The organism is Streptomyces sp. NPDC002309 (genome assembly GCF_053593375.1).
The window spans coordinates 123,432-236,118 of the sequence record NZ_JBSFCI010000002.1 but is presented as its reverse complement, the minus strand read 5'-3'; the positions used below and the strand labels follow the sequence as shown (position 1 = coordinate 236,118).

The following is a 112,687-nucleotide window of genomic DNA, read 5'->3' as shown; positions in this document are numbered from 1 at the left end:
GGTGCCGTCGGCCGGAGCGGGCGAGCGCCGCACCGAGTAGGTCTCGGTGTCCTTCTCCGCGGGCTCGCTCCAGCTGATCACCGCGCCGTACGAAGGGGTGGTGGCGGTGACGTTCCGCGGCGGGGTGATCGTCGGGACGCCGCTGACCACGGCGGAATAGGTCTGGTTCCAGGCCGCGTCGTAGGCGAGGACCTTGTAGTCGTACGACACGCGGTACAGCGCCGAGGTGTCCGACCAACTCGCCTCGGTGGTCTCGGGGTGCTCGGTCCAGGTCGTCTCCGAGCTCTTCTTGCTGAAGACCGAGAAGGCGACGACGTCCGCGGGGGCCGACCAGGACAGGTTGTTGGCGTTCGCGGTGCTCGTCACCGTCAGCACCGGCGCGGCGGGCGGTGTCTTGTCGAGGGTGGTGACGGACCGTTCGGCGCTGCCGCCCGACTTGTTGCCGGCCTTGTCGTGGGCGCGTACCTGGTAGGAGAAGGTCTGTCCGGTGGCGGGCGGGGCGTCGGTGTACGAGGTGGCCGCGGTCGTGGTCAGTCTCGTCCAGGTGTCGCTGCCCTTGAGGCGGCGGTAGACCTGGTAACCGGCGAGGTCCATCTCCTTGTTCTTCGCCCAGGTGACCTTGGCCTTGCCGGTGGCGGTGTCGTACGAGACGGCCGCGCCGGTCGGCGCGAGCGGTGCGACCTTGTCGATGCTCGGCGAAGTCCGGGGCGTGTAGGCGAACCTCACGTTCGCGGCGCCCGTCCAGTTGACGTAGTCGACGCGCAGGCTGTGCGGGCCCTTGGAGAGGGTGAGGTCGACCGTCTTCGTCGTGGTCGTCGACACGTTCTTCCACAGGTCGACCTTGAGCTTGCCGTCGACGTACACCCGTATCCCGTCCTGCGCGGACGCCGTCAGGGTGAACGGGCCGCCGGAGCCGAAGTCCCGGGTCACCGACCAGCGGACGCCGAACTTGTCCCTCGGCAGGCCCGAAGCGGGGGCCCCGGTGCCCCAGTTCTCGCTGACCGCGCTGTCGCAGTCGGTCCTCTTCGGGGTGCCCGAGAAATTGGTGTTCGCGAAGAACTGCCGTTTGAAGACGGGCGAGGTGCAGGAGACCGCCGCGGAGGCGGGAGCGGCGGCGGTGGTGAGCAGGCCGCCCGCGGTGGCGAACACGACGGCCGTGGCGGCTGCCGTCGTCGTGCGTCTGGCTGGGTTCATTCGGTCCTCTGTCGGGAGCGGGACAGCGCGGGGAGCGCTCGTGATCACGACTTGCGGAGAAGAGGATTGGTTGTACGGTTCCGCTTCTGTGCCTCAACTCCCTGTCCATGGAGGGGTCGTAAAGGGTCTCGGGAGGAGGTTTCGCGGCGTGTTCACGAGCTAAGCGGAACGTGATGTTGCCATCTCGTTAAGTGATTTCCCTTGACGCTGAGGGGCGCCGACGCGTTGGCTTTTCAGTCATCCGGGCCGCAGTGTCGCGGCCACCTCCGGAAGCAGCAGAAGTGGGCTCATCCATGCGTCGTCGTATCGCCATATCCGTGGTCACCTCGTCGTTGACCCTGTCGCTGGCAGGCTGTGGCGTACTGGGGGCGACGGGCGACGCCAGCGACGCGAGCCCGACCAAGGGCAACGACATCACCGTCGGCCTGCTGCTGCCGGAGACGGCCAACACCCGTTACGACAAGTTCGATTACCCGATCATCAGGGAGCGGGTCGCCGAGCTCACCAAGAACCAGGGCGAGGTCCGGTACGCGAACGCCGACGCGGACGCCAACAAGCAGGCGAGCCAGATGCAGCAGATGATCGACGAGCAGGTCGACGTCATCCTGCTGGACGCCGTGGACTCGCACGCGATCGCGAGCGGCGTGGAGAAGGCCAAGGAGGCGGGTATCCCGGTCATCGCCTACGACCGGCTCGCCGAGGGTCCCATCGACGCGTACATCTCCTTCGACAACGAACTCGTCGGCGAGGTCCAGGGCCGGTCCCTGATCGACGCGCTGGGCAGCGGCATGGACAGCTCCGACAAGATCGTCATGATGAACGGCTCGCCCACCGACCCGAACGCCAAGCAGTTCAAGCAGGGCGCGCTGTCCGAGCTGACCGGCAAGTTGACGATCGCCCAGACCTTCGACACCAAGGACTGGAAGCCGGAGAACGCCGAGGCCAACATGGCCGAGGCGATCGGGAAGATCGGCAAGGACAACATCGCCGCCGTGTACGCCGCCAACGACGGCATGGCCGGCGGCGTCATCAAGGCCCTGGAGGCGGCCGGCCTGACCAAGATGCCGCCGATCACCGGGCAGGACGCGGAACTCGCGGGTGTGCAGCGGATCGTCTCCGGTGAGCAGTACATGAGCGTCTACAAGTCCTACCCGCAGGAGGCCGAGGCCGCCGCGGAGATGGCCGTGGCCAAGGTGCAGAGCCGGGACATCCAGTTCGACGCCCTGGCCCGCGACCGGGTCGACAGCCCCACCCACAAGGGCATCCCGGCGCAGCTGGTGTCGGTGGTGGCGCTGACGCGGGAGAACATCAAGGAAACGGTCGTCGCGGACGGCATCCACAAGATCGAGGAGATCTGCGCGGCGGAGTACAAGGACGCGTGCGCGGAGCTTCAACTCACGTAGTGGGGCCGGGCACACGGGTGGGTGAAGGGGTGGTTCGCGCTGAGAGCGCGCCGCCCCTTCGGTCATTCTTCCGGTCAATTTTCCGGGTGCGGTCCGGGTCGCGCGGCCGGGCGTCCCGGGCCTCGGCGGAGCCTGAACACGCCACCTTCGGCCTGTCGCGAGGTGAGGGACCGGGGTAGGGGGAATTCCGGCCATAGCGGCGGTTTCCCGTAGTCGCCCCGCAGGGAGCCGTGTTGCGGAGCAGGTCCGGTCCGCGCATAGTTGCGCTGCGGAAGAGGCGGAACCGGGGGTGGAATGGGCCATGGCCGGGCACGGGACGGACGAGCATCCGCATGGTGCTGACCGACTGTGCGAGGCCGGGGATCGTGTGTATTCCCGGGCCGTACGGCGGGGCCGTGTGCCGCGTCGCGACGCGGAGCCGGTGCCCTGTCTGCTGGAACTCGCGCTGCTGCACCCCGACCCCGACGACATGGACTGGCTGGTCCCGACCTCCCCGCAGGAGGTCATGACCCGGCTGCTGCGCGGGGTGTACGACGAGATCAGCGTCAGCCAGCGACGGGTGGGCTCGGCGGTCGCGGCCTTCGAGTGGTACGCCGGTCTGGGCGGCCAGGTGTCCTCCTCCGAGGGCATGGCCCTGCGGGTCCTGGACGGACCCTCACGCATCCAGGCGGCGCTGGACGAGGCCACGGCGGCCTGCACGACCGAGGTGCTCACCGTGCAGCCCGGGGGCATCCGGCGCGAGCACGAACTGTCGGAAGGCCTGCACCGGGCGCTGGCGCTGCGCGGCCGGGGTGTGCGGATGCGCGACCTCTACAACCACGTCGCGCGACACGGGCAGGGCCTGCTGAACTACCTGGAGCTGATGGGCGACGCGGTCGAGGCCCGGACCTTGGACGAGGTCATCGACCGGCTGATTCTGTTCGACCGCACGGTCGCCTTCATCCCGGCGAACGCCGAACGCACGATGGCCCTGGAACTGCGGCACCCGGCGCTGGTGGAGTACCTGGTGACGGTCTTCGAGCGCCTCTGGCGGCCGGCGATCCCCCTCACGGCGGCGCTTCCCGACACGGGCATCGAGGGCATCTCGCACCGCGAGCAGTCCATCGCGGCACTGCTGGCGGAGGGGCATCAGGACGCGGTGATCGCGGAGCGGCTCGGCATCAGCGTCCGCACCTGCCGCGCCCACATCGCCCGCCTCTCCGAGACGCTCGGGGCGGCGAGCCGGACGCAGCTGGGCGTCCGGATAGCGCAGGTCGGCCTGGACGGGCCCGCGCGCCCGCTCTCCGCCGCGGAGCTCACCCTCCCCGACCAAGGGTCCCCCACGGCGCGCTGAGCCCCTGGAGAGCCTGCTCCCGGCCCTCGGCGCCCTGGCCTGACCGGAAACCCCGCAAACCCCGCGCCCGGGCTCTCGACGCGGTCCTGACGGCGCTCGGCGTCCCCTGCGCCACAGCTTCCGTCTCCCGCGCCGCAACCGGCGGCTTCGGTGCTGCTGTCGTGTGCTCTACGGGGCTCGGTGCTGCTGTCGTCGGGGTTCCCGGCGCCGGTGCCGCTGTCGTCGGAGTACTCGGCCCGGACGCTCCCGACCCCGGCGCCCCGGAGTCCCGCTTTCCGATCCCCCGACCCCGACGTTCCCGGCGCCCCGCATCCCGATCCCTCGACCCCGGCGTTCCCGCGCCCGGCACTCCGACACCACGCCCCCCGACTCCACGCGCCCCCCGACACCCCGCCCCCGCCCCGGTGCCCCGGCCTCATTGCTCCCGTTCCAGCATTCCCGACTGGGCGATGAGGTAGCCCAGTTGGGCGCGGCTGCCGCTGCCCAGGGCCGTGGCCAGCTTGGCTATGTGGGCCCGGCAGGTGCGGACGTTCATGCCCAGACGCCGGGCGATGGCCTCGTCGACGTGGCCCTCCACGAGCAGCTTGGCGATGGAGTACTGGACCTCGGAGATGCCGTCGGGCGCGGTCTCGTAGGGGGCGCCGGCGCTGAGCGGGACCGCGCGGCTCCACATGAACTCGAACACTTTGATCAGATAGCCGACGAGGCCGGGGTGGCGCAGCTCCAGGGCGACCTGGCGGTCGTCGCGGACCGGGATGAAGGCCACGCTCTCGTCGCAGATGATGAGCCGCTCGACCAGTTCGTCGATGGTGCGGTACTCCGCCTTGCCGTCGGTGAACTGCTCCATGTAGGCGAGCCGTTCCGGACTGTAGCGGGCGGTGTGCTGGTAGAGCGTCCGGATGCGGACTCCGCGCTCGATGAGCGTCCGGTCGCGTTCCATCGCCTCGATGAGCCGGTTCTCGGGCCGCTTGCCGCGGCTCGGCTGCACCGTGAGCACCTCGGACCGGCACTGCGCGGTGGCCAGGTCGAGCGCGCCGTTGATCCGGTCCAGGCCCTCCAGGACCGTGATCGAGTGCGCGGGCGTGATCTGCTGGGCGCTGAGCGTCATGAACGGCTCGAAGGCGTCGACCAGTTCGATGGACGTCCGCCGGCGCTCGGTGATCTCGCGCTCAATGGGATTGAGCCGCTGGGCCAGGGCGACGGACGGCGGCAGCGGCAGCAGCCAGTTCGGATCGTCCGGATCGGGGTGGAGCAGGGCGAATTCCATCAGGCACGGTGCGGCTTCCACCTCCGTACGGGCGATACGCCCTGTACGGAGGGCGTTGGCATAGAGACGACCGCCTTCGTCACACAGCTCGGCCACCGCGTGAGGATGTGTCGCCTTCGTCCCGTTCGATGCCAAATCTCCACCCCCCAGGGTCCTGAACATGCAGGAACATGATGCATCGATTGTGTGGCCATGACGTGCCTGAATGAGCCATCGTCTTATCCGACGGGGGAAGAGGGGACCTTCAAGTGAGGACGAAGCCGACTATGCGTAAGAGAATGCTTCGCTCGGTGCTTGTCGCCGCCTTCTCCGCCGTTGTGGCCTTCGGAACGCTGAGTGGCCTCTCCGCGGCGAAGAGCGACGCGGCGACGGACGTGCGGCCGGCATCAGCGGTGTCCGATGACGGAAACGCCCTGGCGTTCCCGGCTGACACCACCTGGGACTGACCATGACCACTCCGCCCGACGATCGGTCCTTCCGGAGAGAGATGGCCACGGCCTATCGATCCGGCTGGCACTTCATCGACCTGGCCACCGCCATCCCCCACAGCGGTGACTCGTTGATGGTGACCGTGTTCGGCGAGCCCGTCGTCGTCACCAGGGACGATGACGACGACGTGCGGGCGTACCGGTGTCTGCGGCGGCCTCGGGGGGCGCCGCAGCCGGTGCGGTGCGCCATCCGGTACGGAATGATCTTTGTGAACCTGGACCAGCGGGACCATCGTCTGGCGGAGCCGGAAACCTCCGGTCCCAGGACCATCTCGGCCACCCCCCGCAGTGCCTGACGCGATTCCCCCGTCGTAACAGATCGCTCAGGTGCTTCCCCCCGCAGCGGCGTCACCGTGACCTGAACACGGTGACGCCGCTGCAGTTTTTGCGCATTTTTCGCGCTATCCCGGCCTATCCGATGCCCGTTCGAGTGTGGCCGAAAAGTGCCGCTCGATGCCGATGGCGCGTTCCGGGCTTCCTCCGCGTACTCCCTGAGGCTCCGGGTCGTTCCGCCTCCATGCCCTTGAGTGGAATAGACTCAACTTTGTGGAAGTTGGCTGAGTCAGTCGCTCACGCAAGGAGGAGAACGGACACGTGGACGCCGAGCTGACGAACCGGAGCCGGGACGCGATCAACGCGGCCGGCAGCCGGGCCGTGACCGAGGGGCATGCCGACCTCACCCCCGCCCACCTGCTCCTCGCTCTGCTCCAGGGGCGGGAGAACGAGAACGTCACCGACCTGCTGGCCGCGGCCGACGCCGATCAGGCGGCCGTACGCGCCGACACCGAGAAGGTCCTCGCGCAGCTGCCCAGCGTGGCCGGCTCCACCGTCGCGCCCCCGCAGCCCAACCGCGACGTGCTCGCCGTGCTCGCCGATGCCCGGGCCAGGGCACAGGAGCTCGGGGACGAGTACGTCTCGACCGAGCATCTGCTGATCGGGATCGCCGCGAAGGGCGGCGCCGCGGGCGACGTGCTGAGCCGGCACGGCGCCGGGGCGAAGAAGCTGCTGACGGCCTTCCGCACGGCGCGCGGCGGACGCCGCGTGACGAACGCCGACCCGGAGGGCTCGTACAAGGCCCTGCAGAAGTTCGGGACCGACTTCACCGCCGCCGCCCGCGAGGGCAAACTCGACCCGGTCATCGGGCGGGACCAGGAGATCCGGCGGGTCGTGCAGGTGCTGTCCCGGCGGACCAAGAACAACCCCGTGCTGATCGGTGAGCCGGGCGTCGGCAAGACCGCCGTCGTCGAGGGGCTCGCCCAGCGGATCGTCAAGGGCGACGTGCCCGAGTCGCTGCGCGACAAGCGGCTCGTCGCGCTCGACCTCGGCGCCATGGTCGCCGGGGCGAAGTACCGCGGTGAGTTCGAGGAGCGGCTGAAGACCGTGCTCGCCGAGATCAAGGACTCGGACGGGCAGATCATCACCTTCATCGACGAGCTGCACACCGTCGTGGGCGCCGGGGCCGGCGGCGATTCGGCCATGGACGCGGGCAACATGCTCAAGCCCATGCTCGCCCGCGGTGAGCTGCGCATGGTCGGTGCCACCACCCTCGACGAGTACCGCGAGCGGATCGAGAAGGACCCCGCGCTGGAGCGGCGCTTCCAGCAGGTGCTGGTCGCCGAGCCGTCCGTCGAGGACACCATCGCCATCCTGCGCGGACTGAAGGGACGCTACGAGGCCCATCACAAGGTGCAGATCGCGGACAGCGCCCTGGTCGCCGCCGCGACCCTGTCCGACCGGTACATCACCTCCCGCTTCCTGCCCGACAAGGCCATCGACCTCGTCGACGAGGCCGCCTCCCGGCTCCGTATGGAGATCGACTCCTCACCGGTCGAGATCGACGAGCTCCAGCGCGCCGTGGACCGGCTGAAGATGGAGGAGCTGGCCCTCGGCAAGGAGACCGACGCCGCCTCCCGCGAGCGCCTGGACAAACTGCGCCGCGACCTCGCCGACAAGGAGGAGGAGCTGCGCGGCCTGAACGCCCGCTGGGAGAAGGAGAAGCAGTCCCTCAACCGGGTCGGCGCGCTCAAGGAGAAGCTCGACGAACTGCGCGGGCAGGCCGAACGTGCCCAGCGCGACGGCGACTTCGACACCGCCTCCAAGCTGCTGTACGGCGAGATCCCGGCCCTCGAGCGGGACCTGGAGGCCGCCTCGGAGGCCGAGGAGGAGGTCGCCGGGGACACCATGGTGAAGGAGGAGGTCGGCTCCGACGACATCGCGGACGTCGTCGCCTCCTGGACCGGGATCCCGGCAGGGCGGCTGCTGGAGGGCGAGACGCGGAAGCTGCTGCGCATGGAGGACGAGATCGGCAGGCGGCTCATCGGGCAGGCCGAGGCCGTGCGCGCGGTGTCCGACGCCGTCCGCCGCTCCCGCGCCGGCATCGCCGACCCGGACCGGCCCACGGGCTCCTTCCTCTTCCTCGGCCCCACCGGCGTCGGCAAGACCGAACTCGCCAAGGCGCTCGCCGACTTCCTCTTCGACGACGAGCGGGCCATGGTCCGCATCGACATGAGCGAGTACGGCGAGAAGCACAGTGTCGCCCGCCTCGTCGGCGCCCCGCCCGGGTACGTCGGCTACGAGGAGGGCGGCCAGCTGACGGAGGCGGTGCGGCGCAGGCCGTACAGCGTCGTGCTGCTCGACGAGGTCGAGAAGGCGCACCCGGAGGTCTTCGACGTCCTTCTCCAGGTGCTGGACGACGGACGGCTGACGGACGGCCAGGGGCGGACGGTCGACTTCCGCAACGCCATCCTGGTGCTGACGTCCAACCTGGGCAGCCAGTTCCTGGTGGACCCGATCAGCAGTGAGCAGGAGAAGAAGGAGCAGGTGCTGGAGGTGGTCCGGACGTCGTTCAAGCCGGAGTTCCTCAACCGCCTCGACGACCTGGTCGTCTTCTCCGCGCTGAACAAGGACGAGCTGAGCCGGATCGCCCGGCTCCAGATCGACAGGCTGGCCCGGCGGCTGGCCGAACGCCGGCTCACCCTGGAGATCACCGAAGAGGCCCTGGCCTGGCTCGCCGACGAGGGCATGGACCCGGCGTACGGCGCTCGCCCGCTGCGCCGCCTCGTCCAGACCGCGATCGGTGACCGGCTCGCCAAGGAGATCCTCTCCGGCGAGGTCAAGGACGGCGACACGGTCCGGGTGGACGCCTTCGGTGACGGGCTGATCGTGGGACCGGCGACCGGCAAGACGCTCTAGCCGCGGCAGGTGCGCTTCTCGGCGTGATCGCCGTGCTCGTCGTGCACCTTGTGATCCTCGTTCGCCGGGTCACATCGTGAACGCCGAGAAGCGCACCAGCGCGGTCCGCGCGTCCTCGTGCTCCACCGCCACCCGTACGGCGTGCGCGCCGGCGGGCCCGGGCAGGGCGTCCGAGAGCCCGAGGTCCAGACACAGGTCCGCGTCGGCGTCCTCGCACACGCTCCCCGGCGCCGGGGCGTCCGGATAGGTGCCGGCCAGCCAGCCGCTCACGTCCGCGCGCGGCATCCGGAAGACCGCCGTGTAGCCCCTGTCGATCCCGCGCGAGACCGTGCACGACTCGGTACGCGCGCCCTCGGGCAGCGCCGCCCCGCCGAAGGCCAGGGCCCGCGTGCAGTCCGTCTTCTCGGGGACGTAGCCGCCGGCCTCCTCGTCGTCGATCAGGACGAAGGCCGCCACCAGTCCGGCCACGAGGGTGCCCGCGATCAGCAGCGGCACGGTCGCGATCGCGGTGAAGACGCCCCACCGGGTGTGCCCCCGGGGCAGCTCCCGCCCTGTCGCCGCGCCGTCCCGCACCTCTGCCATGGCCCCCACCCGAATGCCTCCCACCGGCCGACCGGCGGGATCACGTCCGCCGAGGGCGGACAGACTACAGCGGGGCTTGCCACCCCCCTCCCCGCATGGGGGAGGATGGCGGAATCCGTACGAAGGGAAATTCACGGTGACCATCGACCCGTCCTCGATTCCGAACTTCGGGGGCAAGCCCCAGCCCGAGCCCCAAGGGCCGGCGGGCCCCGTCGTCCCGGATCAGGACCTTGTGAAGCAGCTCCTCGACCAGATGGAGCTGAAGTACGTCGTCGACGAAGAGGGCGACCTCGCGGCGCCGTGGGAGCAGTTCCGTACGTACTTCATGTTCCGCGGTGAGGACGACCAGCAGGTCTTCTCGGTGCGGACGTTCTACGACCGCCCCCACCCGATCGACGAGAAGCCGCAGCTTCTGGAGTCCATCGACGACTGGAACCGGCGGACCCTGTGGCCGAAGGTCTACAGCCACACCCACGACGACGGCACGGTCCGTCTCATCGGCGAGGCCCAGATGCTGATCGGCACCGGCGTCAGCCTCGAGCACTTCGTCTCGTCGACGGTCAGCTGGGTGCGCGCGGCGATCGAGTTCGACCGCTGGCTGGTCGAGCAGCTCGGCCTGGAGAAGGAGATCAACGACTCGGACGAGCCCGAGGGCGACGAGTAGGACGGCCCAGGGCCCTTCGGGAGCCCGGTCAGGGCACCGGCCGACACGGCCAGGTGCTCGGGCCGGGCTTTGCTGTTTCCGGGATGCGACGGGCCGCCCGCCCACGTCGCCGGGTTCCGTGACGCGCCGCCGCCCGCCGCGCCGTGACCGCGCACTCCGCCGGCCGACGGTCGCACCTGCACCCTGGACCTCGACCAGCTCCCGCGTCCCGAACCCGGGGCGGACGGGCGACTCGCGCCACGGCACCCCGGGCCTCCGCCCCGGACGTGTCCGCCCGCTAACCACCGAGTGTCTTGAGCCGGGCCGCGGCTTCCTCCAGCACGTCGGTCCGCTTGCAGAAGGCGAACCGTACGAAGGGTGCCCCCTCCTCCCGGTGGTCGTAGAAGACCGCGTTCGGGATGGCGACGACACCCGCGCGCTCCGGCAGGGAGCGGCAGAAGGCGATGCCGTCGCTCTCGCCGAGGGGACGGATGTCGGTGGTGACGAAGTACGTGCCGGCCGGCTTGTAGACCCGGAATCCCGCGTCCGACAGGCCCGCGACCAGCAGATCCCGCTTGGCCAGCATGTCGTCGCGGAACGCGGTGAAGTACGGGTCGGGCATCGCGAGGGCCTCCGCGACCGCGTACTGGAACGGCCCCGACGCCACGTAGGTCAGGTACTGCTTCGCCGAGCGCACCGCCGTGACCAGCCCCGGCGCGGCGGTGACCCAGCCGACCTTCCAGCCGGTGAAGGAGAAGGTCTTGCCGGCGGAACCGATCGTCACCGTGCGCTCCCGCATCCCGGGGAAGGCGGCCAGCGGCACATGCTCGGCGTCGTCGAAGACCAGGTGCTCGTACACCTCGTCGGTCACCACCAGCAGGTCCCGCTCGACGGCCAGCTCGGCGACGGCGGTCAGCTCCGCCCGGGTCAGCACGGTGCCGGTGGGGTTGTGCGGGGTGTTGATCAGCAGCAGGCGGGTGCGGTCGGTGACGGCGGCGCGCAGTTCGTCGAGGTCCAGCCGGAACGCGGCGTCCCCCTCGGTGTCCGGCCGCAGGGTGACCGGCACCCGGGTGCCGCCCGCCATCGCGATGCACGCCGCGTACGAGTCGTAGTACGGCTCGAGGGCGATGACCTCGTCACCGGGCCCCACCAGCGCCAGCAGCGCCGCGGCGATGGCCTCGGTGGCGCCCGCGGTGACCAGGACCTCGGTGTCCGGGTCGTAGGACAGTCCGTAACGGCGCTCCTGGTGCGCGGCGACGGCGGCCCGCAGCTCGGGAATGCCGGGGCCGGGCGGGTACTGGTTGCCGCGCCCGTCCCGCAGGGCCCGTACGGCCGCCTCGCGGACCTCCTCGGGACCGTCGGTGTCGGGAAAACCCTGGCCCAGGTTGATCGAGCCCGTGCGCAGGGCCAGCGCGGACATCTCCGCGAAGATCGTCGTCCCGAACTCGGCGAGGCGGGGGTTGAGGAAGGGGCGCTCGATGGAGGTCATGCCGGCCATCCTGCGCGCAAGCTCTGGAGTTCCTCAACTCACCTTCACTGATGGGCGCCTGCACCAGTTCACGGTGCGTCGCCTCTGAGCAGGGGCGGGGCTGTTGTCGCCTGTCGTCAGTTGTCGTCGTCGGCCACCCTCGGACGGCCCACAGGCGGCCCCGGGGGTACCCCTGGGGTAGCTGCTTCCCGGCGTCTGGCCTCCTCGATGCGAACTACGGGCGGGGGCGGTCGCTTGGGTCTGCTCGGCTGGTCAGACAGTCATGCGGGGCTGCCCGCGGTTGGATTCGACCTTGCTGCGAGACGGCGGGAAGGCGTGAGGTACAACTGCGCCATGGCGACTCGACCGACGCGGGCAATGTGGTGGGCTGAAATAGCGATCTTCCTTGCCGTAGCAGCCGTGACTTTCGCTGGGATCAGCGCTCTTGTGGTGGCATCGGCGCCCCAGGGCCAGCACGTCACAGTGGAAGGCGAGGGCTCCATCGTGGTGATTGCGCTGTCCGCCGGCGTCGGCATCTTCGTGAGTGGCCGGTTCAGGGCGTGGGGGCTGCGTCGGCAAGCCTTGTCCTGCGCACGATCTTGAGATCTGATTTTGAGGTCTGGCCTCATCCTTATCAGGTCGATCATGCAGGATCTGCGGCGAAGGTCAACCTGCTATGTACCTCGACTCGCTGTCCGCTGCCATCCTTGGCGGACCGCTGCCGTTCGCCGCTGTTGGTGTCAGGCGTTGGTGTCAGCCCCAACCGACGACCTTGACAAATGCATGATCTCCAGGCTTTTGCGACCTGCTGCTGTCGGATCGCCCCCGGACGACCCAGAGACGCCCTCGCGGAACTCATCGACTGTTGCTCTCGCTCGGGTCCGCCTTCCTCTCGTAAGCCGCCAGCTCCTCAGCGGTTCCCATAAAGGCTGGCCCGCAGCCTGGTGGTAGTCGCTCGATGACCATGGCTACGGCGGCCTGCGCGCTGTCCGTTTCGGCGATCCGCGGGCTGCTGCGATGCGGTCCCTCGACGTAGTACCGGCCGTCCGTCAGAGTGCCGATGTAGGGGATGTCCCAGGTGGGACGGAACCCTGTGCACCTGCTGAAGTGCAGCTCCCACATTCCCGCCCACGGGCAGAGCTGACGAAGCTGCGGCTCGGCGTAGGCCACTTGCACCATCTTGGTGAACGGCCCCAGGAGCGGCGAACCCCCCGGCCGGGTGCGCTCCCCGGCGGTTGCCAGGATCTTGCGCCAGGCGGCTTCAACGATGTCGGTCACGCTGCAATTGTGCACAGGTGAAAAGGGTCGGGGGCCGTTGCGCTGAGTGGTGCCCGCTCGGCACCGTGATTCCCCGAGTTCCCCGCACGATCGGGTACGGGCACCTTCTGATCCGTAGCTCTAGCGGGATCGGTCAGCGGGGGTCATACCGGCCGCTGGGCGGGCCCGGAGGGACGCTACCGTGCGGGGGCGGCTACTAGGGTTGCGGTACCTGGCTGTTGTACCGCAACGATCCAAACGGGGTGACCGTGGAACGGCATGTGTTGGAATCGCTGTTGATCGGTGATGACGAGGCGTCCGTGATAGCTCTGGCCGCCCTCCGCAGCGGCGCCCCTTACTCGGTGGAGGAGCGGGTGCAACCCACTGGTGTGCATGCCGGAGTCTTCAGTCGCCGACTTCAGCGCATGCGGATGCGCGGATTCGAACCTTCTGGCCTGGAGCGAGCAGTGCAGCTCATCAGGGAATATGGCCGGCCTGTGCGCACAGCGCTGATCGATCCTGGCAATCGGACACGGTTTACCCTGCTCTTCCTCGCCGACGACGGCAGCGCACTCGTGGCCTGCGTTAGCTGGCCACGGCCGCTGGTTGCCAGGAAGCCACCGCTTTAGGAGCGAGGTGGGGGGAGCTGGGCCCCGACCTGCGGTAGGCCGACTTCGGCAGATACCGGCTGCTGTCACTGCTGGCCACCGCAGTTCCCCATGAGTCCCCGCTCGATCTGGCACGGATGTGGCACGTACCCGGGAGCGCGAGGCATCCCCCATGCAGCCCGGCGAAGTTGAACATGTTCAATAGCGCTGGCAGGATGACAAGCGCGTGATCGACCCCCGGTCGAATCGCAGTCATTTGTGGTGCCGTGGCGGGAGGCCGGACTGTGAACACCAACTCACCTGGCCCGGCACGGCGGATCGCGGCTACCATCGCCTGCCTGTTCGTACTGGTGGGATGCAATCCGCACATGTACGACGAGGTGCCCGCGGTGCATGACGCGAAGCGGGCGGAGATCGTGGGTTCGTGGCTCTGTATCGACCGCACGGAGGTCACTCTCCGGCCTGACGGAAAAGCAGTCATCAGCCTCCTGGACGGTCAGGAGTTCGACTTCGACGACAGGTGGCGGCTGTCAGGAACTGGCGAGTGGGAGCTCACCGGCGAGCGCACCGGGTGGAACGACGGTCAGCATGTCCGGCTGACTCTCACCTCGCGCATGGCCTCGGCCACGCGCACTCCGGATACCGCTGAGCGTCTCGACCCGTCGTCCGAGCATGAGCCAGCACCCGAGACCTACACGTGGACCTTCGAGTTGCAGCGCGACGACAAGAAACAGCTGATGTTGTACTTCTTTTTCGGCGACCCCGACTCCCGCAGCGCCTACGTCCTGGAGCGAAAGCAGCCGTAGCAAGCTCAAGGGGTGCTGGCCATCGCTTGGAGGCAGCGCCCCGACGGCACGGGTTTTGTCGTTTGGCCTCATCCTTATCAGGTCGATCATTGCGAACTCTAGGCACTGGAATCTTGGCCGCCATGCGGCGCGAGAGTGGTCGCTAGGGTTCCCCCTGATCCGCCTTCGTCCGCCGCTGTTGGTGTCAGCCGCTGGTGTCAGACATCAATGACCCACTTGACAGTTGCCCTAGCTAGGGGAGTAAGGGCGCCAGCTTCGCCAGGAAGCAGTAACCGACCGAGTACCGCGATCACGATTGAAAGCGGGCCACGATCTGGTGTGCGTACTGATCGTCCGGGCCGAGGTCTTGGACCGCTCGATCGGCTTCCTGGGGCCGACTCGTCTCACACAGCAGCCGAACAAGGACGTACAGGGCATCACGATCACCGGCTTCGGCGCGGTTGCGCAGGGCCGCCTCCATCCCCCGCTCGCGAAGCGCTCTGTTGAGTCTCCGGCGTGCGTGAACATCCGTGAGAGCGCGCTCTGTGAGTTCCGAGAGCCGTTCTGCACGGACAAGCAGATCCATGTGCCACAGATGGCTGTTGTGCCTGGACGGATTGGTCGAGTAGCACTCCGCATGGGCGCTTACCAACGCGATGGCCGCGTCCCAATCCCGGCGCTGTTCCGCAGCCTGGACCTGCTCGAACCACTTCACAGGACGAGTATCGCTTAGCAATGCCCCGTACAGCGTCGTGGGAGTGGTCGCTGGCAGCCGACGAACATCCGCCCAGGATCATGCCCCCCGCCCCCCGCAGCTACCTACCAGCACTCTCAAAACGCCCTCTGAGGGGTAGAGAGTCGGGCGTATCGCGCTGTTAGATGCGGGCGTGCCGAAGAACGAGGATTACGAGCGAACCAGTACTCGATTGACTGTCTGGGGCTGCGTTGCCGGGTTGGCCGTGGCCCTAGCCATTCCGGTGTACATACTGGTGACTGTCCTCCTCTTTGGGATGCCAACCCCGTAACCCACCACATCGACCTGCAGTCGACGATGGCGAGAGGTTGGCTCCGAGACTTTGGGCTGGAGCTGCCATGGGGCGAGTGATCATGGCCCCGTAAGCTTCCGGCGAGTCGGGCAGTCTGTGGACCTGCCCGTAAAGCACGACGTTGGGGCCATGATCTTCGAGGCTCGCCCCATGGTGGCTGCCTAAAGTCTCGGAGCCAACCGGCTCATCGGCACGTTGACAGTTCTCGACTCGGGCCCGCACTTGCTGCGGCCCAGGGCTCGGCCCCGGCGCCGAAGGCGCAGAGGGGCCGAAGCCCAAGGGCCAGCCCGCGCTGTGCGCGGGCACTTGATGAGGTAGAGAAATCTGTAACAGCTCTCGCCTGGGTCAAGCCGAAGGCACGTCAGTGGTCAGGAGTCGGCTCGTGAATCCGGCCTGGCAAAGGCGCTCGTACGCCTCGGACACGTCGGCGGGTACCAGTTGGCTGATCATGAATCCCTGCTCGGGGTAGATCATGAGTCGCTGTAGCGCGCCGACCAGCATGTCGATCACCAAGCGGGCGTCACCGATGGAGTCGACGTAGTCGTCCATCGTCATCGGAGTGGAAGCACTGACGATCTCGACGTCGGGCCAGAGCTTGCGTGCGGTGGCGTACGCTCGCCGCTCTTCGTACGGCTTGCTGATCAGGAGGACCGAGGACACCTCGATGCCGGACTCCGCCAGGACCTCTCGGGAGAAGCGGATGTTCTCGCCCGTGTTCCGGGCACGCGGCTCCACGAAAACGGCCGCGCTGGGGACGCCAAGCTCAAGCGCTCGTTCCTGGTAGTGCACGGCTTCACCGCGGGGCATGCGTTCCCGGGTCGTGGGGCTGGTGGCACCGGTGAACAAGAGCAGGGGAGCCATGCCGCGCTTGTAGAGGTCTACCGCCGTGTCAGCCACCCCAAGGTCGTGGCTGCCGAGTCCGATCGCCACCGAGCACGGTCGGAGCGAGTGGCCCATCTGGTGGTAGTCCCAAATATGCCGGGCATCTGCCCAATCCTGCGTCGAGATCACTGCTGCCCCTTTCTGTCCTTCGCCGAGTCGGGTACCTGGAAGTCGTACTCCCACGCGAAGCGCGATGCCGCGTGTACCCCGATGGCGAACTCCACGACAGTGCCCGACGCTGTGTACGTCGTCCGGTGCAGCTCGACGACCGGTTCCCCTGGCGGCAGCTGGAGCTGCTTCACCTCGTCCGGCGTGGCGGCACGGGCAAAGAGTCGCTCCTTCATGTGATCGATCTCGTAACCCGCGTCGTACAGCACGCGAAATCCGCCGCCTCGGCCGGCGGGACCCGGCGTGGGGTCGACAAGTCGCGTGCCTTCCACATGCTCGGGCCGGTAGTAGCTGGTCAGCGTGTGCGTCGGCTGATCGCCTTCCTTGACCAGCCGCGCGCGGGCGTAGACCTCGGCGCCTTCCGGGAGTTCGTGTGCGGCTGCCACCTCCGGCGGCGCCACGACGCGCGTCACCGTCTGTGTCTGCTCGTTGCGGCGGTACCCCCGTCCGGAAGCCACGCGGTCCGCGATGAAAGCGACCTCGTCACCGTCCCGCCACTTGGCTTTGTCGTACCGAGCGATACCCAGGCGCTTCAGGGGCACTTGCTGGCGCACGACCGTGCCGTGGCCTCGCGACGAAGTGACCAGTCCTTCGGCTTCCAGTGCCTTGTAGGCGGCATGGACGGTGGCCTTGGAGCCTGCGCCAGCCTCGACGAGTTCTCGGATGTGCGGCAGCTGCTGGCCCGGTGCGTAGTCACCCCGCTTGATCTGCTCAGCCAGTTTGTCTGCCAGCTCTCGCCATTTGGGCGCCATCTCGAACCCCTCTCGATTGGCTCTAGTGAAACATAGTCCTAGGACTGTTGACAGTCCTAGGACTGCCGTGCACTATCTCTCCTAGTAGTTCGCAGTCCTAGGACAGCGAACCTCGGGGCGGCCTATTTGGGCTGCTTCGACGCCAACGCTGGGAGTACTGATGCCGTCCTTCAAGATCGACCTTTCGACCGCCGTGGTGTTCGTGGCGACCGCGCCGGAGCCGAAGCTGGTCAACAAGCGGACCGGTGAGCGGGCCGTCGACCGTGAGACCGAGGCGCCGCTGTCGACCGTCGGCTTGCTGGTCTCCGACGAGGGTGAGGGCAACCTCTACCAGGTCACCGTTCCCGAGACGGGCGTCCCGGCCAGCCTGTCGCCGGGCATGCCGGTGGCCGTGACCGGACTGAAGGCCCGTGACTGGGAGAACGAGTTCAACGGGCAGAAGCGGCACGGGATCTCGTTCCGCGCGGTCGCGATCACGCCGCTGGGGGCCTGATCATGACGGACCTGGTCACCTGGCTGGAGCTGGGCGGTGCCGCGGCCGGTGCCGGTGGGCTCTACGCCACGAAGGAACGAGCCCCGCGGGTGTACTGGTCTGTGGTCGGCCTACCGGTCACCTGGGGCCGGTTCACCTGGACGTACGGCTCGACCATGGACGTGTGCGGGCTGACGGTGCAACCGTCGCGGCTGCGGGCGTTCATGACCCGCAACGTGGCCCGTCGCGAGGTGCGGCCGATACCGCCCCGAGTGCGCCGGGTCCGCCCGACCTCGACCGGGTTGCGGGTCTCCCTCCGGCTGCCCGCCGGTCTGGAGCCCGCCGACATCGTGGCCTCCTCCGAACGCCTCCGGCACGCCTGGGGTGTCCACTCGGTGACCGTGGTGGAGACCAAGCCGGGTCACGTCGAGCTGCGCATGACGGGGTACGACGTGCTGGCCAAAGTTGCGATGCCGCGCCGGGCCGTCTCCCGTGACCTGGTCGTCCCGGTCGCGATGCGGGAGGACGGCACGGTCTTCGAGCGGGACTACCGCAAGATCCCGCACGCCCTGACCCTGGGCGCGAACCAGTCCGGCAAGTCCATGTACCAGCGCAACCTGATCAAGGGCCTGGCGCGGCTGCCGATCGGCCTGGTCGGCATCGACTGCAAGCGCGGGGTCGAGCAGTCACGCTATGCCCCTCGCCTGTCGGCGCTGGCCACCGACCGGGAGAGTGCCGGCCACCTCATCGACGCCCTGGTCCAGGAGATGGAAGACCGTTTCGATCTGCTCGCCCTGCACGGGGTGTCGGATCTGTGGGAGCTGCCGGAGAAGGTCCGGCCGGTGCCGCTGGTCGTGCTGATCGATGAGGTGGCGGAGCTGTTCTTCGTGACCTCCAAGAAGGACGAGCCCGCGCGGGATCACACGGTCATGCAGCTGGTCCGGCTGGGCCAGATGGCCCGTGCGGTCGGGGTCTTCCTGGAGGCGTGCGGGCAGCGCTTCGGCTCCGACCTGGGCAAGGGCGCGACCGCCCTGCGCGCTCAGCTCACCGGCCGCGTGGTGCACCGGGTCAACGACAAGCAGACAGCGGAGATGGGCCTGGGCGACATCGCCCCGGACGCCGTGCTCTCGGTGACCGGGATCCGGGCGGACCGTCCCGGTGTCGCCGTGGCCGGTGACGCCTCGGGCTACTGGTCCCGCATCCGCACCCCCGAGACCACCCCGGCCGAAGCCACCGCGGTCTGCCGGGAGTTCGCGCACCTCACCCCCGAACTGCCGTTCCTCGCCCCGTTCCGCCCGGTCGAGCAGATCGCCGTACCGCCCATGCCGACCGTGCCGCCGCGGGTCCCGGCGCAGTCCGTCACCGACTAGGCCGCCAGCTCGCCCAGACCGGCGCGACTACTTCGCGCCCGACCCCGCGAAGGGAGGTGAAGACCCGTGTCCCGACCGTTCCGCGTTGACGCAGTCCTGGTGCAAGCCGTGATCGCCGGTGCGCTGTCCTTCGCCCACCTGCACGATCTTGCCGAAGCCGCGGGACAGACCGGCTGGAAGGCGTGGGCCTACCCCGTCTCGGTCGACCTGCTCCTCGTCGCCGTGTGGCGGCGGCTGCGCACCGAGCGATCCGGGCTGGCCTGGTTCTGGTTCCTGGTCGCCTTGGTCGCATCCCTCGGCGCCAACGTGGCCACCGCCGGACTCCTCGACCTCGAACACGTCCCGGCCTGGCTGCGCATCGTGGTCGCTGGCTGGCCTGCGCTCGCATTCCTCGGCGGCACCCTGCTAGCCCACCAACCCTCCACCGACCCTGCACCCGCGCCAGCCCCGGAGCCTGAGCCCGGGCCCATGCCTGTGGTCGACCGCCCTGAGGCACCCGCCTCCTCACCGGAGCCAGCGCCGGAGATCACCAAGCCGGAGCCTGCCCCGGCCCTCCCGGAAGCCACCGCGCCGGCGCCCGTACCGGCGGTGCCTCCGGCGCTGATCGACCACGCACGGAAACTCGCCGCTGATCACCGCACCCGTACTGGCAGCGAGATCGACACCGCGACACTCCGCGCCCGTCTCGGAGTCCCCGAACACCTCGCCGGAGCGATCGTCGCCCAACTTGCCTGACAGACAAGGAGGTCCACCCGTGCGTCCGAACCGCTTCTACGACGTGATCCGCATCGGCCCGGTCAAGGTCGGCACGTTCCACAACGGCCGCGGCCAGACCCGGCACACCGCCGCCTGCACCGCCCCGAAGTGCGGCTTCTCCACCGAGCACCGCGACCGCTCGGCCGCCGAACTCGCCGCCCGCACCCACCGCTGCAACCCCTGAGGAGCGATCCCCATGCGCCTGCCTGACGAGCAGCTTCGCGCGGGGCACATCCCCGCCGACCTCTACCGGCAGATCCCGCCCGGCACCGACCTGCGCCGCGTCGTGATCGTCCAGGAAGCCCCGCGCTCCTACACCGGCCCGATCGTGCTGACGCTCGTCATCACCGCCGGATCCATCGCGGTCCTGCTGGTGGTCGCCTTCGTCACCCAGGTCATCGCGGCGTCGATCGTCTCGGTCCTGTCGGCGAGCTGCGGCATCGGCTACACGCTCAGCCGCACCTCGAAGCGCAAGAAGGCACCACGCGCACTCAGCAAGTAACGCCCTCCGGGGCGGCTCTCTCGCCAAAGATCCGCTGCCCCGGACGGCCCGCACCACTTCCAGACCCATCGATCCGAAAGGGCTCCATCATCATGCCTGCCCGCGTCCCGAACCGTCCGGTCTGTCACCACTGCGACGGCTTCCCCGTCGTCTCCGTCACCACCGGCGCCCGCCACCGCGACGGCTCCCGCGTCCTGCTCCGCGTCGCCTGCCCCGTCTGCCAGGGCACCGGCCACACCCGCCGCGCCACCCTCGCCCCGGCACAGGCGGTGACCGCGTGAAGAGCCTCGCCACGTCGGCGCACATCGAGCCGGACACCAGCTTCCGGGTCTGCCCCTTCCCGGACAGCGCGAACCCCTTCGTCAGTCTTCGGGCTGAAGGCGAGTTCATCGCGGTCGCGCTGATCGCCCCCCTCGGCACCTCCGAGGCACTGCGCAGCCTGGCCGCCGCGGCGACCGAAGCCGCCGCCGTACTGGACGCCATGGCCGTGGACACCCCGGAGGTGCCCGCGTGACCGACGCCGCCACCATGGCGGGCCTGGACCCGGCCACCCTCGCCGACGTGCTGAGGCTGGCCGGGTCCACCGGCTTCGACCGCATCCAAGACCAGATCCGCCGCACCGGCGGCTGCTCCGACCCCATCCACCTCACCGGCTCGACCGTCACCCGCGACGCGACGACCGGGCAGGTGCTGCACTCCTACTCGACCGACACCGAACCCGGCGGGCGGCTCCGTCTCGCCTGCGGAAACCGCCGTGCCTCGCGCTGCCCGGCCTGCGCCTGGACCTACGCCGGCGACACCTACCACCTCATCCGCGCCGGCCTCGTCGGCGACCCCGACAAGGGCACCCCGGACACCATCCGCGACCACCCCCGCGTGTTCGCCACCCTCACCGCACCCTCGTTCGGCCCGGTCCACAACCGCCCCGGCGACCGGCCGTGCCGCTGCGGCACCCGCCACGCGGAAGACGCGCCGGAGCTGGGCACCCCGCTCGACCCCGACGCGTACGACTACGCGGGCGCGGTGCTGTGGAACAACCACGCCTCCGAACTGTGGCGCTACTTCACGATCTACCTGCGCCGGGAGATCGCGAAGCGGGCCGGGCTCACCCAGAGGGCCGCCCATGAACAGTCGCGGGTGTCCTTCGGCAAGGTCGCCGAGTACCAGAAGCGCGGCGCCGTGCACTTCCATGCCGTGATCCGCTTCGACGGCCCTGCCGGGCCCGACGATCCGCCCCCGGCCTGGGCCACCCTCGATCTCCTCACCGACGCCCTCCGCGCCGCCGCGGGCCGCGTCGCAGTCGACGTACCCCCGGCCGGAGACGAACCCGCCCGCACCCTGCGCTGGGGCACCCAGCTCGACGTACGGCCCATCCGTGCCTTCGGCGACGGCGAGAACATCACCGAACAGGCCGTCGCCTCCTACGTCGCCAAGTACGCCACCAAAGCGGCCGAGACCACCGGCACCGTCGACCGCCGCATCGGCAACAAAGAGGCCCTGACCCTGCTCGGCGTGCCCGACCACCCCGCCCGGCTCATCGCCGCCTGCCTCGACCTCCACGCCCTCTACCCGGACCGCAAGCTCCGCGACTGGGCCCACATGCTCGGCTTCCGCGGCCACTTCTCCACCAAGTCCCGCCGCTACTCCACCACCCTCGGCGCCCTCCGCCAGGTCCGCGCCGACTACCGCGCAGCCCAGCAACGCACCGCCCTCGGCCTGCCCGACCCCGACGACACCGAGGCGACCACGCTCACCCTCGCCCACTGGACCTACGCCGGACACGGCCACACTCCGGGGGAGTCCTGGCTAGCCGCATCGGTCGCAAGGGAGATCCGACTGAACCGAGAGACCGCACGAGAAGCCCTCGCCGACCTGCCCGACCCGGACGACCGGGAGGTGCGCGCATGAGCCTCCCGCTGCCCGCTCAGTACCTGACCCCGGAAGACCTCGTGACGCTGCTGCGCCTGCCCAGCGTCGAGACCGTCTACCAGTGGCGCCGCAAGGACATCGGACCACGCGGCTTCCGCGTCGGCCGATACGTGCGCTTTGACCCCGAAGACGTGCGGGTCTGGGTCGAGTCCCTCATGGAAGGGGCCGCCTGATGGCAGGACATGTCCAAGACCGCTGGTTCACGACCAAGACCGGGCCGGATGGTAAGCCAGTCAAGGTCAAGTCCGAGCGACACGGGACCGGCATGCGCTACCGGGCCCGGTACGTCGGCCCCGACGGCTCCGAGAAGTCCAAGAGTTTCCCCGACGGTAAGAAGAGGCTCGCCGAGAAGTGGCTGAGCGCCATCGAGACGGACATGACGCGCGGTCAGTACACCGACCCCCAGTCCGTTCGGATCACGTTCCGGCAGTACGCAGAGAAGTGGCTGGACACTAAGACCTCCAGTCCGATGACCCGGAAGGAACTTGGCCGGCGCCTGAGGCTGCACGTCTACCCTGCGCTCGGCTCCCGGCCGATCGGGACATTCCGGCCCGAGCACGTCCGGGAACTCGTCGCGGCGCTCGAAGCGAAGCCGGGCGTGAGTGCTGCCTACGCCCGGAACATCTTCGCGGACGTTCAGTCGGTCCTGTCCGCCGCTGTTGATGACAGCCTGCTGGCGCGCAACCCGTGCAGTGCTCGGACCGTGCGACGGCCGAAGGCTGACCCATCACGCGTGGTCCCTTGGGCGCCTGAACAGGTGTTCGCTGTTCGCGCCGCGCTACTGGAGCGATACCGGGCGATGACCGACGTGGGCGCCGGCTGCGGTCTGCGCCAGGGGGAGGTGTTCGGCCTGGCCGAGGACGCCATCGACGCCAATGGGCGCACGCTGCACGTGGTCCGGCAGATCAAGCACGTGGAAGGCCACCCGGTGTTCGCGCTTCCCAAGGGAGGCAAGGAGCGGGACGTGCCATTGCCCGATCAGGTGGCCGAAGTGCTCCGCGCGCACATGGACGCCTACAAGCCCGTCGAGATCACGTTGCCGTGGGACGTACCGGAGGGGCCGAAAGTGTCCGCCCGTCTGATCTTCACGGCTGAGCAGGGCGGCATGGTGTGGCGCAGCAACTTCAACGGCAAGGAGTGGAAGCCCGCCCTGGCGGTCGCCGGCCTCATCCCGGAAGCGGATCAGAGCGGCAAGTACGACTCGGCACGCGAACACGGGATGCACGCCCTGAGGCACTTCTACGCCTCGGCACTGCTGGACGCGGGGGAGAACATCAAGGCTGTCAGCGAGTACATGGGCCATGCCGACCCGGCGATGACGCTGCGGGTGTACGCCCACCTGATGCCCGACAGTCGAGAGCGTGCCCGTCGAACCATTGACACCGTGTTTCAGCGCATGGCCCAGGAAGATCACGGCCCACACACGGCCCAGTAGGACTCTGACGGCCCCTGACCTGCCAATCTGTGCAGGTCAGGGGCCGTTACTGCGTGAGAAGGCTCTGGAGTTCCTCAACTCTGCTTTGGGCCGGGCGGTGGCCGGGCATCTCCTCGGCACGCAAGGGAACGAGGCGCCCACGGGGGGCCGCTTCGGGGGAAACGGAAGGAGGGTGACGCCATGGTCCTCGGCATCATCCTGACGCTCTTCATGGCCTTCGTGTTCGTGTGCGTCATGGCCGCGGTACTCAACAGCCGCAGGGCGGCGGGCAACCGCCGGCGCCGGCGTGGCGGTTCGTACGACAGCGGCTCGTCCGACAGCGGCAACAGCTGGTTCGCCGCCGGTGGACACACCGGGGCGGGCGGCGACTCCGGAGGCGGGAGCTCCTGCGGGGGCGGCTCGTCCTGCGGAGGGGGAGGCGGCGGTGGATGCGGGGGAGGCAGCTGACACGGGGCAGCTGAGCTCCGGCAGGGGGAACCGCATCCCTGCCGCACGGCGTCCGCCGGGCCGCGGTCCGGCGGACGCCGTCCGTGCGCCGGTCCGCCACGGTTCGCGCTCACTCCGGCGTGCGCCGACCTCGCTCAGTCGTACGCCTCGGTTGAACAGGTGAGCTGACGCGCCCTCTGAGGGATGGAAACCCTACGAAGTTGGGTAAAACGCTGTGGTGTCGTCACAGTTCATGATTCCCTCTACTCACCAACGCGGCCCTCGGACGTCCTGCGGACCCCGCCGTCGACCGGGCTCCTGAAAGGGCCGTCGGGCCGATCTCCCGGTGTCGACCGGGGTGCGCCGGACCCACCCCGCCTCTCATTGCGTGCCAGCGGAGCCGACCCATGCTCACGACCCTGAACACCTCCTACACCGACACGCGCGCGGCCGACCTCGCCTGGGCGCTGGGCCGTGAACCACTGCCCGCCCTCGCCACCCTCGACCTCGAACTGGAGGGAGCGAAGCTCCAGTTGCGCCTCCTCGGCGCGTCCCACCAGGTGCTCCTGGACGAGGAGCGGAGCACCTGCTCGGAGACGGTGGCCTGCATCCCGGGCAGCAGCACACCGCTGCCGCTCGGTGTCGCCAAGCGGGTGGGGGACTGGGAGTACGAGTTCGCCGCACGCGTCGAGGCACTGTCACCCGGCTCCTTCGCCGGCCGTGCCCAGGAGCTGCTGGCCCTCGTCTCCGACCACCCCAACGGCCTGGTCGGGGTCTTCCCCGGCAGCCCGCACGCCTTCACGGCCCTGCTCGCCCAGCACCACGAGGGCCAGGTCCACTGGCGCACGTGGCACGCGTACCCCCAGGACGGACAACTGGTCGCGACGCGTACGCGGGTGGGGGTCCGGTCGGGGGCGGGGCAGCGGCACCGGAGTCCCGCCGCGAGCCTCGCCGGCGACTGAGTCAGCCCGAGCCACGCGGGCCACGCGGGTCACCCGGGCCGCCTGGTCACGTCGCTCACCCGAGCCGCCCGAGCCGCCCGGGCCGCAAGCGGGAACCGGGCGGGCCGAACTCGTGGGCGCGGGAGCGCGTGAGCCCGGGCGGCGCGCGCTCAAACGCCCCGGCCGTGGCAGCGTACGGTTCCACACGTGTGGGTGACGAATACCTCCGCATCTGTGACGTAACGTCGCAGTTGTGATCGACCCGCACGCGTCGGCCCCACCCGGCGCCCCGCCCGCCTGGCGCGCCCCCGCGCGCATCCCCGTGCGGCAGGCGACCGGGCGGTTCCTGGTCCTCGCGGGCGTGTTCGTCTGCGCGGCCTGCGGACTGGTGTACGAACTCGAACTGGTCGCGCTGGCCACCTACTTGATCGGCGACTCCGTCACCCAGGCTTCCGTCGTGCTGTCCGTCATGGTCTTCGCCATGGGCATCGGCTCACTGGCCGCCAAGCGGCTGCGCGGTCACGCCGCCGCCGGGTTCGGCGCCGTCGAGGCGACCCTCGCCCTGGTCGGCGGGTGCAGCGCGATGGCCCTCTACGCCGTCTTCGCCTGGACGGGCGACTGGGGCGGTCTGTGGGCCGACGGCCCCCGCTGGCTCCTGGTCGCCTTCTCCCTCGGCATCGGACTGCTGATCGGCGCCGAGATCCCCCTGCTGATGGAGCTGATCCAGCGCGTCCGCCGCCAGGACGCGGGCGGCGCGGTGGCCGACCTCTTCGCCGCGGACTACGTCGGCGCCCTGGTCGGCGGCCTCGCCTTCCCCTTCCTCCTGCTGCCGTTCCTGGGCCAGTTGACCGGCGCCCTGCTCACCGGCGCGGTCAACGTCGTCGCCGGCGGCGCTCTGGTGCTCGGCCTGTTCCGGCGCGACCTGACGCGCCGCGCCCGCCGGCTGCTGATTGTCGCGAACGTCGCCGTCCTCGGCCTCCTCGCCTCGGCCGCCGTCCTCGTCGACGACTTCGAGCGCGCCGCGCGCACCGCCGTCTACGGCGGGGACGTACGCGTCGCCCTGCAGACGGACGTCCAGGAGGTCGTGCTGACCGGAGGCACCGAGGGCCGGCCCCTCGACCTCTTCATCGACGGCCGGCTCCGCGTCAGCGGCCGCGACGAACGCCGCTACCACCGGGCGCTGGTGCGCCCCGCGATGAACGGCGCCCACGCGCGGGTGCTCATCCTCGGCGGCGGCGACGGGCTGGCGGCCCGCGAGGTACTGCGCCACCCTGGCGTACGCCGCGTCGACGTCGTCGAACTCGACGCGCAGGTACTGGAGTTGGCGGACCGGGATCCGGCACTCTCCGCCCTCAACGGCCACGCCTACGACGACCCGCGGGTCCATGTCACCCTGGCCGACGCGTTCGACTGGCTGCGGACCGCGCCGACGGCGGCCTACGACGTGGTGATCGCGGATCTGCCCGACCCCGGCATCACGGACAGCGCCAAGCTGTACTCCCAGGAGTTCTACGGCCTCACCCGGCGCGTGCTGGCGGACGACGGCCGGCTGTCCGTGCACGCCGGCCCGGTCCGCTCCCGTCCGGACGCCTTCTGGACGGTCGAGACGACGATCCGCGCCGCCGGTCTGCACACGGCTCCGCACCGGGTGTCCGGCCAGGACCCCGCGTCCACCGCCCACCCCGCCCCGGGACCGGCCCCCACCGCGAACGACTGGGGCTTCGTCCTGGCGGCCTGCGGCGGCACGCCCTCTCCGGGCACGGCGCACGACGTCCCGGCGCCCCGGATCACGGGACTGCCGGCGTCCACGCTGGTGCATCCGAGGTACTGAGGCCACCGGAGAGAAGCGGGGAGCGGGAGAAGCCGGGGGCCGGAGAAAAGAGGGGAGCGGCCGGGCGAGTTGCTGTCGAGGGGAGCGTACTTTCGGTCACCCCGGGTAGGCTCCGTCGGCATGGAGCATGAGGTGTTCGTTCCGGTTTCCCCCGCTCTGCTGGGCGCGGCGCTGGCCGACCCCGCCCGGGTCGCCCGGGCCGTTCCCGGGCTCCAGCAGGAGGCGGGCGCCGAGCCTGTCGCCGGGCGGCTCAAGGTACGGGTCGGCAGTCACTCCATCACCTATCGGGGCACCCTTCGCGTCACCCCGCAGGACGACGGCTCGTACGGCGTCGAGGGCGACGCCACCGAGGCCCGCGGCGCCGGCGCCGTCAAGCTGGCGCTCACCGTCCGCCTCCGCGAAAGCGACGGCGGCACCACCCTCAGCGTCCAGGGCGGCGCCTCGGCCGACGGCCGCATCACCGAACTGCCCGCGGACACGGTCCGCTCCGCGGTGACCCGCCTGCTGGACCGTACGGCGGAGAAGCTGGCCACCGACGCAGGGCAACGGCACGACGCGCCGCAGGCCGCGGACGAGGAGTGGCCGGACGCGCCCGGATCGCCCGACGAGGAGTCGCCCTCCGTCTTCGGCAGCGAGGTCCCGCCCCCGTCCCTCGACCCGACCACCGACGACCCCGAGGTGGCCGAGAGCGACGTCGGGGAACCGGGCGGCACCCAGGGCTTCGCCGACGAGGACGAGCCTCCCGCCGAGGCCGCGCACGCGCGCCGCACGATGATCGGCCGCAGCGCGGAGGAGGTCGACCACGCACCGCCGCGCGGCCGCTACGCCCCCGTCCCGGCCCCGCAGACCGTCGTCCAGAACCCCACCCTGCGCTGGGCCGCCCCCGCCGCCGCGCTGGTCGTGGCGGGCGCCATCGTCCTGGGGCGTGCCCTGCGCCGCCGTCGCTGAGCCCTCGCGGGGACAGGCGCTCTTGTTCCGCGCAGTAGGGTCGTCCCGTGAGTAACGAACCCATCACGCTGACCGCGGGCGACGCGGAACTGACCCTGCGGCCGGACAACGGCGGCCGCCTCGCGGGACTCCGTGTCGACGGCACCGAACTCCTCCGCCAGGGCGACCGCTTCGGCTGTTTCCCGATGGTCCCCTGGTGCGGCCGGACCCGCGACGGCCGGTTCCACGACGGCGCCGTCGTGCACCAGCTGCCCCTGAACGCCCCGCCGCACGCCATCCACGGCACGTCCCGCGACGGCGCCTGGAACGTCGCCCGGGTCGCGGCCGACGAGGCGGTGCTGACGTACGACCTGGTGGAGCCCTGGCCCTACCCCGGGCGCGTCACCCACGTCATCGGGCTCACGCCGGACGCCCTGACGCTGACGATGGCCGTCGAGACGTACCACGACTCCTTCCCGGCGCAGATCGGCTGGCACCCGTGGTTCAACCGGAACCTCGGCGGCGCCGACGCGCGGCTCGACTTCGCACCCGCCTGGCAGGAGGAGCGCGGCGACGACCACCTCCCCACCGGCAACCGCGTCGACCCCGCGCCGGGGCCCTGGGACGACTGCTTCGGTATGCCCGGCGGTGTCGACGTCACCGTCACCTGGCCGGGACAGCTGGAACTGAGGGTCACCAGCCCCGAGGAGTGGGTCGTGGTCTACGACGAGCAGGAGGCCGCCGTCTGCGTGGAGCCGCAGACCGGGCCGCCCAACGGGCTCAACACCCTTCCGCGCCTGGTCACCCCCCTGGAGCCGCTGGAAGCCACGACGACCTGGCGCTGGACGCGGCTCTAAGCTGGGCGGCATGACGGACGTCAACGGAGTAATGCCGGCAGGCACACGCGGCGCGCTGCTGCAGCAGATCAAGGACAAGGCCGTGGTGCACGGCAAGGTGACGCTCTCCTCGGGCCTGGAGGCGGACTACTACGTCGACCTGCGCCGCGTCACGCTCGACGGCGAGGCCGCCCCGCTGGTCGGCGAGGTACTGCTCGACCTGACCGCGGACCTGGAGTTCGACGCCGTCGGCGGGCTCACCATGGGCGCCGACCCGGTCGCCGCGGCGATGCTGCACGCCGCCGCCGCGCGCGGCCGGGGGCTCGACGCGTTCGTCGTCCGCAAGGCCGCGAAGGCGCACGGACTGCAGCGGCGGGTCGAGGGGCCGGACATCGCGGGCCGCCGGGTGCTGGTCGTCGAGGACACCTCCACCACCGGCGGCTCCCCGCTCGCCGCCGTAGAGGCGGTGCGCGAGGCCGGCGCCGAGGTGGTCGCCGTCGCGACCATCGTCGACCGGGCGACCGGAGCCGCCGAGAAGATCCAGGAAGGCGCCGGGGTGCCCTACCTGTACGCGTACGCGAAGGACGAGCTGGGGCTGGACTGAGCCACCCTGCCGGGGGCCCTCGGAGCATCCCGATTCGTCTGGAAAGATGGGGCCGACGATGACGTCGCACCCCAGGTCCAGGTCAGGGCCGTAACCACGTCGGACGCCGAACCGCACATACCAAGGAGCGGACAGATGCCCATCGCAACCCCCGAGGTCTACAACGAGATGCTCGACCGGGCGAAGGCAGGCAAGTTCGCCTACCCGGCCATCAACGTCACCTCGTCCCAGACCCTGCACGCGGCTCTGCGCGGCTTCGCCGAGGCCGAGAGCGACGGCATCATCCAGATCTCGACCGGCGGTGCCGAGTTCCTGGGCGGCCAGCACAACAAGGACATGGTCCTGGGCGCGGTCGCCCTGGCCGAGTTCGCGCACATCGTCGCCGCGAAGTACGACGTGACCATCGCCCTGCACACGGACCACTGCCCGAAGGACAAGCTCGACGGGTACGTCCGTCCGCTGATCGCGGTCTCCGAGGAGCGCGTCGCGCGCGGCGAGAACCCGCTCTTCCAGTCGCACATGTGGGACGGCTCCGCCGAGACCCTCGCCGACAACCTGGCCATCGGCCAGGAACTGCTCGCCCGCGCCGCCGCCGCGAAGATCATCCTCGAGGTGGAGATCACGCCGACCGGTGGCGAGGAGGACGGCGTCACCCACGAGATCAACGACAAGCTCTACACCACGGTCGACGACGCGCTCCGTACGGCCGAGGCGCTGGGCCTGGGCGAGAAGGGCCGCTACCTGCTGGCCGCGTCCTTCGGCAACGTGCACGGCGTCTACAAGCCGGGCAACGTCGTCCTGCGCCCCGATCTGCTGAAGGAGCTCAACGAGGGCGTCGCCGCGAAGTACGGCCGTCCCGCCGACGCCAAGGTCTTCGACTTCGTCTTCCACGGCGGCTCCGGCTCCACCGAGCAGGAGATCCAGACCGCGCTGGAGAACGGCGTCGTCAAGATGAACATCGACACCGACACGCAGTACGCCTTCACGCGTCCGGTCGTCGACCACATGTTCAGGAACTACGACGGCGTCCTGAAGGTCGACGGCGAGGTCGGCTCGAAGAAGACCTACGACCCTCGGACCTGGGGCAAGCTGGCCGAGGCCGGCATGGCCGCGCGCGTCACCGAGGCCTGCCGCCACCTGCGGTCGGCCGGCGCGAAGCTGAAGTAGTACCGACGTTCGTCCAGCGGGCCCGGCGCGAGCGCGCCGGGCCCGCTGTATACCTGGGAACATGCCTGATGTCCGGCTGGCCTCGTCCCAGGGCAAGTGGATCCTGCTCACCACCGTGCTCGGCTCCAGCATGGCCCTGCTGGACTCGACCGTCGTCAACGTGGCGCTGCCCCGTATCGGCGCCGACCTGGACGCCGACCTGGCGGCGCTCCAGTGGACGGTCAACGCGTACATGCTCACCCTGGCGGGACTGATCCTGCTGGGCGGCTCGCTGGGGGACACCTACGGCCGCCGGAAGGTCTTCGTCATCGGCGTGGTGTGGTTCGCGCTGGCCTCGCTGCTGTGCGGCCTCGCGCCCAGCGCCGAGGTGCTGATCGCCGCGCGTGCCCTCCAGGGCATCGGCGGAGCACTGCTCACGCCGGGCTCGCTGGCCCTCATCCAGGCGTCCTTCCACGCCGACGACCGGGCGCGGGCCGTCGGCCTGTGGTCCGGATTCGGCGGGATCGGCGCGGCGGTCGGACCGTTCGTCGGCGGCTGGCTGGTCGACGGCCCGGGCTGGCGCTGGGTCTTCCTGCTCAACGTCCCGCTCGCCCTGGTGTGCATCCCGGTGGCGCTGCGGCACGTCCCGGAGTCCACCGACGGCCGCGAGCACGGCCGCTTCGACGTGCTCGGCGCGGTGCTCGCCGCGCTGTCGCTGGCACTGGTGACATACGCTCTGATCGAGGCGGCCGAGGGTTCCCTCGTGGTCGCCCTCACGGCGACCGCGGGTGTGGCGGCGGGCGTCGCCTTCGTGTACCTGGAGAAGCACCGCACCGATCCGATGATGCCGCCGGACATCTTCGCGTCGCGCCAGTTCACCGCGGTCAACCTGGTCACGCTGTGCGTGTACGCGGCGTTCGGCGGCTTCTTCTTCCTCGCCACGCTGCAGCTCCAGGTGGTGTCCGGCTACTCGGCCCTGCAGGCCGGTACGGCACTGCTGCCGACCACCGTCCTGATGCTGCTGTTCTCCGCCCGCTCCGGAGCGCTGGGCGAGCGCATCGGCCCGCGCATCCCGCTCACCGTCGGCCCGCTGTTCGCCGGGGCGGGGATGCTGCTGATGCTGCGGGTGGGCGAGGACGCCTCCTACCCGCGGGACGTCCTGCCGGCGCTGCTGGTGCTGGGCCTGGGCATGGTCACCCTGGTCGCCCCGCTCACCGCCACGGTCCTCGCCTCCGTCGACACCGCCCGGGCCGGACTGGCGAGCGGCATCAACAACGCGGCGGCGCGGGCGGCGGGCCTGCTGGCGGTCGCCGCGCTGCCGCTGGTGGCCGGGATGGGCCCGGAGGCCTATCGCTCGCCGGACGCCTTCGACGCGGCGTTCGGCCGGGCGATGGTGGTCTGCGCCGCGATCCTGCTGCTCGGCTCGTTCCTCGCCTTCGCCTATGTCCGCCGCCCGGCTCCGGGCTGCGAACGCCCCGAATGCCGCACACACGGCAACGTGCTGTCGCCGCCGCTGGAGAGGCCGGGGCAGGCGGACGTCTAGGGCGAGCGGGGAGCGGGCTGGGGCGAGCGGGCCGGCGCCCTCCCGTTCCGTGGATCCAGCCCCTCCCGTTCCGCGGGCATGTACCAGACTGGAGCCATGACGATTCACGAGAACCTCCTCGGGGGACCGCCCCCTACCCACCTCCCCGACGACCCGGAGCCGCGTGAGCTGCTCGCCGGCGGGACCGCGCCCGCCGACGTGGCGGCGCGGTACCCGACGTCCTCGCTGGCTTGGGCGCAGCTGGCCGACGACGCGTTCGAACGGGGCAGCGTCGTCGAGTCGTACGCCTATGCCCGCACGGGCTACCACCGCGGCCTGGACGCCCTGCGCCGCAGCGGCTGGAAGGGCCACGGGCCCGTGCCCTGGGAGCACGAGCCGAACCGCGGTTTCCTGCGCGCCCTGCACGCCCTCGCCCGCGCGGCGGGTTCGATCGGTGAGCAGGAGGAGTACGAGCGCTGCACCCAGTTCCTGAAGGACTCCTCGCCGACGGCGGCGCAGACGCTGGGTTAGCGGACGCCGAGCCGGGGACGCCGGGCCGAGGGGACGTTTTCGCAGGCCCGTCCGTGATCAGGGCGGGCCTTGCGATGTTCCTGGGCATCCCTGAGGATGCGGGTGGGGACCGGGGCCCCCGTGTCGAGAACGGCAGGGGCGGACCGCTACCCGGAGTAACAACAGGAGACAGCGATGTCCCAAGAGGCTCGAGGAACGCAGGAGCCCGAGACCCCGCATCTCGCCCCGAAAATCGATTGGAGCGAGGGCACGACGCCGTACGAGGACTACGTCAAGGCGGACGTGCTCACCCACCTCCAGCACCCCCTCTCCGACGATCCCGGAGAGATGGTCTTCCTGGTCACCACCCAGGTGATGGAGCTGTGGTTCACCGTGATCGTCCACGAGTGGGAGACGGCCGCGAAGGCGCTCCGTGAGGACGACATCCCGGTCGCGGTGGCGGCGCTGAAGCGCTCCGTCCGCGAACTGGAGGCGCTCAACGCCTCCTGGACGCCGCTCGCGCAGCTGACGCCGGCCCAGTTCAACTCGTACCGCTCGGCCCTCGGTGAGGGCTCCGGCTTCCAGTCGGCGATGTACCGGCGGATGGAGTTCCTGCTCGGCGAGAAGTCCGCGTCCATGCTGGTCCCGCACCGGGGCACCCCCCGCATCCACGCCGAGCTGGAGAAGGCGCTGCACGAGCCGAGCCTCTACGACGAGGTGCTGCGGCTGCTCGCCCGGCGCGGCCACGCGATCCCGGAGTCCGTGCTGCGGCGTGACGTGTCGGAGCGCTACGAGCCGTCGAGCGAGGTCGAGGCGGCATGGACCGCCCTCTACGGCGGCGACCAGAACGCCGAACTCGTCCGGCTCGGCGAGGCCATGACCGATGTGGCCGAACTGGTCTGGCGCTGGCGCAACGACCATCTGGTCGCCACCCGCCGCGCGATGGGCGCCAAGACCGGCACGGGCGGCTCGGCCGGCGTGGCCTGGCTGGAGAAGCGCGCCCGCAAGAACGTTTTTCCCGAGCTGTGGACGGCGCGGTCGTATGTCTGAACTCGCCCTGCGGGCACAGAAGCTGGACGGGGCGGACGAACTCGCCCCGCTGCGCGCCCGGTTCGTCCTCGACGACGTGGTCTACCTGGACGGCAACTCCCTCGGCGCGCTGCCCGCGCATGTGCCGGACCGCCTCGCGGACGTCGTCCGCAGACAGTGGGGCGAACTGCGCATCCGCTCCTGGGAGGAGAGCGGCTGGTGGACGGCGCCGGAGCGGATCGGCGACCGGATCGCCCCGCTGGTCGGCGCGGCGCCCGGTCAGATCGTCGTCGGCGACTCGACCAGCGTCAATGTCTTCAAGGCCCTGGTGGCGGCGGTGCGGATCGCCGGTGAGGGGCGCGACGAGATCCTCGTGGACGCCACCACCTTCCCCACGGACGGCTACCTCGCCGAGTCGGCCGCACGCATGACCGGGTGCTCGCTGCGCGCGGTGGTCCCGGGGGAGGTGGGCGCCGCCCTGTCGGGGCGTACGGCCGCGGTCCTGCTGAACCACGTCGACTACCGCACGGGCCGGCTGCACGACCTGCCGGCGCTGACGGCCGCGGTGCGCTCGGCGGGCGCGGTGGCCGTCTGGGACCTGTGCCACAGCGCGGGCGCGCTGCCGGTCGGTCTCGACGAGCACGGCGTCGACCTGGCGGTCGGCTGCACGTACAAGTACCTCAACGGCGGCCCCGGTTCGCCCGCGTACCTGTATGTGCGCCGGGACCTCCAGGACCGCTTCGACTCACCGCTGCCGGGGTGGAACTCGCACGTCGAGCCGTTCGGCATGCGCGGCGCGTACGAACCGGCGCCGGGCGCGGTCCGCGGACGGGTCGGCACGCCGGACATCCTCTCGATGCTGGCCCTGGAGGCCGCGCTGGAGGTGTGGGACGGCGTCCCGATCGAGGCCGTCCGCGAGAAGTCGCTCGCCCTGACGGACTTCTTCCTGGAGTGCGTGCGGGAGTACGTGCCCGAGGGACGCGTGGAGCCGGTGACTCCGCTCGCGCACGCGGAGCGCGGCAGCCAGGTGGCGCTGCGGTGCCCGGACGCGGGGGACGCCATGATGAGGCTGATCGAACGCGGGGTGGTCGGCGACCACCGCGCCCCGGACATCCTGCGCTTCGGCTTCACGCCGCTGTACGTGGGGTTCGCGGACGTCGAGCGGGCGGGGCGGATCCTGGGGGAGGTGCTGGGCGCGTAGCCGCGGGGGCGCGGGGGCGCGGGAGCCTGGGCCGGGGGCGCGGACGCCGGGCCTGTGGGGCCGGGGCTCGGGCGCTGGGGCTTGTGGGGCCGGGGTGCGGGCGCTGGGGCTTGTGGGGCCGGGGCTCGGGCGCTGGGGCTTGTGGGGCCGGGGTGCGGGCGTCGGGGCCTGTGGGGCCGGGGTGCGGGTGCGGTGGGGCTAGGTGCGGGTGCCGTGGGGCTTGGACGCCGGGGGCGTGTGCGGGTGTTCACCGGCGGCGTCCGGGATCACCCCGGTCGTCGGCGGCTCCCACCGGAGCGGTGCCGAGACCGCCCGCACCACCGTCCCGCGTCCGTGCCCTCCGTCAACCCGCCCCGGGCCACGCCCTGTTCCGCGCGGGGCGCCCACGCGGCGACCCGGCCCTCGTGGAACCGGCCCGGGTGCGCTCACCGAGCGTGACATCCGCGTGCAGACCCACGTCACCGGCCTGATAGCGTCCCGGCCAACGGCCGATTTCCCCTCTGGTCCGCCAAACCCGTTACGTCGTTGAGAGGTTGGAGCATGCCGGACGACGCCGCAGCAGCCCGGGCCGCCGCCGAGGAGGAGTCCGCCTTCTCGCACCCGGCCGTCGACCCCGACGCCACAGCCGCGTACGGCGACCATCCCGACCAGCTGATCGACTTCTACGCCCCGCGCGGTACGGAAGCCGCCGGGGGCGTGGCCGTCGCCCCGCTCGTGGTCGTGCTGCACGGGGGTGCCTGGCGGGCGCCGTACGACCGCCGCCACATCAGCCCGTTCGCCGGCTTCCTGGCCCACCGCGGGTTCGCCGTGGCGAGCGTGGAGTACCGCAGGGGCGCGGACGCGGACGCGGGTGCCGCCGGACCGGTCGCCGGTCGCTGGCCGGAGACCTTCGACGACGTCGCCGCGGCGCTGGACGCGCTGCCCGCCCTCGCACGGGAGGCGCTGCCGCAGGCCGACCCCCGCCGCATGGTGATCACCGGGCATTCGGCGGGCGGCCAGCTGGCGTTGTGGGCGGCCGCCCGGCACGTCCTCCCGGCGGACGCCTCCTGGCGCACCGACCGGCCCGCACTGCTGCGGGGCGTGGTGGCCCTGGCCCCGATCGCCGACTTCGCGGTGGCCGGGAAGCTGGACGTGTGCGGCGGCGCGGCGGGTCAGCTCCTCGGTGGTGACGATCACTTCAAGGAGCGTCAGCCGTACGCCGACCCGGCGCTGCTGCTGCCGACCGGCATCGCGACGGCCCTCGTCCAGGGGCGTGCGGACGAGGTCGTCCCGCAGGCCGTCGCCGAGTCGTACGCGGACGCGGCGGCGAAGGCGGGGGAGGTGGTGGGGCTGACCCTGCTGGAGGAGGTCGGGCACTTCCCGCTGATCGACCCGGCGGCGGACGCGTGCGCGGTGGTGGCGGAGGAGATCGCACAGCTGGCCTGGTGAGGCGTGGCCGTGCGCGGTCGGGCACGGAGAGACGGGGCCGGTCCCTGTGCGACCCGTAGTACCTGAGAGGGACACCGCATGACCCCTCTCACTGGTGACGACGGCGACCCTCGTCGAGCCGTACGGTTTTGAACGTGACCGAGACGACCCAGACGCACAGGCCCCCGAGACCGCCGAGCGGTGCCGGGGCGCGCAGCCCCGAGTACCGGCTGGCCCTGGACGCCCTTCGGGGACTGCGCCAGGATCTGTTCCACGACGCCTTCGCCTACCGACCGCTGCCCCGCATGGGCGTGGACGGGGCGATGACGCGCCGGCTGAAGGGCCGGATGCGGCACTACGCGGCGTGGACGCCGCACGCGGTGGTGACGTCGGCGGGCCTGCTGGCCATGCTCGTCGGCTACGAGTCGAGCCGCGGCGAGACGCTCAACGTGTTCGTCGGTCTCCTCGCGCTGGCCCCCGTGCTGCTGACCCTCGTCCGCCCCGTCGGCGCCTTCTGGGTCTCCATGGCCGCGGCCCCGGTCTCGGGCATGTTCTACGGCGGCTGGTACGAGTGGCCCTGGCCGCCCGGCGCCTTCGTCGCCCATCTGACCGTGCTGACGATCGTCGCCGTACGCACCCGGCCCCGCACGGCCGCGTGGATGTGGGTGCTGACCCTGGCCTACGGGCTGTTCGCGGACTCCTTCCTCAGCTCGGGCTACTACGACTCCAACACGGGCCCGATGCTCGTCCTGTCGGCGTTCGTCCTGCTGTTCGTCGCCGTGCTGCAGATCCGCCGTGAGGCCAGGCACGAGGTGACCGCCCAGCAGTCGGTCACCGAGCTGGAGCGCTCCCGCCGCACGCTCCTGGAGGAGCGCACCACGATCGCCCGCGAGCTGCACGACGTCGTCGCGCACCACATGTCGGTCGTCGCCATCCAGGCGGAGGCGGCGCCCTACCGGGTGGAGAATCCGCCGCCGGAGCTGGAGCGCGCCTTCGCCACGATCCGGGAGAACGCGGTGGCGGCGCTGACCGAGCTGCGCCGGGTCCTGGGCGTCGTGCGCGCCGAGGACTACGAGGCGCCCGAGGCCCCGCAGCCCACCCTCGCCGACCTGGACGCGCTCCTGGCCAATGTGCGCAACGCCGGCCTGACCGTGGACAAGACGGTGACCGGCGCGGTGCGCGAGCTTCCCCAGGGTGTGGAACTCTCGGCCTACCGCATCGTCCAGGAGGCGCTGAGCAACACCTTGCGGCACGCTCCCGGGGCGACCGCCCACGTCGAGATCGGCTATGTCCTCGGCGGTCTGGGCCTGCGGATAGTCAACGGCCCGCCGCCGGCGCCGGCCCTGGTCAAGCCCTCGCCCGGCGCGGGCCACGGCATCACGGGGATGCGCGAGCGCGTGAGCATGCTGAACGGCCAGATGACGGCGGGCCGCACGGACGACGAGGGCTACGAGGTGACGGTGTTCCTGCCGGTGGCCACGGTGAGCGAAGGTACGGCATGACCATCCGCGTGCTGGTCGCGGACGACCAGATGATGGTGCGCGAGGGCTTCTCGGTCCTGCTGAACGCGATGCCCGACATCGAGGTCGTCGGCGAGGCGGTCAACGGCCGGGAAGCGGTCGAGAAGGTCCGTGAGCTCTCGCCCGACGTGGTGCTGATGGACATCCGGATGCCCGAGCTGAACGGCATCGACGCGACCCGGGAGATCATCGCGGCGGACGGCACGGCGAAGGTGCTGGTGCTGACGACGTTCGACCTCGACGAGTACGTGTACCAGGCGCTGCGGGCGGGGGCCTCCGGCTTCCTGCTCAAGGACGCCTCGGCGCGGCAGCTCGCCGACGGGGTGCGGGTGGTGGCCTCCGGCGAGGCCCTGCTGGCCCCGTCGGTCACCAGGCGGCTGATCAAGGAGTTCTCGAAGCTGTCCGACGCCCCGGGCATCCCGGCCACCGCGCAGGCGGCGTACGGGGACCTGACCGAGCGGGAGACGGAGGTGCTGGTGCTGATCGCGCAGGGCCTGTCGAACTCGGAGATCGCCGGGCGGCTGGTCGTGGCCGAGTCGACGATCAAGACGCACGTCAGCCGCGTCCTGGTGAAGCTCGGCCTGCGGGACCGCACGCAGGCGGCGGTGTTCGCCTACGAGGCGCGCCTGGTGACGCCGGGCTGAGCGGGGGAGGCCCTGGTCAGGGAGTGCGCTTCCGGGCTAGCGTCCGTCCATGGCAGCTGCCCCCGACCTCGCCTTCGATCCGTGGGACCCGGCGTTCCTGGCCGACCCGTACCCCGCCTACGCGCACCTGCGCGACCAGGGCCGCGTGCTGTACTTCGCGCGCACGGACCAGTGGCTGGTCCCGCACCACGCGGACGTCTCGGCGCTGCTGCGCGACCGGCGCCTCGGCCGGACCTACCGGCACCGGTTCACACACGAGGACTTCGGGCGCACCGCGCCCGCCCCGGAGCACGAGCCGTTCCACACGCTGAACGACCACGGGATGCTGGACCTGGAGCCGCCGGACCACACACGGATCCGGCGCCTGGTGTCGAAGGCGTTCACCCCGCGCACGGTGGAGCGGCTGAAGCCCTACGTGGACAAGCTGGCCGGCGATCTCGTCGCGGCGCTGGCCGGGGCGGGCGGCGGGGACCTGCTGACGGACGTGGCGGAGCCGCTGCCGGTCGCGGTGATCGCCGAGATGCTCGGCATCCCCGAGTCGGACCGGGCGCCGCTGCGGCCCTGGTCGGCGGACATCTGCGGGATGTACGAGCTGAGCCCGTCACCGGAGACGGCCGAGCGGGCGGTACGCGCCTCGGTCGAGTTCTCCGAGTACCTGCGGGAGTTGATCGCCCGGCGCCGCGAGGAGCCCGGCGAGGACCTCGTCTCCGGCCTGATCGCGGCGCACGACGAGGGGGACCGGCTGACCGAGCAGGAGATGATCTCGACGGCCGTGCTGCTGCTGAACGCGGGCCACGAGGCGACCGTGAACGCCACGGTCAACGGCTGGTGGGCGCTGTTCCGCAACCCGGACCAGCTGGCGGCCCTCCGCGCCGACCACTCCCTCGTCCCCTCCGCCGTCGAGGAGCTGATGCGCTACGACACCCCGCTCCAGCTCTTCGAGCGCTGGGTCCTGGACGACATCGAGATCGACGGCACCACGATCCCGAGGGGCGCGGAGGTGGCGATGCTCTTCGGCTCCGCGAACCATGACGACCAGGTCTTCCGCAGCCCGGAACGCCTGGACCTCACCCGTGCGGAGAACCCCCACATCTCCTTCAGCGCGGGCATCCACTACTGCATCGGCGCCCCGCTGGCCCGTATCGAACTGGCCGCGTCGATGCGGGCGTTGCTGGAGCTGGCCCCGACCCTGACGCTCGCGGCGGAGCCGGAGCGCAAGCCGAACTTCGTGATCCGCGGCCTTGAGGGCCTGAGCGTGGAGGTGAGGTGATCACCCGTTCGGCTGAGCACACGGCGTTCCTGGTCGATGGCCACCGGTTGCCGACCACACTGGCTCCGACCCGAAAGGGGGTGCACCATGACGGTCATGGCAGAGCGCACGTCGCAGACGTCCCAGATGTCGGTGGAGGAATTCGAGAGGATCGCCGAGTTCGCGACCAAGGAGACCGGCGACGCCGTCAGGTTCGAGTTCATCAACGGGCGGATCGGGGTCAAGAAGGTGGCCGACGGGGACCACGACACGATCGTGGTGTGGTTGAGCAAGCGGTGCATGCAGGCTCGACCTGACCTCGACCTCTACCAGGGGCGAGGGCTGCGAGTGGAGAAGTACCGCGAAGGGCGGGCTCGTCCTGACGCCGTGCTGGTACCCGAGGAACACTTCGCCGGGCATGGTGAGTGGGCGGATCCGAGCGGTGTGCTCCTTGTCCTCGAAGTCACCTCGTACGACTCCGACACAGATCAGCGGGACCGGCTCGAGAAGCCCGTGGCCTACGGGGCGGCGGGCATTCCGTCGTACCTGCTGATCGATCGTGACTCCTGCACGGTCAAGCTGCACAGCGACCCGGACCCGGGCGTGGGATATCGGAACAGCCGCACGGTGCCCTTCGGCGCTGTGCTTCTCCTCCCCGACCCTCTCGGCATCGAGCTGGACACCGAGAAACTCAAACAGTACGTCGACTGACCCACGCCGTCAGCCGCTGATCACGTCCCGCCGCCGCAACCCCGCCGGCCCCGCGGAGCAGGACCGAGGCGGCGATGCGGAGCGCTGCGCGGCCTCACCCCCCGGGCAGGGTCAGCCCCCAGGCGCGCTCCCGCACCCGCCACGTCCGGGTCCGCACCGGCCCGCTGACGCCCGCGTCCGAGCCGTAGCGGAAGTCCGCCCCGGAGACGGTCACCGTCCGCCCCTGTGCGCGCAGAGGCGTGGCCTCCGCGCCGACCGACAGCGGGCGCACCTCGATCTCCGCGGCGCCGGAGCCGTCCGGGGCGACGGAGACGGCCTCGACCGGCTGGCCCAGATCGACCAGCGTCGCCCCGTCGACCTCGATCCGCAGCCGCGCCGGTCCCGGCGCGGGTACCGACGCCGACCGCACCGGACGGGCCGCCACCAGCGTGCGCACCAGGGACTGGTACGTGCGCAGCCAGGGTGCCCGCACCGGGACCGCGCCGTCCTCGTCCCGGGGCACCGGCGGAATCCGCAAGGCGCCCAGCACCACGCCGTCGCTGTCGTCGACGAGCAGGTCCAGGCGTCGTTCGGCCCCCTCCAGCACGGCCCGGGCAGCCGCCACGGTGCTCACCGGCACGCCCAGTGCGGTGGCGAGGCCGAGGACAGGTCCGACGGGAACGAGCGAGAGCACACTTCCGGCCAGCTCCCGCTGCCGGTGCAACAGGGCCACCGTGCGCACCAGGGCGCGGTCGTCGCCGATCAGCACCGGCCGCCGGGACCCCCTGCGGGCCAGCATCCGGGCGAACTCCTCCGGTCCCTCCGGGAGGCAGACCTTGGTGGCGGCGCCCCCGCCGAGTACGTCTTTCGCGATACGGACGGACTCCCCGTCCGTCCTCCGAGCGACCGGATCGATGATCACCAGCAGCTGATCGGACCTCGGAGAAGTCGCCACCTCGGTCATGCCTCGCTTCCTCGGGTAGCATCTTTGTGCAAGAGCCCCTTGCGCTATTGCGCCAGGGGCTTCGTCTATTCCGGGGCACCCGGTCCGACGGTCGCGGCCGACGAAGGTCGCGGGGCACGCGGCGGTACGACCCGTCACGTTCGCCTCTGACCCTGGACATGCCCCGCCCGGAAGGGGTGTACGCGCGTGCCCGCACTTGTGCTGCTCGGTGCTCAGTGGGGTGACGAAGGCAAGGGAAAGGCGACGGACCTGCTAGGCGGTTCCGTCGACTACGTAGTGCGCTACCAGGGCGGCAACAACGCCGGCCACACGGTCGTCGTCGGCGACCAGAAGTACGCACTCCACCTCCTTCCTTCCGGAATCCTGTCCCCCGGCTGCACGCCGGTCATCGGCAACGGTGTCGTCGTCGACCCGTCTGTCCTGCTCTCCGAGCTGAGCGGGCTGAACGAGCGTGGCGTCGACACGTCCAAGCTCCTGATCAGCGGTAACGCGCATGTCATCACGCCGTACAACGTGACGGTCGACAAGGTGACGGAACGCTTCCTCGGAAAGCGCAAGATCGGCACGACGGGCCGCGGCATCGGCCCGACCTACGCCGACAAGATCAACCGCGTCGGTATCCGGGTCCAGGACCTGTACGACGAGTCGATCCTCACCCAGAAGGTGGAGGCGGCGCTCGACGTCAAGAACCAGATCCTCACCAAGCTCTACAACCGCCGCGCGATCGCCGTCGACCAGGTCGTCGGGGAACTGCTCGGTTACGCCGACAAGCTCGCTCCCTACGTCGCCGACACCGTCCTGGTCCTCAACCAGGCCCTGGAACAGGACAAGGTCGTCCTGTTCGAGGGCGGCCAGGGCACCCTCCTGGATATTGACCACGGCACGTATCCGTTCGTGACGTCGTCGAACCCGACGGCGGGCGGTGCCTGCACGGGTGCCGGCGTCGGCCCCACGAAGATCAGCCGCGTCATCGGCATCCTCAAGGCCTACACGACCCGCGTCGGCGCGGGCCCGTTCCCGACGGAGCTGTTCGACGAGGACGGCGCGGCGCTGCGCCGTATCGGCGGTGAGCGTGGCGTGACCACCGGCCGGGACCGCCGCTGCGGCTGGTTCGACGCGGTGATCGCCCGCTACGCGACCCGGGTGAACGGCCTGACGGACTTCTTCCTGACCAAGCTCGACGTCCTGACCGGCTGGGAGCAGATCCCGGTCTGCGTGGCGTACGAGATCGACGGCAGGCGCGTCGAGGAGCTGCCCTACTCGCAGTCGGACTTCCACCACGCGAAGCCGGTCTACGAGATGCTGCCCGGCTGGTCGGAGGACATCAGCAAGGCCAAGTCCTTCGGCGACCTGCCGAAGAACGCGCAGGCCTACGTGAAGGCGCTGGAGGAGATGTCCGGCGCCCCGATCTCCGCGATCGGCGTGGGTCCGGGCCGGGACGAGACGATCGAGATCAACTCGTTCCTGTAGGCCGCCTTCCGCTCCGGTCCGCCGCCGCGTCCGCGCCCGCCGCTACGCCCTCCGGGTGCGTCCGGCGGGCGCGCGTCCGTCGGGGGCGGTGCAATCGGCGTATGAGCGACCACGCGATCGTGCCGTGCCTCGGCCCGTACGGCGGTGAGGGCGCCGACGCGGCGGGGTCGGAGTGCTCCGACCCCGCCGTCTTCGAGGTGGCCCGCCATCACCGGGCGCCCCTGCGGGTGTGCCCGGTCCATCTCGGGCCGTCGCTGCTGATGGCGGCCGGAGTGCTGTGGCCACCCGTGATCGTCGTCATCGGCCGGTCGTGAGCCGGTGCCGTGGGGCGGGGCCGCTCAGCTGAACACGATCATCGAACCCTGCGCCAGGCTCCGGGTCGCCGCCGCGTGCAGGCCCAGCCAGACGTGGCGCTCGCGGGCGAACGGGCTCGGGTCGTACGGGGCGGGCACGGCCGGCTCCTCCAACTCCGTGGGGGCCGAGGGGGGTTGGGGGGCGGCCGGCGGATTGGCCGGGTCGATGCCGATCGACGGGGCCACGAACTCCAGCTCGCGCAGCAGCGCCTGCGAGGAGCCCAGCGGGCCCCCGCCCGCGAGGAGTTCGTCGTCGGCCAGCGGGTGCGGGAAGTCGAGCGGGACGTAGGCGCCCGCGTGGTCGTAGTGCCAGACCAGGTGGGACTGCTGGGCCGTGGCCTCGAACATCTCCAGGAGCTGCTCGTAGTCGCCGCCCAGGTCGTCGACCGGCGCCACCGGCAGGCCGCACACCTGGAGGAGGTAGGCGCGGCGCAGGAAGTGCAGCGCGTCGTAGTCGAAGCCCGCCACCGGGGCGACCTCGCCGGACAGGCCCGGCATGTACTGGTACACCGGCACCGGCGGCAGCCCGGCCTCGGCGAGCACCTTGTTGTATTGCGCGAGTTCCTCGGCGAACGGGTTGTCGGGCGTGTGGCACAACACGTCGACGAGCGGTACCAGCCACAGGTCACAGGCCAAAAGAGGGCTCCTCATCACGCAGGCGGCGCGGGGTGGTGTCACGGGCGGCGCGGTGCACGTCGGTCGAAGAAGAGTAGTCCGTGTGGTGCGGGGTGGGGCCCCGCGTGCAGGACCCATACCCACGTCAGCCGTCTGCCAGCCGTTCGATCAGAGCCAGCGCGTGCGCGTTGTGCGCGGCGACGAGGGAGCGCGCCGCCTCGGTGTCGCGCCGGGACAGCGCGTCGATCAGTTCGGTGTGGCCGGCCCACAGCTGACCGCGCAGATCGGGGAGCCGGCGCAGATGCTGCACGGCGCACACCCAGGACTGCACACGCAGCCGGTGCAGGAAGTCCACCAGGTAGGGGTTGCCGAACAGGCTGCTCAACTCCCGCCAGAACCGCAGGTCGTAGCCGACCAGCACGGAGAGGTCCCCGGCGCCCGCGGCGCGCTGCGCCTCCTCACCGCGCCGCCGTACGCCCGCGAGTCCGGTGGCCGTGTGCGGATCGCCCGGATCCTGGAACCGGGGCGGCCCGCCGACGCCTTGCTCCAGGGCCTGGAACATACCGTCTATGACCAGGCTGCGCGCCTCGACCAGCCCGCTGAAGTCGGCGAACGAGTACTCGCGCACCCGGAAACCGCGGTGCTGGAGCGCGTCGAGAAGGCCCTGCGCGGACAGGTCGACCAGCGCTTCGCGGACCGGCGTCGCGGAGACCCCGTACTGGTCGGCGATCTCCTTGACCGTGAACTCCTGCCCCGGCTGGAGCCGCCCGGCGAGCACCTCGTCGCGTAGCGCGTCCGCGATCTGCTGCCGCAGGGTGCTGCGGGTCACGGCGCCATTGCCGGGCATGGTCGGGCGGTCTCCTCGTCGCGCGCGGGGGGCGTGCTCGTGGTGCGGGTCCACGAGCACGCCACCATACGCGCTCGGATGCCGTGCCGTGATTACTCGGTGTGCTGGTCGGCCACCGACAGGGCCGCGTCCAGCGCCGCGAGCCCTTCCTTCAGTTCGGCCTCGGTCACGTTGCACGGCGGCACGACGTGCGTGCGGTTCATGTTCACGAACGGCCACACCCCGCCCGCCTTGGCCGCCGCGGCGAACGCGGCCATCGGCGCGCCCGCCTCGCCGGTCGCGTTGTACGGGACCAGCGGCTCGCGGGTCTCCTTGTTCCGCACCAGTTCCAGGGCCCAGAACATGCCGGTGCCGCGCACCTCGCCCACACAGGGGTGCCGCTGCGCCAGCTCGCGCAGTGCCGGACCGACGACGTCGGCGCCGAGCCGCGCGGCGTTCTCGACGACGCCCTCCTCGGCCATCACGTTGATCGTCGCGACGGCGGCGGCGCAGGCGAGAGGGTGGCCGGAGTAGGTCAGTCCGCCCGGGTAGGGCCGCCGGCCGAAGGTCGCGGCGATCTCGGCGGAGATCGCGACGCCGCCGAGCGGCACGTAGCCGGAGTTCACGCCCTTGGCGAAGGTCATCAGGTCGGGCACGACGCCGGCGAGGTCCGCCGCGAACCACTCACCGGTGCGCCCGAAGCCCGCCATCACCTCGTCGAGGACGAAGACGATGCCGTGCCTGTCGCAGATCTCGCGGACACCCGCCAGATACCCCGGCGGCGGCACCATGATCCCCGCGGTGCCCGGGATCGTCTCCAGGACGATCGCGGCGATCGTCGCCGGGCCCTCGAAGGCGATCGTGGTCTCCAGGTGCTCCAGCGCCCGCGCGCACTCCTGCTCCTCGGTCTCGGCGTAGAAGCGGGAGCGGTACAGGAAGGGCCCCCAGAAGTGCACGACGCCGGAGGTGCCGCTGTCGCTGGCCCAGCGGCGCGGGTCGCCGGTGATGTTCACGGCCTGCTGGGTGCCCCCGTGGTACGAGCGGTACGCCGACAGCACCTTCGGCCGGCCGGTGTGCAGCCGGGCCATCCGCACCGCGTGCTCGACGGCGTCGGCGCCGCCGTTGGTGAAGAAGATCTTGTCGAGGTCGCCCGGGGTGCGCTCGGCTATCAGCCGGGCGGCCTCGGAGCGTGCCTCCACGGCGAAGGCGGGCGCGAAGGTGGCCAGGCTCGCGGCCTGTTCCTGGATCGCGGCGACGACCTTCGGGTGCTGGTAGCCGATGTTGGTGAAGACGAGGCCGCTGGTGAAGTCGAGGTAGCGGTTGCCGTCGTGGTCCCAGAAGTACGACCCCTCGGCACCGGCGACGGCGAGCGGGTCGATGAGCTCCTGCGCGGACCAGGAGTGGAACACATGCGCGCGGTCCGCGGCCTTCACGGCTGCGCCGGTGGCGGGAGAGGGCTGAGGGGTCATGCGGCCGAGGGTAAATGTCCGGGATACGGCCGCGACATCGGCGTCCTGTCTGCGGTCTCGCCCGATCCGCGACAGGTTGTCGATGACGGCGGGCCCGGGCGGGGCCCGCCCGGGGAGCGGCCGGCCCGGTAGCCGGTCGTGGAAGCCGCCCCGCGACCCGCCCCGGAGCCGACGACGGTGCCCGCCCCGGGAGCGACCTCGGTACCGGCGCCGTGACCGACCTTGGTACCGGCGCCGTGACCGACCGCTGAACCAGCCCCGGAACCGGTCGCCGAACCCGTTAAGGAACCATGGAAAGCGGACTCGCCGTCTCCCCGTACCGCCGCATTATTCTTCGGTCAACGCACAGGGGTGGGGGAGGGGTTCGCCGTGGACGGACTGGGGCCTGGGGATCCACCGCGGATCGGCGGCTACCGGCTGCTCGCGCGGCTCGGCGCCGGCGGCATGGGGCAGGTGTACGTGGCGCGTTCGGACCGGGGGCGGACCGTCGCGGTCAAGCTGGTGCGGCGCGAGCTCGCCGCGCAGGAGGAGTTCCGCGCGCGGTTCCGTCAGGAGGTGCGGGCCGCGCGGCAGGTCGGGGGCGACTGGACGGCGCCCGTGCTCGACGCCGACACCGAGGCGGCCGTGCCCTGGGTGGCCACCGGCTATGTCGCCGGTCCGAGCCTGCAGCAGGTCGTCGGGCGGGACCACGGGGCGCTGCCCGAGCGCTCGGTACGGATCCTGGCGGCCGGGCTCGCGCACGCGCTGAAGGACATCCACGCCGCCGGGATCGTGCACCGTGACCTCAAGCCGTCCAACGTGCTCGTCACCATCGACGGCCCCCGGGTCATCGACTTCGGGATCGCGCGGGCGATGGAGACCGTGACGGACGGCGGACTGACCCGGACCGGCGCGCTCGTCGGCTCACCCGGTTTCATGGCCCCCGAGCAGGTGCGCGGTGACCGCGTCACGCCCGCCTGCGACGTGTTCTGCCTCGGCTCCGTCCTCGCCTACGCCGCCACCGGCCGCCTCCCCTTCGGCGGCACCGACAGCGGGGTGCACGCCCTGATGTTCCGCATCGCCCAGGAGGAACCCGACCTGGACGGCGTGCCCGAGGGGGTCGCCGACCTCGTACGCCACTGCCTGCGCAAGGACCCGGAGGCGCGCCCCACCCTGGACGACGTCCTGCGTCGCACGGGCGCCGGGGACACGGTCGCGGGCGGGCGGTCCCGGGACCCCTGGCTGCCGGGCGCGCTGGTGGCCCAACTCGGGCGGCACGCCGTGCGGTTGCTGGACACGGAGGACCCGGAGGCCGCGGGGGGTGCCGACACCGACCGGGGCACCTCACCCGAGCACGCCTCCACCGCCGACGAGGCGGCACCGGCGGCCGGGGCGCGGGACGGCGGGGCGCAGCCGCTGGACCGCATGCCGACGCAGGCCGCGGGCGCCGCGCCACCGGTCCCACCGCACCCGGCGTACGGATATCCGCAGCAGGGGCACGGCCATCCCCAACAGCCGCAGGGCCCGGTACCCCCACCGGGAGCGGGTCCGCCGCAGCAGTACGCGGGCGCCCCGCACCCCGCCGGCCCCTACGGCAACGGCCCCTACGGCAACGGTCCGTACGGCCCCTACAGCGGCGGTCCCGGTGCCACGACTCCCTACGGAACCCCTCCCGCCGGCATCCCCGGGGAGCCCCGGAGAAGCAGCCGCGCCACCGTCGCGCTGGTCGCCATGGCACTGGTCGTCGCGCTCGCCGCCGGAGGGACGGTGTACGCGGTGATGGACGGCGGCCGCGACGACCCGCAGGCCGGCCCTACCGCCACCGCACCCGTGAGCGCCTCCGCACCCGCCGGCCCCGAGGAGTCCGCCCCGGCGCCCGCGCCCTCACCACCGGCCTCGTCCCCGTCCCCGTCCGCCGACGGCGGGATACCGGCCGGCTACCTCGGCACCTGGGCGACCACGATCGACAACGCGAACGGGCAGCACACCCGGCGGCTCACCCTCCAGCAGGGCGAGGTCGGCGACACCGTCCTGTCCCTCGTGGCGGACGGGACCGCCGAGGACGGCGGCAGCTACCACTGCGTGTTCCAGGCGGAGTTGGCCCAGCCGCCGGGCGCGGACGGCCCGGTGCGGCTCGGCCCGTCCACGGTGACGGTCGGTCGACCGCCCACGGCCTGCGCGCCGGGCGAGGCCACCGAGATCACTCTCCGGCCGGACGGCAGCCTGGAACGCGTCAACGCGACCACCGGCGAGAAACTGACGTACCGGCGCCGGTGACGGACACCGTGAACCGGGCGAAGTCGGGCGGCCCGGCCGGAAGTTGAACGCCCAGCGAACAATGCCGGGAGGGCGCTGACGTGCGGTTCGGACAGACGTACGGTGACCCCACCATGCAAGCTCCGGGAGTGGCGGGGGACCACCAGTGGTGGAGTCGCTGAACATCGAGAACGTCATCGCCGTCGGCACGTCCCTCCTCGGTCTCCTCGTGCCGGTCGTGATGTTCCTGTACGACCGCCGGGTGCCGCGCCGCAAGCTGATCGGCTACCGCGTGCAGATGGACAGCCCCATAGGCGACGGCTACTCCAACCCCCGCCTCGGCGACTTCGACGTCCCCAACATGGCCGACGCCTCGCTGGTCCTGCTGCGCATCGAGAACGACGGCTCCCAGAGCGTCGCCGACAACGACTACACCTCGTCCGAGGTCCACGGCCTGACCGCCGACTTCACGGGACGCACGGTCCAGGCGGTCGCGGTCACCCAGCCGTCCGGCATCGACCACATCAACAGCCACTTCACGAACGCCAACGGCTTCGAGCACGTCGGCAGCACCGTGAACATCCCCCGCGTCCCGCTCAACCCCGGCGACCACTTCAAGCTGCTGGTGCTGCTCTCGGGCGGGCGGGCGGAGGGCGAGGTCAGGCTGATCGGTGGCCTCCGGGACGGCAAGGTCCACCGCAACAGCGCCCCCAAGCCCGACGAGAAGCAGCGCACGTTCACCGCCCCCGCACGGCTGCTCAGTGCCGCGCTCACCGTCGCCCTGGTCCTGCTCGCGGGCATCATCGTGCTGCGGGAAGGCAACCCGATCGAGTGCGAGCAGGGCGAACTTCGGGTCACGGGATCGACCGCCTTCGAGCCCGTCGTCAGCACCCTCGCCGAGCAGTACGAGAACAAGTGCGAGGGTGCCGACATCGCCGTCGAGGCGCGGGGCAGCGAGGACGGCGTCGCCGAACTCGCCGCGCTGGGCGAGCAGTCGGAGAACGCCGCCCGGTCGGTGATCGCCTTCTCGGACGGCCCCATGGGTGAACGCTGGGACCTCACGGGGGAGCGGGTCGCGCTCTCCGTCTTCACCCTCGTCGTCCACAAGGACGTCGAACTCGGCGCGCACGGACTGTCCCTGGAGGAGGTGCGGGACATCTACGCGGGCCGGTACCAGCGCTGGGGGCAGGTGGTCCCCGGTGTCGAGGAGATCGCCGGCCTGCCGATCGTCCTGGTCAGCCGGGGCGACGAGTCGGGCACACGGCAGATCTTCCAGGACCGGGTGCTGGGCGGCTGGGAGCGGGCGCCGAGCACCTCGCTGGACTGCCGGCCCCCCGTACCGGCCGGTGACGGTGTCACGCGCTGCGAACTCGGCTCGACGGCGGCGGTGCTGGACAAGGTCGAGGAACAGCCCGGCGCCATCGGCTACAGCGAACTCGGCCTCGCCAGGGAGCGGGGCGACGACGTGCACCGGGTGTCCCTGGGCGGCGACCGGCCCGACGACCGGCAGATCGAGCTGGGCGGCAGCCGCTACCCGTACAAGGACGTCGAGTACGCCTACACCTACGGCACGCCCCGGCCCGGCTCCCTCGCCGCCAGCTTCCTCGCCTATGTCGGCGAGTCCACCAGCCAGAGCGTCATTCGGGACAAGGGGCACCTGCCGTGCCTGCGTGATCCGGGCCTGTGCGGGTGACGCCGTCCCGCGCGCGACGGGGGCGCGCACACGCGCCGGTCAGCGCGGCTCGGGCGGCCGCTGCCGGGGCATGTTGGGGCGCGCCCCCGCCCCCGGGGGCAGGGGGAACCTGCCCTGCCCGCCCGTCCCCTCGGGACGGCCACCCGAGGCAAGCGCCGACTGGATGCCGAGCGCCGGCCCGGACCGGAACTCCCCCATCCAGTCCGTCGTCTCGGTGCGCACCAGCTCCGTGACGTCCTCCGAGAACCTGCGCAGCACCCCCAGGCACCGCTCGGCCGCCTCACCGGCCGTCCCCTCGGTGGGCCCCAGCACCTCGCGCACGCTCTCCGCCGCCCAGTCGAACTGCAACGCCTGCAACCTGCGCTGCACGGCCTGCGCCGTCGCCACGTCCCTCATCCACCCGGACGTCACCCCGAAATAGCGGTCCACCGCCACGCAGGACGCCCCGAGGAGCAGCGCCAGATACCCCCAGGGCGCCACCCCGCCCACCACGCCGGTCAGGTCGAGGATGGGCAGCGCGGCCCCGGTCACGGCCCCCGCCGCCGCCCCGCACCGCAGCACCCGGGCCTGCCGCCGCTTCCACACCCGGTCGGCGAGGTACCAGGCCGCCGTGTCCAGCGCCCCCCGCTCCACCCAGCGGTACAGCTCGTCCAGGCGCAGGGCGGGTTCCGCCCAGTCCCCGAGCGGGAACGACCGCCCGGCCAGATCCCCCGGCCGCAGCCCGGCCGCGCCCTCGCCCCGCCCGTCCTGAGGCGGACCCTCGGGCTGCATCTCCGGCTGACCCACCCGGCACTCCCTATCGACCACAACTGATCACGGTGCGTGACACATCGTTACGGCGCGTGCGTCGTCGCGACATCCCGCCTGATGGTGACGCCGATGCGCCGTGACCCTTCCTACCGCCCAATGGGTGGCGAAGGGCCTGCTTTCCTCTGTTTTCCGCCCGGAAGTGGGCCTTGATCAGGTATAGGAAATGCAGTCCTCTCACTCGAAAGAGTGCTGGGGCGACGGCCGCGTGGACCACGTAGGCTCGTGCTGAACGGGAAAATCCCGTGCTCGTGAGCCCCGGAAGAGGAGCTGATCGTGATCCCCGGTGGTGGCCAGCCCAACATGCAGCAGCTGCTGCAGCAGGCCCAGAAGATGCAGCAGGACCTGGCGAAGGCGCAGGAGGAACTGGCGCAGACCGAGGTCGACGGCCAGGCGGGCGGCGGTCTGGTACGGGCCACGGTGACCGGCGCCGGGGAGCTGCGCGCCCTGCGGATCGACCCGAAGGCGGTGGACCCGGAGGACACCGAGACCCTCGCCGACCTGGTCGTGGCGGCCGTGCACGCGGCCAACGAGAACGCGCAGACCCTCCAGCAGCAGAAGCTGGGCCCGCTGGCCCAGGGGCTCGGCGGCGGTGGCATCCCCGGACTGCCCTTCTAAGACGGGCCGCGGGAAACTACCGTACGTACCAACAGCATTGAGGAAGGGCGGCAGTCCGTTGTACGAAGGCGTGGTCCAGGACCTCATCGACGAACTGGGGCGGCTTCCCGGCGTCGGTCCCAAGAGTGCCCAGCGGATCGCCTTCCATGTGCTGCAGGCCGAGCCGGCGGACGTCCGCCGGCTCGCGCACGCCCTCCTGGAGGTCAAGGCGAAGGTCCGCTTCTGTGCCACCTGCGGCAACGTCGCGCAGGAGGAGCTGTGCGGGATCTGCCGTGACAGCCGCCGCGACCTGTCGGTGATCTGCGTGGTCGAGGAGCCCAAGGACGTCGTCGCCGTCGAGCGCACGCGCGAGTTCCGCGGCCGGTACCACGTGCTCGGCGGTGCCATCAGCCCCATCGAGGGCGTCGGCCCGGACGACTTGCGGATAAGGGAACTGCTGGCCCGCCTCGCCGACGGCTCGGTCACCGAGCTGATCCTGGCCACGGATCCCAATCTCGAAGGCGAGGCCACGGCCACGTACCTCGCTCGCATGATCAAGCCCATGGGCCTGAAGGTCACCCGCCTGGCCAGCGGCCTCCCAGTGGGCGGCGACCTGGAATACGCGGACGAGGTGACCCTCGGCCGCGCCTTCGAGGGGAGACGACTCCTAGATGTCTGACGCCACGCTGCACTCCACGACGCGGGACCCGGACGACTTCGCGGTCCAGATCGCGGACCAGGTCGAGAGCTTCCTGGTGGCCGTGACCGAGGTGGCCAGGGGCGACGAGCCGGCCTCGGCCGTGCCCTTCCTCCTGCTGGAGGTCTCGCAGCTCCTGCTGGCGGGCGGCCGTCTGGGCGCCCACGAGGACATCGTCCCGGACGAGCGCTACGAGCCCGACTCCGGCCCCGAGCCGGACGTGGACGAACTCCGGGAGAACCTGGCCCGGTTGCTGGAGCCGATCGACGTCTACTCCGAGGTGTTCGACCCCTACGAGCCGCGTGAGGCCCCGGTGCCGGCCCGCGTCTCCGACGATCTGGCGGACATCATCACCGACCTTCGCCACGGCATGGCCCACTACCGCGCGGGCCGCACCACGGAGGCCCTGTGGTGGTGGCAGTTCTCCTACTTCTCCAACTGGGGCCCCACGGCGTCGGCGACCCTGCGCGCCCTGCAGTCGGTCCTCATCCACGTCCGCCTCAACCAGCCGCTGGCGGAGCTCGACGGCCTGGACACCGACCAGGGCGTGGGCGACGACACGCTGGAGATCGAGGCCGGCAAGGTCATGCAGCAGGAGATCGCGGCGCCGCTGGGCGTGCGGGTGAAGTAGCGCGGCGCGCCCGAAAGCCGGTCCACGGCACACGCGACGAGTGCTTTGTGTGATGCCAGGCACTTTTCCGAGTGGCCTCGGGCCCCCGCGGGCATGTGCCTCTCCGGAACAGGCGGCGGGGATCTCACCATGCGATATCGCGAAGGTGGTTTTCGGCCGCTCGTTAGACTGAGCCGACCGCCGTGCACATGCGTATCCGTGCACGGCGGAAAATACGACGGATTGAGCGAGGAGCGCACGTGGGCCTTGTCGTGCAGAAGTACGGAGGCTCCTCCGTAGCCGATGCCGAGGGCATCAAGCGCGTCGCCAAGCGGATCGTGGAAGCCAAGAAGAACGGCCACCAGGTGGTGGCGGTGGTCTCCGCGATGGGCGACACGACGGACGAGCTGATCGATCTCGCCGAACAGGTATCGCCGATTCCTGCCGGCCGCGAGCTCGACATGCTGCTGACGGCCGGAGAGCGGATCTCCATGGCCCTGCTGGCCATGGCGATCAAGAACCTGGGCCACTCGGCCCAGTCCTTCACCGGCAGCCAGGCAGGTGTCATCACCGACTCGGTCCACAACAAAGCCCGGATCATCGATGTCACGCCGGGCCGGATCCGGGACTCGCTGAACGAGGGCAACATCGCCATCGTCGCCGGTTTCCAGGGCGTCAGCCAGGACACCAAGGACATCACCACGCTCGGCCGCGGCGGCTCCGACACCACGGCGGTCGCGCTGGCCGCCGCGCTGGACGCGGAGGTCTGCGAGATCTACACGGACGTCGACGGTGTGTTCACCGCCGACCCGCGGGTGGTGAAGAAGGCCCGGAAGATCGACTGGATCTCCTTCGAGGACATGCTCGAACTGGCGGCGTCCGGGTCGAAGGTGCTGCTCCACCGCTGCGTGGAGTACGCCCGCCGCTACAACATCCCGATCCACGTCCGCTCCAGCTTCAGCGGACTCCAGGGGACGTGGGTCAGCAGCGAGCCGATCGAGCAAGGGGAAGAGCACGTGGAGCAGGCCATCATCTCCGGTGTCGCGCACGACACCTCCGAGGCCAAGGTCACGGTCGTCGGTGTGCCGGACAAGCCGGGCGAGGCCGCCGCGATCTTCCGTGCGATCGCCGACGCCGAGATCAACATCGACATGGTCGTGCAGAACGTGTCCGCCGCCTCGACGGGGCTGACGGACATCTCCTTCACGCTGCCGAAGACCGAGGGCCGCAAGGCCATCGACGCGCTGGAGAAGAACAAGCCGGGCATCGGCTTCGACTCGCTGCGCTACGACGACCAGATCGGCAAGATCTCGCTCGTGGGCGCCGGGATGAAGACGAACCCGGGCGTCACGGCCGCCTTCTTCGAGGCGCTCAGCGACGCCGGGGTGAACATCGAGCTCATCTCGACCTCCGAGATCCGCATCTCGGTCGTCACCCGCGCCGACGACGTGGCCGAGGCCGTGCGCGCCGTGCACACCGCCTTCGGACTCGACTCCGACAGCGATGAGGCCGTGGTCTATGGGGGCACCGGCCGATGACCGGACGACCGACGCTCGCGGTCGTGGGGGCGACCGGAGCCGTCGGCGCGGTCATGCTCCAGATCCTGTCCCAGCACGCGGACATCTGGGGCGAGATCCGTCTCGTCGACTCCCCGTCCACGGCCGGCCGCAAGCTGACCGTGCGCGGGGAGGAGGTCGAGGTGGTGGCCCTGTCCGAGGAGGTCTTCGACGGGGTCGACGTCGCCATGTTCGACGTCGACGACGAGACCGCCGCGCACTGGGCGCCGATCGCCGCGGCCAAGGGCGTGGTGGTCGTGGACAACTCCGCCGCCTTCCGGATGGACCCGGACGTGCCGCTGGTCGTGCCGGAGGTCAATCCGCACACGGTGCGGTCCCGGCCGCGCGGCATCGTCGCCACCCCGAACTGCACCACGCTGTCCATGATCGTCGCGCTGGGCGCGCTGCACGCCGAGTTCGGCCTGCGCGAGCTGGTGGTCTCGTCGTACCAGGCGGTGAGCGGCGCCGGGCGGGAGGGCGTCGAGACGTTGCGCCGGCAGCTGGCCCTGGTGGCCGGTACGGAGCTGGGGACCCACCCCGGTGACGTGCGGCGGGCCGTCGGGGACGACACCGGGCCCTTCCCGGAGCCGGTCGCGCTGAACGTCGTGCCGTGGGCCGGATCCCTCATGGAGGACGGCTGGTCGTCGGAGGAGATGAAGCTGCGGGACGAGTCCCGCAAGATCCTCGGCCTGCCGAGGCTGCCCGTCGCCGTGACGTGCGTCCGGGTGCCGGTGGTGACGGCGCACTCGCTGACCGTGCACGCCCGCTTCCAGGACGAGGTGACGGTGGACCGGGCGCGCGAGATCCTCGCCACCGCGCCGGGTGTGGTCCTCTGCGACGATCCGGCGGCCGGCGAGTACCCGACGCCCGCCGACGTGGTGGGCACCGATCCGACGTGGGTCGGGCGGGTGCGCCGGGCACTGGACGACCCGACCGCGCTGGAGCTCTTCGTGTGCGGGGACAATCTGCGCAAGGGTGCCGCGCTGAACACCGCGCAGATCGCCGAACTTGTTGCCGCGGAGTCGTCCTGAGGGAAAATGTGTCGTGGCGATGACCTGATCTATTTGTAGGATCAACGTAAGGATTTTTCTCCCCGTCCTCCGCAACCGCGCGGAGGGCGGGGAGCGTCTATGCCGTCGCCCTTCCTGGGCTGCAGGGACGCGTTTGATCCGAGGCGTGGGGACGCCGATGAGTGCGCGTGGGGACGCTCGCTCATGCGGGACATAGGGGAAGAGCGGGGCGCATGAGGGCATTTGAGGCACCGTCGGTCGTGCTGCCTGACGCGAGAACAAGAGTGATGTCCGGCACGTACAACCCTCACGGGGGTGAACGTGTCCAACTGGCGTGGCAGAGGTACTCGACTTCCCCGCGGTGGCCGGCGGCACGGCCCTACGGCCGCCCCGGCGGCCCGTGCGCACCCGTATGCCCGGCTCGTCCGGCGGCATCCCGGTGATCGCGCCCATGCCCGCAGCGCGGCCCGCCCGCGTCCCCGGTCAGCGTGACGGTGCCGACGACGCCGCGGCGGCCGGCACCACCGTCGACCACCTCACCGAGACCTACCGAACGCACTACCGTTCGCTGCTCGGTCTCGCCGCGCTCCTCCTCGACGACACGGCCTCCTGCGAGGACGTCGTCCAGGAGGCGTTCATCCGCGTCCACTCCGCCCGCAAACGCGTCCGCGACCCCGAGAAGACCCTCGCCTATCTGCGCCAGACGGTCGTCAACCTCTCGCGCTCCGCGCTGCGCCGCCGCATCCTCGGCCTGAAGCTCCTCTCCAAGCCGATGCCGGACATGGCGAGCGCCGAGGAGGGGGCGTACGACCAGCTGGAGCGGGACTCCCTCATCAAGGCGATGAAGGGGTTGCAGCGCCGGCAGCGCGAGGTCCTGGTCCTGCGCTACTTCGCGGACATGACCGAGGCCCAGGTCGCCGAGACGCTCGGCATCTCGCTGGGCTCGGTGAAGGCGTACGGCTCGCGGGGCATCGCCGCGCTGCGGATAGCGATGGAGGCGCCGGCATGACGAGGGAGCCTCGTGAGCGGGGAGAGCCCGCGCGGTGGGGCCGGGCGCCCGGGGCGTCCGACGACTCCTCATCCGATATCTTGCGTGAGCCCACCGAGGCGCACGAGCAGGATCCGAAGCAACCGCACGCTGGGAACGGAACTGTGAACCACGGCCTCGACGACCAGAGCCCCGACGGGTTCGACTCGGACGAGCCGGCACTGCGCCGGTTGCTGCACCAGGCGGTGCAGGAGATGGAACCGCGCGACGGCACGCTGGACCATCTGCGCCGGGCCGTGCCCGCACGCCGGGCGCGCAAGCGGCAGGCGGCCGTCGGCATGGCGGCTGCCGCGCTCTTCGTGTGCACCGCCGTGCCCGCGCTGGTGCACGTCTCCCACTCCACCGGCCCGGACGCCAACCCCTCGATCGCCGGTCATGGGTCGCAGACGCAGGGCAGCGCGGGTGAGGGCAGCGGCACCGAGGGCACGGGCGGCGGCTCCGGAGGTTCCACGGGCGCGGCCCAGGACCCGGGCACGACCAGTTCCGAGAAGGACGACGAGGGCGGCACCGCGTCCCCGAGCAGCGGAGTCGTCGACGACAGCACGGAAGGCGTCTACCCGTCCGCGACCAGCGCGGTCACCACACCGATCTGCACGGCGGCCCAGCTCGGCTCGGCCACCGCGACCGCCGAACTCCCCGACGCCGCCGGGACGGTGTACGGCACGTTCCGGATCACCAACGTCTCCGCCGCCGGCTGTACGGTCGGCGGCGCCGGCGCGGTGACCCCGCTCGCGCAGGGCGCGGCGGACGCGGCCAGGATCAGCGTCGCCGCGCACACCGCGGGCGACGCGGCGGGCGGCCTGCCCGACCCGGCCCTGGAGATCCCGCAGCTGGTGCTGGAGCCGGGCGCGGCCTACGAGGTGCGGTTCGCCTGGGTGCCGTCGGAGACCTGCCCGACCGACCCGGGCGGTGACAACGGCGGCGAGACCGGTGGTCCCTCGCCCGATCCGACGCCGACGGACGGCCCCGGGACGACGACGTCGGGAAGCTCCGCGAACGGCGACGCGGGCGCCTCCGCGCAGCTGATGACCGAGGACGGCACGAAGGACGGAAGCGTCGTCGCCACCTACACGGCGGAGGCCGGAGCGCCGACGGTCTCGGCGACGGTGCCGAACGCCTGCGCGGGGACGGTCTACCGCACGGGCGTGCTGCCCGTCCCGTAGGCGTCCGAGGAGGTCGCGGGGGCGGTGGCCGGGGCGGTGTCCTCGGCCGACAGCCCCATCTCGCCGTCGCGGACGAACTCCACCTCGCGGCGGAACAACCGGAACCACATGAACACCACGAACCCGGCGAAGACGAACCACTCGCCGGTGTACCCCAGGTTCTGGAACGCCTTGAGGTCGAGCCCGGTGTCCGGGGCCGTGCCCACCGGTACGGCCCTCATGCCCGAGTCGCCCTCGTCGAGCGTGACCCAGGCGTCGTAGAGGTCGTACGGCACGAGGTTCACCAGCGAGGCCGCGCTGATCGCCGCGGTCTGGCCGGCCGGCAGCCCGGTCCGCCCGCTGACGCCGTTCTCGCCGGGGTGCTCCGAAGCCTGGAGCGCGCCGGTGACCGTCACCTCGCCGCGGGGCGGGACCGGCACCTCGGCGGCGCCGGGCTCACCGGGCAGCCAGCCCCGCACCACGGGCAGGGCCTTGCCGCCGTCGGTGCGCAGCAGCGTCAGCACGTAGTAGCCCCGCTCGCCGTCCAGCTCCCGGTCCGGGACGAGCAGCTGCTCGCCGTACCGGCCGCCGACGGTCGTCGGGTCGCCGGAGGTCTCCTTGTCGACGGGCAGCAGCTCCTCCAGCGGGCGGGCGGCCTGCTGCCCGTCCGTGGCGGCCTGCTCCTCGGCGCTGCGGTGATTCTCCACGCGTGCCTCGAACCGGCTCAGCTGCCAGGACCCCATGAAGACGCAGAAGGGGATGGCGAGCAGCACGAAGACGTTGATCCCCCACCATCGGGGCGTCAGCAGAAACCGGTACACGCCCCTAAAGGTACGGGGGGCGCGGGGCGGACGAGGGCGCGGGGTGCCGAAGTTATCCACAGGCTGGGGACCTCGGGAGCGGGATCCGGGCCGGGGCGGGCAGTATGGGGTCATGACTGAGAGCAACGGGTCCCCCTCGCCCGAGCGGCGCGAGGCCATGCCGAACTGGGAGAAGCGCTTCCGGGCGCCGCGGGTGTCACTGCCCGACTGGGCGGAGGACGCCCCCGACCGCTCCCTGTTCGTGTCCAACGCGACGGGGACGTACGAGCTGTACGCCTGGGATCGCGCGACGGGTGAGCAGCGCCAGGTGACGAACCGGCCGAACGGCACGACGGACGGACTGCTCTCCCCGGACGGCGCGTGGATCTGGTGGTTCGACGACAAGGACGGCGACGAGTTCGGCGTGTGGCGCCGCCAGCCCTTCACGGGCGGGGAGGACGAGCTGGCCGTGCCGGGACTCGATCCGTCCTACCCGGCGGGCCTCGCGCTCGGCCGGGACGGGCGCACGGCGGTGGTGGGACGCTCCACCGACGAGGACGGCACGACCATCCATCTCGCGCGCGCGGGCGAGGCGCCGGTCGAGATCTACCGGCACCGTGAGTCCGCGGGCGTGGGCGACCTCTCCCGTGACGGTTCGCTGATCGCCGTCGAGCACACCGAGCACGGCGACGCCATGCACTCCGCGCTGCGTGTACTGCGCCCCGACGGCACGCCGGTCGCCGAGCTCGACGACACCAAGGGCGGCACGGTCGAGCTGGGCCTGGAGGTCCTCGGCTTCGCGCCGGTCGACGGGGACACGCGGCTGCTGATCGGGCACCAGCGGCGCGGCCGCTGGGAGCCGCTGGTCTGGGACATCGCCACGGGCGAGGAGACCGACCTGGCGCTGGAACTGCCCGGCGACGTGAGCGCCGAGTGGTACCCGGACGGCTCGGGCCTGCTGATCGGGCACAGCCACGAGGCGCGCGGCGAACTCTTCCGCTACGACCTGGGCACGCGCGAGCTGGTGCGGATCCCGACCCCGACCGGCACGGTGTCGGGGGCGACGGCCCGGCCCGACGGCAGCGTGGAGTACCTGTGGTCGTCGGCGGCACAGCCGTCGTCCGTGCGCTCCACGACGGGCGGTGTGGTGCTCGACCCGCCGGGCATGAAGTCGCCGGGCTCGGTGCCGGTGGAGGACGTGTGGGTGGAGGGTCCCGGGGGCCGGATCCACGCACTCGTGCAGAAGCCGGCGGGGGCCACGGGACCGCTGCCGACGGTCTTCGACATCCACGGCGGCCCGACCTGGCACGACAGCGACTCGTTCGCCGCGGGCCCGGCTGCCTGGGTCGACCACGGCTACGCGGTCGTCCGGGTCAACTACCGGGGCTCGACGGGCTACGGGCGGGCCTGGACGGACGCCCTGAAGCACCGGGTCGGCCTGATCGAGCTGGAGGACATCGCGGCGGTCCGTGAGTGGGCGATCGGCTCGGGGCTCGCGGACCCGGACCGGCTGATCCTGACCGGCGGTTCCTGGGGCGGCTACCTCACGCTCCTCGGCCTCGGCGTCCAGCCCGACGCGTGGACGATGGGCATCGCCGCGGTCCCGGTGGCGGACTACGTCACCGCGTACCACGACGAGATGGAGGCCCTGAAGGCCATGGACCGCACGCTGCTCGGCGGCACCCCGGAGGAGGTCCCGGAGCGCTTCGAGGCGTCCTCGCCGCTGACGTACGTCGACCGGGTCGAGGCGCCGGTCTACATCTCCGCCGGCGTCAACGACCCGCGCTGCCCCATCCGCCAGATCGAGAACTACGTCAAGCGCCTCCGGGCACGTGACGCGGTCCACGAGGTCTACCGCTACGACGCGGGGCACGGCTCGCTGGTCGTCGACGAGCGCATCAAGCAGGTGCGGCTGGAACTGGACTTCGCCGAGCGCCACCTGAAGGCGGCTGCCGGGAAGTGACGTCCACCGGGAGGTGACGTCCAGCCGGACAGGGCGTCCAGCCGGACGTGATGTCCAGCCGTCCGCGGCGTTCCCCGGTGAGGTCTCTCTTCCGGGCCCAGCATCCCGCGCCATCCGCCCTGCTGGGCCCGGAGAGAGCCTCCCGGAGCCGTACGCCCCCGTTCGCTCCCGGCGTCTGCGGCCCAGGAGTTCCGCGAGGCCGCGGCGGGTCGCCGCCAGGACCACGCGGTCCTCGGCGCGCGGCACAGAGGCGGGCGGCAGTTCCCGGACGAGCTCCGAGACGGCCGCGCGGCCCGTGGCCGCCGGGCGCGCCGCGAGGATGGTTCCGGCAACGGATTGAACGCCCGTTCCGCAGCGGCCGTATCGAAGGGGAGCCACCCCGCGCAACGGAGGACCCCACCCGTGGCCGTCACCCTTCCCGAGCCGCCGCCGACGCCCCCGTCCCGGTCGACGGACCCGACGCCGCGGACGACGCCGGCACCGCCCGCCGCCGGCAAGGAAGACGGCTGGCACCTGAGTTCCCCGCTGGTCCTCACCGTCACCGTGCTCCTGCTGCTGCTCGGCCAGGCACCGATCCGCCGCGCGCTGTCGGCGCCGGTGATGCAGAGCTGGACGACGGTGTTCGTCGCGGTGGTCGTGCAGGCGCTGCCGTTCCTGGTGCTCGGCGTGCTGCTGTCGGCGGCGGTCGCCGTGTTCGTCCCGGCGTCCGTCTTCGCCCGTGCGCTGCCGGCCCGGCCCGCCGCCGCCGTACCGGTGGCGGGGCTGGCCGGAGCGGTCGTCCCCGGCTGCGAGTGCGCCTCGGTGCCGGTGGCGGGGGCGCTGATCCGGCGGGGAGTCGCCCCGGCGGCGGCGCTGACCTTTCTGCTCGCCGCGCCCGCGATCAACCCGGTCGTGCTGACCGCGACGGCGGTCGCCTTCCCCGGGCAACCGGAGATGGTGGCCGCCCGGTTCGTCGCGAGCCTGGCCGTGGCCTGCGCGATGGGGTGGCTGTGGCAGCGGCTGGGCCGCGCCGACTGGCTGCGCCCTCCGGCGCGTCCCTCCTACGAGGGCCAGGGCAGGGGAGCGGCGTTCTGGGGATCGGTGCGGCACGACGTGATGCACGCGGGCGGGTTCCTGGTGATCGGCGCGATGGCGGCCGCGACGCTGAAGGCGGTCGTGCCCGAGGAGTGGCTGCGGGCAGCGGCGGACAACCCGGTGGTCGCGGTGCTGGCCCTGGCGGTGCTCGCCGTGCTGCTGTCGATCTGCTCGGAGGCGGACGCGTTCGTGGCGGCCTCGCTGACGCAGTTCTCGCCCACGGCGCGGCTGGCGTTCCTCGTGGTGGGGCCGATGGTCGATCTGAAGCTGTTCGCCATGCAGGCGGGCACGTTCGGCCGCGGCTTCGCCCTCCGCTTCGCCCCGGCGACCTTCGCCGTCGCCGTCGGTGTGTCCGTGCTGACCGGGGCGGTGCTGCTGTGAACCGGCACGCGCAGGCCGCCGTGCTGTGCCTTCTCGGGGTGTCACTGCTGCACGCGGGCGCCACGGACCTGTCGCTGCGTTACGTGAAGGCGGGGCTGCGGCCCCTGCTGCTGGTGGCGGGGGTCGTGCTGGTCGCGGCGGCGGTGGCGACGGTCCGCTACGAGCGCCGGCGGGCGCGTCCCGTTCCCCACCACGAACCGCGCGTCGCCTGGCTCCTGCTCCTGCCGGTCCTCGCGTTGGTCCTGATCGCCCCGCCGGCCCTCGGCTCGTACAGCGCGATGCGCGCCGGAACGGCGCTGCAACGGCCCCCGGCCTTCGCCCCGCTGCCCTCCGGCGACCCCGTCCGCCTGGCCGTCGTCGACTACGCGGGCCGGGCGGTGTACGAGAACGGCCGCTCCCTGCGCGATCGCCGGGTCAGGATCACGGGATTCGTGGCGATGGACCGGGCCGGCACCCCGTACCTGGTCCGTATGACGCTCAACTGCTGCGCCGCGGACGCCCAGCCGGTGAAGATCGGGCTGGCCGGCCGTGTCCCGCCGGTGCTGCAGCCGGACACCTGGCTGGAGATCACCGGCACCTATATCCCGAAACGGACCCGCGACCCGGTGGGCGGCGGTCCCGTCCCGTTCATCGAGGTCACGACGGCGGAGCCGGTCCCGGCGCCCGCCGACCCGTACGACGAGAGCTGGAACAGCTGAGCGGGGAGGTGCCCGCGACCCCCTTCGCCGACGCCCGGGTCCCGTCCCGCGTCGTGCCGACCGCCCTGGATATCTGACGCCTCGTCAGTTATGGTCCGAGCTGCCGATGCCGAAGGGGTGATGTCCAGTGCCGTCACGTCCTCAGAGCCCGCAGCCGACGGGCGCTCCACGCTGGGTCGCGATGTTCTACGAGCCGTCCTCCGCGTCCTGGCGGATCGGCGCGGAGTCGCCGTACCAGGTCCCCGTGCAGTACGCCATGGGGGAGATGACCCAGACCCTGCGGGCCCGCGGCCAGGATCCGGTCGTCTCGCTGTGGGGCCCGAAGGACGGCGCCTGGCAGCGGATCGACGCGTCCGCCGCCGGGCGGGCCGCCCCCGCCCCCGTACCCGCACCCGAGCCGCGCTCCGGGACCGCCGCGCAGCCCTCGAAGCTCACCGAGCGCCTGACCGACCGCCGCCACCAGGTGCTCCTCGCCGCGTTGAACCGCGCCGGACTCCACGACCTCGCCCCGGACGACGAGACGGCCGTACGGGCCGTCGTGGACCGGCTCGACGAGACGACCGTCCGCACGGTCGCCGACTGGCTGACGCGCGCCGCCGAGTAGGCACCTCCGGTTCGGCGGCGGGTCCGACGGGCAGGGAAGGGACGTAGGTGTCGGTTCCGATCCGCCCGCCGGCCCGCGGGCCGAAGGCGTCTGGAGTGGGAATGAAGCTCTCCGTCGACCCCGAGCGCTGCTACGGCTCCGGCGACTGCGCGTACCGGGTCCCCTCCGTCTTCATGCTGGTGGACGGCTACGGCGCGATCGTCCCGGGGCGTGATGACGGAGGGGGCGAGCCCGAGGTCCACAAGGCCGTCGAGGGCTGCCCGTCCCAGGCCATCACGGTCACCGAACAGCGCCTCGGCCCGCCGGCCGGATGAGCCGTCGTCGCGGCACGGCCACGGAAGCCCTGATCACCCTCGGCAGCCGCTACGTACGGCACGCCCCCGGCACCCTCGGCAAGGCGGCCCTCGCCGCGCGCGTGCTGAACCCCTACCTGCGGGACCACCCGCGCCGACGGGTCGTCGAGACGCGCTCGGGCGCCCGTTTCGCGGTCGACACCGAGGACCTGATACAGCGCTACCTCTACCTCTTCGGCACCTGGGAACCCCATCTGACCGGCTGGCTGCGCGGTCGCCTCGGACCCGGTGACTGCTTCGTCGACGTCGGCGCCCACATCGGGGTCTTCAGCGTCCTGGCCGCACGGCTCGTCGGGGAGACGGGCCGGGTCGTGGCGGTCGAGGCGTCCCCCGTCTGCCACCGGCGCCTGGAGCGGCATGTGCGGCTCAACGGCTGCCGCACCGTCCGCGCCGTCAACGCCGCCGCCTCGGACCGCCGCGGGAAACTGAGCTTCACCCTGGCCGGCTCGCGCAACACGGGCGCGAACAGCGTCGTCCCCTACGACGGCCCCGCCGAGGCCGTCTTCGACGTCGACGCCGCTCCGCTTCCCGAACTGCTCGCGCCGGGCGAGCTGGAACGCGCCCGGGTGATCAAGATCGACGTCGAGGGGGCGGAGGGAGCCGTCGTGCGGGGCCTCGCGCCCCTGCTGGGCCGGCTGCGGCCCGATGCGGAGATCACGGTCGAGGTGACGCCCGCGCGGATGGCCGCGCTCGGGGACAGCGCCGAGGACTTGCTGGAGACCATGGCCCGAGCGGGCTTCCACGCCTACCGCCTGGCCAACGACTACGACCCCGCGAGCTATCCGCCCGCGCTCGTCGCTCCCCACCGGGTGCCCCTGCGGTGGCGGGCCCCGGTCACCGAGGAGAGCGACCTGGTCTTTTCGCGCACGGACGCCGAGGCGCTGCCCTGACATCCGCCGACATCCGACGGGCACTGAGTAGGGTGCGAAAACGGATGAAAGGGGTGCCCATCGTGGCCATCAGGACCGTCTACGCCGTGATTCCCGTCGCCGACTTCGCAGCGGCCCGCGCCTGGTACGAGCGGCTCTGGGGCCGCCCGGCGGACCGCGACCCCCTGAGCGGGCTGGCGGAATGGGAGGTCACCCGGGGCGGCGCCATCCAGCTGCTGCACGAGCCTGACCGCGCGGGCTCCGCCATGCTGACGCTGGCCGTCGAGGACGTCGCCGACGAGGTCCGGCTCGTCGCGGAGCGGGGCCTGGACCTCGGGGCGGTCCAGGAGACCTCCGACGCCCGCTATCGCGTCGCCGCGGCCAACGACCCGTCCGGAAACGTCGTCACCCTCGCCCAGGAGATCGGCGGCCCGTCCTGAACGGCCCGCCGGTGCCCGTCCGGGCGAGGGCCGGCGGCTACGCCACGCCGTTCGCCGGATACCTCCAGCCGAACTCCGCCAGTGCCAGCGCCCGTGCCTCCGCCACCGCCATCCGCGCCGCCCGCTCGCCGGGGTCGACGTGCGGGGCCTGGCCCGTCACCTGGCCCTCCCACTTCCGGTAGAGGAGCCCCACCTCCGCCGAGAACCACCCCCGGCTCACCGCGTTCAGTGCCAGCAGCAGTCCCGTGTCCTCGGACGCGGGCAGCGCCATCCAGCCGCCGAGCGCAACCAGCAGCTCCCGGCGCACGAAGAGGGACGCCGGGTGGACCGGCGCGCGGAAGCCGTTCGCCTTCCAGAAGCCGAGCACGTCGCCCCGCTCGATCGGCCCGCCCGGCGGATCGCCCGGGAAGCCGGCCGTCGAGCCGTCCGGCCACAGGTCCAGCACCCGCGACGTTGCCCACCCGATGCCCGGGTCGGCCTCCAGCACCGCCAGATCGCGGGCCAGCACACCCGGCGCCAGCTGGTCGTCGGCGTCCAGGACCTTCACGTACTCGCCGCTCGCCCGCGCCAGCGCGATCGTGCGCGCCACCCCGGGCCCGCCGCGCCGCCCTTGACGGAACGTCACCCGCTCGTCCTCGGGCACATACGGACGGACGTCCTGCGAACCGCCGTCCTCCTGGATCACCCAGCGCCACTCCCAGCCCTCCGGCAGCCGCTGCTCGCACAGCGACTTGTAGGCGTCGGGCAGGAAGCGGGCCGACGGCGGGTGGACGGCGGTGACGACGGCGACCTGCCCGGTCACGGCAGCGCTCACCACCTTTCCAGGGACGTCGTGAAGAGCAGCTCGGTGCGGTCGCCGGGCAGCGTGACGTCGGTGATGTCCACCACCCGGCCCTCGATGTCGTACGACCGCTTGTGCAGCAGGATCACCGAGGTCCCCGGCGGCAGGTCCAGCTCGGCGGCCTCCTCCGGGGTCGGCGGACGGGCCGTGAAGCGCTCCTCGATCCGGTCCACCTCGATGCCGACGGTGTGCAGTTGGTTCTGGGTGCCGCCGGGCCAGGGCTCGTTGCCCTCGTCCAGGAGGGCGGGGTTCGCGGCGATCACGTCACGGACCAGGTAGGACGTGACGAGGCTGAAGGGCGCGGTCTCCGCCGCGCACCTCGTGCGGTAGGTGCGTTCCAGCAGGACGGTCCGCTCGGGCACGCCGAACCCCTCCGCCAGCTCCGTGGACGCCTTGACCTCGCGATAGCGCGCCTGGAAGACCAGGTCCTCGAGACCGAGGCCGGTTTCACGTTCCGTCGCGCCGGTCGCCGCCCGCCGGTTCAGCGGTTGGCGGGCGCGGTCCTTCTCCCACTGGTGGCGCCGGTTGTCGCGGACCGCGAGCGTACGGGGGCGGCGGACGAAGTTGCCGAGGCCGTGCCGCTTGTCGATGAGACCTTCCTCGCTCAGCAGCCGCAGCGCGCTCTGGACCGTCGGCACACTGCGCCGGTACCGCTCGGCCAGTTCCGTCTCCGCCGGCAGCCGGTCGCCGGGCCTGCGTTCGCCCTCGCGGATGGACCGGCGGATGTCGTCCGCGATCACTTCGTACGCTTTCGGCATATGCGTCAGCGTAGGGCTCCTCATGAGGTCTTGCTGAGCTGGATCGGCCGTATGGCTCGGATGCGGGGGGAAACAGGGGAGCGGCATCGCCGAAACCGAGGTGGCCGTCACCGCAAGGCGCTCGGGCCGGCGTGCGGAATCCGGAACGCCGTGCGAGGTCACGCGGTGGCACCGGCGAACGAGAACGCCCGATCGCTGGCGACGGGGGATGCACCAGCGATCGGGCTGTGGCCAAGACTAACAAGGCGGATGGCGCCGCGGGACCCGACTGATGAGGTGCGGCGAGGCGCTGTGACGCGGATCACTCCGGGCAGGGCGGTTCGTAGGACAGCCGTGGCAGATATTCATGCCACTTCTCGGGCGTCAGCACCCCCCGTGTGGTGGAACAGATCTGCTTCACCGCGTCGTCCACGTTGAGGTCCCACAGCCTTACCGTCCCCGCGCCGCTCGACACGCCGAGCAGACGGCTGTTGGGGCTGAAGGAGAGGAAATTGCCGGTCTTGGCGTTGGGGCTCAGCGACTGCCCGATGGGCGTGGCGGTGGAGGGGCGGCCGACGTCCCAGAGGCGGACCGTGTCGTCGTTGCCGCCGCTGGCGAGCGTGCGCCCGTCCCGGCGGAACGTCAGCGACACGACCGCCTCGGTGTGCCCGCTGAGCGGGGACCCGAGCCGCTCGGCCCGCAGCGGGTCGCCGACCCCCCAGAGCCCGACCGTGTTGTCGTCGCTGCCGCTGGCCAGCGTCCGTCCGTCGGGGCTGTAGGCGAGCGTGTTGACGGGACCGAGATGGCCCCGCAACGCGGCACCGAGCGGGGTGGCGGGGCGGGTACCGGACACCTCCCAGAGGCGGACGGTGGTGTCGGCGCCGCCGCTGGCGAGGGTGCGGCCGTCGGGGCTGAAGGCGAGGGCGTTGACGTAGCCGGTGTGGCCGGTCAGCGGTTCGCCCAGGCGGCGGGGCCCGGACGGGTCGGCGATGTCCCAGAGCTGGATGGTGCGGTCGTCGTACGCGGTGGCGAGGGTGCGTCCGTCGGGGCTGTACGCCAGCGCCTCGGGCCCGGCGTAGCGGGTGCGCAGCCGCAGGGGCGGGCCGTGGGCGACCGGCCGGTCCGGGTCGGTGACGTTCCACAGCCGCACCGTGCGGCTGCCGGTCAGTACCGCGAGGGTGCGTCCGTCGGGGGCGAACACCGCCGTGCGGACGTCGCCCTCGACGGGCAGGAACGGCTTGCCCAGCAGCACCGGCCGCCGAGGCTCCCGGACGTCCCACAGTCGGATCCGCTGGTCGCGCGCCGCTGTGGCGAGCACCCGCCCGTCCGGGCGGAACACCCCGATCCGCCCGAGCATGTCCGAGGTCGGTATGGACCACAGACGGACCTTGTTGTCGCCGGTGCCGGTGGCGAGGGTGCGGCCGTCGGGACTGAAGCCGAGCGCGTACATCTCGCCGCTGCTGCCGGCGAGCGGCTCACCGACCTGCGACGGGAACGCCGGATTGCCGACGTCCCACAGGCTCGCCGTGCTGTCCGCGCTGGCGACGGCGAGCAACGAGCTGTCCGGGGTGAACGCCACCGACCACACGGGCCCGGTGTGCCCGGTGAGCGGCGCGCCGAGCGGCGCCGGGCCGTCCTCGCCGCCCACGTCCCACAGCTGGACGGTGTCGTCGGCGCTGCCGCTGGCGAGGGTGCGGCCGTCGGGGCTGAAGGCGACGGAGTGGACGAGGGCCCGGTGGCCGGTCAGCGGTGCGCCGAGAGGGTCGGGACGGCGCCGGTCGGTCATGTCCCAGAGCCGCACCGTGGTGTCGTCGCCGCCCGACGCCAGGGTCCGCCCGTCGGGGCTGAAGGCGACCGAACGGACGGCGGCGGTGTGGCCGGTGAGAGCGCCGAGCGGGCTCGGCCGGCCCGGGTCGGCCACGTTCCACAGCCGTACGGCCCGGTCCTCCGTCGCGGCGGCGAGGGTCCGGCCGTCCGGGCTGAAGGCGAGCAGGTAGATCGTGCCGTCGTGGCCGGTGAGGGGCGCGCCGAGCGGACGCGGGTGACGGGGGTCGCCGATGTCCCACAGCCGGACGGTGCCGTCGTCCGAGGCGCTGGCGAGGGTGCGGCCGTCCGGGCTGAAGACGGCGGTGCTCACCCAGCTCGAGTGCGCGGCCAGGGGCTTGCCGAGGGGGCGCGGGCGTTGTGGGTCCGCCACGTCCCACAGGCGCACCGTGCGGTCGTAGCTCGCGGTGGCCAGGAGCCCGCCATCGGGACTGAAGGTCGTCAGGTAGACGGCGCCGGTGTGGCCGAGCAGCGGGGTGGCCAGCGGCGCGTTGACGATCGACACCAGCCGGTTCGTGGTGCCCTCGTCGTCGGGGCGCAGCCGATGGGCGACCAGGTCGAGTTGGGCGGAGAGCGACGGGTCGGTGTACTGGACGCGGTCGGCCTCGGCGAGCACCTGCGCGAACACCGCGTCGTCCCGCTGCTGCCACGCCACCACGGCCGACCCGACGGCGAGCACCGCCAGCGCGACCAGCGCCGCCACCGCGCCCCGGCGCATCCACACCGTGCGCCGGCGCAGCCGGGTCGAGGCGGCCAGGAAGTCGACCGCGCTGCGGTTCAGTAGGGTGTCACCGGCGGACTGCGCCCAGGAGCAGGCGTGTTCCAGCCGCGAACCCCGGTACAGCAGGGCGGTGTCGCGGTGGCTCGCCTCCCAGGCCCGGCCGTCCTCCTCCAGGCGCTGGCGCAGCAGGTTGCCGCCCCGGTCCTCGTCGATCCAGTCGCGCAGCCGGGGCCAGGCGTGCAGCAGCGCCTCGTGGGTGATCTCCACGGTCTCCGCGTCCAGCGTCACCAGCCGGGCGCGGACCAGTTCCTCCAGTGACTCCTCCGTCTTGCCGGGGTCCGCGGACTCCTTCGCGAGCTGCCGTCGCGTGCCCCGCCGCCGGGTCGCCTGGGTGTCCTCGCCGAGCCGGACCAGCCGCAGCAGAAGCAGCCGCGCGGCCGTGCGCGCGGCCGGGTCGAGCCGTGACCAGGCCTGTTCGGCGGTCGCCGCCACCGCCCCCTGGATGCCGCCCGCCGCGCGGTACCCGGCCGGCGTCAGCCGGCCGCCCTTGCGCCGCTGCCAGGTGGCGAGCAGCGCGTGTGACAGCAGCGGCAGCGCGCCCGCGTCGTGCGCCCCGCGCGGCCCGTCGGAACTCACCTCGCGGACGATCAGCTCCGCGAGTCCGGGCTCCAGTTCCAGCCCCGCGGCCTTGGCGGGGCCGGTCACCGCCTCGCGCAACTCGGCGGCGGTGAGCGGCCCGAGCACCATGTGCCGGTGCTGCAGGGCGTCGGCCAGTTCGGGGTGGGACAGGCACTGCTCGTAGAAGTCGGCGCGGACGCCGAGGACGACGAGGACGGGGGCCGGTTCACCGGGCCCCGCGGAGGAGGCGGCGTGGTGCAGGAGCTGGATGAACGTGCGCCGGACGGTCTCGTCGGAGCAGAGGGTGAAGGTCTCCTCGAACTGGTCGACGATGACGACCGGCCGGGCACCGCCCGGCGCCCACGCGGCGACGGCCGCCCGCACGGCGTCCGGGAACCCGGGGGCACCGGGCTCCGCCGCCGAGACCACCGCCGCGAGTTCGGGTATACGGCGGGTCAGCTCCGCCAACGGGTCGGCCCCCGGCACCAGTTGGACCACCTCACGGCTCTCGCCGGCCCGAAGGGCGGGCACCAGCCCGGCGTTCAGCAGCGAGGACTTCCCCGCACCGGACGCGCCGACGAGCATGACGGGACCGCCGGTGCGCTCCGCGGCGCGCAGTTGGGCGGCCAGGGCGTCCGTGCTCCGCTCCCGCCCGAAGAACCACGGCGCGTCCTGCTGACGGTAGGAGGCCAGCCCCCGGTACGGGCACACCCCGCCCGGCACGTCGGGCGCGCCCTCCGCGGGCGTGCCGTCGTCCTCGTCCGGGCCCGGCACCCCGCCGGCCGCGCGCTCGGCGATCGGGTCGGCCATCGCGCGCTCCCAGAGGCGCTGCCACCGGCCCATGTCGTAGAGTCCGGCGGAGACCGGCACGGGCCGCTCCCGCCGGGCGTGCGGAATCAGCACCTGCAGCACGGCCGCGAGCGCGGCGAAGTGGGCCGGTACGTTCTTCGCGCGGCGCCAGTCGCTGATCCGCTGCGCGGAGACCCGTACGGCGCGCCCCCGTTCGTCGACCCGCTTCAGCCGGACGACGGCCTCGGACACGCTCTTCAGGGGAGGGTTGCCGGCCTCCTTGTAGAGCAGCGCGAGACGTTCCGCGAAGGCCGTGCGTGCCCCTGAGTCCGAGCCCAAGGTCCCCACCCCTTCCTTCCGCCTCTCTTGGCCATCCGGACCGGAAAACTCACCTTATACGGCTGACCTGCGCAGAAGCCGTCGTCCGGACACCGGAGCCTCCTCGACGGCGGCCCGGAATGGCAGGATCACGACCCAGCAGGGCACCACCCGCACGCCGCCCGGGCAGGTCACCAGCTCAGTGCTCGAAGAGGCACCTCACGCCGCCGTATGTTCTGGGACAACTTCCGTGATGTCCGCGGACGGCGGCGACGGTCCCGCCGTCCGAGCCTGAGTCCCACTGCGCGCGTCGTTCGGCACCGGTCTCCACGTGGGGAGGGACCGGTGCCGAACGACGTTGCTCAATGCCGCTCAAGATCATGCCCGGCTCCTACCCAAGCCGTGCGGCCCGTACGCGAGTGACGCGTACGGGCTCGTGCCTCCGTTCGAACGGGCGCTCAGCAGTGGGAGAGCGCCCAGTCGAGGGCGTAGTCGGCGATCTCCTGCCAGCCCTCCTGGGCGGGCATCAGATGGGAGCGGCCGGGGAACACCTTGACCTCGGTGGTGGTGTCCTCCCCCTTGTAGTGCTTGGCGTTGGACTTCTGGACCTTGGGCGGCATGAGGTGGTCGTACTCGCCGGCGAGGAACAGCAGCGGTGCCCGTTCGCCGTTGCGGAAGTTCACGTAGGTCTCGGAGCGGCCCGGGCGGAGGTTGGCCTCCGCGCTGCTCCACACGATGCTGCCCGGCGCGGGGATGTGGTACCGCTCGTAGGCGGCGCGGGCCTCGTTCTCGGAGAACGTGTTCGTGAAGGCGTACCGCCACTGGCCGAAGTCCAGTCCGACGGCGCGGTGCCGGTTGCCCGGCTTCTTCAGGACGGGGAACAGGGACCGGATCTGGGACAGCGGCACGACCGGCACGCCCTCGACGGGCGCGGAGTTCATCACCACTCCCGCCGCGCCGAGGCCGCGGTCCATGAGTATCTGGGTGAACACACCCCCGGCGGAGTGCCCCATGATGATCGGCGGCCGGTTCAGGCCCCGGATCAGTTTCTCCAGGCCGGACATGATCGCCGGAACGGTCACGGCCCGGATCGGGGCCGGGTCGGCGTTGAGGGCCTCGACCTCCACCTCGAATCCGGGGTACGACGGCGCGACGACCCGGAAGCCCCGGTCCTCGTAGTGGGCGATCCAGCTCTCCCAGGCCCGCGGCGTCACCCAGAAGCCGTGGACGAGGACGATGGTGTCGGGTTGCATGAGTGTGCTCCTTGGGGGGACGGGCCGAGGTGTGCGGGGGATTCACCGTCCGCGGCCGGGACGACGTGGTGCGATCACGTACGGGAGGAGTAGGGGGAGAGCAGCGGCCGTCCCGGAGCGCACCTTCGCCGGGACTCGTCGGAGGGATCCCTGGGCCGGGCGGTGAAGGCCGCTGTCCCGGTGTTCCGCTCCGACTCATGGACCGAGCAGAACGGAGGATGTGACACTCGCCGGGGAGAATTGCCTCGCGGGCACATGCGCGGAAGCCGTTCGCGGAGCCGTTCGCTGAAGCCGTCCGCGGAGCCGTTCGCGGAAGCCGCTTCTCGATCAGCTCGCGCGAAGCAGCACGCGCTCCGGCTGCTCCGCGACCGCCGGGGCGAGGTCCTGTTCGGCCCAGACGACCTTCCCGCCCGATATCGGGTGGGAGCCCCATGTGTGGGACAGCTGGGAGACCAGGAACAGGCCGCGGCCGTTCTCGTCGACGGTGCGCGCGCTGCGCATCCGCGGGGTGCCGGTGTCGGTGTCGGTCACTTCCACCGTCAGGGACTCGTGCTGGATCAGCCGTAGCTGGATCGTGCCGGTGCTGTGGCGCACGGCGTTGGTGACCAGTTCGCTGACGATCAGCCTCGTCGCGTCCTCGACGCATTCCAGCCCCCATGTGGTGAGCTGACGCGACGCCAGGTTCCGGGCGAGGCGGACGGCGGCCTGGTTACCGGGGAGCGTCCAGGAGGCGACCTGGTCCGGGCTCAGCGAGCGGGTGCGGACGAGCAGCAGGGTGACGTCGTCGCGCGCCGCCTGGTCCTCGAAGGGCTCCATCGCGCGGGTGCAGAGGTCGTCCAGGGACCGGTCCGGTTGCGCGAGGGCCGCGCCGAGGCGCTGCATCCCCTCGTCGATGTCGTGTTCGCGGGACTCGATCACGCCGTCCGTGTACAGGGCTATGAGGCTCCCCTCGGGCAGTTCCAGCTCCACGGTCTCGAAGGGGACTCCCAGCCCGGTGCCGAGCGGGGCTCCGGTGGGAAGGTCGGGGAAAGTGACGCCGCCCTGCGGGTCGACGATCGCGGGCGGGGGATGCCCGGCGCGTGCCATGGTGCACTGCCGGGTGACCGGGTCGTACACGGCGTACAGGCAGGTGGCGCCCACGACGGCGGGGGTGTGGTCGGGCGCCTCGGCGTCCTCCTCCGCCAGTCGCTGGACCGTGTCGTCGAGACGGGCCAGCAGGTCGCCCGGGGGCAGCCCGATGTCGGCGAGCGTGTGGACGGCGGTGCGGAGCCGGCCCATGGTCGCCGCCGCGTTGATGCCGTGTCCGGCCACGTCGCCGATGACGAGGCCCACCCGTGCGCCGGACAGCGGGATCACGTCGAACCAGTCGCCTCCGACGCCGTTGTCGAGTTCGGCGGGCTGGTAGCGCGAGACCGCCTCGACCGCCGAGCCTCCCCTGAGCCGGTGCGGGAGCAGGTTGCGCTGGAGCGCGAGTGCCGCGGTCTGCTTGCGTGTGTACTGGCGCGCGTTGTCCAACGACAGCGCGGCGCGGCCGACGAGTTCTTCCGCCAGCATCAGATCGATCTTCTGGAACGGCACCGGGTCCTTGGTGCGGACGAACAGCGCCACGCCCAGCAGAACCTGCCGCACGCGGATGGGCACCACCATCGCGGAATGCATGCCGTGCTCACGGATACGTTGCGTCAGCACGGAGTCCTGCTCGGTCCAGGTGCCTGGCGCGGTGTCCAGGATCGGCTCCAGGTACGGCTTCCCGGTGCGGAAGACCTCGGTGAAGGGCGAGATGGGCGGCAGGTCGACGTGCTCACCGCGGGCCCAGACCGATTCCGGGATGCCCTGACGGACCGAGGCCATGCCGACACGTCGGAAGACGGGAAGCCGGTCGTGCACCGAGCCGATACGGACCGGGGCCCCCTCGCCCACCAGGACCGAATGCTCCAGGTCCACGGCGACGAAGTCCGCGAACAACGGCACGGCCAGATCCGCCAGTTCCTGACTGGTCTGCTTCACGTCCAGGGTCCTGCCGAGACGCGCGCCGGCCTGGCTGAAGGTGAGGAGGCGCTCGCGCGCCAGCTGGCACTCGATGACGTCCACGCTGAGGGTGCACCCCCCCAGGGCCTCACCGTCGGCGCCCAGGAGGCAGGAGAACGACACCGCGAACGGGTGCTCCGGGCCGAGGCTCGTCGGCAGCCATGTCCGGTACTCGTGGACCTTGCTGGCGCCGTTCGCCAGCACCTGCCGCATCACCGCCTCGAACGCCTCGGCCTTGGCGCCGGGAAGCGCGTCGGTGAGCCGGTGCCCGAGCCGCTGCTCACGGGGGATGCCGTCGTGGCGCTCCATCGTGTCGTTCACCCAGACGCCCCGCATCTGCGGATCACGAATGACGACGCCGATCGGCGCCCGGGTCAGAAGTGATCCCCGCACCAGCCCGCTCATCGACTCCCCGGACAACGTCCCGGCGTCACTCATCGAAAGGAGCCACGCCGTTCCGTCCGGTCCCCGCAGCATCGAGGTCCGCAGACTGACGTCGAGCACCTGGCCGTCCCGGTGGCGCACCGAGGTCACCCCCGACCAGCCGGTCCGGGCACGGCTCTGCTCGATGAACGCGGACATCGTCGGTGAGCTGCCGAAGGACGGCAGTACGAATCCCGCGGACCGGCCGACGGCCTCCCGCGCGCAGTACCCGACGAGCCGCTCGGCGGCCCGCGTCCAGGCGATCACGATCCCCTGCTCGTCGAACAGCGCGACCGCGGACTCGGACACCTCGTACGTACTCATCTGCTTACCAATGGTCACCATGTCATTGGTGATGGCGGTCATAGGAATGCCGTCCTCGAATCGCCGGGCGTAGACGGCACGGGACTGAATATCCGAAAAATCCCATGCTTGGTGCTTTGACCGAATAGCCCGCCGTCTTGTGACAGCGCCACGGCTGCGCGACGCAATGTCCGGCCGCGACCACGGAGCGGGGTGGGGCGGGTCGGGGTGGTGGGATTTGAACCCACGATCATGAGCAAGCCTGCAAGCAGGTGGCAGGAGCTCGGGCTTCCCGCGAAGTTGTTCGCGGCTCAGCCGGTCAGAAGGCCAGCGGCCGGCATGTCAGGCTTCGGGTGCCGTGAGGTGTCGCCGAGCTTCGGCCCAGACCTCTTCGAAGTCAGCGAGGGTCAGCGGCTCCTCGACGTGCCCTTCCCCATCGTTGACAGGTGACTCCGCAGTGAAGCCGTAGCGGGTGTCGTCGTCTTCGGCCGACGCGGCCGCGATGGGGCGCAGCGCGGGTCCTTCGAGTTCGACCTGACGGTTCACCCATCCGTCGTCGCTGACCTCGAAGTAGAACCAGGTGTCCTCTTCGTCCCAGTAGCTGCGGAACCACCTCAATCAGCGCCGTATCGTGAGGAAGGAGTGGCGGCGTCGACCAAGACAAAGTCGACCAAGACAAAGGAGAGGTCGCGTGCTGGGAGCCGGCTCTTGGACGCGGCTCCCACATGGCTCCCAAGACGGGCCCACACAGCAAATCAGGCCCGATGCTGATCTCTCAGCATCGGACCTGACCTAGTACTTCACTGTCGGGGTGGCGGGATTTGAACCCACGACCTCTTCGTCCCGAACGAAGCGCGCTGCCAAGCTGCGCTACACCCCGATGTCGCTGCTGTCGCGGCGACGACGTTTACTTTAGCCCACGGGGGGCTGGAGACGAAATCCGGTTTTGCCGTGGTGGCGGACCGGGTTCGGGCGGGCGTGGTCGAGGGCGACCAGGAGGACGGCCAGGGCGTAGAGGGACAGGCCCAGGAGCAGGGCGTTGCCCAGGACGCTCTTGTAGCCGTGCTGGTCGACGTCGAGGAAGGGGTAGAGGTAGTGGCCCGGCGTGGCCGTGGGCAGGTACTCCCCCCGGAGGAGGGAAAAGGCCAGGTAGGCCATGGGGTACAGCAGCCAGCCGGCGGCCTGGCGGAGGTGCAGGCGGCCGGGGGGTGTGAGGAGCAGCCAGTCCAGGACGGCCGCGATCGGGACCGCCGTGTGGAGGACGTGATCGGCGATCGTCCGGAGCGGCGCGGGTGTCGTGCCTCCGGTCACCGTGCCGGTCATCGCGTAGGGGCCCGTCACCTTCGCCAGGAGCAGGTGGTGGACCAGCGCCGCGGCCACGACGTACAGGAGCGCCGCGCCCAGCAGTGACGGGGGCAGCGGGCGCCGGGCCGTCCATGCGCGGCGACCCGAGGCGACGAGGACCAGGGCCAGCAGGATGCTGCTCTGGATCGTGAAGTGGCTCAGCATGCGCAGGGGGTCGCCGAGGACCAGGAAGATCGTCACGCCGGCCGCCGCCGCCAGGGCGGTGAGGAGGCGGAAAGCGGCGGTCAGGGGGCGGCGTACGGGGGGCACCACCGCCGTGGCGGGGACCGGCGAGGGAAGCGGCGCGGGGATGCCGGGGATCGCGGGGAGGTCCGGGATGTCCCTGGGTATCGGGGCGGTCATGCCCTCACGCTAGGCATGTAGGGCAAATGGGGCATCATGGGTGGGCTGTGCGGGTTACGCCGAGGCCCTCCGGGGGCGTCGTCCTGCGCGGTCTCGCCGTCGTCCTGCCCGGTCTCGCCGCGACCCCGCGCGGTCTTGGCGCAGTCTGCCCGGTGTTGCCGCGGTCGGCCGCGGCCCTTCGCCCCGGCCCCGCCGCTGACCGGTTCGACCTGGTGTCGGTCGTGGGCCGCCGGTCTCTACTCCTGCCCTACCAGCGTCAGCAACGTGGCTTCCGGCGGGCATGCGAACCGCACCGGTGTGTACCGGTTCGCTCCGCATCCCGCCGACACGTGCATGTAGGACGTCCGGCCCTCCGAGCTGTGCGTCGACAGGCCCTTCACCCGTTCCGTGTCGAGGTCGCAGTTGGTGACGAGGGCGCCGTAGAAGGGGATGCACAGCTGGCCGCCGTGGGTGTGGCCGGCCAGGATCAGGGGGTAGCCGTCCGCCGTGAAGGAGTCCAGGCTGCGCAGGTAGGGCGCGTGCACCACGCCCATCGAGAAGTCCGCGTCGGCCGACGGACCGCCCGCGACCTGCGCATAGCGGTCCCGCTTGATGTGCGGATCGTCCACGCCGGTCATCTCCACCGAGGCGCCGTCGATCTTCAGCATGCCCCGGGTGTTGGTGAGGTTCAGCCAGCCCGCCGCGTCGAAGCCGTCCCGCAGGTCCTCCCACGGGTTGTGGACGACACCGACCGCCGGCGCGTTGCCGTTCAGGCCGTGCCGGCCCTGGGCCTTCTCGAACAGATAGCGGGCGGGGTTGCGCAGCTTGGGCCCGTAGTAGTCGTTGGAGCCGAAGACGTACGCGCCCGGGAACTCCATCAGGGGGCCCAGCGCGTCCAGCACCTCCGGCACGCCCTCCGGGTCGGAGAGGTTGTCGCCGGTGTTGATCACGAAGTCGGGGCGCAGGCCGGCCAGCGAGCGCAGCCAGCGCTGCTTCTTGCGCTGACCACTGACCATGTGGATGTCGGAGACATGCAGCACGCGCATCGGGTGCATGCCCGTCGGCAGCACGGGGACGGTCACCCGCCGCAGGCGGAACGAACGGGTCTCGAACCCGGCCGAGTAGACGAGACCGGCGGCCGCGACCGCCGTGATGCCGAGGGGTACTCCGTATCGCGCGCGCATACGCCCCATCGTGTCAGACCCCTTCGTGGCCCCGCGCCGACCGCCCCTTAAATCAACGGGCGTCCGGCTGTGCACACCTGCGACAATCGACGTCATGACCACGCTCAAGTCGAAGCTGCAGGAAGACCTCAACGCCGCCATCAAGAAGCGCGACGAGCTCCGCTCCTCGACGCTCCGGCTGACCCTCGCCGCGATCCAGAAGGAGGAGGTCGCGGGCAAGGAGAAGCGCGAGCTCTCCGACGACGAGGTCCAGAAGGTGATCACCAAGGAGGCGAAGAAGCGGCGCGAGGCCGCGGACGCCTTCGCCCAGGGTGGTCGCGCCGAGTCGGCCGAGCGCGAGAAGGCGGAGGGCGAGGTGCTCGCCACGTACCTGCCCCGGCCGATGTCCGACGACGAGCTGGAGGCGATCGTCGCCCAGGCCGTCGAGGAGGCCAAGGCGGCCGGCGCCGAGGGGCCGCGGGCCATGGGCGCGGTCATGAAGATCGTGAATCCGAAGGTCGCGGGCCAGGCGGAGGGCGGCCGCGTCGCGGCGGCGGTGAAGAAGCTCCTCGCGGGCTGAGCCGGACCTTCCGGCAGGGCGAGCTGAGCCCCGCCCTTCCCGTACGCCCGAGCCTCACCTTTCCCGTACGCCTGAGCCCACCCTTCCCGTACGCCGATGGGGGCGCCCCTCTCAAAGGGGCGCCCCCATCGGCGTACCACTGCTGTTGCCCACCGGCTGATCCCACCGGTCGATCCCCACCGGTCGTGGCCTACCGGCCGTTTCCCTCCTGCCGGTTGGCGCCGGGCTTCGTCGTCACGGCCCGTTGCCGCCGACTCCGCCGGTTCCGTTGCCGTTGGCTCCGCCGTTGTCGCCGCCCTGGATCCAGCCCTCGGGGATGGAGAACGACGGCTTCGGGTCCGGCCCCCCGTCGGCGCCTCCGTTGATCAGGCCCTCGATCAGGCCGCCCCGGTCGTCGCCGTTGTCGTTGTCGTTGTTGCCGTCGCCGCGGCCGCGCCCGCCGTCACCCTCGTCGCGATCGCGGTCCTTGTCGATGTCCGGGATGTCGACGTGGACGAAGGACGCCGCCTCCTTGCCGATGAGCGCGCCGGTCATGGCGTCACGCCAGATCGGGCCGGGGACCCGGCCGCCGTAGACCTTGTCGTGGTAGACGCCGCCGATGGTGATGTTCTCCATCTCGACCTGCTGGGTGGCGCTGCCGACCCAGACCGCGCCCGCGAGGTTGGGCGTGTAGCCGACGAACCAGGCGTTCCTGCGCTCGTCCGTCGTACCCGTCTTACCGGCGCTGTCGCGGTCGGTGAGGCCGGCCTCCTGGCCCGTACCGGAGTCGATCACGCCGCCGAGCAGTTCGTTGATGGTGTCGGCGGTGGTCTCGGACATGGCTCGCGTGCAGGTCGTCTTCGGGACCTTGAGCGACTTCTCCTCGTTGCCGATCTTCTGGCTGATCGACTCGATCGCGACCGGGGTGCAGTACGTACCGCGCGAGGCGAAGGCGGCGTACGCGCTCGCCATGGTCAGCGGGGAGATGCCCTTGGAGCCGAGGGCGATCGCGGGGACCTCGGGCAGCTTCTCGCCGTTGCCCTGCACGACGTGCAGGCTGTCGGTCAGCTTCACGACCGGGCACATGCCGATGTCCGAGATCATCTGCACGAAGTAGGTGTTGACCGACTTGGCCGTCGCCTCCTTCAGCCGGTACGGCCCGACCTCGGACTCGTCCTCGTTCTCGACGGTCGCCTTGTTCGGGCCGGTGTTCACCCAGGGCTTGCCGGAACACGTCTGGACGGGGCTCGGGTACTCCATGTCGTACGGCGACGAGTACTCCTGCGTGGCGGGCCGGCCCTGCTCCAGCGCGGCGGCCGCGACGAACGGCTTGAACGTCGAACCGGTCGGGAAGCCGTAGTTCGAGCCGCCCCAGGCGGAGTCGACGGAGTAGTTGTACTCCGTCTCGTTCTTGTTGTAGCCGTACGGCTTCGACTGGCCCATGCCGAGGATCTTGCCGGTGCCCGGTTCGACCAGGGTGGTCGCGGCGGCGATCTGGTCGTCCTTGTTGACGTGGTCGGCGAGCGAGTCCTGGACCGACTCCTGGGCCTGCGGGTCGAGGGTGGTCTTGATCGTCAGACCGCCCTGGTTCCAGAGCCTCGCCCGCTCCTCCTTGGTCTTGCCGAAGACCGGGTCGTTGAGGAAGACCTTCTCGACGTACTTGCAGAAGAAGCTGGCGCCCTTGACGGCGGTGATGCAGCCGTTCTGCGGCCGGCTGACCTCCAGCTTCAGCGGCACCTTCATGGCCTCGTCGGCGTCCGCCTGCGAGATGTCGCCGACGTCCGCCATGCGCTGGAGGACGATGTCGCGCCGCTTGGTGGCCTCCGCCTCGTCGTTGACCGGGTCGTACCGGCTGGGCGACTGGACGATGCCCGCGAGGAGCGCCGCCTCGGGGAGGGTGAGGTCCTTGGCGGACTTCGAGAAGTAGCGCTGGGAGGCGGCCTCGATGCCGTAGGCCTGCTGGCCGAAGAACGTGATGTTCAGGTAGTTCTCGAGGATCTTCTTCTTGCCGAGCTCCTCCTCGACCTGGATCGCGTACTTCAGTTCGCGGATCTTGCGGCCGAGGGTCTGCTGGGTGGCCTGCGCGACCTTCGTCGGGTCGTCGCCGGCCTCCTCCACGAAGACGTTCTTCACGTACTGCTGGGTGAGCGTGGACGCGCCCTCGGCGACGCCGCCGCTCTGCGCGTTGCGGTTCAGCGCGCGCAGGACGCCCTTGAGGTCGACCGCGCCGTGCTGGTAGAAGCGCGAGTCCTCGATCGCGACGATCGCCTTCTGCATGTACGGCGAGATGTCCTTCAGCTCGACCACCGTGCGGTCGCGCGAGTAGACCGTGGCGATGTCGTCGCCGCGCGAGTCGAGGATGGTGGTCCGCTGGCTGAGCGGCGGGGTCCGCATGTTCGCGGGGAGCTCGTCGAAGCTCTCCACCGACCCCTTCGCCGCGAGACCCAGCGCGCCGACGGCGGGCAGCGCGATGCCGGCCATGACGGCTCCCGCGAGCACACTGACACCGAGGAACTTGGCGGCCTGCTGCGTTGGCGACAGACCACCACCCGAGCGCTTCTTTGGCATGAGGGCAGCCTACGTTCTCATTCGCCGGACACGCGTATATGCCTTGGCCTAAGCTGCTCTCAACTGTCACAGCAGTAGGGCTACGTATCAATACGTCCGGCGACCCCGAATCGTTCCGGATCCCCTCGGCCTTTTTTGTCGAGGTGTGTTGGGGGCGTGCCCGAATCGACCTTGTGTGTCACTTGGCGTCCGTTGTGACGCAACTGAACCATCCCTGATTGCCGGGATTGTCGTGCATGTCGCAGGCTCACTCCCCCGGGTGATCTGCCGCCTACGCATAGTCCGTTCGGGCCATTCAAGATTGGGCCCGCTGGGGGTGTTGCGCCGTGCCTGCCTTCCGTAACGTCCTCAACTGGCGGCGGTGAATATGCCGCTGCCGCCGTGGGGGAGCCTCGATTCGGGAGAGGACGGCGCCGGTATGGGCTGGGTAACCGACTGGAGTGCGCAGGCGGCCTGCCGCACTACCGATCCGGATGAACTGTTCGTTCAGGGAGCAGCGCAGAACAGGGCCAAGGCGGTGTGCACCGGATGTCCGGTACGCACTGAATGTCTGGCCGATGCGCTGGACAACCGCGTCGAGTTCGGCGTGTGGGGAGGAATGACCGAGCGGGAGCGCCGCGCACTGCTGCGCAGGCGACCGACCGTCACCTCCTGGCGCCGGCTCCTGGAGACCGCGCGGACGGAGTACGAACGGGGTGCCGGCCTGGTACCCCTCGACGACGACGAGGTGTACGAGAACTTCGCGGCGGTGGGCTGAGCGCCAGCGGGCTCATCGGTCACTGGGCTGAGCGCGACCCGGTTCAACGGTCACGGAGCCGAGCGCCAGCGGGCTCATCGGTCATGCGGCTGAGCGCGAGCGGGTTCAAGGTGACCGGGCTCAAGGGTCGCGGAGCCGAGCACGACGAGGCTCACGCGACTGGGCTGCCGAGTGACGCTGAGGACTGCGGCCATCCCCTGACCGCGGGCATCTCCTGTGGGGTGCCCCTTGTGGGGAGTCCGCCCTCAGACGTCATCGACGGGCAGCTCCGGCCGGTGCGCCGCGAGCCGTTCGCCGATGTTCCGCAGTCCCGTGAGGTCGTGCACATCGCCCGGCAGCGCGGCCACTTCGACCACCGCCACCTCGGGGTGCAGCGAGGTGAAGCGGTCACGGGTGCGCTGCTCTCGTGCGATGAGTTGCATACGTTCCGCGTGCAGCCGCAGGAGGCCTGCCGCGAGCTGGTCGACGGGGCGCTGCGAGGTCTGCTCGTCCGCGACGACGGGGGAGTCGTCCTCGTCGGGGGCGGTGGGGGAGCCCTCGGTGCGAGCCGGTGCCTCGGAAGCGGGTGAATCTGAACTGCCGTACATGTCGGGAGAGTTACGAAGTCCAGCTTTCCCGTCCGCCTGATCCACAATGCGGGGCTCTTCAAGATTTTCCGCGGCGGCGAGCGCCCGCTCGGCCGACAGCCGGTCGGCGCCGCTGCCGTGGACCCGGTTGAGCACCAGCCCGGCCAGCGGCATGTCCTCGGCGGCCAGTCGCTGCACGAAGTACGCGGCCTCCCGGAGCGCGTCCCGCTCCGGGGCCGCGACGACCAGGAATGCCGTACCGGGAGCCTGGAGCAGCTTGTACGTCGCGTCCGCGCGGGTGCGGAACCCGCCGAACGTGGTGTCCATCGCGGACACGAACGTCTGGACGTCCTTCAGCAGCTGACCGCCGAGGAGCTTGCCCAGCGTGCCGGTCATCATCGACATCCCGACGTTCAGGAACTTCATCCCCGCCCGGCCGCCCAGCTTCGCCGGGGCAGTGAGCAGCCGGATCAGCCGCCCGTCGAGGAACGACCCGAGCCGCTTGGGCGCGTCCAGGAAGTCCAGCGCGGACCGCGAGGGCGGGGTGTCGACGACGATCAGGTCCCACTCGTCGCGGGCGCGCAGCTGGCCCAGCTTCTCCATCGCCATGTACTCCTGCGTGCCGGCGAAGCCGGCGGACAGCGACTGGTAGAAGGGGTTGCCCAGGATGACCGCGGCCCGCTCGGGGTCCGCGTGCGCCTCGACGATCTCGTCGAAGGTGCGCTTCATGTCGAGCATCATCGCGTGCAGCTCGCCGCCCGCCCGTCGCCCACCACCACCCTCGACCGCATCGCCGCGCGATGCCCCTGAGCGGTCCTCGACGCCCTTCACCCGGCGCGGGGTGTTGTCCAGCGAGTCGATGCCCATGGACTGCGCCAGCCGCCGCGCCGGGTCGATGGTGAGCACGACGACCTTGCGGCCGCGCTCGGCGGCCCGCAGGCCGAGCGCCGCGGCCGTGGTGGTCTTGCCGACCCCGCCCGACCCGCAGCACACCACGATGCGGGTCTTCGGATCGTCCAGCAGCGGATCGACGTCGAGTACGCGCGCCGGCGGGAGCCGGTGGTGGTGCGCCGATGTGGGGTCGGGACTCATGAGATCCCCTGCTTCCGCAGCTCGGTGGCCAGTTCGTACAGGCCCGCCAGGTCCATGCCCTCGGCGAGCAGCGGCAGTTCGTGCAGCGGCAGGCCCAGCTCGGCCAGGACGGCGCGCTGTTCGTGCTCGAGCAGATACCGCTCGCCGTACTCCTGCGCCTGCGCCACCAGCGGGTCCACCAGCTTCTCGGCGTTCTGTCCGCGGCGCGCCCCGCCGAGCCCGGCCGCCGACAGCGACCGCGCGAGAGCGCCGCGCGGCATCGTCGTCACGAGGTCCAGGTCGGCCGCGTCCAGGATCTCGGGCCGCACCATGTTCACGATCACCCGGCCGACCGGCAGGTTCGCCGCCCGCAGCTCGGCGATGCCGTCCGCGGTCTCCTGGACGGGCATCTCCTCCAGGAGGGTCACCAGGTGGACGGCGGTCTCCTGGGACTTCAGCACCCGCATCACGGCCTGCGCCTGATTGTGTATCGGGCCGATCTTGGCGAGACCGGCGACCTCGTCGTTGACGTTCAGGAAGCGGGTGATCCGGCCCGTGGGCGGGGCGTCCATCACCACGTAGTCGTAGACGAACCGTCCTGCCCGGTCCTTGCGCCGGACCGCCTCGCACGCCTTGCCGGTCAGGAGCACGTCCCGCAGGCCGGGCGCGATGGTGGTGGCGAAGTCGATCGCGCCGAGCTTCTTCAGGGCCCGTCCGGCGCTGCCCAGTTTGTAGAACATCTGGAGGTAGTCCAGAAGGGCCAGTTCGGGGTCTATGGCGAGGGCGAACACCTCGCCGCCGCCCGGGGCGACGGCGATCTTCCGCTCCTCGTAGGGGAGCGCCTCCGTTTCGAAGAGCTGTGCGATGCCCTGTCGGCCCTCGACCTCGACGAGAAGCGTCCGCTTCCCCTCGGTGGCCAGAGCCAACGCTAGGGCGGCGGCGACCGTCGTCTTACCGGTCCCGCCCTTGCCGCTGACGACCTGGAGCCTGCTCACGTCTTCGAGCGTAACCAGTTCGCGCGGAAAGCAATCTGCACCCTGTGGACAACGCTCGCCCCGGTGGGCCGCGAAGGCCGCCGCCGCCAGCGGATACAGTCGGCCCCATGACCAAGTGGGAATACGCAACCGTGCCGCTGCTCGTCCACGCCACGAAGCAGATTCTGGACACCTGGGGCGAGGACGGCTGGGAGCTCGTCCAGGTCGTGCCCGGGCCGAACAACCCCGAGCAGCTGGTGGCCTACCTGAAGCGGGAGAGGCAGGCGTGAGCGCGGTCGAGGCGAAGCTCACGGAGCTCGGGCTGACGCTGCCGGCGGTCGTCCCGCCGCTGGCCGCCTACCAGCCGGCCGTGCAGAGCGGGCCCTACGTCCACACCTCCGGCCAGCTCCCGATGGTGGAGGGCAAGCTTCCGGTCACCGGCAAGGTCGGTGCGGAGGTCACCGCGGAGGAGGCCAAGGACCTCGCCCGCATCTGCGCCCTGAACGCGCTGGCGGCCGTCAGGTCCGTCGCGGGCGACCTGGACCGGATCGCCCGTGTGGTGAAGGTCGTGGGCTTCGTCGCCTCCGCCGCCGACTTCACCGGCCAGCCCGGCGTCGTCAACGGTGCGAGCGAGCTGCTGGGAGAGGTCCTCGGCGACAAGGGCGTGCACGCGCGCAGCGCGGTGGGTGTGGCGGTGCTTCCGCTGGACGCGCCGGTCGAGGTCGAGATCCTGGTGGAGCTCGTCCAGCCGTAGCGCACGGGTGGCCGGCGAGGTGATCACCGCCTCTCGAACATCCGCTCACCACGGGATAGCCTCGCGCCCATGGCGAACGGTCAGTGGTACCCCCCGGAGTGGCCGGACCGGATCCGCGCGCTGGCGTCGGGCTCCCTCACACCGGTGACCCCCAAGCGCGCGGCCACGGTCATGCTGCTCAAGGACACGGGCTCAGGACCCGTCGTCCACATGCTGCGCCGCCGTGCCTCCATGGCCTTCGCGGCGGGCGCCTACGCCTATCCGGGCGGCGGCGTCGACCCGCGGGACGGGGGCTTCTCGCCGCCGGACCGGAGTGAAGGTCCCGGGGGCCGCCCCATCCGCTGGGCCGGCCCCACGCGCGCGTGGTGGGCGGACCGGCTCGGCGTCGACGAGACGGCCGCCCAGGCGATCGTCTGCGCGGCCGTACGCGAGACGTACGAGGAGGCGGGCGTCCTGCTGGCCGGGCCGGACGCCGACTCGGTCGTCGGCGACACCACCGCGCCGGACTGGGAGGCGGACCGCGCCGCCCTGGTCGCGCGCGACCTCTCCTTCGCCGAGTTCCTCGACCGCCGCGGACTGGTGCTGCGCTCCGACCTGCTGGGTGCCTGGACGCGCTGGATCACCCCGGAGTTCGAGGCCCGCCGCTACGACACCTGGTTCTTCGTCGCCGCCCTGCCCGAGGGGCAGCGCACGCGCAACGCCTCCACGGAGGCGGACCGCACGGTGTGGATCCGGCCGGCCGAGGCGGCCGCGTCCTACGACAAGGGCGAGCTGACGATGATGCCGCCCACCATCGCGACGCTGCGGCAGCTGACGGCGTACGGGACGGCCGCGGACGCGCTCGCGGCGGCCCCGGGCCGCGATCTGACGGCCGTCCTGGCACAGGCCCGTCTGGAGGGCGACGAACTGGTGCTGTCCTGGCCGGGCCACGACGAGTTCACCAAGCACATCCCGACCGGTGGAGCCCCCGCATGACGGACGCGAGCGCCCTGCCCGGCCGGCCCCGGGGCGGGGTCGTGACCGGACCCGCCACCGCGCGCGCGGTCAACGTCCTCGCGCCCAACCCGTCCGCGATGACCCTGGACGGCACGAACACCTGGCTGCTGTCCGAGCCCGACTCGGCGGTCGCCGTCGTGGTCGATCCCGGCCCGCTGCACGAGGGACACCTGCGCCATGTCCTCGACACCGCCGAGCGCGCGGGAAAGCGCGTCGCCCTGACCCTGCTGACCCACGGTCACCCCGACCACGCGGCCGGCGCGGCCCGCTTCGCCGAGCTGACCGGGACCAAGGTACGGGCGCTGGACCCGGCGCTGCGGCTGGGCGACGAGGGACTGGGCGCCGGGGACGTGGTCGATGCCGGCGGCCTGGAGCTGCGGGTCGTGGCGGCGCCCGGCCACACCGCGGACTCGCTGAGCTTCCACCTCCCGGCCGACCGGGCGGTGCTGACGGGCGACACGGTGCTGGGGCGCGGCACGACGGTCGTCGCGCACCCGGACGGCCGCCTGGGCGACTACCTGGACTCCCTGCGGCGCCTGAGGTCCCTCACGGTCGACGACGGCGTCCACACGGTCCTGCCGGGCCACGGGCCGGTTCTGGAGGACGCCCAGGGGGCTGTGGAGTACTACCTCGCCCATCGCGCCCACCGGCTCGCCCAGGTCGAGACGGCCGTCGAGCACGGGTTCCGGACGCCTTCCGAGATCGTGGCCCGTGTGTACGCCGACGTCGACCGCACCCTGTGGCCGGCGGCCGAGCTGTCGGTGGGGGCCCAGCTGGACTACCTGGCGGAGCACGGGCTCATCTGAGGCCGAGGTGCGTCCCCGCCGGGCCGCCCGCACCCTGGAGGGCATGTGCTGCGTCCTCCGGAGGGAGCGTGGTCGGCATGGCCCGTAACCGCCGTCTGATCCTCACCTCGCCGTCGGAGGTCTGGAGCCTGCTGAGCGACGGCCGTCGCTACGGGGAGTGGGTGACGGGCACCCGGCGGATCCTCGCGGCGGACGCGCACTGGCCCGAAGTCGGCGCCCGCCTCAAGGTCCGCGTCGGCGTCGGCGCCCTGACCGTCGACGACACCTGTGTCGTGCGGATCAGCGAACCGGAGCGCCGGCTCGAACTGGAGGCGCAGGCCGACCCGTTCGGCGCGGCCCGTATCGCCATGACCCTGCTGCCCTGGGGCGGCGCCACGCTCCTCACCATCGACTGGCACCCTCTGCGGGGCCCCGGCGTCCGGATGCACGGACTTCCCGTGGACTACGTCGTCAGGGTCCGCAACGGCATGATGCTGACGAAGCTGGCCCGGATCGCGGTGCGCGAGGGGCGACGCCCGCTCGGCAGGGCCTCGGCGCCCTGACTCCCGTGCACGCGCGCGTGCTGCACGGCGCGTCCGGGTGCGAGGTGAATCCAGGGCGCGAGGCGAGTCCGGGGGCGGCGGTCGGCGTACGCCTGGCCGCCCACGCCGGCGGACCTGGTGCCTGGCATCAAGATCCTGGCATCCAGGTCCCGGGAGGCGTCAGCGCGAGCGCTTCGCGAGGCGCTCCACGTCCAGGAGGATGACCGCACGGGCCTCCAGCCGCAGCCAGCCGCGCTGGGCGAAGTCGGCGAGGGCCTTGTTGACCGTCTCGCGGGACGCGCCGACCAGCTGGGCCAGCTCCTCCTGCGTGAGGTCGTGGACGACGTGGATGCCCTCCTCGGACTGCACGCCGAACCGGCGGGACAGGTCCAGCAGGGCGCGCGCGACACGGCCGGGGACGTCGGAGAAGACGAGGTCGGACATCGCGTCGTTGGTCTTGCGCAGGCGCCGGGCGACGGCGCGCAGCAGCGCGGTGGCGACCTCGGGGCGGGCGTTCAGCCAGGGCTGGAGGTCACCGTGGCCGAGACCGAGCATCTTGACCTCGGTCAGCGCGGTGGCGGTCGCCGTGCGCGGGCCCGGGTCGAAGAGCGACAGCTCACCGATGAGCTCGCTGGGACCGACCACGGCCAGCATGTTCTCCCGGCCGTCCGGCGAAGTGCGGTGCAGCTTCACCTTGCCCTCGGTGACCACGTAGAGCCGGTCGCCCGGGTCGCCCTCGTGGAACAGGGAGTCACCTCGCGCGAGGGTCACCTCACTCATGGAGGCGCGCAGCTCCGCGGCCTGCTCATCGTCGAGCGCCGCGAAGAGCGGATTGCGCCGCAGAACGTCGTCCACGAGTTCTCTCCTTGTCGACCTGCTCAGGGGAGCTTTCTCCCCAGGTGTTCCAAGGCACCCTGGTGCCCATTTTGCCCGACCGTCCAAACAGTGTGATCTGTCACAAGGATGCCGCACCGGTGTCCACTGGTAAGCGGCAGGGGTCCAATTGGGCGCTGATCTTCAGGGTCCGGGGCGGATGTCGGTGCCGGGGCTTAGGCTGGCCGGGTGTCCAAAACGCCGGTGAGAGCACAGGCACAGGGGGCTGCGCGGGTGGTTGCACGTCGAGATTCCGCTATGGGCGAACAGGATTCCGGCGGCGAGGAGAAAGCGGCAAAGACGGCGAAACGGGTGGCGTCGCAGCAGGCCGTTCCCGCCGGGCGGGCCGTCGCGAAGAAGGCCGCCCCGGCGAAGCCGACGGCCGCCGGGAAGACCCGCGCGAAGAGCCCCGCCGCCGCCCGGAAGAGCGCCACCGCCGCGAAGACCTCGACGGCCCGGAAGAGCACCACCGCCGCGAAGAAGGCCGCCGCCCCCGGGAAGTCCTCGGCCGCCGGCAAGGCGGCGGACACCCCGCGGCCGCCGCGCGACGAGTCGCGGACCGCGCTGGTCCGCCGGGCCCGCCGGATCGACCGCGAGCTCGCCGAGGTCTACCCGTACGCCCACCCCGAACTCGACTTCGAGAACTCCTTCCAGCTCCTCGTCGCCACGGTCCTGTCGGCCCAGACCACCGACCTGCGCGTCAACCAGACCACTCCCTCCCTCTTCGCGAAGTACCCGACCCCGGAGGACCTCGCCGCCGCCAACCCCGAGGTGGTCGAGGAGATCCTGCGGCCGTGCGGCTTCTTCCGGGCCAAGACCAGGTCGGTCATAGGGCTGTCCAAGGCCCTCACGGAGGACTTCGGGGGCGAGGTCCCGGGCCGGCTCGAGGACCTCGTCAAGCTGCCCGGCGTCGGCCGCAAAACCGCCTTCGTCGTCCTGGGCAACGCTTTCGGCCGTCCCGGGATCACCGTGGACACGCACTTCCAGCGGCTGGTCCGGCGCTGGAAGTGGACCGAGGAGACCGACCCGGACAAGATCGAGGTCGCCGTGGCGGAGCTGTTCCCGAAGAGCGACTGGACGGACCTCTCGCACCACGTCGTCTGGCACGGCCGCCGCATCTGCCACGCCCGCAAGCCCGCCTGCGGCGCCTGCCCCATCGCACCGCTCTGCCCGGCGTACGGCGAGGGCGAGACGGACCCCGAGAAGGCGAAGAAGCTGCTCAAGTACGAGAAGGGCGGTTTCCCCGGCCAGCGGCTGAGGCCCCCGCAGGCCTATCTGGACGCGGGCGGCAAGCCGGCCCCTCCGCTGGGGTCCGCATGACGCGGGGCAGCGACGCGTACGCCCCACCCGGAACGATCGCGGTGCCGCGCCACGTTGGACCATCAGGACGACGGGGGTGGCGATGACGCGGGCGAGTGAGACACGAGGCGGCTCGGTGGCGCTCAGCAAGGACGGGCTGCCCGAGTGGCTGGCCCCCGTGGTGCGCGCCGCCGAGACGGTCGAGCCGCGCCAGCTGAGCCGGTTCCTGCCGCCGAAGGACGGCGCGGGCCGCCCGTCCGCAGTGCTCGTCCTGTTCGGGGAAGGCGAGCGCGGCCCCGAGCTGCTGCTGATGGAGCGGGCGAGTTCGCTGCGCTCGCACGCCGGGCAGCCCTCGTTCCCCGGCGGCGCGCTCGACCCCGAGGACGGCGACCCGAAGGCGGACGGCCCGCTGTGGGCGGCCCTGCGCGAGGCCGAGGAGGAGACGGGCCTGGACCCCGCCGGTGTGCAGTTGTTCGGCGTGCTCCCCCGGCTCTACATCCCGGTCAGCGGCTTCGTCGTGACGCCGGTGCTCGGCTGGTGGCGGGAGCCGAGCCCGGTGGGAGTCGTGGACCCGAACGAGACGGCCCGCGTCTTCACGGTCCCCGTGGTGGATCTCACGGACCCCGCCAACCGCGCCACGGCCCTGCATCCCAGCGGCCATCGAGGTCCGGCGTTTCTGGTCGAATCCGCCCTTGTCTGGGGTTTCACCGCCGGAATCATCGACCGACTGATGCACTACGCGGGCTGGGAGAGACCGTGGGACCGCGACAAGCAGGTCCCGCTCGACTGGCGGTCATGACAGGGTGACGTCGTGCTGTTGCCGGGCCCCCGGCCGACCAGGTGTGATCGCGGAATGACGAGGCGAGGCTTGAAGCGGTGAACGTGCTGGACATCCTGTTGCTGGTCGCCGCCGTGTGGTTCGCGATCGTGGGCTACCGCCAAGGCTTCGTCGTCGGCATCCTGTCGGTGATCGGCTTCCTCGGTGGTGGCCTCGCCGCGGTCTACGCACTGCCCGTCATCTGGGACGCGCTGACCGCCAACGCCGAGGTGAGCACCACCGCCGCCGTCGTGGCGGTCGTCGTCGTGATCGTCTGCGCCTCCGTCGGCCAGGCCCTGACGACCCATCTGGGCAGCAAGCTGCGCCGCTACATCACCTGGTCCCCGGCCCGCGCCCTGGACGCGACCGGCGGCGCCCTCGTCAACGTCGCCGCCATGCTCCTGGTCGCCTGGCTGATCGGCTCGGCGCTGGCCGGCACCACCCTGCCGACGCTCGGCAAGGAGGTGCGCAGCTCCAAGGTGCTGCTCGGTGTGTCGCGGGCGCTGCCCACGCAGGCCGACACCTGGTTCGCGGACTTCTCCTCCGTCCTTGCGCAGAACGGCTTCCCGCAGGTCTTCAGCCCGTTCGCCAACGAGCCCATCACCGATGTGCAGCCGCCCGACCCGGCGCTCGCGGGCAGCGCCGTCGCGGCCCGCGCCCAGCGTTCCATCGTCAAGGTGATGGGCACGGCGCAGGACTGCGGAAAGGTCCTGGAGGGCACCGGCTTCGTCTTCGGCGAGCGCCGGGTGATGACCAACGCGCATGTCGTGGGCGGCGTCGACGAACCCACCGTCCAGATAGGCGGCGAGGGCCGGCGCTACGACGCCACGGTCGTCCTCTACGACTGGCAGCGCGACATCGCGGTGCTCGACGTGCCGGACCTGGACGCGCCCGCCCTGAAGTTCGCCGGCGAGGACGCGGGGACCGGGGACGGCGCGATCGTCGCCGGCTTCCCGGAGAACGGCGCCTACGACGTGCGCTCCGCGCGCGTGCGGGGGCGCATCACGGCGAACGGCCCGGACATCTACCACCGGGGCACGGTCCGCCGCGACGTCTACTCGCTGTACGCGACCGTCCGACAGGGCAACTCCGGCGGCCCGCTGCTGACACCCGACGGCGAGGTCTACGGTGTGGTCTTCGCGAAGTCCCTCGACGACGCCGAGACGGGATACGCGCTGACCGTGGACGAGATCCGCGAGGACATCACCAAGGGCCGAACGGCGAACCAGCAGGTGGGCAGCGACAGCTGCGCCCTGTAGTCCGGGGGAGTGCGCGGCCTTCGGGCCGTAGGGGGGGGTCAGCCGCGCGGATGACGCAGCCGTACCGAGACCCAGCGGGCCCGGCGGCGCAGAATGCGCGGAATGCCCACCCTCAGGTCGGTGGCGGCCAGTTGGGGGGTGCCCCGGTGATGGGTGCCCGGACCGCTCGCCGAGCGGTGTGTGCGTGCCGCGTCACTGTGTTCGTGCGTCCAGCCCATACCCGACGTCTGCCCCGTCCCAAGGTCCATAACCGCCTCCGGCGCGCTCAATTGGCTTATGCGCCAGGCATTTGGCAGTTCGTATGACAGGTGCATCGCACCGCATTCCGGGCGGAACGGCGCGCCGGGCCGTCGAGTCCGCGGCCTCCACGCCCGGTCGGGGCGGCCGGGAGCTTGCTCAGGCGATGTCAGCGGTCCGGCTCGGGGTCCTTCAGCCAGCTGATCAGCTCGTGGGAGAACGCCGCCGGGTCCTCCTCGTGCGGGAAGTGGCCGAGACCGTCGAACAGGCGCCAGCGGTAGGGGGCTTCGACGTACTCGCCGGAGCCGGCCGCGCTGCGGGTGCGCATCACGGGGTCGAGCGAGCCGTGCAGATGCAGGGTCGGCACCCGGACCGGGCGCTTCATCCGGCGGTTGAACTGGATGCCGTCGGGACGCGCCAGCGAGCGGACCAGCCACCGGTACGGCTCGACCGAGCAGTGCGCCGTCGACGGGATGCACATCGCGCGCCGGTACGTCTCCACCGCCGCGTCCTCCGGCAGCCGCGGCCCGGACCAGTCCCGGATCAGCCGGCCCACCAGCGCCCCGTCGTCGGCGACGAGCTGCCGCTCGGGGATCCACGGCCGCTGGAAGCCCCAGATGTGCGAACTGGCCGCCGTCTGCCGCGCGTCGGCCAGCATCGCCGAGCGCCAGCGCCGGGGGTGCGGCATCGACGACACGACCAGGCGGCGCACCAGCTTGGGCCGCATCACGGCCGCCGTCCAGGCCAGATAGCCGCCGAGGTCGTGTCCGACGAGCGCCGCGTCCGGCTCGCCGAGCGAGCGGACCACACCGGTGATGTCGAGGGCGAGGTTGGCCGGGTCGTAGCCGCGCGGGGTGCGGTCGCTGCCGCCGACGCCCCTCAGGTCCATGGCGACGGCCCGGAACCCGGCGTCCGCGAGCGCGACCAGCTGGTGCCGCCAGGCCCACCAGAACTGCGGGAAGCCGTGGACCAGCATCACCAGCGGCCCGTCGCCCAGCTCCGCGATGTGGAAGCGCGCGCCGTTCGCCGCCACCTCCCGGTGCGTCCAGGGGCCGTCCGGGCGGACGACCGAGGCGGGCTGCGCCGAAGGAGTGTCGGGTTCCGTCATGACGACGAGCGTGCCACAGCCTCGATGGCCTCGGGGGCGCGGTCGCGCGCCGGCGCGGGCAGCGCGGGCAGCGCGGGCCGCTCGGGACGCGGGTGCGGCCGGGCCTTCTGCAGGACGCCCGCCGTCTCCTTCATCGACGCGGCGACCTTCTGCGGGCCCTTGCTCTTCTTGGCCTTCTTCGCGAACACCACACCGATCAGCGCCAGTACGAGGGCGATGAGGACGTTGGCCGCGAACGACAGCAGGAAGCAGACCGCGAGGTTCCACCCGCTCCAGGTCCGGATGCCGTACGCCAGCGCGAAGTTGAGCATCGGCAGGGAGAACAGGAGCAGCCCGCCCGCCACCGCGAACGCGCCGCCGCTCGTCGCACCGCGCTTGACGTCCTGCCTCAGCTGGGCCTTGGCCAGCGCGATCTCGTCGTGCACCAGCGCCGACATGTCGGCCGTCGCCGAGGCGAACAGCTGGCCGATGCTGCGTTCGGCGCCGACCGGGCTGCCGTCGGGTGCGCTCATCGCGGTCTCCCTCTTCTGCGTACTGCTGCGTACGGGGTCAGTCGGTGCCCGACTGGGTACGGTCCCGTCTTTTGTACCGTCTCGTCAGATCATGCCGGACCGCTGCCCTCATCGCCTGCCCCGCCGCCCACTTCGGCAAGCTCGGCGGCCCTGACCGCGGCGAGCCGGCGGTGCTCGGCGGCCTTGCGGTCGTGGATCTCCGCCATCCGCAGGTGGTAGGCCGGGTCGTGCTCTTCGTAGATGTCCGGGATGCCGTCGAGGTCGTCGTCGCGCTCCTCGTCCTCGCAGAGCCTGCGGTACTTGACGTTCCGTACCTTCAGCAGCACCGTCGCGATCAGTGCCGCGATCAGCGACCCGGTCAGTACGGCGGCCTTGACCTCGTCCGTCAGCACCGCGTCGCCCTCGAACGCCAGCTCCCCGATGAGCAGCGAGACCGTGAAGCCGATACCGGCCAGCGACGCGACGGCGAAGACGTCCGCCCACTCCAGGTCCTCGCTCAGCGAGGCCCGGGTGAAGCGGGCGGCCAGCCAGGTGCCGCCGAAGATGCCGACGGTCTTGCCGACGACGAGTCCGAGGACGACGCCCAGCGTCTCCGGCTTGGTGAAGACATCCCCGAGGACGCCGCCCGAGACGGAGACACCCGCACTGAACAGGGCGAACAGCGGTACGGCGAGGCCCGCCGACAGGGGGCGCACCAGGTGTTCGATGTGCTCGCCGGGTGAGTGCTCCTCGCCCTCGTGCGTGGTGCAGCGCAGCATCAGGCCCATGGCGACGCCGGCGATGGTGGCGTGCACGCCGCTGTTGTACATCAGCGCCCAGATCACCAGGGCCAGCGGGACGTAGACGTACCAGCCGCGCACACCCTTGCGCAGCAGCAGCCAGAAGACACCGAGCCCGACGAGGGCGCCGCCGAGGGCGGCGAAGTCGAGGGAGCCGGTGAAGAAGATCGCGATGATCAGGATCGCGAACAGGTCGTCGACGACGGCGAGCGTCAGCAGGAAGGCGCGCAGGGCGCTCGGCAGCGACGTACCGATGACGGCGAGCACGGCGAGCGCGAAGGCGATGTCCGTGGCGGTCGGCACCGCCCAGCCGGCCAGGGAGCCGCCGCCCAGGCCGTTGGTGAGGCTGTAGACCAGCGCCGGTACGGCCATGCCGCACAGGGCGGCGATCACCGGCAGCACGGCCGCCCTGGGTTCGCGCAGATCGCCGGCGACCAGCTCACGCTTGAGTTCCATGCCGGCGACGAAGAAGAAGACCGCGAGCAGGCCGTCGGCCGCCCAGTGGGCGAGGGAGAGGTCGAGACCGAGGGCGGCGGGACCGATGGGAAAGTTCGCGACGGTCTCGTAGCTGTCGCCCAGGACGGGGAGGTTCGCCCATATCAGCGCGACGAGCGCGGCGACGAGCAGGAGCACGCCGCCGACCGTCTCGGTGCGCAACGCGTCCGCGACGAAGTTCCGCTCCGGAAGGGACAGACGGCCGAAGATCTTGCGAGCGGTGCGGGGGGCGGTCACGAGGAAGGCCTCCGGTCGGTGGGCAGCGCGAGCGACATGCCGACCAGACTTCCCGGCGCACCTGGAAGCATTGTCGCACTGTTTACGCGGTCCTTAGGCTGGCTAAGGTGCGGCGGGCCGTCAGCCGACCTTCACGTTACGTGCGAATGCGGAACCCGGCGAGCAAAAGGGGCACCCGGCGACCGTCGTCCGTCTCGGACGCGTCGGTCGCCGGGTGCCCCTTCCGTGCCGGGCTCAGTCCTCGCCGGGCGCCGCCGGGAGCTTCGCCTGGATGAGGTCCATGACCGCCGCGTCGGTCAGCGTCGTCACATCACCGAGCTGGCGGTTCTCGGCGACGTCGCGCAGCAGCCGGCGCATGATCTTGCCGGAGCGGGTCTTCGGCAGCTCCGCCACCGGCAGGATGCGCTTGGGCTTGGCGATCGGGCCGAGCGTGGTCCCGACGTGGTTGCGCAACTCGCCGACCAGGTCCTCGGTCTCCGCCGCGCTGCCCCGCAGGATCACGAAGGCGACGATGGCCTGCCCGGTCGTCTCGTCCGCCGCGCCCACCACGGCCGCCTCGGCGACGGAGGGGTGGGAGACCAGCGCGGACTCGACCTCGGTGGTGGAGATGTTGTGCCCCGAGACCAGCATGACGTCGTCGACGCGGCCGAGCAGCCAGATGTCGCCGTCGTCGTCCCTCTTCGCGCCGTCGCCGGCGAAGTACTTGCCCTCGAAGCGCGACCAGTAGGTGTCGAGGAACCGCTGGTCGTCGCCCCAGATCGTGCGCAGCATCGACGGCCACGGCTCGGTGAGGACCAGATAGCCACCGCCGCCGGCGGGCACCTCGTTCGCCTCGTCGTCCACGACGGTGGCGGCGATACCGGGCAGCGGCGTCTGCGCCGAACCGGGCTTGGTCTCGGTGACACCGGGCAGCGGCGAGATCATCATCGCGCCGGTCTCGGTCTGCCACCAGGTGTCCACGATCGGCGTGCGGTCGGCGCCGATGTGCTTGCGGTACCAGATCCAGGCCTCGGGGTTGATCGGCTCACCGACCGAGCCCAGGACCCGGAGGCTGGAGAGGTCGAACTTCGCGGGGATGTCGTCGCCCCACTTCATGAACGTCCGGATCGCCGTGGGCGCGGTGTAGAGGATCGTGACCTTGTACTTCTGCACGATCTCCCAGAAGCGGCCCTGGTGCGGGGTGTCCGGGGTGCCCTCGTACATCACCTGGGTCGCGCCGTTGGCGAGCGGCCCGTACACGATGTACGAGTGCCCGGTCACCCAGCCGACGTCGGCCGTGCACCAGTACACGTCCGTCTCCGGCTTGAGGTCGAAGACCGCGTGGTGGGTGTACGACGTCTGGGTGAGGTAGCCGCCGGAGGTGTGCAGGATGCCCTTCGGCTTACCCGTCGTACCGGACGTGTAGAGGATGAAGAGCGGATGCTCCGCCCCGAAGGCTTCCGGGGTGTGTTCGGCGGACTGACGGTCGACGACGTCGTGCCACCACACGTCACGGCCCTCGGTCCAGGCCACCTCCTGGCCGGTCCGGCGCACGACGAGGACGTGCTCGACGTTGCCCGCCTTGTCGGCCGCGTCGTCCACGGCCGGCTTGAGCGCGGACGGCTTGCCGCGCCGGTAGCCGCCGTCGGAGGTGATGACGACCTTGGCGTCCGCGTCCTGGATGCGGGTCGCGAGCGCGTCGGCCGAGAAGCCGCCGAAGACCACGGAGTGCGCGGCACCGATCCGGGCGCAGGCCAGCATCGCGACCGCGGTCTCGGGGATCATGGGCATGTAGACGGCCACGCGGTCGCCCTTGCGGACGCCGAGCTCCAGCAGGGCGTTGGCGGCCTTGGAGACCTCGTCCTTGAGCTCCGCGTAGGTGACGGCGCGGCTGTCGCCGGGCTCGCCCTCGAAGTGGATGGCCACGCGGTCGCCGTGCCCGGCCTCCACATGCCGGTCCACGCAGTTGTACGCGACGTTGAGCTCGCCGTCCTCGAACCACTTGGCGAACGGCGGGTTCGACCAGTCCAGTGTCTGCGTCGGTTCCTTGGCCCAGGTCAGCCGACGGGCCTGCTCGGCCCAGAAGCCGAGCCTGTCAGCCTTGGCCTGTTCGTACGCCTCCGCCGTGACGTTGGCGTCCGCGGCCAGGTCGGCGGGTGGCGCGAACCTGCGCTCTTCTTTGAGCAGGTTGGCCAGGCTCTCGTTGCTCACGACATCTCCCTCTCGAAGGGTGTCCGTTGTGTCCCAGGCCACAGCTCATCAGACCTGACGGCCCGATGACAAGGGTCGACCGAATATTGGTTTAGACCTGTCGAGGGGCTGGTCATGGCACGCCCCGGCGTGGCCGGGCCGACTCCGGACCGATTGCGGCACCCGGTCATCCCTTCCCACGGACGGCACCGGGAGCGGGTTCACCCGTACCGCCCCCTCACGTTCCCGACCGGCAGTCCACCCGTGCGGGCGGCACGGGTGGACTGCCGGGGCACCGCTCAGGCGGACAGGCCCGCCGCGCGGACGGTGTCGAACACGAGCCCGTCGGCCGTGTCGGTGAGCAGATACGACTGCGCCTCCCCGACGTGGAAGTACATCCCGTGCAGCTCCAGCGCGTCCTCGCGCAGCGCCCGGGACACGGACTCGTGGGCCCGCAGGTGCTCCAGCTGCTGCACGACGTTGGTCAGGCACAGCTGCTCGGCCAGGTCGGCGGGCGGCCGGCCGGCCAGCCGGGGCCAGGACCGGCCGTCACCCGCGATGCGCTCCAGGCTGGGCTGACCGTGTCGCAGCCACCGCCTGAGCGGTGTGCGGGCGCCGCCCGGCTCGGAGTTGAGCAGCGCCTGCATGGCTCCGCATCCCGAGTGGCCGCACACGGTGATGGACCGCACCTTCAGCACGTCCACCGCGTACTCGATCGCCGCCGCCACCGAGTCGTCGCCGCTCTCCTCGCCCGGCCGTGGCACCAGGTTGCCGACGTTGCGCACCACGAACAGGTCGCCCGGACCACTGGAGGTGATCATCGAGGTGACCAGACGGGAGTCCGCGCAGGTGAGGAACAGCTGATCGGGACGCTGCCCCTCGCGGGCCAGCCGCGCGAGCTCGCCTCTGACCAGCGGGGCCGTGTTGCTCTGGAAGGCGCTGATGCCTCGGGCCAGCTGGTGGCTGCCGGTGGTGTCGGTGAGGGGGTCGCGGTCAGGGTGGTCGCCGGTGGTGGACGGCGCGCCCGGCTCGGCGGCGGTGAGGGACGCGGAGGCGGTACAGGAGGTGGTCGTGGAGAGGGCGGGGGAGAGGGCGGCGTTCGAGGCGCCGTAGACGTAGGCGTCGGGGTGCCCGGCGGTGCCGTACGGGGCTTGTGGTCCGGCCGGGCCCGGAGCGCCCGCCGGGCTCTTCGTGCCCTTGGAACCGATCGGGTTCGCACAGTCGGTGGAAGCCGCCGGGTACACGGCCGAAGCCCCCGGGTGCACGTCGGTGTCGGGGCCGGCCTCGCCCGCGGGGCCCTTCGTGCTCGCGGAGTCCTTCCAGCCCACGAGCGCCTTGGCGCCCTCGGCGGCTGCGTTCCGGCTCACGGGCCCCTCGGGCCGCCCGGCGCCCGCGTACGTCTTCCAGCCCACGAAACCCTTGGCGCGCTCCGAGCACATCGAGCCCGCGGCGAGGGCGGGGCCGGCGGACACGGCCGGCTCCCCGTTCCGCCCGGCGCCGGCCGCTGATCCGAACGGTGTGGGCTGCACCTCGCACTGGTGGTTGCGCCAGGGTGTCCACGGGCTGCAGCGGCAGACGGCGGCGCGATCCGGATCGTCGTCCCAGGCGCTCGTGTGGTGGCCGGGGACGCTCATGGGCTCGGCGATGCGGACGCCGGCGCGGCGGCCGGTCAGCTCGACGGCGCCACCCGTCGCGGTGTGGGTGTTCTGCCAGTCCTGCAGGGTCTCGTAGGCCGCGTGGTCCATGAACGAGCCGTCCAGCTCGACGAGGGCGTCGGCCCCCTGGGGCACGAGATGCAGGGTCCGGCTGAGCCGTGGCACCGCGAGGAAGGTCAACTGGCCTCTCACCTGGACGTGATGGACTCCCGCCGTCACTTCATGGGTGATCCGGGTGCGGGTGAGGCGGTGCAGGGCGACGCCGACCGCCACGGCGATCCCCAGTGCCACGCCTTCCAGGACGCCGAAGACGACCACGCCGAGGGTGGTGACCACGTACACCAGCACCTCGCGGTGGCGGGTCACCGTGCGGATGTGGTTCAGCGACACCATCTGGATGCCGACGGCCATCACCAGGGCGGCGAGCGAGGCGAGGGGGATGAGCTCCAGGAGGGAGACCATCAGCAGCGTGGCGAGCACCACGAGAACGCCGTGCAACATCGTGGAGTTCCGGCTGACCGCGCCGGCGTGCACATTCGCCGTGCTGCGCACGGCCACGCCCGCGACGGGCAGCCCGCCGAGTCCGCCGGAGACGATGTTGGCGGCGCCCTGACCGAGCAGTTCGCGGTCCAGTTCGGAGCGCGGGACGCGGGCGGCCAGGCCGGGCCGGGCGGCGGCCATCTTGTCGACGGCGACCGCGCCGAGCAGCGACTGCACGCTGCACACCAGCGTGGTGCTCAGCACGGCTGCGACCAGGCCGAGCACCGGGCCCTCGGGCAGTCCGGCCAGGGCGTGGCTGCTCCACTCGGGCAGTTCGACCTTGGGCAGCGTGAGGCCGGCCAGTGAGGCCGCCGCGGTGGCCCCGGCGACGGCGATCAGGGCGGCCGGCGCCTTGCGCAGCAGGCGGCCTGCCCGGCCGGGCAGCCGGGGCCAGGCCAGCAGCAGGGCGAGCGTGAGCGCGCTCGTCGTGACGGCGGCCGGGTGCAGATGCGCCAGTTGTGCGGGCAGGGCGCGCAGATTGTCGAGTACGGCGCTCTGCGGAGTGCCGCCGAGCACGATGTGCAGCTGGGCGACGGCGATGGTCACACCGATGCCGGCCAGCATGCCGTGCACGATCGCGGGGCTGACCGCGAGCGCGGAGCGGGCCACGCGCAGGCAGCCCAGCCCGAGCTGGGCGAGCCCGGCGAGGACGGTGATGGCGCAGGTCGTACGCCATCCGTAGCGATGGATGAGGTCGGCGGTGACGACCGTGAGGCCGGCGGCGGGGCCGCTCACCTGGAGCGGGGAGCCGCCGAGCCGTCCGGCGACCAGACCGCCCACCGCCGCGGCGACGAGCCCGGCCTGGAGCGGTGCGCCGGTGGCGAGCGCGATGCCCAGGGACAGCGGCAGCGCGATCAGGAAGACGGAGACCGCGGCCGACGCGTCGGCTCCGGCGACATGGAACCGGAAGCGCCGGGTGGGCGGCGGACTGTGGGGCGGGTGGACTCGCTTCGATCGATGGGGGTCTGGGGCTCGGGTGGGGACGCAGGCTGACATGTTTCCCGTCTCCTCCGGGGCAGCGCGGTCGCGGGGACTAGGGGACCCCCGCCGGGGCGGGGTGGGGGGTCGCGGCCGTGGGTCACGGCGTGCAGCGGCGGGATCAGCAACTTTCAGTAAACGAATCGTAATGCAGAGTAAAGGACGAGCATGGATTTTCCGGGCAAATGGGTTAACCAATCACTCCGGAGTGTGATGTGAGCATTTCATCGGCTTGTCGTACTAATTCCCCCTCGGTCCCGTGCGACCTTGACCGCGCTGCCGAATCGTCGACTGGAGAAGGAAGGTGGGCGGGATGGCCGCCACCCCGAGGATCGCCGCGGGCGCCATGGGCGCCGCGGTCTGTGCCCTGTCATTCGCCGGCTGCGGGACCGGCTCGGACCGTTCGGAGGGAGGGATCAACGGCCCGCAGGGTGCGCCGGCGCCCAGGAGCGCGGTCCGGCTGATTGGGGACGGGTCGACCGCGTTCACCGGCGCGCAGCCCCGTCTGTCCCGTCCGGAGCGGCTGAAGCCCGGTCAGAGACCGCCGCAGTTCGTGGTGTTCTCCTGGGACGGCGCGGGCGAGGACAGCCAGCGGCTGTTCTCCCACTTCCGCGAGGTGGCCAAGGCCAACAACGCCACCATGACGTACTTCCTCAGCGGTGTGTATCTGCTGCCCGAGGAGAAGCGCGACCTCTACAAGCCCCCGCAGCACTCCCCGGGCCGCTCCGACATCGGCTTCAACGACCGGCGGGGCATCGCCGACACCGTGAAGCAACTGCGGCTGGCCTGGCTGGAGGGCAACGAGGTGGGCACCCACTTCAACGGCCACTTCTGCGGTCCCGAGGGCGGCGTCGGGCAGTGGTCGGTGGAGGAGTGGAAGGACGAGATCACCCAGGCCAAGCAGTTCGTGAAGTCCTGGAAGACCAACAGCGGCATGACCGACGCCGCCCCGCTGCCCTTCGACTACGACCGGGAACTCATCGGCGCCCGCACTCCCTGCCTCGAGGGTCAGGCCAACTTCCGCAAGGCCGCGCAGGATCTGGGCTTCCGCTACGACACCAGCGGCGTCAACAACCAGGTGTGGCCCGGCAAGAAGGACGCGCTGTGGGACCTGTCCATGCAGCTGGTGCCCTTCCCCGGGCACAACTACGAGCAGCTGACCATGGACTACAACTTCATGGTCAACCAGTCGGGCACCAACACCCAGGGCGACCCCGACAAGTTCGAGTACTGGGGCAACCAGATGCGCGACGGCCTGCTCCAGGGCTTCCAGCGGGCCTACGACGGCAACCGCGCGCCGCTGATCATCGGAAACCACTTCGAGTCCTGGAACGGCGGCACGTACATGCGCGCCGTCGAGGACGTCGTGGAGCAGGTGTGCACCAAGCCCGAGGTGCGCTGCGTGTCCTTCCGCCAACTGGTCGACTGGCTGGACGCACAGGATCCGAAGATCCTCGCGAAGATGCGCACGCTGCAGGTCGGCGAGGCCCCGAAGAAGGGCTGGGAGTCGTATCTGTCCGCCCGCCCCGCCCCGGCCCCGAAGGGTGCGCCCGGGGCGCCGGCGGACCGGTTGTAGCGTCGTCAGGCGGGTTCGACGACACCCTCGCCGAGCACGAAGCCGGGGTCGATCTGGGCCGCCAGGTCGACCCCGTGCCGTTCGTTGGCCCAGGACTGGGCGTTCTTCAGATGGAAGTGCACCATCTGGCGGGTGTAGCGGTGCCGGTCGCGTCGTTCGTACGTCGCGTCCGCGGTCGTCCGCAGCACCTCCAGGGCACGGTGGTTGACGTCCTCCAGCCGCTCGAACCGGGGCGGCCTGCCCTTCTCCATGGCGCGCACCCAGTCGGAGTGCCCCACCGTCACGAGCAGGTCGTCCCCGACCTCGGCGCGGAGGTAGTCGAGGTCGTCCTGGCCCTGCACCTTGTTGCCGACGACCTTGAGCTCGACGCCGAAGTCGCGGGCGTAGTCCTTGTACTGGCGGTAGACGGAGATCCCCTTCCTGGTCGGCTCGGCGACCAGGAAGGTGATGTCGAAGCGGGTGAACATGCCGGAGGCGAAGGAGTCCGAGCCCGCCGTCATGTCCACCACGACGTACTCGCCGGGCCCGTCCACCAGATGGTTCAGACACAGCTCCACCGCTCCGGTCTTGGAGTGGTAGCAGGCGACTCCGAGGTCGGCGTCCGTGAAGGGGCCGGTGACCATCAGACGGACGGCTCCGCCGTCGAGTTCCACCGGGCGGGCGCAGGCGTCGTAGACCGGGTTGTCCTCGCACACCCGCAGCAGCCGCGAGCCCTCACCCGGCGGCGTGGTCTTGATCATCGAATCGGCCGAGGCGATGCGCGGGTTGGTGCCGCGCAGATGGTCCTTGATCAGCGCCAGCCGGTCGCCCATCGCGGGCAGACGGGCGGAGGCCGTCTCGTCGAGACCGAGCGCGGCCCCGAGATGCTGGTTGATGTCGGCGTCGATCGCGAGGACCGGGGCGCCGACGGCCGCGAGATGGCGGATGAACAGGGAGGACAGAGTCGTCTTCCCGCTGCCGCCCTTGCCGACGAAAGCAATTTTCATGTTCATCAAGCGTAGTGGTGCCCCGGGTACGGGACCCGGCGTTGCGTGAAGAAGACCACTCCTTCGTGGGGTCTCCACGGTGGGTGCGTAGGGTCGTACTCATGAGTACGACAGGCGCGACCGCCGATCCGCTCGGCGCCCTGGGCTCGCTGCCCGGTGTGGCCGCATCCGTGGAGTCCGTGCGCAAGGCCGTTGACCGGGTCTACGGGCACCGGGTCATGCGCCGGCGCAGCAACGAGATCACCTCCGAGGCGGCGCTGCGCGGAGCCCGTGGCTCCGCCGCGCTGTCCGGTGCGGACTGGGCCCTCGAAGAGGTGCGCCGGCGCACCGACTTCAGCGGCGACGACGGGGCGCGGACCGTGGGCGCGGCGCTCCGGCTGAGTGCGGAGGCCGGCCAGCTGCTGTCCATCTGGCGGCAGTCACCGCTGCGGGTGCTGGCCCGGCTGCACCTGGTGGCGGCGGCGGACAAGGCCGACCACGTGGGGCGGCCCCGGCAGCAGGGCGAACCGGTCGAGGAGCCGCTGATCGAGCAGCCGCTGCCGGACGCCGAGGAGGTCTCCGGGCGGCTGGAGGGGCTGTCCGAGCTGATCATCGCGGGGAGTTCGGCGCCCGCGCTGGTCATGGCCGCCGTCGTGCACGGCGAGCTGCTCGCGCTGCGCCCGTTCGTCTCCCACAACGGTCTGGTGGCACGCACGGCGGAGCGGATCGTCCTGATCGGCAGCGGCCTCGACCCGAAGTCGGTCTGCCCGGCCGAGGTGGGACACGCCGAACTGGGCCGTGCGGCCTACGCGGCGGCGTTCGAGGGCTACCTCTCCGGCACTCACGAGGGCATGGCCGCCTGGATCGCGCACTGCGGCCGGGCGGTGGAACTGGGGGCGCGTGAGTCGACGGCGGTGTGCGAGGCGCTGCAGCGCGGGGCGGCCTGAGCCTCGGCAATCCCCGGACAGGGATGCGGCGGTACGAGGTCTCGTACCGCCGCTGGCATGAGCACCGGGTTACCAAGCGTCCTCGAAATGTTGCCCATCAGGCGGGGATCTTCGCCCGTCGCCTGGTGCGGCTGGCCCGTAATCGACGGGTCGACGTCGCGTGGGTGCCTAGATTTCATGCGCGGTCCGTGTGGCCAAATGCGTTTAAAAGGTGATCCTCTCGGATGTCCTTGGTCTCGCGGGCCGTTGTCTCCTTTGTACTCCAGGTGAGTGACAAGCGGAAGTGCTGCCCCTGCTTCTTTACTTGCGAATTCAACGACGTGGGGACCGGTCGCTGATATTCCGGAGCGGCCCGGGCGCCGAGTGGCGGCAGGTCAAGCGGTCGCGGCCCGGCGCCGATTCGCGTACCAGACAAGGCCGGCGGTGGCGGCCGCGGCGCCTATGGCCGCCGCGGCGACCAGAGCCGGACGCGGCGGTACGGAGAACGAGGGCAGTCGCTGCTTGAGTCTGACCGGACGGTGGAAATCGAGAATCGGCCACCCGCGCGCGAGTGCCTCGCGGCGCAGGGTGCGATCGGGATTCACCGCGTGCGGATTTCCCACCGACTCCAGCATCGGAAGATCCGTCGCCGAATCGCTGTACGCGTAGCAGCGTGAAAGGTCGTATCCCTCGGACTCGGCCAGCTCCCGGATGGCCTCCGCCTTCATGGGGCCGTAGGCGTAGTACGCCACCTCGCCCGTGTAGCAGCCGTCGTCACCGACGACCATGCGGGTCGCGACCACGCGGTCCGCGCCGAGCAGCTCGCCGATCGGCTCGACCACTTCAGCGCCTGACGTGGACACAATCACCACGTCACGGCCGGCGACGTGGTGCTCCTCGATCAGGGACGCGGCCTCGTCGTAGATGATCGGGTCGATGATGTCGTGCAGCGTCTCGGCGACGATCTCCTTGACCTGCTGGACGTTCCAGCCGCGGCACAGTGCCGACAGGTACGCGCGCATGCGTTCGATCTGCTCGTGGTCGGAGCCGCCCGCGAGGAAGACGAACTGGGCATATGCGGTGCGCAGTACGGCGCGGCGGTTGATCAGGCCGCCCTGGTAGAACGACTTGCTGAAGGTGAGCGTGCTCGACTTCGCAATGACCGTCTTGTCCAGGTCAAAGAAGGCCGCCGTGCGGGGCATCGAGTGGTTTTCCACGACCCCGAGCATAGGGGCAGCCCATTCGGCGTAAGCTCGGGCGTGTGGGTTTGCCTGAGAGGGCTCTCGGGTACACCATGGAAGTCACGGATCGTTCGCGACCGTGCTAACCCGGTCCGACTCCTCCCCCCCCCGAGTCGGCCGTGGGGACGACCCCCGCTCTCCCCCCCGGCGGGGGTCGTCGCATGTCCGGGTGGGTTTTTCCCCTCTCTCCGCGGCCGTGAAGCCGCATCGAGGCGGCTGCGGCCGCCTCTTTCGTGCGTCCTCGGTTCGTCACACTGCGTAACCCTAGGACTGCTCTGCGGAAGTCGCACAGGAGATGGTGCGGGGTCACCGGTATGGGTGACGGCGATATTCACAACCATCGCGTTGTCCACAGTTATCGACCAAGATCCACACGATTTCCCGGATCGCTGCACCGTGATTCCTGCGCGGCCCGCTCGCGGCGAGTTCGTGGCCGGTTCCGATTGCCGGGCGCGCATGGCCGGATTGCGTCGGCCGTTCATATGGAGACCGGTTGTCGGTTCTTCACACGCGTGCGAATCGCGGGGCCGCAGGGGCTGCGCGAGCGCACCGCACAAGCAGCGAAGGGGGAAGCAACCGTGGCCGGAAACGTCACACACGATCCGCGGTCCGCCGCCGGACGGCGGCAGGGCCGACCGATGATCGTCACCGAGGACGCCGAACTGCTCGACGACCTGCTGCGCCTGTGCGCGGCGGCCGGAGCCACACCGGAGGTCCACCCCCGCGTGCCGGATCGCGGGGCGGGCTGGGAGGCCGCACCGCTGGTCCTGGTCGGGGACGACGTGGCGCGGCGGGTGCGCGGGGCCGCGCGCGGACGAGGGGTGGTCCTGGTAGGCCGTGACCAGGACGATCCCGGGGTGTGGAAGCGCGCCGTCCAGATCGGCGCCGACCACGTCCTGCTGCTGCCCGACGGCGAGCAGTGGCTGGTCGACCGGATCGCCGACGTCGCCGAGGGCGTCGGCCGGCCGGCACTCACCGTCGGCGTCATCGGCGGCCGGGGCGGCGCCGGTGCCTCCACGCTGGCCTGCGCGCTCGCCGTCACCTCCGCGCGTGAGGGAATGCGCACCCTGCTCGTGGACGCCGATCCGCTGGGCGGCGGACTCGACGTGCTCCTCGGCGGTGAGACCGCCGAGGGCCTGCGCTGGCCCGCCTTCGCGGCCTCCCGCGGCCGGGTCGGCAGCGGTGCCCTGGAGGAGTCGCTCCCCGAACTGCACTCGCTGAGGGTGCTCAGCTGGGACCGCGGTGACTGCGTCGCCGTCCCGCCCCCGGCGGTACGGGCGGTGGTGTCCGCCGCCCGGCGCCGGGGCGGCGCGGTCGTGGTCGACCTGCCGCGCCGGATCGACGAGGCGGGTGCCGAGGCCCTCGCCCAGCTGGACATCGGGCTCCTCGTGGTCCCCGCCGAACTGCGCGCGATCGCGGCGGCGGGGCGGGTGGCGTCCGCGGCCGGAATGGTCCTGCGCGATCTGCGGGTGGCGGTACGCGGGCCGTACGCGCCCGGTCTCGACGACCGCGAGGTGGCCCGGCTGCTCGGTCTGCCGCTGGCCGGCGAAGTGCCGGTGGAGACCGGGCTGCTGAGCGCCGCCGACGGAAGGACCCCGCCCGGCGGTGGCGGGCGGGGTCCCCTCGCCCGGTTCTGCCGGGAGTTCTGGGAGCGGGCGCTGGCCGAGACGGGTGCGGCATGAACGCCTTCGCGGGGCCGCTGCTGGACGGCGTGCGGCAGTGGCTGGCGGAGAGCGGCGCCGAGCCCACCCCCGCACGCGTGGCGCAGGCGCTGCGCCAACAGGGCCGGGTGCTGGGCGACGCGGAAGTCCTGGGCGCCGCCGAGCAGTTGCGGTCCGAGCTCGTCGGCAGCGGGCCGCTGGAGCCGCTGCTGGCCGATCCGTCGGTGACGGACGTGCTGGTCTCGGCGCCGGACCGGGTGTGGGTGGACCGGGGCGGCGGCCTGGAGCTGACGACCGTGTCCTTCCCGGACCCGGCCGCCGTACGGCGCCTCGCGCAGCGGCTGGCCGCGGTGGCCGGACGGCGCCTGGACGACGCCCGGCCCTGGGTCGACGCCCGGCTGCCGGACGGCACCCGGCTGCACGCGGTGCTTCCTCCCGTCGCCGTCGGGAGCACCTGTCTGTCGCTGCGCGTCGTACGCCCGCGCGCGTTCACGCTCGGCGAACTGGTGGCGGCGGGCACGGTCCCGCCGGGCGGTGACCGGGTGCTGCGGGCGCTGCTGCGGGCCCGGTTGTCCTTCCTGATCAGCGGGGGCACGGGCACCGGCAAGACGACCTTGCTGAGCGCGCTGCTGGGGCTGGTCGGGCCGGACGAGCGGATCGTGCTCGCGGAGGACTCGGCGGAGCTGCGCCCCGACCATCCCCACGTGGTGCGTCTGGAGACCCGGCCAGCGAACCAGGAGGGCGCCGGGACCGTGACGCTGGAGGACCTGGTCCGGCAGGCGCTGCGGATGCGGCCCGACCGGCTGGTGGTCGGCGAGGTGCGCGGCGCGGAGGTGGTGCACCTGCTGGCGGCACTGAACACCGGCCATGAAGGCGGGTGCGGGACCGTTCACGCCAACGCCGCCGCGGATGTCCCCGCCCGCCTGGAGGCCCTCGGTACGGCGGCCGGGCTCGACCGGGCGGCCCTGCACAGCCAGTTGGCGGCTGCGCTGTCGGTCGTGCTGCACCTGGTGCGCGACAGGCACGGGGTGCGGCGGATCGCGGAGGTGCAGGTCCTGGAGCGGGATGACTCGGGGCTGGTGCGGACCGTGCCGGCGCTGCGATGGGGCACGGAGGCGTTCGTGCGGGAGCGGGGATGGGGGCGCTTGCGAGAGCTGTTGGGCGGCGCGGGCGGTGCCTGGCCGGGAGCCGGGGTGGGCGAGCACGGATGCGTGGATGACGGGCACGGGTGGCGGGAGGAACGGCGACTGCCGTCGGGGAGCGGAGAGACGGGGGACGAGCGTGATGGCTGAGACGGCGATGGGTGCGGCTCCGGTGTGCGCGGCCCTGGTGTGCGCGGGCGCTGCCGCGTGGCTGATGGGCGGATGGCGTTCGGGCGCCCGGCGGGCGCGACTGCTGCTGGCCGGAGGCGGGGCCGTGGGCAGTGGGCCTCCCGCCTGGCTGCGGCGGGCCGGTGAGTCACGGCGGATCTCCGGGCGGCTGCGGGCCGAGTGGTGGTCGCCGGTCGCCGGGGTGGTGCTCGGGGTGCTGGGGTCATCGGTGCTGCCGGTCGTCGCGGGGGCCGCCGGGATGCCTGTGCTGCGGCGGGTGCGGCTGGCCGGGGAGGCACGGCGGGCGCGGGAGCGGCGCGGCGACGCGGTGATCGCGCTGTGCTCGGCGCTCGCCGGGGAGGTGCGGGCCGGGCGGCAACCCGGAGAGGCTTTGCTGCGGGCCGCGGGGTACCGCGGAGGGCTCGGTGAGGCGCAGGCGGCGGTGCTGGCGGCGGCGCGGTTCGGCGGTGATGTGCCGGGGGCGCTCGCGACGGCGGCACGGCAGCCGGGTGCCGAGGGGCTGCTGGGCCTCGCGGCGTGCTGGAGGGTCGCGGTCGACCAGGGTGCGGGTCTCGCCGCCGGCCTCGACCGACTGGAGGCGGCGCTGCGGGCGGAGCGCGACCAGCGTGCGGAGTTCCGGGCCCAGTTGGCCGGCTCGCGCTCCACGGCCGTGATGCTCGCCGCGCTGCCGGCGCTCGGAATCCTCCTCGGCACCGCGCTCGGCGCCGACCCGCTGCACGTGCTGCTGCACACCGGTGCGGGACTGGGCTGCCTGCTCGTCGGGGCGGTGCTGGAGGGCGTCGGGCTGTGGTGGGCGCTGCGGATCGTGAGGGGGGCTGAGGCGGCGTGAGCGCGGAAGTCGTCCACAGGCTGGGGATGACCTCGGGGGTGGTGATCGCCCTGGCGTGGCTCGTGCACGGAGTGGTCCGCGTGCGCCGGGAACGCCTGGCGCGCAGGCGGCTGATCGGGCTGCTGGGCCCCCGGGCCGTCGCCCGGGGACCACGCTTCGAGGTCGCGGAGGTCGTGCGGCGCTGGTGGCCGACGGTCGCCGTGGTCGGTGCCGGGTGGGTGCTGGTCGGCGGAGCCGCCGGTGTCGTCGTCGGCGTGGTCGCCGCGGCCGGGGTGTGGCGCTGGCGTCGGCGGCAGTCGGCGGTGACGACCGCGGCCGAGGCGCTCGAGCGGCACGAGGCGGCCCGGCAACTGCCCCTCGCCGCCGATCTCGTGGCCGCCTGTATCGCGGCCGGCGCCGGTCCTGTGATCGCCGCGCATGCGGTGGGTGAGGCGTTGGGCGGTCCGGTGGGAGAGACGTTGGAGCGGGGGGCGGCGGAAGTACGGCTCGGTGGTGAACCGGCCGCGTCGTGGCGCGGGTTGGCCGCCGTTCCGGGCGCCGACGCGCTGGCGCGACTGCTGGAGCGGGCGGACGTGTCCGGTCTCCCCGCCGCCGCGCCGGTCGCACGGATCGCCGCGGACGCGCGCGCCGAATGGGCCCGCGCTGCCACCGCACGGGCACGCCGAGCGGCGGTGATGGTCACCGCGCCCGTGGGGCTCTGCTTCCTGCCCGCCTTCATCGCGGTCGGGGTGCTGCCCGTGGTGATCGGGTTGGCGGGAGGGGTGCTGGGAGGAGGAGGCGGCGGCTGACGGGCGGATGAGGGAGAGGGCGCATGAGCGCGGCGGAGGCAGGAACGGACGGCACCAGGCCGACGAAGAGACAGCGGCAACGGAACCTCATGGGGGTCGAGATGGGCAAGGCGGTACGGGCACGCGCGCGTGCACTGGTGTGGCGGATGCGCGGCATGAGCAAGGAGGCCGGGATGGTGACCTCCGAGTACGCGGTGGGGATCGTCGCGGCGGCGGCCTTCGCGGTGCTGCTCTACAAGGTCGTGACGAGTGGGCAGGTCAGCGCGGAGCTGCAGAGCATCGTGAAGGACGCCCTCGATGCGCGGACGTAGGTGGTGGGGGCGGGGCGCGGACCGGGGGTTCGTGACGGCGGAGGCGGCGCTCGTGCTGCCCGTGCTGGTGACGTTCGCGATGGGGCTGGTCTGGGCGCTGCTCGTGGTGGCCGCGCAGATCCAGTGCGTGGACGCCGCCCGGACGGGCGCCCGGACGGCGGCCCGCCAGGACCCGCACGACGCGGTGGTCGAGGCGACCCGGGAGGTGGCACCGCGCGGCGCGAAGGTCACGCTCGGCCGGGAGGGCGACCGGGTTCGGGTCGTCGTAGTGGCGAGGGCACCGGCGCTGGGCCGGCTGTCGTACGAGCTGCGCGAGGAGGCCGTCGCGGTCGCTGAGGGGATGGTCGCTGAGCAAACGGTCCGAGGAGACGGTGGTCGCGGGGCGGGGAGGTGGGCCGGTGAGGGGAGATGAACCAGCCCGGTGGACTTGGGCAGGGGCAGGGGCAGGGGCAGGAGCGGGGATGGGGGCGGGGGCGAGGGTGGGCCTGTGGTTGGTGGGCGAGGAGGTGGGCCTGTGCGTGGTGGTGCGCGGGTGAAGGGTGGGCCGGCGTGTGGTGGCGGGCGGGGGAGACGCGGGCAGCTCAGTGCTGACGGGGACCGAGGGTCCGCCACCGTGTGGAGCGTCGGTGCGATCGCCGTCCTGTGCGTCGTCTTCGGCGTCGTGCTCGCCCTGGGGCAGATCGCGGTGTTCCGACACCGTGCGGCGAGCGGCGCGGACCTGGCGGCGCTCGCGGCGGCGGACCACTGGGCGGAGGGTGCCGGGGCGGCCTGCGCCCGGGCGGAAGGGGCGGCGCGGGACCAGAAGGCGCGGCTGGTGCGGTGCGCGATGGTGGGGGAGATCTCGGACGTGACAGCGGCGTTCGGGAAAGGACCGTTCACAGTCGAGGTCAGGGCGCGGGCGGGTCCTGCGGACGCGGGGGCACCGACTCCTGCCTCGGATGCGCCTTCTCCTCCTCTGTCTCCTCCTCCCCCTCCACCGTGACGACCCCGGCAGGGTGCTCCTCAGGGAGCTCCTCAAGTCCCTCAGGGAGCTCCTCAGGCCCCTCAGGGAGCTCTTCCGTCCCCACCGGGCCGCTCTCCTCAGGTGCCTCCCGCAGCAGCGCCGTGAGGAGCCGCACGGCACCTCGCTTGTGCAGCGGCTCGTTGCCGTTGCCGCACTTGGGGGACTGGATGCAGGAGGGGCAGCCGCTGTCGCACTCGCAGGAGGCGATGGCCTCGCGCGTGGCGGTGAGCCAGGCCCTGGCGGTGTGGAAGGCGCGTTCCGCGAAGCCCGCGCCGCCGGGGTGACCGTCGTAGACGAAGACCGTCGGGAGGAGGGTGTCGGGATGCAGCGGGATCGACACGCCGCCGATGTCCCACCGGTCGCAGGTCGCGAAGAGGGGCAGCATGCCGATCGACGCGTGTTCGGCGGCGTGCAGGGCGCCGCCGAGGATCTCCGGGCTGATGCGGGCCTCGTCCAGTTGGTCCTCGGTGACCGTCCACCACACCGCGCGCGTGCGTAGTTTCCGGGGAGGGAGGTCGAGCTTGGTCTCGCCCAGCACCTCGCCGGTGATGAGGCGGCGGCGCAGGAACGAGACGACCTGGTTGGTGACCTCGACGGAGCCGTAGCAGAGGCGGCCTCGGCCCCAGGGCACCTCCACGTCCGTCTCCAGGACGGAGATCGTCGTGGTGTCGCGGGCGACCGTGGAGTACGGGGGGTCGGCCTGCTCGACCAGGGCGACCGAGTCCTCCAGGTCGAGGGCGCGCACCAGGTAGGTGCGGCCCTGGTGGAGGTGGACCGCGCCCTCGTGGACGGAGGTGTGCGCGGCGCCCGCGTCCACCGTGCCGAGGAGGCGTCCGGTCCCGGCCTCGACGATCTGGACCGGCCGGCCTCCCTCGCCGCGGATGTCGGCGAGGTCGGCGGCCCGCTCCCGGCGCGTCCAGTGCCACGCCTTCGTGCGCCGCCGCAGCAGCTTCGCGGCTTCCAGCTGCGGGAGCAGCTCCGCCGCGGCGGGGCCGAACAGCTCCAGGTCGTCCTCGACCAGGGGAAGCTCCTCGGCCGCCGCGCAGAGGTGGGGCGCGAGGACGTACGGGTTGTCGGGATCGAGGACGGTCGACTCCACCGGCTGGTCGAACAGGGCCTCCGGATGATGGACCAGGAAGGTGTCCAGCGGGTCGTCACGGGCCACCAGGACGGCCAGCGCGCCCTGGCCCGAGCGACCGGCCCGCCCCGCCTGCTGCCACAGGGACGCGCGCGTGCCCGGGTATCCGGCGATGACCACCGCGTCCAGGCCGGAGACGTCGACGCCCAGCTCCAGGGCGGTGGTCGCGGCCAGCGCGAGGAGTTCGCCGGAGTGCAGGGCCCGCTCCAGGGCGCGGCGCTCCTCGGGGAGGTAACCGCCCCGGTAGGCGGCGACGCGCCGGGGCAGGGAGGGGTCGATCTCCGCGAGCCGTTCCTTGGTGATGACGGAGATCAGCTCGGCGGCACGCCGGGAGCGCACGAACGCGACCGTGCGGACGTTCTGGAGGGTGAGGTCGGTGAGCAGGTCGGCGGTCTCGGCGGTCGCGGTACGGCGGACGGGGGCGCCCTTCTCGCCGTGGAGATCGGTGAGCGGGGGTTCCCAGAGGGCGAAGACCAGCTCGCCGCGCGGGGAGGCGTCGTCGGCGACCTCCACGACCGGGAGCCCGGTCAGGCGGCGGGCGGCGACGGCGGGCTCGGCGGCGGTCGCGGAGGCCAGCAGGAAGACCGGGGAGGAGCCGTAGCGGGCGCAGAGGCGGCGCAGACGGCGCAGGACCTGGGCGACGTGCGAGCCGAAGACGCCCCGGTAGGTGTGGCACTCGTCGATGACGACGTACTTCAGCGACTTCAGGAAGGAGGCCCAGCGGGGGTGGGACGGCAGTATGCCCCGGTGCAGCATGTCGGGGTTGGTCAGGACGTACGTGGCGTATTGGCGGATCCACTCGCGCTCCTCGAACGGAGTATCGCCGTCGTACACCGCGGGGCGTACCGATTGGCCGAGCGGATGTGAAAGTTCTTTCACGGCTCGGCACTGGTCGGCCGCGAGGGCCTTGGTGGGGGCCAGGTAGAGGGCGGTGGCGCCGCGCCCGTTGGGGGCCTCGGCGCCGTCCATGAGCGTGGAGAAGACCGGCACGAGGTATGCCAGGGACTTGCCGGACGCCGTGCCGGTGGCGACGACCACGGACCGGCCGTCCAGTGCGTGTTCGGCGGCCCGCGCCTGGTGGGCCCATGGGTGTTCGATGCCGGCGGCCTGCACCGCGGCGATGACCTCGGACCGGATCCGGTCCGGCCAGACGGCATGGCGACCCGCACGCGGGGGCAAGTGCTCCGTATGAGTGATGCGCGAAACCCTGTTCGGTCCCGAGGCGAGCCGGTCCAGGACCGTGCCCGGAGCGGGGCGGGACGCGGTGTCCGTCGGGGATCGATCGGATCGGTGATTCTTGGCCATCGGCACCGAGTGTGTCACCGGCGTGACGGACAATGGGACCAAGGCGTCGTGCACGCCTGCCGGTAAGTGATTGAATGCCAACGCGGCTGG

The 112,687-nt window shown here is 71.6% G+C and carries 105 protein-coding genes and 1 tRNA gene (1 of these 106 running past the window's edge); 70 read left to right on the top strand and 36 right to left on the bottom strand.

Going from position 1 to position 112,687, the window contains the following annotated elements:
* A protein-coding gene (locus ACWCPM_RS02585; RefSeq protein WP_450974289.1) for a PA14 domain-containing protein crosses the window boundary here: on the bottom strand, positions 1–1,194 show its 5' portion. Its footprint begins 840 nt before the window's first position; the window shows 1,194 of its 2,034 coding nt (coding positions 1–1,194); its start codon is at positions 1,192–1,194; the stop codon falls past the left edge of the window.
* A 293-nt stretch (positions 1,195–1,487) separates the two neighbouring features.
* Between ACWCPM_RS02585 and ACWCPM_RS02580 the strand changes: the two genes are divergently transcribed.
* Together ACWCPM_RS02580 and ACWCPM_RS02575 are read left to right on the top strand one after the other, a co-directional pair.
* Positions 1,488–2,597, top strand: coding sequence for a sugar ABC transporter substrate-binding protein (locus ACWCPM_RS02580; protein ID WP_450974288.1), 1,110 nt, complete (start codon positions 1,488–1,490; stop codon positions 2,595–2,597).
* 301 nt (positions 2,598–2,898) lie between these two features.
* The gene (locus tag ACWCPM_RS02575; protein WP_450974287.1) at positions 2,899–3,930 is read left to right on the top strand and encodes a LuxR C-terminal-related transcriptional regulator; all 1,032 of its coding nucleotides are present in this window, start codon (positions 2,899–2,901) and stop codon (positions 3,928–3,930) included.
* 415 nt (positions 3,931–4,345) lie between these two features.
* Here the strand turns inward: ACWCPM_RS02575 and ACWCPM_RS02570 are convergent, their stop codons facing one another.
* Positions 4,346–5,359 carry a helix-turn-helix transcriptional regulator gene (locus ACWCPM_RS02570; protein WP_450974286.1) on the bottom strand — a complete coding sequence of 338 codons (1,014 nt, stop codon included), beginning with the start codon at positions 5,357–5,359 and terminating at the stop codon, positions 4,346–4,348.
* An 86-nt stretch (positions 5,360–5,445) separates the two neighbouring features.
* Between ACWCPM_RS02570 and ACWCPM_RS02565 the strand changes: the two genes are divergently transcribed.
* The 3 genes from ACWCPM_RS02565 to clpB all read left to right on the top strand — a co-directional run bounded on the left by ACWCPM_RS02565 (position 5,446) and on the right by clpB (position 8,877).
* Entirely contained in the window at positions 5,446–5,643 is a 198-nt protein-coding gene (locus ACWCPM_RS02565) for a hypothetical protein (RefSeq protein WP_450974285.1), read from the top strand.
* A gap of 2 nt (positions 5,644–5,645) precedes the next feature.
* A complete protein-coding gene (locus ACWCPM_RS02560) occupies positions 5,646–5,981 on the top strand; it encodes a hypothetical protein (protein ID WP_450974284.1) in 336 nt (111 codons plus the stop codon).
* 298 nt (positions 5,982–6,279) lie between these two features.
* The gene (gene clpB / locus ACWCPM_RS02555) at positions 6,280–8,877 is read left to right on the top strand and encodes an ATP-dependent chaperone ClpB (RefSeq protein WP_450974283.1); all 2,598 of its coding nucleotides are present in this window, start codon (positions 6,280–6,282) and stop codon (positions 8,875–8,877) included.
* A gap of 69 nt (positions 8,878–8,946) precedes the next feature.
* Here clpB and ACWCPM_RS02550 read toward each other — a convergent pair whose 3' ends face one another.
* Positions 8,947–9,459: a hypothetical protein gene (locus ACWCPM_RS02550; protein WP_450974282.1), complete on the bottom strand. Its 513-nt coding sequence runs from the start codon at positions 9,457–9,459 to the stop codon at positions 8,947–8,949.
* A 136-nt stretch (positions 9,460–9,595) separates the two neighbouring features.
* Between ACWCPM_RS02550 and ACWCPM_RS02545 the strand changes: the two genes are divergently transcribed.
* Complete coding sequence (locus tag ACWCPM_RS02545) at positions 9,596–10,123, top strand: YbjN domain-containing protein (protein WP_450974281.1); 528 nt, start codon at positions 9,596–9,598, stop codon at positions 10,121–10,123.
* Between the two features lie 277 nt (positions 10,124–10,400).
* On the opposite strand, the gene ACWCPM_RS02540 is transcribed toward ACWCPM_RS02545, so the two are convergent.
* Positions 10,401–11,600 carry a pyridoxal phosphate-dependent aminotransferase gene (locus ACWCPM_RS02540; RefSeq protein WP_450974280.1) on the bottom strand — a complete coding sequence of 400 codons (1,200 nt, stop codon included), beginning with the start codon at positions 11,598–11,600 and terminating at the stop codon, positions 10,401–10,403.
* Between the two features lie 825 nt (positions 11,601–12,425).
* Positions 12,426–12,848: a DUF6193 family natural product biosynthesis protein gene (locus ACWCPM_RS02535; protein ID WP_450974279.1), complete on the bottom strand. Its 423-nt coding sequence runs from the start codon at positions 12,846–12,848 to the stop codon at positions 12,426–12,428.
* A gap of 871 nt (positions 12,849–13,719) precedes the next feature.
* Here ACWCPM_RS02535 and ACWCPM_RS02530 point away from each other — a divergent pair.
* On the top strand, positions 13,720–14,241 hold the full coding sequence (locus ACWCPM_RS02530; RefSeq protein WP_450974278.1) for a hypothetical protein: 522 nt from the start codon (positions 13,720–13,722) through the stop codon (positions 14,239–14,241).
* A gap of 289 nt (positions 14,242–14,530) precedes the next feature.
* Here ACWCPM_RS02530 and ACWCPM_RS02525 read toward each other — a convergent pair whose 3' ends face one another.
* The 3 genes from ACWCPM_RS02525 to ACWCPM_RS02515 form a co-directional block, all read right to left on the bottom strand.
* Entirely contained in the window at positions 14,531–14,935 is a 405-nt protein-coding gene (locus ACWCPM_RS02525) for a hypothetical protein (protein WP_450974277.1), read from the bottom strand.
* Between the two features lie 676 nt (positions 14,936–15,611).
* Positions 15,612–16,277: a YdcF family protein gene (locus ACWCPM_RS02520; RefSeq protein WP_450974276.1), complete on the bottom strand. Its 666-nt coding sequence runs from the start codon at positions 16,275–16,277 to the stop codon at positions 15,612–15,614.
* A complete protein-coding gene (locus ACWCPM_RS02515; RefSeq protein WP_450974275.1) occupies positions 16,274–17,068 on the bottom strand; it encodes a GntR family transcriptional regulator in 795 nt (264 codons plus the stop codon). The genes ACWCPM_RS02520 and ACWCPM_RS02515 overlap by 4 nt, the downstream gene beginning before the upstream one ends.
* Positions 17,069–17,228: 160 nt before the next feature.
* Here ACWCPM_RS02515 and ACWCPM_RS02510 point away from each other — a divergent pair, with 160 nt between their 5' ends.
* The 26 genes from ACWCPM_RS02510 to ACWCPM_RS02385 all read left to right on the top strand — a co-directional run bounded on the left by ACWCPM_RS02510 (position 17,229) and on the right by ACWCPM_RS02385 (position 40,036).
* On the top strand, positions 17,229–17,561 hold the full coding sequence (locus ACWCPM_RS02510; RefSeq protein WP_450974274.1) for an SCO3933 family regulatory protein: 333 nt from the start codon (positions 17,229–17,231) through the stop codon (positions 17,559–17,561).
* A gap of 2 nt (positions 17,562–17,563) precedes the next feature.
* Positions 17,564–18,910 carry an FtsK/SpoIIIE domain-containing protein gene (locus ACWCPM_RS02505; protein ID WP_450974273.1) on the top strand — a complete coding sequence of 449 codons (1,347 nt, stop codon included), beginning with the start codon at positions 17,564–17,566 and terminating at the stop codon, positions 18,908–18,910.
* A 66-nt stretch (positions 18,911–18,976) separates the two neighbouring features.
* Positions 18,977–19,645 carry a DUF2637 domain-containing protein gene (locus ACWCPM_RS02500; RefSeq protein WP_450974272.1) on the top strand — a complete coding sequence of 223 codons (669 nt, stop codon included), beginning with the start codon at positions 18,977–18,979 and terminating at the stop codon, positions 19,643–19,645.
* A gap of 19 nt (positions 19,646–19,664) precedes the next feature.
* Positions 19,665–19,850 carry a mobile element transfer protein gene (locus ACWCPM_RS02495; RefSeq protein WP_129798756.1) on the top strand — a complete coding sequence of 62 codons (186 nt, stop codon included), beginning with the start codon at positions 19,665–19,667 and terminating at the stop codon, positions 19,848–19,850.
* A 12-nt stretch (positions 19,851–19,862) separates the two neighbouring features.
* On the top strand, positions 19,863–20,168 hold the full coding sequence (locus ACWCPM_RS02490) for a hypothetical protein (protein WP_450974271.1): 306 nt from the start codon (positions 19,863–19,865) through the stop codon (positions 20,166–20,168).
* 92 nt (positions 20,169–20,260) lie between these two features.
* The gene (locus ACWCPM_RS02485; protein WP_450974270.1) at positions 20,261–20,449 is read left to right on the top strand and encodes a hypothetical protein; all 189 of its coding nucleotides are present in this window, start codon (positions 20,261–20,263) and stop codon (positions 20,447–20,449) included.
* A complete protein-coding gene (locus tag ACWCPM_RS02480; protein ID WP_450974269.1) occupies positions 20,446–20,682 on the top strand; it encodes a hypothetical protein in 237 nt (78 codons plus the stop codon). Before ACWCPM_RS02485 ends, ACWCPM_RS02480 begins: the two co-directional genes overlap by 4 nt.
* Positions 20,679–22,076 carry a replication initiator protein RepSA gene (repSA, locus tag ACWCPM_RS02475; protein WP_450974268.1) on the top strand — a complete coding sequence of 466 codons (1,398 nt, stop codon included), beginning with the start codon at positions 20,679–20,681 and terminating at the stop codon, positions 22,074–22,076. The genes ACWCPM_RS02480 and repSA overlap by 4 nt, the downstream gene beginning before the upstream one ends.
* The gene (locus ACWCPM_RS02470; protein WP_450974267.1) at positions 22,073–22,270 is read left to right on the top strand and encodes a helix-turn-helix transcriptional regulator; all 198 of its coding nucleotides are present in this window, start codon (positions 22,073–22,075) and stop codon (positions 22,268–22,270) included. Before repSA ends, ACWCPM_RS02470 begins: the two co-directional genes overlap by 4 nt.
* A complete protein-coding gene (locus ACWCPM_RS02465; RefSeq protein ID WP_450974266.1) occupies positions 22,270–23,532 on the top strand; it encodes a tyrosine-type recombinase/integrase in 1,263 nt (420 codons plus the stop codon). Before ACWCPM_RS02470 ends, ACWCPM_RS02465 begins: the two co-directional genes overlap by 1 nt.
* 180 nt (positions 23,533–23,712) lie before the next feature.
* Positions 23,713–23,979: a hypothetical protein gene (locus ACWCPM_RS02460; protein WP_450974265.1), complete on the top strand. Its 267-nt coding sequence runs from the start codon at positions 23,713–23,715 to the stop codon at positions 23,977–23,979.
* Between the two features lie 386 nt (positions 23,980–24,365).
* Complete coding sequence (locus ACWCPM_RS02455) at positions 24,366–24,920, top strand: DUF2617 family protein (RefSeq protein ID WP_450974264.1); 555 nt, start codon at positions 24,366–24,368, stop codon at positions 24,918–24,920.
* Between the two features lie 232 nt (positions 24,921–25,152).
* Positions 25,153–26,730, top strand: coding sequence for a polyamine aminopropyltransferase (locus ACWCPM_RS02450; RefSeq protein WP_450974263.1), 1,578 nt, complete (start codon positions 25,153–25,155; stop codon positions 26,728–26,730).
* A gap of 120 nt (positions 26,731–26,850) precedes the next feature.
* Complete coding sequence (locus ACWCPM_RS02445; protein ID WP_450974262.1) at positions 26,851–27,678, top strand: SRPBCC domain-containing protein; 828 nt, start codon at positions 26,851–26,853, stop codon at positions 27,676–27,678.
* A 47-nt stretch (positions 27,679–27,725) separates the two neighbouring features.
* Positions 27,726–28,514 carry an aldose epimerase family protein gene (locus ACWCPM_RS02440; RefSeq protein WP_450974261.1) on the top strand — a complete coding sequence of 263 codons (789 nt, stop codon included), beginning with the start codon at positions 27,726–27,728 and terminating at the stop codon, positions 28,512–28,514.
* 10 nt (positions 28,515–28,524) lie between these two features.
* Complete coding sequence (gene pyrE / locus ACWCPM_RS02435) at positions 28,525–29,097, top strand: orotate phosphoribosyltransferase (RefSeq protein ID WP_450974260.1); 573 nt, start codon at positions 28,525–28,527, stop codon at positions 29,095–29,097.
* A 135-nt stretch (positions 29,098–29,232) separates the two neighbouring features.
* The gene (fbaA, locus tag ACWCPM_RS02430; RefSeq protein ID WP_450974259.1) at positions 29,233–30,264 is read left to right on the top strand and encodes a class II fructose-bisphosphate aldolase; all 1,032 of its coding nucleotides are present in this window, start codon (positions 29,233–29,235) and stop codon (positions 30,262–30,264) included.
* A 61-nt stretch (positions 30,265–30,325) separates the two neighbouring features.
* Positions 30,326–31,786 carry an MFS transporter gene (locus ACWCPM_RS02425; RefSeq protein ID WP_450974258.1) on the top strand — a complete coding sequence of 487 codons (1,461 nt, stop codon included), beginning with the start codon at positions 30,326–30,328 and terminating at the stop codon, positions 31,784–31,786.
* Positions 31,787–31,882: 96 nt separating this feature from the next.
* Positions 31,883–32,296, top strand: coding sequence for a DUF3151 domain-containing protein (locus tag ACWCPM_RS02420; RefSeq protein ID WP_450974257.1), 414 nt, complete (start codon positions 31,883–31,885; stop codon positions 32,294–32,296).
* 174 nt (positions 32,297–32,470) lie between these two features.
* Positions 32,471–33,325 (top strand): tryptophan 2,3-dioxygenase family protein, encoded by an 855-nt coding sequence (locus ACWCPM_RS02415; RefSeq protein ID WP_450974256.1) that lies wholly within the window; start codon positions 32,471–32,473, stop codon positions 33,323–33,325.
* Positions 33,318–34,505, top strand: coding sequence for a kynureninase (kynU, locus tag ACWCPM_RS02410; RefSeq protein ID WP_450974255.1), 1,188 nt, complete (start codon positions 33,318–33,320; stop codon positions 34,503–34,505). Before ACWCPM_RS02415 ends, kynU begins: the two co-directional genes overlap by 8 nt.
* Before the next feature lie 540 nt (positions 34,506–35,045).
* Positions 35,046–35,933 (top strand): alpha/beta hydrolase family protein, encoded by an 888-nt coding sequence (locus ACWCPM_RS02405; protein WP_450974254.1) that lies wholly within the window; start codon positions 35,046–35,048, stop codon positions 35,931–35,933.
* 134 nt (positions 35,934–36,067) lie between these two features.
* Entirely contained in the window at positions 36,068–37,414 is a 1,347-nt protein-coding gene (locus ACWCPM_RS02400) for a histidine kinase (RefSeq protein WP_450974253.1), read from the top strand.
* Positions 37,411–38,076: a response regulator gene (locus tag ACWCPM_RS02395; RefSeq protein ID WP_450974252.1), complete on the top strand. Its 666-nt coding sequence runs from the start codon at positions 37,411–37,413 to the stop codon at positions 38,074–38,076. Before ACWCPM_RS02400 ends, ACWCPM_RS02395 begins: the two co-directional genes overlap by 4 nt.
* A gap of 49 nt (positions 38,077–38,125) precedes the next feature.
* Positions 38,126–39,346, top strand: coding sequence for a cytochrome P450 (locus ACWCPM_RS02390; protein ID WP_450974251.1), 1,221 nt, complete (start codon positions 38,126–38,128; stop codon positions 39,344–39,346).
* Between the two features lie 87 nt (positions 39,347–39,433).
* Positions 39,434–40,036: a Uma2 family endonuclease gene (locus ACWCPM_RS02385; protein ID WP_450974250.1), complete on the top strand. Its 603-nt coding sequence runs from the start codon at positions 39,434–39,436 to the stop codon at positions 40,034–40,036.
* 94 nt (positions 40,037–40,130) lie between these two features.
* On the opposite strand, the gene ACWCPM_RS02380 is transcribed toward ACWCPM_RS02385, so the two are convergent.
* Positions 40,131–40,979, bottom strand: coding sequence for a diacylglycerol kinase (locus ACWCPM_RS02380; protein ID WP_450974249.1), 849 nt, complete (start codon positions 40,977–40,979; stop codon positions 40,131–40,133).
* Positions 40,980–41,165: 186 nt separating this feature from the next.
* Here ACWCPM_RS02380 and ACWCPM_RS02375 point away from each other — a divergent pair, with 186 nt between their 5' ends.
* Both ACWCPM_RS02375 and ACWCPM_RS02370 read left to right on the top strand, forming a co-directional pair.
* Complete coding sequence (locus ACWCPM_RS02375) at positions 41,166–42,449, top strand: adenylosuccinate synthase (protein WP_450974248.1); 1,284 nt, start codon at positions 41,166–41,168, stop codon at positions 42,447–42,449.
* 101 nt (positions 42,450–42,550) lie between these two features.
* Positions 42,551–42,763, top strand: a complete 213-nt coding sequence (locus tag ACWCPM_RS02370) for a hypothetical protein (RefSeq protein WP_450974247.1) — start codon at positions 42,551–42,553, stop codon at positions 42,761–42,763.
* 24 nt (positions 42,764–42,787) lie between these two features.
* On the opposite strand, the gene ACWCPM_RS02365 is transcribed toward ACWCPM_RS02370, so the two are convergent.
* From ACWCPM_RS02365 to ACWCPM_RS02355, 3 genes are all read right to left on the bottom strand, one after another.
* Positions 42,788–43,438, bottom strand: coding sequence for a hypothetical protein (locus ACWCPM_RS02365; RefSeq protein WP_450974246.1), 651 nt, complete (start codon positions 43,436–43,438; stop codon positions 42,788–42,790).
* 124 nt (positions 43,439–43,562) lie between these two features.
* Positions 43,563–44,264, bottom strand: coding sequence for a GntR family transcriptional regulator (locus tag ACWCPM_RS02360; protein WP_450974245.1), 702 nt, complete (start codon positions 44,262–44,264; stop codon positions 43,563–43,565).
* A 92-nt stretch (positions 44,265–44,356) separates the two neighbouring features.
* Complete coding sequence (locus tag ACWCPM_RS02355; protein WP_450974244.1) at positions 44,357–45,712, bottom strand: aminotransferase class III-fold pyridoxal phosphate-dependent enzyme; 1,356 nt, start codon at positions 45,710–45,712, stop codon at positions 44,357–44,359.
* A gap of 369 nt (positions 45,713–46,081) precedes the next feature.
* Here ACWCPM_RS02355 and ACWCPM_RS02350 point away from each other — a divergent pair, with 369 nt between their 5' ends.
* Entirely contained in the window at positions 46,082–47,968 is a 1,887-nt protein-coding gene (locus tag ACWCPM_RS02350; RefSeq protein ID WP_450974243.1) for a protein kinase domain-containing protein, read from the top strand.
* A gap of 148 nt (positions 47,969–48,116) precedes the next feature.
* Positions 48,117–49,640: a substrate-binding domain-containing protein gene (locus tag ACWCPM_RS02345; protein ID WP_450974242.1), complete on the top strand. Its 1,524-nt coding sequence runs from the start codon at positions 48,117–48,119 to the stop codon at positions 49,638–49,640.
* Between the two features lie 39 nt (positions 49,641–49,679).
* Here ACWCPM_RS02345 and ACWCPM_RS02340 read toward each other — a convergent pair whose 3' ends face one another.
* The gene (locus ACWCPM_RS02340; RefSeq protein ID WP_450974241.1) at positions 49,680–50,426 is read right to left on the bottom strand and encodes an SLATT domain-containing protein; all 747 of its coding nucleotides are present in this window, start codon (positions 50,424–50,426) and stop codon (positions 49,680–49,682) included.
* Positions 50,427–50,723: 297 nt separating this feature from the next.
* On the opposite strand from ACWCPM_RS02340, the gene ACWCPM_RS02335 reads away from it, so the two are divergent.
* The 7 genes from ACWCPM_RS02335 to ACWCPM_RS02305 all read left to right on the top strand — a co-directional run bounded on the left by ACWCPM_RS02335 (position 50,724) and on the right by ACWCPM_RS02305 (position 57,128).
* Entirely contained in the window at positions 50,724–51,065 is a 342-nt protein-coding gene (locus ACWCPM_RS02335) for a YbaB/EbfC family nucleoid-associated protein (protein ID WP_450974240.1), read from the top strand.
* A 58-nt stretch (positions 51,066–51,123) separates the two neighbouring features.
* Entirely contained in the window at positions 51,124–51,723 is a 600-nt protein-coding gene (gene recR, locus ACWCPM_RS02330) for a recombination mediator RecR (RefSeq protein ID WP_450974239.1), read from the top strand.
* Positions 51,716–52,372, top strand: coding sequence for a DUF5063 domain-containing protein (locus ACWCPM_RS02325; RefSeq protein ID WP_450974238.1), 657 nt, complete (start codon positions 51,716–51,718; stop codon positions 52,370–52,372). The genes recR and ACWCPM_RS02325 overlap by 8 nt, the downstream gene beginning before the upstream one ends.
* A gap of 239 nt (positions 52,373–52,611) precedes the next feature.
* Positions 52,612–53,889: an aspartate kinase gene (locus ACWCPM_RS02320; protein WP_450974237.1), complete on the top strand. Its 1,278-nt coding sequence runs from the start codon at positions 52,612–52,614 to the stop codon at positions 53,887–53,889.
* Positions 53,886–54,938 carry an aspartate-semialdehyde dehydrogenase gene (locus tag ACWCPM_RS02315; protein ID WP_450974236.1) on the top strand — a complete coding sequence of 351 codons (1,053 nt, stop codon included), beginning with the start codon at positions 53,886–53,888 and terminating at the stop codon, positions 54,936–54,938. The genes ACWCPM_RS02320 and ACWCPM_RS02315 overlap by 4 nt, the downstream gene beginning before the upstream one ends.
* A gap of 391 nt (positions 54,939–55,329) precedes the next feature.
* Positions 55,330–55,926, top strand: a complete 597-nt coding sequence (locus ACWCPM_RS02310) for a SigE family RNA polymerase sigma factor (RefSeq protein ID WP_450974383.1) — start codon at positions 55,330–55,332, stop codon at positions 55,924–55,926.
* A 143-nt stretch (positions 55,927–56,069) separates the two neighbouring features.
* Positions 56,070–57,128 (top strand): hypothetical protein, encoded by a 1,059-nt coding sequence (locus tag ACWCPM_RS02305; RefSeq protein WP_450974235.1) that lies wholly within the window; start codon positions 56,070–56,072, stop codon positions 57,126–57,128.
* On the opposite strand, the gene ACWCPM_RS02300 is transcribed toward ACWCPM_RS02305, so the two are convergent.
* Entirely contained in the window at positions 57,098–57,928 is an 831-nt protein-coding gene (locus tag ACWCPM_RS02300; RefSeq protein WP_450974234.1) for an SURF1 family protein, read from the bottom strand. The genes ACWCPM_RS02305 and ACWCPM_RS02300 overlap by 31 nt on opposite strands.
* 112 nt (positions 57,929–58,040) lie before the next feature.
* Between ACWCPM_RS02300 and ACWCPM_RS02295 the strand changes: the two genes are divergently transcribed.
* From ACWCPM_RS02295 to ACWCPM_RS02265, 7 genes are all read left to right on the top strand, one after another.
* Positions 58,041–59,870, top strand: coding sequence for a prolyl oligopeptidase family serine peptidase (locus tag ACWCPM_RS02295; RefSeq protein WP_450974233.1), 1,830 nt, complete (start codon positions 58,041–58,043; stop codon positions 59,868–59,870).
* A gap of 513 nt (positions 59,871–60,383) precedes the next feature.
* Entirely contained in the window at positions 60,384–61,325 is a 942-nt protein-coding gene (locus ACWCPM_RS02290) for a permease (RefSeq protein ID WP_450974382.1), read from the top strand.
* Positions 61,322–62,023, top strand: a complete 702-nt coding sequence (locus tag ACWCPM_RS02285) for a TIGR03943 family putative permease subunit (RefSeq protein WP_450974232.1) — start codon at positions 61,322–61,324, stop codon at positions 62,021–62,023. The genes ACWCPM_RS02290 and ACWCPM_RS02285 overlap by 4 nt, the downstream gene beginning before the upstream one ends.
* A 181-nt stretch (positions 62,024–62,204) precedes the next feature.
* The gene (locus tag ACWCPM_RS02280) at positions 62,205–62,627 is read left to right on the top strand and encodes a hypothetical protein (protein WP_450974231.1); all 423 of its coding nucleotides are present in this window, start codon (positions 62,205–62,207) and stop codon (positions 62,625–62,627) included.
* A 101-nt stretch (positions 62,628–62,728) separates the two neighbouring features.
* A complete protein-coding gene (locus ACWCPM_RS02275; protein WP_450974230.1) occupies positions 62,729–62,941 on the top strand; it encodes a ferredoxin in 213 nt (70 codons plus the stop codon).
* Positions 62,938–63,870, top strand: a complete 933-nt coding sequence (locus ACWCPM_RS02270; protein ID WP_450974229.1) for an FkbM family methyltransferase — start codon at positions 62,938–62,940, stop codon at positions 63,868–63,870. Before ACWCPM_RS02275 ends, ACWCPM_RS02270 begins: the two co-directional genes overlap by 4 nt.
* 62 nt (positions 63,871–63,932) lie before the next feature.
* Positions 63,933–64,289 carry a VOC family protein gene (locus ACWCPM_RS02265; RefSeq protein ID WP_450974228.1) on the top strand — a complete coding sequence of 119 codons (357 nt, stop codon included), beginning with the start codon at positions 63,933–63,935 and terminating at the stop codon, positions 64,287–64,289.
* A gap of 37 nt (positions 64,290–64,326) precedes the next feature.
* On the opposite strand, the gene ACWCPM_RS02260 is transcribed toward ACWCPM_RS02265, so the two are convergent.
* The 9 genes from ACWCPM_RS02260 to ACWCPM_RS02220 form a co-directional block, all read right to left on the bottom strand.
* Entirely contained in the window at positions 64,327–65,103 is a 777-nt protein-coding gene (locus tag ACWCPM_RS02260) for a glycosyltransferase family 2 protein (protein ID WP_450974227.1), read from the bottom strand.
* Entirely contained in the window at positions 65,100–65,888 is a 789-nt protein-coding gene (locus tag ACWCPM_RS02255) for a GntR family transcriptional regulator (RefSeq protein ID WP_450974226.1), read from the bottom strand. Before ACWCPM_RS02255 ends, ACWCPM_RS02260 begins: the two co-directional genes overlap by 4 nt.
* Before the next feature lie 301 nt (positions 65,889–66,189).
* Positions 66,190–70,167 (bottom strand): NACHT and WD repeat domain-containing protein, encoded by a 3,978-nt coding sequence (locus ACWCPM_RS02250; protein ID WP_450974225.1) that lies wholly within the window; start codon positions 70,165–70,167, stop codon positions 66,190–66,192.
* Positions 70,168–70,595: 428 nt separating this feature from the next.
* Complete coding sequence (locus tag ACWCPM_RS02245; protein WP_450974224.1) at positions 70,596–71,390, bottom strand: alpha/beta hydrolase; 795 nt, start codon at positions 71,388–71,390, stop codon at positions 70,596–70,598.
* A gap of 327 nt (positions 71,391–71,717) precedes the next feature.
* Positions 71,718–74,165 (bottom strand): SpoIIE family protein phosphatase, encoded by a 2,448-nt coding sequence (locus ACWCPM_RS02240; RefSeq protein WP_450974223.1) that lies wholly within the window; start codon positions 74,163–74,165, stop codon positions 71,718–71,720.
* A gap of 321 nt (positions 74,166–74,486) precedes the next feature.
* On the bottom strand, positions 74,487–74,762 hold the full coding sequence (locus ACWCPM_RS02235) for a hypothetical protein (RefSeq protein ID WP_450974222.1): 276 nt from the start codon (positions 74,760–74,762) through the stop codon (positions 74,487–74,489).
* 188 nt (positions 74,763–74,950) lie between these two features.
* Positions 74,951–75,024, bottom strand: a tRNA-Pro gene (locus tag ACWCPM_RS02230).
* Between the two features lie 32 nt (positions 75,025–75,056).
* On the bottom strand, positions 75,057–75,851 hold the full coding sequence (locus ACWCPM_RS02225; RefSeq protein WP_450974221.1) for a Pr6Pr family membrane protein: 795 nt from the start codon (positions 75,849–75,851) through the stop codon (positions 75,057–75,059).
* 236 nt (positions 75,852–76,087) lie between these two features.
* The gene (locus ACWCPM_RS02220; protein ID WP_450974220.1) at positions 76,088–77,014 is read right to left on the bottom strand and encodes a metallophosphoesterase; all 927 of its coding nucleotides are present in this window, start codon (positions 77,012–77,014) and stop codon (positions 76,088–76,090) included.
* A gap of 94 nt (positions 77,015–77,108) precedes the next feature.
* On the opposite strand from ACWCPM_RS02220, the gene ACWCPM_RS02215 reads away from it, so the two are divergent.
* Entirely contained in the window at positions 77,109–77,573 is a 465-nt protein-coding gene (locus ACWCPM_RS02215) for a GatB/YqeY domain-containing protein (RefSeq protein WP_450974219.1), read from the top strand.
* Positions 77,574–77,807: 234 nt separating this feature from the next.
* Here the strand turns inward: ACWCPM_RS02215 and ACWCPM_RS02210 are convergent, their stop codons facing one another.
* The gene (locus ACWCPM_RS02210; protein WP_450974218.1) at positions 77,808–80,120 is read right to left on the bottom strand and encodes a transglycosylase domain-containing protein; all 2,313 of its coding nucleotides are present in this window, start codon (positions 80,118–80,120) and stop codon (positions 77,808–77,810) included.
* 418 nt (positions 80,121–80,538) lie between these two features.
* On the opposite strand from ACWCPM_RS02210, the gene wblA reads away from it, so the two are divergent.
* Positions 80,539–80,877 (top strand): transcriptional regulator WblA, encoded by a 339-nt coding sequence (gene wblA / locus ACWCPM_RS02205; protein ID WP_391014411.1) that lies wholly within the window; start codon positions 80,539–80,541, stop codon positions 80,875–80,877.
* Between the two features lie 245 nt (positions 80,878–81,122).
* On the opposite strand, the gene ACWCPM_RS02200 is transcribed toward wblA, so the two are convergent.
* On the bottom strand, positions 81,123–82,535 hold the full coding sequence (locus tag ACWCPM_RS02200) for an ArsA family ATPase (protein WP_450974217.1): 1,413 nt from the start codon (positions 82,533–82,535) through the stop codon (positions 81,123–81,125).
* Positions 82,532–83,509, bottom strand: a complete 978-nt coding sequence (locus ACWCPM_RS02195) for an ArsA family ATPase (protein WP_450974216.1) — start codon at positions 83,507–83,509, stop codon at positions 82,532–82,534. The genes ACWCPM_RS02200 and ACWCPM_RS02195 overlap by 4 nt, the downstream gene beginning before the upstream one ends.
* Before the next feature lie 107 nt (positions 83,510–83,616).
* Between ACWCPM_RS02195 and ACWCPM_RS02190 the strand changes: the two genes are divergently transcribed.
* The 5 genes from ACWCPM_RS02190 to ACWCPM_RS02170 all read left to right on the top strand — a co-directional run bounded on the left by ACWCPM_RS02190 (position 83,617) and on the right by ACWCPM_RS02170 (position 86,586).
* Positions 83,617–83,778, top strand: a complete 162-nt coding sequence (locus ACWCPM_RS02190) for a DUF4177 domain-containing protein (RefSeq protein WP_010986011.1) — start codon at positions 83,617–83,619, stop codon at positions 83,776–83,778.
* A complete protein-coding gene (locus tag ACWCPM_RS02185) occupies positions 83,775–84,242 on the top strand; it encodes a RidA family protein (RefSeq protein WP_450974215.1) in 468 nt (155 codons plus the stop codon). The genes ACWCPM_RS02190 and ACWCPM_RS02185 overlap by 4 nt, the downstream gene beginning before the upstream one ends.
* A gap of 69 nt (positions 84,243–84,311) precedes the next feature.
* Positions 84,312–85,217 carry an NUDIX hydrolase gene (locus ACWCPM_RS02180; RefSeq protein WP_450974214.1) on the top strand — a complete coding sequence of 302 codons (906 nt, stop codon included), beginning with the start codon at positions 84,312–84,314 and terminating at the stop codon, positions 85,215–85,217.
* Complete coding sequence (locus ACWCPM_RS02175; RefSeq protein ID WP_450974213.1) at positions 85,214–86,044, top strand: MBL fold metallo-hydrolase; 831 nt, start codon at positions 85,214–85,216, stop codon at positions 86,042–86,044. The genes ACWCPM_RS02180 and ACWCPM_RS02175 overlap by 4 nt, the downstream gene beginning before the upstream one ends.
* A 77-nt stretch (positions 86,045–86,121) precedes the next feature.
* Positions 86,122–86,586 carry an SRPBCC family protein gene (locus ACWCPM_RS02170; RefSeq protein ID WP_450974212.1) on the top strand — a complete coding sequence of 155 codons (465 nt, stop codon included), beginning with the start codon at positions 86,122–86,124 and terminating at the stop codon, positions 86,584–86,586.
* A 159-nt stretch (positions 86,587–86,745) separates the two neighbouring features.
* Here ACWCPM_RS02170 and ACWCPM_RS02165 read toward each other — a convergent pair whose 3' ends face one another.
* Positions 86,746–87,420, bottom strand: a complete 675-nt coding sequence (locus ACWCPM_RS02165) for a Crp/Fnr family transcriptional regulator (RefSeq protein WP_351138581.1) — start codon at positions 87,418–87,420, stop codon at positions 86,746–86,748.
* Between the two features lie 276 nt (positions 87,421–87,696).
* Here ACWCPM_RS02165 and nth point away from each other — a divergent pair, with 276 nt between their 5' ends.
* The 3 genes from nth to ACWCPM_RS02150 all read left to right on the top strand — a co-directional run bounded on the left by nth (position 87,697) and on the right by ACWCPM_RS02150 (position 90,813).
* Complete coding sequence (gene nth / locus ACWCPM_RS02160) at positions 87,697–88,758, top strand: endonuclease III (protein WP_450974211.1); 1,062 nt, start codon at positions 87,697–87,699, stop codon at positions 88,756–88,758.
* Positions 88,759–88,840: 82 nt separating this feature from the next.
* Positions 88,841–89,536, top strand: a complete 696-nt coding sequence (locus ACWCPM_RS02155; protein ID WP_450974210.1) for an NUDIX hydrolase — start codon at positions 88,841–88,843, stop codon at positions 89,534–89,536.
* A gap of 77 nt (positions 89,537–89,613) precedes the next feature.
* On the top strand, positions 89,614–90,813 hold the full coding sequence (locus ACWCPM_RS02150) for a MarP family serine protease (RefSeq protein WP_450974209.1): 1,200 nt from the start codon (positions 89,614–89,616) through the stop codon (positions 90,811–90,813).
* Between the two features lie 38 nt (positions 90,814–90,851).
* On the opposite strand, the gene ACWCPM_RS02145 is transcribed toward ACWCPM_RS02150, so the two are convergent.
* From ACWCPM_RS02145 to ACWCPM_RS02120, 6 genes are all read right to left on the bottom strand, one after another.
* Entirely contained in the window at positions 90,852–91,031 is a 180-nt protein-coding gene (locus ACWCPM_RS02145; RefSeq protein ID WP_450974381.1) for a hypothetical protein, read from the bottom strand.
* A 188-nt stretch (positions 91,032–91,219) separates the two neighbouring features.
* Entirely contained in the window at positions 91,220–92,158 is a 939-nt protein-coding gene (locus tag ACWCPM_RS02140; protein WP_450974208.1) for an alpha/beta fold hydrolase, read from the bottom strand.
* Positions 92,155–92,670 (bottom strand): phage holin family protein, encoded by a 516-nt coding sequence (locus ACWCPM_RS02135; RefSeq protein WP_450974207.1) that lies wholly within the window; start codon positions 92,668–92,670, stop codon positions 92,155–92,157. Before ACWCPM_RS02135 ends, ACWCPM_RS02140 begins: the two co-directional genes overlap by 4 nt.
* A gap of 89 nt (positions 92,671–92,759) precedes the next feature.
* Positions 92,760–94,181: a Na+/H+ antiporter NhaA gene (nhaA, locus tag ACWCPM_RS02130; RefSeq protein WP_450974206.1), complete on the bottom strand. Its 1,422-nt coding sequence runs from the start codon at positions 94,179–94,181 to the stop codon at positions 92,760–92,762.
* Positions 94,182–94,415: 234 nt separating this feature from the next.
* Positions 94,416–96,371, bottom strand: coding sequence for an acetate--CoA ligase (gene acs / locus ACWCPM_RS02125; protein WP_450974205.1), 1,956 nt, complete (start codon positions 96,369–96,371; stop codon positions 94,416–94,418).
* 278 nt (positions 96,372–96,649) lie between these two features.
* Positions 96,650–99,541, bottom strand: coding sequence for a SulP family inorganic anion transporter (locus ACWCPM_RS02120; protein WP_450974204.1), 2,892 nt, complete (start codon positions 99,539–99,541; stop codon positions 96,650–96,652).
* A gap of 295 nt (positions 99,542–99,836) precedes the next feature.
* Between ACWCPM_RS02120 and ACWCPM_RS02115 the strand changes: the two genes are divergently transcribed.
* The gene (locus ACWCPM_RS02115; protein ID WP_450974203.1) at positions 99,837–101,099 is read left to right on the top strand and encodes a polysaccharide deacetylase family protein; all 1,263 of its coding nucleotides are present in this window, start codon (positions 99,837–99,839) and stop codon (positions 101,097–101,099) included.
* Between the two features lie 5 nt (positions 101,100–101,104).
* Here the strand turns inward: ACWCPM_RS02115 and ACWCPM_RS02110 are convergent, their stop codons facing one another.
* Positions 101,105–102,085, bottom strand: coding sequence for an ATP-binding protein (locus tag ACWCPM_RS02110; RefSeq protein ID WP_450974202.1), 981 nt, complete (start codon positions 102,083–102,085; stop codon positions 101,105–101,107).
* A gap of 101 nt (positions 102,086–102,186) precedes the next feature.
* Here ACWCPM_RS02110 and ACWCPM_RS02105 point away from each other — a divergent pair, with 101 nt between their 5' ends.
* Positions 102,187–103,011 (top strand): oxidoreductase, encoded by an 825-nt coding sequence (locus tag ACWCPM_RS02105; protein WP_450974201.1) that lies wholly within the window; start codon positions 102,187–102,189, stop codon positions 103,009–103,011.
* Positions 103,012–103,385: 374 nt separating this feature from the next.
* Here ACWCPM_RS02105 and ACWCPM_RS02100 read toward each other — a convergent pair whose 3' ends face one another.
* Positions 103,386–104,219, bottom strand: coding sequence for an HAD family hydrolase (locus ACWCPM_RS02100; protein WP_450974200.1), 834 nt, complete (start codon positions 104,217–104,219; stop codon positions 103,386–103,388).
* A gap of 590 nt (positions 104,220–104,809) precedes the next feature.
* On the opposite strand from ACWCPM_RS02100, the gene ssd reads away from it, so the two are divergent.
* The 7 genes from ssd to ACWCPM_RS02065 all read left to right on the top strand — a co-directional run bounded on the left by ssd (position 104,810) and on the right by ACWCPM_RS02065 (position 110,133).
* On the top strand, positions 104,810–105,913 hold the full coding sequence (gene ssd, locus ACWCPM_RS02095; protein ID WP_450974199.1) for a septum site-determining protein Ssd: 1,104 nt from the start codon (positions 104,810–104,812) through the stop codon (positions 105,911–105,913).
* Complete coding sequence (locus tag ACWCPM_RS02090) at positions 105,910–107,184, top strand: TadA family conjugal transfer-associated ATPase (protein WP_450974198.1); 1,275 nt, start codon at positions 105,910–105,912, stop codon at positions 107,182–107,184. Before ssd ends, ACWCPM_RS02090 begins: the two co-directional genes overlap by 4 nt.
* Positions 107,177–108,052: a type II secretion system F family protein gene (locus ACWCPM_RS02085; protein ID WP_450974197.1), complete on the top strand. Its 876-nt coding sequence runs from the start codon at positions 107,177–107,179 to the stop codon at positions 108,050–108,052. Before ACWCPM_RS02090 ends, ACWCPM_RS02085 begins: the two co-directional genes overlap by 8 nt.
* Positions 108,049–108,840 carry a type II secretion system F family protein gene (locus ACWCPM_RS02080; RefSeq protein ID WP_450974196.1) on the top strand — a complete coding sequence of 264 codons (792 nt, stop codon included), beginning with the start codon at positions 108,049–108,051 and terminating at the stop codon, positions 108,838–108,840. Before ACWCPM_RS02085 ends, ACWCPM_RS02080 begins: the two co-directional genes overlap by 4 nt.
* A 101-nt stretch (positions 108,841–108,941) precedes the next feature.
* Positions 108,942–109,151: a DUF4244 domain-containing protein gene (locus ACWCPM_RS02075; protein ID WP_450974380.1), complete on the top strand. Its 210-nt coding sequence runs from the start codon at positions 108,942–108,944 to the stop codon at positions 109,149–109,151.
* Entirely contained in the window at positions 109,138–109,563 is a 426-nt protein-coding gene (locus tag ACWCPM_RS02070; protein WP_450974195.1) for a TadE family type IV pilus minor pilin, read from the top strand. Before ACWCPM_RS02075 ends, ACWCPM_RS02070 begins: the two co-directional genes overlap by 14 nt.
* A gap of 201 nt (positions 109,564–109,764) precedes the next feature.
* Positions 109,765–110,133, top strand: a complete 369-nt coding sequence (locus ACWCPM_RS02065) for an Rv3654c family TadE-like protein (protein WP_450974194.1) — start codon at positions 109,765–109,767, stop codon at positions 110,131–110,133.
* Here the strand turns inward: ACWCPM_RS02065 and ACWCPM_RS02060 are convergent.
* The gene (locus ACWCPM_RS02060; protein WP_450974193.1) at positions 110,039–112,678 is read right to left on the bottom strand and encodes a DEAD/DEAH box helicase; all 2,640 of its coding nucleotides are present in this window, start codon (positions 112,676–112,678) and stop codon (positions 110,039–110,041) included. The genes ACWCPM_RS02065 and ACWCPM_RS02060 overlap by 95 nt on opposite strands.
* Between the last annotated feature and the right edge of the window lie 9 nt (positions 112,679–112,687).

What these genes read in the sequence shown, in the direction of transcription:
- pyrE (WP_450974260.1), top strand. Translation starts at nt 28,525, where the DNA reads ATGACGGACGTCAACGGAGTAATGCCGGCAGGCACACGCGGCGCGCTG.
- wblA (WP_391014411.1), top strand. Translation starts at nt 80,539, where the DNA reads ATGGGCTGGGTAACCGACTGGAGTGCGCAGGCGGCCTGCCGCACTACC.
- ACWCPM_RS02395 (WP_450974252.1), top strand. Translation starts at nt 37,411, where the DNA reads ATGACCATCCGCGTGCTGGTCGCGGACGACCAGATGATGGTGCGCGAG.
- ACWCPM_RS02190 (WP_010986011.1), top strand. Translation starts at nt 83,617, where the DNA reads ATGACCAAGTGGGAATACGCAACCGTGCCGCTGCTCGTCCACGCCACG.
- ACWCPM_RS02550 (WP_450974282.1), bottom strand. Translation starts at nt 9,459, where the DNA reads ATGGCAGAGGTGCGGGACGGCGCGGCGACAGGGCGGGAGCTGCCCCGG.
- ACWCPM_RS02425 (WP_450974258.1), top strand. Translation starts at nt 30,326, where the DNA reads ATGCCTGATGTCCGGCTGGCCTCGTCCCAGGGCAAGTGGATCCTGCTC.
- ACWCPM_RS02485 (WP_450974270.1), top strand. Translation starts at nt 20,261, where the DNA reads ATGCCTGCCCGCGTCCCGAACCGTCCGGTCTGTCACCACTGCGACGGC.
- ACWCPM_RS02155 (WP_450974210.1), top strand. Translation starts at nt 88,841, where the DNA reads ATGACGCGGGCGAGTGAGACACGAGGCGGCTCGGTGGCGCTCAGCAAG.
- ACWCPM_RS02315 (WP_450974236.1), top strand. Translation starts at nt 53,886, where the DNA reads ATGACCGGACGACCGACGCTCGCGGTCGTGGGGGCGACCGGAGCCGTC.
- ACWCPM_RS02100 (WP_450974200.1), bottom strand. Translation starts at nt 104,219, where the DNA reads ATGCTCGGGGTCGTGGAAAACCACTCGATGCCCCGCACGGCGGCCTTC.
- ACWCPM_RS02455 (WP_450974264.1), top strand. Translation starts at nt 24,366, where the DNA reads ATGCTCACGACCCTGAACACCTCCTACACCGACACGCGCGCGGCCGAC.
- ACWCPM_RS02385 (WP_450974250.1), top strand. Translation starts at nt 39,434, where the DNA reads ATGACGGTCATGGCAGAGCGCACGTCGCAGACGTCCCAGATGTCGGTG.
- fbaA (WP_450974259.1), top strand. Translation starts at nt 29,233, where the DNA reads ATGCCCATCGCAACCCCCGAGGTCTACAACGAGATGCTCGACCGGGCG.
- ACWCPM_RS02105 (WP_450974201.1), top strand. Translation starts at nt 102,187, where the DNA reads ATGAGTACGACAGGCGCGACCGCCGATCCGCTCGGCGCCCTGGGCTCG.
- ACWCPM_RS02245 (WP_450974224.1), bottom strand. Translation starts at nt 71,390, where the DNA reads ATGCAACCCGACACCATCGTCCTCGTCCACGGCTTCTGGGTGACGCCG.
- ACWCPM_RS02465 (WP_450974266.1), top strand. Translation starts at nt 22,270, where the DNA reads ATGGCAGGACATGTCCAAGACCGCTGGTTCACGACCAAGACCGGGCCG.
- ACWCPM_RS02275 (WP_450974230.1), top strand. Translation starts at nt 62,729, where the DNA reads ATGAAGCTCTCCGTCGACCCCGAGCGCTGCTACGGCTCCGGCGACTGC.
- ACWCPM_RS02310 (WP_450974383.1), top strand. Translation starts at nt 55,330, where the DNA reads ATGCCCGGCTCGTCCGGCGGCATCCCGGTGATCGCGCCCATGCCCGCA.
- ACWCPM_RS02560 (WP_450974284.1), top strand. Translation starts at nt 5,646, where the DNA reads ATGACCACTCCGCCCGACGATCGGTCCTTCCGGAGAGAGATGGCCACG.
- ACWCPM_RS02140 (WP_450974208.1), bottom strand. Translation starts at nt 92,158, where the DNA reads ATGACGGAACCCGACACTCCTTCGGCGCAGCCCGCCTCGGTCGTCCGC.
- ACWCPM_RS02415 (WP_450974256.1), top strand. Translation starts at nt 32,471, where the DNA reads ATGTCCCAAGAGGCTCGAGGAACGCAGGAGCCCGAGACCCCGCATCTC.
- ACWCPM_RS02360 (WP_450974245.1), bottom strand. Translation starts at nt 44,264, where the DNA reads ATGCCCGGCAATGGCGCCGTGACCCGCAGCACCCTGCGGCAGCAGATC.
- ACWCPM_RS02280 (WP_450974231.1), top strand. Translation starts at nt 62,205, where the DNA reads ATGTTCTACGAGCCGTCCTCCGCGTCCTGGCGGATCGGCGCGGAGTCG.
- ACWCPM_RS02085 (WP_450974197.1), top strand. Translation starts at nt 107,177, where the DNA reads ATGGCTGAGACGGCGATGGGTGCGGCTCCGGTGTGCGCGGCCCTGGTG.
- ACWCPM_RS02240 (WP_450974223.1), bottom strand. Translation starts at nt 74,165, where the DNA reads ATGAGTACGTACGAGGTGTCCGAGTCCGCGGTCGCGCTGTTCGACGAG.
- ACWCPM_RS02180 (WP_450974214.1), top strand. Translation starts at nt 84,312, where the DNA reads ATGGCGAACGGTCAGTGGTACCCCCCGGAGTGGCCGGACCGGATCCGC.
- ACWCPM_RS02580 (WP_450974288.1), top strand. Translation starts at nt 1,488, where the DNA reads ATGCGTCGTCGTATCGCCATATCCGTGGTCACCTCGTCGTTGACCCTG.
- ACWCPM_RS02225 (WP_450974221.1), bottom strand. Translation starts at nt 75,851, where the DNA reads ATGACCGCCCCGATACCCAGGGACATCCCGGACCTCCCCGCGATCCCC.
- ACWCPM_RS02510 (WP_450974274.1), top strand. Translation starts at nt 17,229, where the DNA reads ATGCCGTCCTTCAAGATCGACCTTTCGACCGCCGTGGTGTTCGTGGCG.
- ACWCPM_RS02175 (WP_450974213.1), top strand. Translation starts at nt 85,214, where the DNA reads ATGACGGACGCGAGCGCCCTGCCCGGCCGGCCCCGGGGCGGGGTCGTG.
- ACWCPM_RS02075 (WP_450974380.1), top strand. Translation starts at nt 108,942, where the DNA reads ATGGGCAAGGCGGTACGGGCACGCGCGCGTGCACTGGTGTGGCGGATG.
- ACWCPM_RS02215 (WP_450974219.1), top strand. Translation starts at nt 77,109, where the DNA reads ATGACCACGCTCAAGTCGAAGCTGCAGGAAGACCTCAACGCCGCCATC.
- ACWCPM_RS02255 (WP_450974226.1), bottom strand. Translation starts at nt 65,888, where the DNA reads ATGCCGAAAGCGTACGAAGTGATCGCGGACGACATCCGCCGGTCCATC.
- ACWCPM_RS02200 (WP_450974217.1), bottom strand. Translation starts at nt 82,535, where the DNA reads ATGAGTCCCGACCCCACATCGGCGCACCACCACCGGCTCCCGCCGGCG.
- ACWCPM_RS02135 (WP_450974207.1), bottom strand. Translation starts at nt 92,670, where the DNA reads ATGAGCGCACCCGACGGCAGCCCGGTCGGCGCCGAACGCAGCATCGGC.
- nth (WP_450974211.1), top strand. Translation starts at nt 87,697, where the DNA reads ATGGGCGAACAGGATTCCGGCGGCGAGGAGAAAGCGGCAAAGACGGCG.
- ACWCPM_RS02515 (WP_450974275.1), bottom strand. Translation starts at nt 17,068, where the DNA reads ATGGCGCCCAAATGGCGAGAGCTGGCAGACAAACTGGCTGAGCAGATC.
- ACWCPM_RS02270 (WP_450974229.1), top strand. Translation starts at nt 62,938, where the DNA reads ATGAGCCGTCGTCGCGGCACGGCCACGGAAGCCCTGATCACCCTCGGC.
- ACWCPM_RS02445 (WP_450974262.1), top strand. Translation starts at nt 26,851, where the DNA reads ATGGAGCATGAGGTGTTCGTTCCGGTTTCCCCCGCTCTGCTGGGCGCG.
- ACWCPM_RS02370 (WP_450974247.1), top strand. Translation starts at nt 42,551, where the DNA reads ATGAGCGACCACGCGATCGTGCCGTGCCTCGGCCCGTACGGCGGTGAG.
- ACWCPM_RS02210 (WP_450974218.1), bottom strand. Translation starts at nt 80,120, where the DNA reads ATGCCAAAGAAGCGCTCGGGTGGTGGTCTGTCGCCAACGCAGCAGGCC.
- ACWCPM_RS02460 (WP_450974265.1), top strand. Translation starts at nt 23,713, where the DNA reads ATGGTCCTCGGCATCATCCTGACGCTCTTCATGGCCTTCGTGTTCGTG.
- ACWCPM_RS02070 (WP_450974195.1), top strand. Translation starts at nt 109,138, where the DNA reads ATGCGCGGACGTAGGTGGTGGGGGCGGGGCGCGGACCGGGGGTTCGTG.
- ACWCPM_RS02325 (WP_450974238.1), top strand. Translation starts at nt 51,716, where the DNA reads ATGTCTGACGCCACGCTGCACTCCACGACGCGGGACCCGGACGACTTC.
- ACWCPM_RS02420 (WP_450974257.1), top strand. Translation starts at nt 31,883, where the DNA reads ATGACGATTCACGAGAACCTCCTCGGGGGACCGCCCCCTACCCACCTC.
- ACWCPM_RS02090 (WP_450974198.1), top strand. Translation starts at nt 105,910, where the DNA reads ATGAACGCCTTCGCGGGGCCGCTGCTGGACGGCGTGCGGCAGTGGCTG.
- ACWCPM_RS02490 (WP_450974271.1), top strand. Translation starts at nt 19,863, where the DNA reads ATGCGCCTGCCTGACGAGCAGCTTCGCGCGGGGCACATCCCCGCCGAC.
- ACWCPM_RS02505 (WP_450974273.1), top strand. Translation starts at nt 17,564, where the DNA reads ATGACGGACCTGGTCACCTGGCTGGAGCTGGGCGGTGCCGCGGCCGGT.
- ACWCPM_RS02110 (WP_450974202.1), bottom strand. Translation starts at nt 102,085, where the DNA reads ATGAAAATTGCTTTCGTCGGCAAGGGCGGCAGCGGGAAGACGACTCTG.
- ACWCPM_RS02570 (WP_450974286.1), bottom strand. Translation starts at nt 5,359, where the DNA reads ATGTTCAGGACCCTGGGGGGTGGAGATTTGGCATCGAACGGGACGAAG.
- ACWCPM_RS02145 (WP_450974381.1), bottom strand. Translation starts at nt 91,031, where the DNA reads ATGGGCTGGACGCACGAACACAGTGACGCGGCACGCACACACCGCTCG.
- ACWCPM_RS02120 (WP_450974204.1), bottom strand. Translation starts at nt 99,541, where the DNA reads ATGTCAGCCTGCGTCCCCACCCGAGCCCCAGACCCCCATCGATCGAAG.
- ACWCPM_RS02170 (WP_450974212.1), top strand. Translation starts at nt 86,122, where the DNA reads ATGGCCCGTAACCGCCGTCTGATCCTCACCTCGCCGTCGGAGGTCTGG.
- ACWCPM_RS02380 (WP_450974249.1), bottom strand. Translation starts at nt 40,979, where the DNA reads ATGACCGAGGTGGCGACTTCTCCGAGGTCCGATCAGCTGCTGGTGATC.
- ACWCPM_RS02355 (WP_450974244.1), bottom strand. Translation starts at nt 45,712, where the DNA reads ATGACCCCTCAGCCCTCTCCCGCCACCGGCGCAGCCGTGAAGGCCGCG.
- ACWCPM_RS02220 (WP_450974220.1), bottom strand. Translation starts at nt 77,014, where the DNA reads ATGCGCGCGCGATACGGAGTACCCCTCGGCATCACGGCGGTCGCGGCC.
- ACWCPM_RS02540 (WP_450974280.1), bottom strand. Translation starts at nt 11,600, where the DNA reads ATGGCCGGCATGACCTCCATCGAGCGCCCCTTCCTCAACCCCCGCCTC.
- ACWCPM_RS02115 (WP_450974203.1), top strand. Translation starts at nt 99,837, where the DNA reads ATGGCCGCCACCCCGAGGATCGCCGCGGGCGCCATGGGCGCCGCGGTC.
- kynU (WP_450974255.1), top strand. Translation starts at nt 33,318, where the DNA reads ATGTCTGAACTCGCCCTGCGGGCACAGAAGCTGGACGGGGCGGACGAA.
- ACWCPM_RS02470 (WP_450974267.1), top strand. Translation starts at nt 22,073, where the DNA reads ATGAGCCTCCCGCTGCCCGCTCAGTACCTGACCCCGGAAGACCTCGTG.
- ACWCPM_RS02390 (WP_450974251.1), top strand. Translation starts at nt 38,126, where the DNA reads ATGGCAGCTGCCCCCGACCTCGCCTTCGATCCGTGGGACCCGGCGTTC.
- ACWCPM_RS02295 (WP_450974233.1), top strand. Translation starts at nt 58,041, where the DNA reads ATGACTGAGAGCAACGGGTCCCCCTCGCCCGAGCGGCGCGAGGCCATG.
- ACWCPM_RS02405 (WP_450974254.1), top strand. Translation starts at nt 35,046, where the DNA reads ATGCCGGACGACGCCGCAGCAGCCCGGGCCGCCGCCGAGGAGGAGTCC.
- ACWCPM_RS02575 (WP_450974287.1), top strand. Translation starts at nt 2,899, where the DNA reads ATGGCCGGGCACGGGACGGACGAGCATCCGCATGGTGCTGACCGACTG.